The following is a 115,343-nucleotide window of genomic DNA, read 5'->3' as shown; positions in this document are numbered from 1 at the left end:
CAGTTCTCGATGCTGGCCGACGTGATCGCCCTCGACGCCGCCACGACCGGCATGCGGCGCGCGGGCGTGTTCACCGGGTTGTGGACGGCGGTCGAGAGCGCGGTGAGCGCCTTCGGCGCGCTGATCTTCGGCGCGGTGCTGTCGCTGGGTGGATTCGGGCCGTCCGATCCGGGCAGGCCGGTGGCGCAGCCGGAATCGGCCGTCACCGCCGTGCTCCTCGGTCAAACAGCCGTGCCAGCCTCCATTATCTTTCTTGCCGTCCTCATGACGTTCCGTTACCGATTGACAGCGGAACATGTTCTGCATGACCCGCTCGAGTCTTCTACATCAGGCGAGATACGCCCTCCGGCACCCTGACAGAGTCCTCCCCCACGCGCGGCGGCTCACCAGAGACCTGTGGTTCCGGCTGCACACCCGTGACCACGTCGACTACTACCGGGCCGTGATGCGCTCCGACACCGGCCGCAACCCCGACCGCGCCGTCGGCGCCAAGAGCAGGCAGCGGTGGCTGAAGCTGGGCCAGACGCAGTTCGACTACCTCGTCACGCACGGCCTGCGCCCCGAGCACCGCATGCTGGAGATCGGCTGCGGCAACCTGCGCGCCGGGCGGCTGTTCATCGACTACCTCTCCCCCGGCAACTACTACGGGCTCGACATCTCTCCCGACATCCTCTTCGCCGCCCAGCGGACGCTGGCCGACTACGGCCTGCAGGGCAAGCTCCCCCACCTCATCCCCGTCCGCGATCTGCGCTTCGAGTTCCTGCCGGACGAGTACTTCGACGTCGTCCACGCCCACAGCGTCTTCTCCCACTCCCCTCTGCACGTGATCGAGGAGTGCTTCGCGCACGTGACCCGCGTCATGAAGCCCGACGGCTGGTTCGACTTCACCTTCGACAGGACGCAGGGCAAGGAGCACCACGTCCTGCGCGAAGACTTCTACTACCGGACCGAGACGCTCGCGCGGCTGGCCGAGCGGCACGGCCTGACGGCGGAGTTCATGGACGACTGGGAGCTCCTGCCGCTCAAGCAGTCCAAGCTCCGCGTGCGCCGCGCCGTCAGGTGAGGCGACGGGTCACCGTCAGCCTTCCTGGCCGCGCGAACACTCCCGCGACGAGCGCGGCCAGCAGCGGCAGGCCGATCACGAGGCCGCCGACCAGGGGCCACGGCACGGCGATCGTCGCCGGTTTGATGTCCTGCATGACGCGGACCCAGCCGTATGCCCGGGTCGTGCCGCCGCCGCTGGTCATCACCCACGCCAGCGCGACACCGGGGGCGGCGCCGGCGACGGCGCCCACCAGCGCGCCGAGACCGGCGATGTAGCCGGCCTGGCCGGCCACCGCCAGCCGGCCCGTCGTGGCGGGCGCTCCCACCGCCGAGACGGTCGCGAGGTCGGGCCGCATGTCGGCCGCCGCCAGCGCGGTGGCCACGAACGTGCCGCCGAGCACCAGCACCAGCGTGCCGCCCAGCAGCACGAGCAGTTCATCGCCGATGTCTCGGTGATATCCCCTCTCCAGGTTGGCGCCGGCATGGGGACTGATCGCCAGGAGGTCCCGTTTGAACCTGTCCATGGCCTTCGGCTGGTGCCGCGCGTGGAGCTGGCGCTCGGTGAGCTTCCACCCCTTCGCCGCCACCGCCGACGGCGGGACCAGGACGGCGCCCAGGTTCCGGTCGGCCGCCTTCGCCACGATCGCGGGCAGCTCGAAGGTCTGGTACGGGTCGCGGGACGCGTAGGTGCCGGCCTCGACGACGAGCCTGCCGTCGCGCACCAGCGACGGGTCGAAGACCACCGCCTTGCCCGCCGCGAACGCGGCGGCCGTGCGCGGGTCGTGCTCGCCCTGGAGCAGATCGAGCAGCCGCTGGTCGCCGATGGAGAAGTCGAAGGACTCCACACCGCATCCGTCACACCGGACCGGCCGCCGGGCGCGCAGGTCGAGCAGGCGGCCCCGGTCGTCCGCCGCGCGGTACCCTCCGACCAGTTCGACGCTGGGCAGCCGTTCCTCCACGGCCGTGCGGATCTTGGCCCATTCCGCGTCGTCCGCGGCGGCCGCACTGATCGCCAGCGTGCCGGCCGGAACGGCGGACCGGTACGACTCCTGGTGGGCGATGTGCTGGCTGTAGATCCCGATGCCCACCGTGACGGCTCCGGCGGTCGCGGTCATGACGGCCGCGACGGCCGACGCCGTACGCACGCGATGCCGGACGGCGTCGCGCACGGTCAGCCGCAGCGCGAGCGGCAGCCGGCCGGCCGGTCGCCCCGTGGCCGTGACGATCCACGGCGTCAGCGCCACCATCCCGAGCAGCCCGAGCATGGCGGCCATGAAGATCCACAACTCCTCGGTCCTCGCCGCCAGAACCATCGCGGCGAGACTGGCGGCCACCAGGACCAGCCCGAGCACCGGCTTGCCGGCCTTGACCCGGGTGCTGCCCGAGCGTCCTGCCAGCACGGCGGCGGTGTCCTGGCGGGCCGCCTGCTGGGCGGGAACCAGCGCCGCCACCACGCCGCTGACCAGCCCGAGCGCCGCCACGCCCGCCACCTGCCACCAGGGCACGTCGGTCGGGCCCACGGTGGTCGAGACGAACGGCACCAGCAGCAGCCCGCCCGCCGTCCCTGCGACGGCCCCCACGGCGGAGGCGAGGCCGCCCAGGACGAGACCGTCGGCCAGCACGACCGCCCGCAGGTGCGCCGCCGAGCCGCCCTGGGCGGAGATCATCGCGAGCTCCGTCCTGCGGCGGCGCAACCCGATGGCGAACGCGGGTCCGGCCAGCAGGACGGTCTCGGCCGTCACCATGAAGACGACGAGCGCGACCGCCAGCACGTCCATGCTCGTCGTCGGCACCATCGGCCTGTCGTAGGCGGCGGTGTTCGCCGAGAGTCCGACGAGGCCGACCTCGTTGAGGCGCCGGGTGTCGGCCAGGGTCGCGGGGGCCGGGGTGTCGGCCAGCCAGCCGGTGCCGGCGCCGTCGCGCTTGTTCAGCAGCAGCACGCCCCTGAACCCGATGATCTCGCGGTGCGCGGAGCTGAACGGGTAGGCCACCACGCCCACCACTCTCACCTGGCGGTCGGCCCGGGTGACCCTGATGGTCTCGCCGGGCCGGAACGGGAGCCCGTTGGCCACCACCACCTCGTCGGGACCGGCGGGGTAGCGGCCCGCGACGAGCGGCCGCATGCCCTTCGCCAGGGGATCGCGCAGGTCGATCTCGGCCGCGCTGACGTGCTCGTAGCCGTCGTCGAGCCAGACGTCGACGCTCCCCTCGTCGAAGCCGATCAGCCTCGCGCCGGGCTGCAGCCGCGCGGCCGCCTGCGCCGCGGTCGTGGGCCCGCCCCGCTTCGGTTCGCCGTCGTCGACGGGGCCCGGCAGTCCGATGGAGCCGTGCTGCTCGCCGACCCTGGCGTACTCCGTCGTCGTGATCCGCAGGTCGGCCGCGCCCAGCTGCCTGACCAGCCCTTCGCGGAGCGAGACGTTCGCGGTCGCCACGACGGTGAGCAACCCCGTGATCACCAGGACCGGCAGGCCGATCATCACCATGATCAGCGCGGTGCGCCCCTTGGCCCTGGCGGCGTCACGCCGGGAGATGCGCAGCGCGGCCCTCATCGGGCGCTCTCCACCGGCGCGGCCGTCGTGTCGGCGATCAGCCCGTCGCGCAGGAACACCACCCTGTCGGCCCACCCCGCGTAGCGCGACTCGTGGGTGACCAGCAGCACCGCCGCGCCCGCCTCGCAGCGGCTGCGCAGTAACTCGAGGATCTCGTCGCCGGTCGGCGTGTCCAGCGCGCCCGTCGGCTCGTCGGCCAGGATCAGCCGCCGCTCGCCCACCAACGACCTGGCGATCGCGACGCGCTGGCGCTGCCCGCCGGAGATCTCGTCGGGGAACCTGTCGGCGACGTGCGCCAGGCCCACCTGGCCCAGCACCTCGAGCGCCTCCCGCCGGGCGTCGCGGGCGCGCACGCCGTCGAGCTCGCGGGGCAGCATGACGTTCTCCGCCGCGGTCAGCGAGGGGATGAGGTTGAGGTCCTGGAAGACGTAGCCGACGCTCCTGCGCCGCAGCGCCGCCAGGTCCCTGACCGTCGCCAGGTCGACGCCCTCGACGGTCACCGTGCCGCCGGTGGGCCGGTCGAGGCCGCCCGCGAGGTTGAGCAGCGTCGACTTGCCCGAGCCCGACGGGCCCATGACCGCCACCAGTTCCCCCGACGCGACCTGCAGGCTGACGCCCCTCAGGGCATGGACGGCGGCCTCGCCCTCCCCGTGCACGCGCGCCACGTCGTGCAACGACACCACCACCTGCTTCATGCTCCAGCCTCCTTGAGTACGGCCTCGCAGTGGTCGAGCCAGCGCTGCTCGGCCTCGGCCTGAAAGATCATCGAATCCAGCACCAGACGCTGGGCGGGGCCCGCCGAGCCGGCGCGCTTGGCCCGGGTCAGCTCCTGCAGGGTGCGCATCGTGGCGGTCCGCTGGCGCTGCACGACCTTGCCGACGTCCACGTCCTTCGCGGTGACGGCCATCGCCAGCTTGATGACCAGCTCGTCCCTCGGCCGGTCGGACTGGGCGACGGGGGTGCTGAACCATCGCCCCATCTCGGCCCGACCGGCCTCGGTGACCGTGTAGACGACCCGGCCCTGCTCGTCCTCCTCGCCGGAGGCGACCAGGCCGTCCCGTTCCATGCGCGAAAGCGTCGTGTAGACCTGGCCGATGTTGAGCGGCCAGGTCGCCCCCGTCGACGCCTCGAACTCCGCGCGCAGCTGATAGCCGTACCGAGGCCCCTGGCTCAGCAGCGCCAGGAGCCCGTGTCTGATCGACATGAATACTGAGTATGCATACGCAGTATGCCCCATTCAAGGTTTTCTGGACAGGAAACGCGGTTCGGGCCGATACTCGGGGCATGAGCTCGACGCAACCCCCATTTCGCGCCTCCGATGGGGAACGTGATCGCGCCATCGACGAGCTCCGCGACCGCGCCGTCGAGGGGCGTCTGAGTCACGACACGTTCGTGGGCCGAGTCGATCAGGCACTACGTGCGCGCAGCCGCCACGAGCTCGACGAGCTGGTCGCCGACCTTCCCCCGCGCAACACCCTTCGCCAGCGGCTGACCGACGTGGTGGCCTCGGTCTCGGAGTTCACCACCCGGGTGCAGTCCGCGTGGCGCAAGCCGCGCCTGCCGCGCCTGGCGCTGCCCGACGACAGCAGGCTCAGGTACGTGGTCGGCCGAGGGTCGGCCTGCGACCTGGTGCTGGCCGACCTGACCGTCTCCCGGGTGCACGCCGAGCTGCGCAGGACGGACGACGGGTCATGGATGCTGGTCGACCTGGGATCGCTGAACGGCACCCGCCTCAACGGATGGCGGCTGGTGGGGCCCGCGCGCGTGCGCTCGGGCGACGAGATCTCGTTCGGCGACGTGGGCTTCCTGGTGTCCAGCCCGGCGACCACCGTCTGACCCACATCGCCCGAGGTTTCCGTTCCGCGCCGAGGCGCTTCCACCTGCCGTCACACGCTGCGGCGACGTGCGGGATGGCCAACCTCGGCAAGGACGCCAGGAAAGATACGGAAATTTGCGGATTGCGGCGGGGGATCGGCGCTCCCATGATCCCTGCGAGACCAAGTACGCACCCTGGAGACCTCCATGCGTCGCACCCCCGCCTCACTCGCCGCCGGAGCGCTCGTCGTGGCCCTCGCGTGGGCGTCCGGCCCCGTCGCTCCCGCCACGGCCGCCGACCCCTCCCCCGGCGTCGCCGACCTCACCCAGGACCTCAACCAGATCCTCAGCGACTCCCGGCTGGACATCGCCCGCGCCGGCGTCGTGGTCAAGAGCGCCGCCACCGGCGAGGAGCTCTACTCGAACGACGCGGGCAAGCTCATGACCCCCGCCTCCAACGCCAAGCTGTTCACCTCCGCGGCCGCGGCCGAGGTGCTCGGCCTCGACCACCGGTTCACCACCAGCGCGCTGGCCGCCGGCCGTACCGTCGGGTCCGTGCTCACCGGTGACCTGGTGCTGCGCGGCACCGGCGACCCGACGATGCTGGCCGCCGACTACGACGCGCTCGCCGCCGCCGTCGCCGCGAAGGGCGTCAAGCTCGTCACCGGCAAGCTGGTCACCGACGACACCTGGTTCGACACGGTACGGCTCGGCCAGGACTGGGCCTGGGACGACGAAACCGCCTACTACGCCGCCCCGATCTCCGCGCTGACCGCCTCACCCGACAAGGACTACGACGCGGGCTCGGTCATCGTCTCTGTCGCGCCCGACGGGGACAAGGTCAAGGTCTCCACCACCCCCGAGACCGACTACCTGAAGATCGTCAACAACGCCACCGTCGGCACCTCGACCGACGTGCTCGTCGAACGCCGGCACGCCACCAACACGGTCGTCATCACCGGCACCGTGGCCGGGCCGTACAGCGAGTGGGTGGCCGTCGACGACCCCACCCGCTACGCCGCCTCCCTGTTCCGCAAGGCGTTGAACGCCCACGGCGTCAAGGTCCTCGGGCCCACCGTCAGCGGCGCGCCCGAGGGGGCGACCGAGCTGGCCAAGCACGAGTCGATGCCGCTGAGCGAGCTGCTGGTGCCGTTCATGAAGCTCAGCAACAACATCCACGCCGAGATCCTGACCAAGGCCATGGGCCGCAAGGTCGCCGGCCAGGGCACGTGGGCCGCCGGGCTCAAGGCCACCTCCGACTTCGCCAAGGCCAACGGGGTGCAGATCCTGAACCTGCGCGACGGCTCCGGCCTGTCCCGCCGCGACGGCGTCACCGCCACCTCCATCAGCCAGCTGCTGCTGTCGGTGCGGAGCAAGCCGTGGTTCAAGACCTGGTACGACGCGCTGCCCATCGCCGGCAACGCCGACCGCTTCACCGGCGGCACCCTGCGCAGCCGGATGCGCGGCACGCCCGCCGCCAACAACGTCCACGCCAAGACGGGGTCGCTGACGAGCGTCACGTCGCTGTCCGGGTACGTGACGAGCGCCGAGGGCGAGCCGCTGGTGTTCTCGATCATGCTGAACCAGTACCTGTCCGGGTCCCCCAAGGACATCGAGGACAAGATCGCGGTACGGCTGGCGAAGTTCAGCCGCACCGCTCCGGACACCGCCGCCCAGCTGCGCGGCGAGGAGAGCCCGGCCGCGCCGGAGGGCGGCGAGCTGGAGTGCTCGTGGCTCAAGCCCGTCGAGTGCTGACCCTCTGACCGCCACCCGCACGGCCCGCCCGGAACCTTTCAGGCGGGCCGTCCCCTTTCCACACACTTGACACCTCCGGCACCCCACACACCCCCGCCCCGCGAAGCCCACAGCTCGTGCACCCCGCGCACCACCCACCCCACACCGCCACGGCCCCACGCATCCCGCACACAACGCACCCCGCGAACCGACAACCCCACGGACCCCGCACACCACCCACCCCACATCGCCACGGCCCCACGCGCCCCGCGCACAACGCACCCCGCGAACCGACAACCCCACGGACCCCGCGCACCACCCACCTCGCACCGCCCAGCCCCACGCATCCCGCGCACAACGCACCCTCCGAACCCACGACCCCACGCACCCCGCGCACCACCCACCCCGCACCGCCCACGGCCCACCCGGTCCACCGGGTTCGCCGGTTCCACCCGCCCGAGGCTCGGCAGGTACCGGGCCCCGCCTACGGATCCGCATCTCGACCGAACCGCGGGAGTCACGGGGGATCCGCATCTCGACCGAATCGCTGGTATCACGGGGTCCGCATCTCGACCGAGCCGCTGGTGTCACGGGACCGCCGGCATCAGGGGCACGGGCCGCCCTCCGACCGCCACGGTCGCGCGGCCATCGACGCCACGGACTCCACCGAGGTCGGGAGCTCTCGGTGCCGGGACCGCGGCCCCATCCGCCACGTACCGTCCGGACATCACCTTCCGTAACGGCGCCCGGCCACGGACGCTCGGTGACGCGTGTCCCTGGACGGAGGCCGGCCACGCGCCCGGGGTGGCGCGTGGCACGGCGTGCCGTACCGGCCGGGAGGGAGGAGGGAGCGGCTACGAGACGACCTTCAGCCGGCGGAGGGTGTAGCCGCCGCCCGACGGATCGAGGGCTTTCGTCGCCTGCTTGAACAGGTACTCCGCCCGCTCGTAGGACAGGCGGCGGCGTCCCGTCTCCGGGCACAGGTCGGCCGCCGGCGTCGTGGCCGGCCGCGGCCGCCGATCGGTGAGGAACACCGGCCCACGGGTGCGGCCGGCCACCAGGAGAGGGAGGAGTCCGGCGGTCTGCGAGCGCCAGCTCACCCAGGTGCCGCCCGCGCGGGCCCGGCGGTCGTCGAGGTCCAGGTCCTCCACGTTCAGCGACAGGACGGCCGTCACCCCGGCCCCGGACTCGTGCAGCAGCCGCCACAACGTCCGCTCGCGCAGGGGCAGGTCAGGGCTGCTCCACAGCGCCTCCAGCTGTGCCGGGCCGATCCGCTCCGCGGGTGCGCGCGTCTCGGGTCGCCGGTCGAGGCCCGCCGCGAGATCGTCCAGGGACGCCCAGGCGCCGAACGACCGGATGGCGGACCGATGCCGGTTCCACGTCCTGGCCGCCGCGTCGCCCCAGGCCGTCTGGAACACCCGGGTGACGTGGGCGGCGGTGAGGGAGTCCAGAGGCAGCTGCTCGCCCAGGGCCAGGAGCAGGCGGCGCAGGGTCTGCCGGTAGGAGCGGATCGTCGGGGCGCCGAGATCGTCCCGTGCCAGGAATTCCTGTACGGCCCGGCCAAGCGTCCGGACGGGCGCGCCGGTGACCGCGATCTCGTCGGCGCGGCGGCGCAGGAAGTCACGCTCGGCGGCGTTCCTGGTGAGGGCCGCGGCGCGCTCGAACTCCAGCCGCGCCTCCGCGTGCCGTCCCAGGCCGAGCAGGAGATCGCCCCTGACACTCGGCAGCAGGTGGTAGTCGCGCAGCACGGGATCCTCGACGAGGGTGTCGGCCACGGCGAGCCCGGCCTGCGGCCCGTGCGCCATCCCGACGGCCACAGCCCGGTTGAGCTGCACGATCGGCGTCGGCAGCAGGCGGGCCAGCCCTTCGTACAGCGCGGCGATCTGCGCCCAGTCGGTGTCCTCGGGGGTTCGCGCCTGCGCGTGGCACACGGCGATCGCCGCCTGCAGCACGTAGGGGCCGGGAGCGCCGCCGATCGCCCTGGCCCGCAGCATCGCGGTGAACCCGCGGCGGATGAGGAGCTGGTCCCAGCGACCCCGGTTCTGCTCGTGCAGCTGGACGGGTTCTCCCGACGGCCCGGTCCGCGCGGCCGAGCGGGACGCCTGGATCTCCATGAGCGCCACCAGCCCGTGCACCTCGGCCTCGTCCGGGGCGAGCGTGGCCAGCAGCCGGCCGAGCCGCAGCGCCTCCAGGCAGAGCCCCGGCCGCATCAGGTCGTCGCCCGACGTCGCCGAGTACCCCTCGTTGAAGATCAGGTAGATGACCTCGAGCACCGACGACAGGCGCGCGGCCGTCTCCGTGCCGTCGGGCAGCTCGAACGGCACCGCCGCCGCGGCGAGGGTCCGCTTCGCCTGGGCGATGCGCTGGGCGATCCGCTGCTCGGTGACGAGGAACGCCCGCGCGATCTCCGCGGCGGTCAGGCCGCCGAGGAGCCGCAGCGTCAGCGCGACCCGCGCCTCGGTCGGCAGCACGGGGTGGCAGGAGACGAACATCAGCCGTAGGACGTCCTGCTGCTCGGTGTCCGGCGGCTCGGTGTCCTGCGGCTGGTGAAGCTCATGGGCCAACTGCTCGTACCCGCTCTCCAGGCGGGCGGAGCGCCGGATGTGGTCGATGGCCCTGCGCTTGGCGACGGCCATGAGCCAGGCGCCCGGATTATCCGGGACCCCCGACTGCGGCCATTGTTCGAGCGCGGCGACGAGCGCGTCCTGGGCCAGTTCCTCGGCGAGGCCGACGTCGTGCACCATCCGGGCGAGCGCGGCGATGATCCGCGCCGATTCCAGCTTCCAGACCGCGTCGACGCTGCGATGGGTGTCCGTCGTGGACATGCCGGCAGCGGATCAGGCCCCGAAGACCTGCTGGATGACGCTCTCGCCGTCCCCGACGATCTTGCGGAAGCGGCGGGTCAGCTCGATCGCCTCCTCCTTCGAGCGCACCTCGACCAGCGCGAACCCGGCCACGGCCTCCTTCGCCTCGGCGAACGGCCCGTCGGTCACGGTGATCTCGTCGCCGGCGGACGTCACGCGGATGCCGCCGGGCTCGAGGCCGCCGGTGGCCAGCAGGATGCCCGCCGCGGTCAGCTCCTCGACGAACGCGGCCATCTCGACGTAGAGGGTCTCGTCGGGGGGCGTGTCAGAAGCCTTGGACATCATCAGGTAGCGCATGGGCCTGCCTCCTCGTGTTCGCGTGTCGCTGCCTACGCGTCGTACCACCCTAGCGACAGGAAACACACGCATTCCCTGTCACATCGCTGGATCGACGTCTGGATGAGAACCGACACCGAGAAAGGCACCGGACATGACCGCCATCCAGCTCCCCACCGCCACCGCCGGGCCCGCCGCCACCACCCGCGCCCTGCTCACCTGCGCGACCGTGGCCGCGCCGCTGTGGGCGACGGTCTCACTCCTGCAGGCCGCCACCCGCGAGGGCTTCGACCTGACCCGCCACCCGTTGAGCGCGCTGGCCAACGGCTCACTCGGCTGGCTGCAGATCGCCAACTTCCTGGTCGCGGGCGTGCTGACCGTCGTGGGCGCGTCCGGCCTGCGCCGTGCGATGCACGGCACCCCCGGCGGGACGTGGGTGCCGCGGCTGGTCCGCCTCAACGGCATCGGCATGATGGCCGCCGGCGTCCTGGTCATGGACCCGGGCGACGGCTTCCCCACCGGCACCCCGTACGGCATGCCGCAGACGATCAGCTGGCACGGCTACGGCCACATGGCCGCCGGATCGATCGCCTTCGCCGCCCTGATCGCCGCCTGCTACATCCTGGGCCGCCACTTCAGCCGGGCCGGCGACCGCGGCCGCGCCGTCGCCTCCCGCGTCGCCGGCACCGCCCTCCTGCTCGGCAACGGCTGGGCGATGAGCGGGGGCACGGCGGGTTCCCTCACCCTGGCCATCGGGGCGATCACCGCGATGCTCTGGATCTCCGTGGTCGCCGCCCGCTACCGCCGCAGCTCGTGACCGCCGCCCTGCCCCTCCCGGCCCTGCCCCTCCCCTCCGCCCCACCTCCGGGGCGGACGGGAGAGGCAGGGCCGTTCGGCGTACCGGGGTTCCGGCATGAGATCGGCGTGGAAAGGGCGAGGGGCGATCGAGGTGGACCGCGGCTGATCAGCGGTTTCGGCGCGGGCGGAATCCGGCACTCGACATGTTTCACATCACATCTGGTGGCGCAGAGATCGAAGAGACGTAGACGCGCAGGTCGGGCACATGGTTTACCGCGGACAGAAGAGATCTTTGTTACGAAAGGGACACATGGAGCCCCAGATTTTCGTGGTTTTTTCGTGACATTTCGTTTCAGTCACACCAGAATGCGTCATCGACCCAGTGTCTAACCCCACGGAGGACAACGTGCGCAGACAGCTCCAGGCACTCGCCTGCCTCGGAAGTCTGGCGGCATTGAGCACGTCGGTCACCGCCGCGTATGCGGAGACCCAGCCGAAGAACTCCTGCCGCGTGGTCGCGGCCAAGCCATACCTCGACACCACCGGCACCGTCAGGGGCGGCGCCGCCCGGACCGGCTGCGACGACCAGGCGCGCCTGCGGGTCCGCGTCATCGAGGTGCGCCCGGGACCGGACCGCCTGCTCAAGAGCGGTTCGCAGCTCGTCACCAACGGCAGCGTCGTGGCCGGGATCCGCTGCAGCGACGTGCCGCGCCGCCTCTACGTGACCGCGACCGACTACCGGGGCAACTCGCACCGCTCCGGCGTCGCCTCGATCTCGTGCGACACCGCCCCGACGCCCGCGCCGTCGCCCACCGGGAGCCCGACCACCACCCCGACCGCCAGCCCGACCACCACGTCGACGGCGACCCCGACGAGCACGCCGACCGGCGGCGGCACGACCATCGAGGACGAGGTCGTCAAGCTCACCAACGCGGAGCGCGCCTCCGGCGGCTGCAAGCCGCTCACCCACGACCCGCAGCTGCGCGCCGCGGCCGAGGGCCACTCGGCGGACATGGCGGCCAAGGGCTACTTCAGCCACACCTCACCCGACGGCCGCGGCCCCGGCGACCGCATCAAGGCCTCGGGCTTCTCCCCCGTCAGCGCCTGGGGAGAGAACATCGCCATGGGCCAGCGCACCGCCGCCGACGTGGTTCGGGGCTGGATGAACAGCCCGGGGCACCGCGCGAACATCATGAACTGCAACTACACCCACATCGGTGTCGGGCACGACGCGAAGGGCCCGCACTGGACCCAGGTCTTCGCCCGCCACTGATTTCCCTCACGTGCGTCGGGTCAACCCATCACCCCGCCCGACGCCTCCCAGCGGGCCCGCCGCCGCTCCTCCTCCGCACAAGGGAGCGGCAGGCGGGCCCGCGCCGTTCCGTTGCCCGGACGCCCGACTCCGGAACCCGCCCAGATCCGGCGGCTCACAAGGGAGTGTCAGGCGGGCCCGCGCCGTTGCCTCGCCCGATGCCCGCCTCCGGGACCCGCCGAGGTCCGACGGCTCACACCGGGACCGGGTCGCCGGCGCCCGCCCGGAACTCGGCCAGGAAGGGCTCCTCGTCCAGCGCTGCCACCACCCGCGCCGTGATCCGGTCGACGTCGCCGCGTTCGGCCTGCGGCAGCGGTCGCCCCACCGACTCCCTGGCCGCCGCGGCCGCCCCGAGCAGCCTGGCGGCACGCCGGTGATCGCCGCCCAGCGACACCGCCCCCGCCATTCCCTCCAGCGCCAGCGCGATCGCCCGGGGATCGGCGATGGCGCTGGCATGGGCGTGGCTCTCGCGGTGCAGCGACGTGGCCAGCTCGGCATCGCCCCGCAACTCGGCGATGAAGCCCAGCTCCGCCAGCAGCAGGGCCGAGCCCGACTCCCCCGCTTTCCTGATCCAGTCGAGCGTGGTGCGCAGGTGCTTCTCCGCGGTGGCGAGCCGGCCCTGCCGCCGGGCGCTGAGCGCGAGCCCGATCTCGGCGAACTGCTCGGCGTAGGGGTGCGCCTGCGTCACCGCCAGCCGCCTGGCCCGTTCGTGCAGCTCGTCAGCCCTGGCGTAGTCGCCCCGCAGCAGCGCGATGCGGCCCAGCCCCGCCGTGTACCTGGAGACCTCGAACCCCAGCTCCAGCTCCTCGGCCATGGCCAGGCCCCGGGAGTGAAGCGCCGCGGCCCGGTCGTAGTCACCGTCGATCTCCGCGAGCGTCGCCAGCGGCTCGACCGTCTGCAGGATCCCCCAGTGATCGCCGAGCTCCTCGAACAGCTCCGCGCTGCGCTCGCCGTCCCGCTCGGCACCGGGGAGGTCGCCCCTCATCATGGCGTGGAGGGCACGGGCGACGAGCCCGGCCGCCGTGCCCCACCGGTCGCCGACCGTCTCGCACACCGCGAGAGACCTGGCGATCAGCTCCTCGCTGCGGAGCTGGACACCGTGGCCCCACATGCTGAACCCGAGGAACCACTGGGCTCTGGCCAGCAGGTGGAGATCTCCCGCCGCTTCCAGCACGGCGAGCGCGGCCTCCACCCGCCCCCTCAGATCGACGGCGACCCCCAGGCGCAGCGTCAGGCCCGCCTCCAGGATCTCGGCCAGCGCCCTGAGGACCGGGTCGGCCGCACCCTCGACGGACCGCGCCAGAGCCAGTGCCCTGCGCCCCTCGTCGAAGCGGCAGCGCATCAGGAAATGCAGAGCCATGGCGTTGGCCAGGCGCAACGCGAGCTCCGCCGCGCCCTGGCGGGCCGCGGTGTCGAGCGCGGCGCGCAGGTTGGCGCTCTCGGCGTCGATGGCCGCCAGCCACCGCGACCGCCCCGCGGCCCGCCGGCCGCTCTCCTCGGCGAGGGCGAGGTAGTGGTGGGCGTGGCGGCGCCGCACGCATGCGAGCTCGGCCGCCTCCTCCATCCGTTCGAGGCAGTAGGCGGCCACCGACTCCAGCAGGCGGTAGCGGGTGCCCAGCGGCGTCGTCACGGTGACGACGAGCGAGCGGTCGACGAGCCTGGCCAGCAGGTCGAGCACGTCGGCCGGGTGCACGCCCTCCCCTGAGCACACCGCCTCGGCGGCCTCCAGCGTGCAGCCGTCGGCATGGACGGCCAGGCGGCGCAGCACGACCCGCTCGGCCTCCGTGAGCAGCTCCCAGCTCCAGTCGATCATCGCGCGCAGGGTCTGCTGCCTGGCAGGGGCGCCCCGCCTGCCCGCGCCGAGCAGGCGGAACCGGTCGTCGAGCCGATCGGCGAGCTGGGCCGGGCTGAGCACGCGCATGCGTGAGGCGGCCAGCTCCAGCGCGAGCGGCAGCCCGTCGAGGCGGCGGCAGACGGCCGCGACCGCCTCCGCGTTGCGCTCGTCGAGGACGAACCCCGGCGCGGCCGCGGTCGCCCGCGCCGCGAAGAGCCGCACGGCGCTGGAGGCGGCGGCGTCGCCCGTGCCCGAGGGCAGGTCGAGCGGCTGGACTGCCCACAGCCGCTCCCCGTCGATGGCCAGCGCCTCCTGGCTGGTGGCCAGGACGCGTAGCGCGGGCGCCGACCGCAGCAGCCTCTCGGCGACGGCGGCGACCTGGTCGACGACGTGCTCGCAGTTGTCGAGCAGGAGCAGCACGCGTTTGGCCCGCAGCACGTCGGCCAGCCGCTCGGTGGCGTCGGCGCCGCGCTTGCCCGCCGCCCTGTCGTCACGGACGCCCATCGCCGCCGCGATGGCGTCGACGACCCCGCCGGTGGCGGGTCGGGCGGCCAGCTCGACCAGCCACACGCCGTCGGGGTGGGCTCCTTCGAGCTGCGCGGCCACCTCCAGCGCGAGCCGGGTCTTGCCGACCCCGCCCGGCCCGGTGAGCGTGACCAGCCGGTGGGACTCGACCAGCGACCGCACCTCGGCCGTGGCGCCCTCCCTGCCGATCAGGCCGGTCATGGGCACGGGCAGGTTGGTGGGAGTGGTGGCGGGCGGGGCGTCGAGCGCGGGGTCCTGCTCGAGCATCGCCTGGTGGAGCGCCACCAGCTCGGGCCCGGGATCGAGGCCGAGCTCCTCGGCCAGCAGGGTGCGCAGCCCGGCGTAGCCGTCGAGCGCCTCGCTCTGCCGGCCCGCGCCGTAGAGGGCGCGCAGGTGGACGGCCCGCAGCCGCTCGCGGAGCGGGTGCTCGGCCACCAGGTCGGCCAGCTCGGCCGCGAGCTGGGCGTGCTCGCCGAGGGCGAGCCTCGCCTCGGCCTGCTCCTCGATCGCCACCAGCCGCTGCTCGGCCAGGCGGGCGCGCACCGGCCGGACGAACTCCTCGTCGGCGACGTCGGCGAACGGCTCGCCGCGCCACAACGCCAGCGCGTCGGCCAGCAGCGCGACCTTGGTGGCGGGGTCGTCGCTCGCGCGGGCCTTCCCGGCGAGCGCCTCGAACCGGTCGGCGTCGAGCGTGCCCTGCTCCACGCGCAGCGCGTAGCCCGAGGGGGCGAAGGCCAGCCGCCGCCTGCCGTCCCGCTCCGCCTCCTCCAGCACCCTGCGCAGCTGGGACACCTTGACCCGCAGCGCCGCCGCCGGCTTGCCCGGCGGCCGGTCACCCCACAGGTCGTCGATCAGGCGGTCGGCCGGGACCGGCCGGCCCGCGTGCGCGAGCAGGTCGGCCAGCAGGGCCCGGACCTTCGCCTCGGGTATGCGCAGCGAACGCCCCTCCGTCGACCAGACCGCCAGCGGGCCGAGCACCCCGAATCGCATGCCGCTCAAGCTAACAAGCGCCACCGACGATTTCGGGGCGGCTACGGGATCACCGTAAGGCTTCCATAACCCGCCCTCTCCACGCTGATCCCCATGAACCGCCCCAGGAAGGCATGCGGCACCTGCCGCCCGCACGTCCCCAGCCCGCCCGCCGTCGACGGCCTCGACCAGGTCGCGGTCCGGCCATGAGCGGCACCAGGTGGAGGGCGCTGCCCGTCCTGCTCGTGGCCGCGTTCGTCACGACCCTCGACTTCTTCATCGCCAACGTCGCGCTGCCCGCCATCCGCGCCGACCTCGGCGCCGGCGAGTCCGCGACCCAGCTGGTGATCGCGGGCTACGGCCTCGCGTACGCGGCGGGCGTGATCATCGCGGGACGGCTCGGCGACCTCCACGGCCCCCGCCGGGTCTTCCTCGCCGGCCTCGCCCTGTTCACGCTGGCCTCGGCGGCCTGCGGCGCGGCCCCCGACCCGGCGTTCCTGGTGGCCTCGCGGATCGCGCAGGGCGGCGCGGCGGCGCTGATGGCGCCGCAGGTGCTGACCCTGATGAGGACGCTCTACCAGGGCGCCGACGGGGCGAAGGCGTTCGGCTGGTACGGCACCGCCGTCGGCCTCGCGGGCGTCGGCGGCCAGGTCGTCGGCGGCGCGCTGATCGCGGCGGACGTGGCGGGGCTCGGGTGGCGCGGCTGCTTCCTGGTCAACGTCCCGATCGGCCTGCTCGCCCTGGCCCGCGCCCGCCGTCTCCTGCCCGGCCCACCCGCCGCGCCCGCGGACCACCGCCGGCCGGAGCGGCGCAGGCTCGATCTGCTGGGGGCGGCACTGGTGGCCGCGGGCCTGGTGGCCGTCGTCTTCCCGCTCGCCCACGGCCAGGAAGCCGGCTGGCCGGCCTGGTCATGGGCCTGCCTCGCCGCCTCGCTCCCCCTCATGGCGGCGTTCGTCGCCAGGCAGAAGCGGCTCGCGAACCCCCTGCTCGACCTGAGCGTCTTCCGCGAGCGCGGGTTCGTGCCGGGGCTGGGCGCCGTGGCGCTCCTGTTCGGCGGCTCCTCCGGCCTGTCGTTCCTGCTCGCCCTCTACCTGCAGGACGGCAGGGGCCTGACCCCGATGGCGTCGGGCGCGCTGTTCACGGCGGTCAACGCGGGATTCTTCGCCGCGTCGCTGTGCTCCAGGCGCGGCATGGGCTCGCGGCAGGGCAGGCGGTTGCCCGTGGCGGGCGCGCTCACCCTCGCCGCGGGACTGCTGTGGAACGTCCACGCGCTCGGCGGACCGGCGGGCGCGCTGCTCCCCGGGCTCTTCCTGGCGGGCGCGGGGATGGGCCTGGTGATGTCGCCGCTGCTGTCGGCGGTCCTGGCGTCGGTACGGCAGGCGCACGCGGGCGCGGCGGCCGGTGTGCTGGGAACCGTCCAGGAGGTGGGCGGCGTGCTCGGGGTGACGGCGACCGGCCTGGTGTTCTTCGGCGTGCTCGACGCCGGCGACTGGACGGGCGCGGCGCGCGCGGGGCTGGCCCTGCTGGTGGTGTTCGCGCTGGGCGCGGCCGTGCTGACCTGGCGGCTGCTGGAAGGAGGGGGCGCGGTCCGTGACGGCGAGCGGCCCCGCGCGCTCGAGGAGCGTCCCCTGGACGGAGGCCTGCCGGTGACCGCGGAGGCGCGTGGGCGGGCCTGCCGTACCGGCGACAGGACAGGTACCGGCGACGGGACCGGTACAGCCGACAGGGCAGGTACCGGCGACAGGGCGGAGGGCGACGCGGCCCTCGTCGGCGCCGCTTCCCCGTGAGGGGCGCGACGCCGCCCGGGCGCCCCGGTCAGGGACGCCCGGGAGCGGGTCAGCCCTCGGACTTGAGCCAGCTCATCATCGGACGCAGCTTGGCGCCCGTCTTCTCGATCGGGTGCTCGGCCAGCTCGTCGCGGAAGCGCGTGAACTCCTTCTGGCCGCCGTCGAACTCCTCGACCAGCTGCCGGGCGAAGGTGCCGTCCTGGATCTCGGCCAGGATGCGCTTCATCTCCTTCTTGGTCTCCTCGGTGACCACGCGCGGGCCGCGGGTGTAGCCGCCGTACTCGGCGGTGTCGGACACCGACCAGTACATCTTGGAGACGCCGCCCTCGTACATGAGGTCGACGATCAGCTTCATCTCGTGGAGGCACTCGAAGTAGGCGACCTCGGGCTGGTACCCGGCCTCGATCAGCGTCTCGAAGCCCGCCTTGATCAGCTCGGACACGCCACCGCAGAGGACGGCCTGCTCGCCGAACAGGTCGGTCTCGGTCTCCTCGGTGAAGGTCGTCTTCAGTGCGCCCGCACGGGTGCCGCCGATGCCCTTGGCGTAGGACAGCGCCAGGTCGAGGGTCTTGCCGGAGGCGTCCTTCTCCACCGCGACGAGGCACGGCACGCCGCGGCCCGCCTGGTACTGGCGGCGCACGAGGTGGCCGGGGCCCTTGGGGGCGACCATGGCGACGTCGACGCCCTCGGGCGCCTCGATGAGGCCGTAGCGGATGTTGAGGCCGTGGCCGAAGAAGAGCGCGTCGCCCTCCTGGAGGTTCGGCTTGATGTCGTTCTCGTAGATGCCGCGCTGGAGGTGGTCCGGCGCGAGGATCATGATGAGGTCGGCCTCGGCGGCCGCCTCGGCGGGGGTGACCACGCGCAGGCCCTCGGCCGCGGCCAGGTCCCTGCTCTTGGAGGTCTCGGGCAGGCCCACGCGGACGTCGACGCCGGAGTCACGCAGGGAGAGGGCGTGGGCGTGGCCCTGGCTGCCGTACCCGATGACGGCCACGACCCGGCCCTGGATGATCGACAGGTCGGCCTGGTCGTCGTAGAAGATCTCGGTCACTTACATAAACCTTTCAGGCGGTACGGTCCAGTGCCCTGAGGGACCGGTCGGTGATGGAACGGGCGCCGCGGCCGATGGCCACCATGCCCGACTGGACAAGCTCCTTGATGCCGAACGGCTCCAGCACCTTGATGAAGGCCTCGAGCTTGTCCGGGGTGCCGGTGACCTCGATGGTCACCGCGTCGGACGCGACGTCGACGCAGCGGGCCCTGAACAGCTGGACCAGCTCGAGAACGTGCGACCTGGTCTCGGCGTCGGCCTTGACCTTGATCAGCATGAGTTCGCGCTGGACCGACTGGGAACTGTCGAGCTCGACGATCTTGAGGATGTTCACCAGCTTGTTGAGCTGCTTGGTGACCTGCTCCAGCGGGAGCTCCTCGACGCTGACCACGATGGTCATGCGCGAGATGTCGGAGTGCTCGGTCGGCCCGACCGCCAGCGAGTCGATGTTGAAGCCGCGCCTGCTGAACAGGGAGGACACGCGGGCCAGGACGCCCGGCTTGTTCTCCACCAGCACCGACAGCGTGTGCCTGCTCATTCCTCGTTCTCCCACGTCGGCGCCATGTCCCGGGCGATCTTGATGTCGTCGTTGCTGGTGCCCGCCGCGACCATCGGCCACACCATGGCGTCCTGGTGGACCACGAAGTCGACGATAACCGGACGGTCGTTGATCTCCATGGCCTCCTTGATGACGGTGTCGACGTCCTCCGGCCGCTCGCACCGCAAGCCCACACAACCATAGGCCTCGGCCAGCTTGACGAAGTCGGGGATCCGGAGTTTCGTCTGCAGGTCGGTGTTGGAGTAGCGCTGGTCGTAGAACAGCGTCTGCCACTGCCTGACCATGCCGAGGTTGCCGTTGTTGATGACCGCGATCTTGATGGGCACGCCCTCGATCGCGCAGGTGGCCAGCTCCTGGTTGGTCATCTGGAAGCAGCCGTCGCCGTCGACCGCCCAGACCGTCGCCTCCGGGCGGCCCATCTTGGCGCCCATGGCCGCCGGGACGGCGAAGCCCATGGTGCCCAGGCCGCCCGAGTTGATGAACCGGCCGGGCTGCTCGTAGTCGATGAACTGCGCGGCCCACATCTGGTGCTGGCCGACGCCCGCGACGAAGTAGGTGTCGGAGTCGGCGAGCGCGCTCAGCCGTTCCATGACGTACTGCGGCGCCAGCGAGCCGTCGGCGAACTCCTCGTAGCCGAGCGGGTAGGTCGTCTTGTAGCCGTTGAGCGTCTTCCACCAGTCGGTGTAGTCGCCCTTGCGGTTCTCCGCCTCGACGGCCGCGATCATCTCGGTGATGACCTCGCGGCAGTCGCCGACGATCGGCACGTCCGCGTGGCGGTTCTTGGAGATCTCCGCGGGGTCGATGTCGGCGTGGACGACCTTGGCGTGGGGCGCGAAGGTGGACAGCTGTCCGGTGACCCGGTCGTCGAAGCGCACGCCCAGGCCGATGATGAGGTCGGACTGCTGCAGCGCGCCGACCGCCGACACGCTGCCGTGCATGCCGGGCATGCCCATGTGCTGCGGGTGGCTGTCGGGGAAGGTGCCGCGCGCCATCAGCGTGGTGACGACGGGGATGCCGGTCAGCTCGGCCAGCCGCAGCAGCTCGGCCGAGGCGCCCGCCTTGTGGACGCCGCCGCCGACGTAGAGGACGGGCCGCTTGGACTCGGCGATGAGCTTGGCCGCCTCACGGATCTGCTTGGAGTGCGGCCTGGTCACCGGGCGGTAGCCGGGCAGCTGCATGACCGGCGGCCAGACGAAGGTGGTCTCGGCCTGCAGCGCGTCCTTCGAGATGTCGACCAGGACCGGCCCGGGGCGTCCGGTGGAGGCGATGTGGAACGCCTCCATGACCGTGCGGGCGATGTCGGCCGCGTCGGTGACCAGGAAGCTGTGCTTGGTGATCGGCATGGTGATGCCGGAGATGTCCGCCTCCTGGAAGGCGTCCGTGCCGATCATGCTGCTGGCGACCTGGCCGGTGATCGCCACGATGGGCACCGAGTCCATGTAGGCGTCGGCGATGGGCGTCACCAGGTTCGTCGCGCCAGGACCGCTGGTCGCCATGCACACCCCGACCCTGCCCGTCGCCTGGGCGTAGCCTTCGGCGGCGTGACCCGCGCCCTGCTCGTGCCGTACAAGCACGTGACGGACCTTGGTCGAGTCGTAGAGGGGATCGTAGGCGGGAAGGATGGCGCCGCCAGGGATCCCGAACACGGTGTCGACTCCGACGTGCTCCAGCGCCCTCACGAGGGCTTGTGCACCTGTCATCCGTTCGGTCATCGCTCGTTCCTTGCGTGGCGTTGAGCATTGAGGACATAAAAAATGCCCCGGCCCGCACGGGGGGTGCGGGGCTGGGGCGGCGCGCAGGTCGACGTGCTTCGCTAACGGCCTGCGCGCCGGCGAAGTACTACGAGAATCTCACTGCGAAGCATGGAACACACGATAGCCGCTCCTAGGGCTGCTGTGTCAATTTGGTGGAACGCGCGTCTCACGATCCGAGACTTGTGAGATTGGTACGCATGAGCGAGTCGACCCCGCGCGCCGCCATGGGCCGGGCCACGAGGTAGCCCTGACCTCGGGTGCAACCCATCTCCCTGAGCAGCTCCAGCTGCTCGGGCCGCTCGATGCCCTCGGCCACGACGATCAGCCCGAGGTCGTGGCCGAGCCGGACGATGGTGCGGGTGAGCAGCGTCAGCGTCTCGTCGCGGCCGAGGCCGGAGACGAACGACGGGTCTATCTTGATCATGTCGACCGGGAGCTGGCGCAGGAAGGCCAGCGAGGCGTAGCCGGTGCCGAAGTCGTCGATGGCCAGCCGTACGCCGAGGGCGCGCAGCTCCGACAGCCTGCTGATGGTCTCCTCGGCGTCCTCGACCAGCATCTCCTCGATCACCTCGAGGGTGAGCGCGGAGGCGGGCAGGCCGCTCTCCTCCAGCGCCTCGGAGATGGTCTCGACGAAACGCGGCGCGGTGATCTGCCGGGCCGACAGGTTGAGCGACAGGCCGATGTCCCACGAGGAGGCGCGCCAGGCGGCCACCTCGCGGCAGGCCTCGCGCAGGATCCACTCGCTCAGCGGCACGATGAGCCCGGTGTCCTCGGCGGGGCCGAGGAACTGCTCCGGCGGCACGAACACCGACCCGCGCCACCACCGCACCAGCGCCTCGACGGCGGTGACCCTGGAGGTGGCCAGGTCGACGACGGGCTGGTACTCGATGGCGAACTGCTCTTCGACCAGCGCCCGGTGCAGGTCGGCGGCCAGCTCGAGCCTGCGCACCACGTCGGCGTGCATGTGCGCGGCGAACACCTCGACCCTGCGCCCGCCGAGCTCCTTGGCCCTGGCCATCGCCACGTCGGCGTTACGGATCAGGTCGCCCGCCGGCAGGCCGTCCTCGGCGAAGGCCACGCCCACACTGGCGGTCAGCGCCACGTCGCGGTCGGCCACCCTGAACGGCTCCTGCGAGACCGCCCGTACCAGCCGCTCGGCCACATCGACGGCGACCTGCGCCGCCTCGGGCCCCGTCTCGACCAGCACGGCGAACTCGTCGCCGCCCCAGCGCGCCAGCGTGTCGTCGGGCCGTACGGCACCGCGCAGGCGGCGCGCCGCCTGCCCCAGGAGGTAGTCGCCGCTGGCGTGCCCCACCGAGTCGTTGACCGAGGTGAACCCGTCGAGGTCGAGGAAGATCACCGCGGTGCGGCCCGACTGCCTGCCCTCGAGCACCTCGCGGGTGCGCTCCTCGAAGTAGGAGCGGTTGGGCAGCCCGGTGACGCCGTCGTGGAAGGTCAGGTGCGCGACCTGGTTGCGCAGCGCCTCCTCGTCGCTGATGTCACGGGTGGTGATCAGCAGCAGGTCCTGGCCGCGCACGTGGCGGGTGGCCACGGACTCGGTGGGCCGCCAGGTGCCGTCGGCGGCGCGCACCCGGCAGGCGATCAGGCAGGCGCCCGGTGCCGCCTGGTCGTCGTCGAGGTCCATCTGGCGCAGGGCCAGCTGGATGCCGGGCACGTCCTCGGGGTGGATGTAGTCGAAGATCGAGCCGCCCACCAGGTCGTCGGCCTGGTAGCCGTAGATGGCCTCGACGCCCGCGCCCATCTCGCGCACGACGCCTTCGTAGTCGCACAGCAGGACCACGTCGCCGGTGCTCTCGGCCAGCTCGCGGAGCTGGCGCTCGCCGAGCGCGACGAGATGGCGCATGCGGGCGGTGGCGCCGATGAGCACGAAGACGCGCACCACCAGGATCACCACCGCGGAGACGGCGATGACGGCGACGCCGGTCACGGGCGGGCCCTTGAGGTTGAGCAGCATGGCGATCGCGGCGATCACGACCAGGCACAGCGGCACCGCGGCCAGCAGCGTGGCGGTGACCTGGCCGGTCGGCGCCTTCGCGGCCTCGTCGCCCGCCTCGACGATCCGCGACCTCCTGCCGCTCCACGGCAGCGCGGCCAGCAGCAGGAAGGCGACGGGGGCGAGCAGGAGGCTCCACCGGGGCGGCTCGACGCCGCCGAGCCTGGCGACGGCTGCCGCCAGCTCGCCGATGGTCGCGGCGGCCAGTACGGCCAGGCCGGCGAGGCCGAGCGGCCAGAGCGGGGACCTCGCGGTGATGACCACGGGCCCCACCGCGCAGGTCAGCAGCAGGCCGATCAGCGCGGGCAACAGCGTGATCATGAACGTCGACGAGTCGCCGACGTCGACGTAGAGCGGTCGGAGCGCGACCGCCCAGCTGATCAGGAAGAGCGCGGCCGCGCACAGGTAGGCGTCGGTCAGCTGTCTCAGCACGACCTGAGGCCGCATCTGCCTGCCGGCGGACAGCACGCACCCCCCCGCGAGCAGCACGGTGGCGACGAGCATGAGCAGATCGGAGAAGTTGACCGCCAGGCTGGAGCCCGCGACGGGGCGCAGCACCACGCCGAGCAGCCAGACCACGGCCGCCGAGCCCAGCCAGCGCGCCGTGGTGCGGTGCTGGGGCGCCATCTTCACCGAGGCGACCAGCAGCGAGACCGCGGCCAGCAGCGCGGCCAGCCCTCCCGCGACCGCGGCGGTCGCCAGGGCCGGCGCGCCCGCGACGAGGGCGGCGGCCAGCCCCGCCACGCCTGTCGCGGCTGCGGCGGCCAGCGGCGCCCGTGGATCACGCCAGCGGATCAATGTCGTTGCCCATCCCGTGTCAAGTCAGCTCACGTGACTGCCGGAGTCCGGCAGTCGCACATCGCCAGTGTGTGCTCTCGCGGGCGCGCGGGGGGCGACAACCGGGGAGTCGTCACCGATCTGATAACCATGAGGACCACTTTGCTCCGAAGATCGCCTTGACAACGGGTCATGGATGGCTGTCGTGGAATCATCGATGACGACCACCGTACGCACCGAAGGTCACGACGCAGACACGTTCGGGATTCCCTTTGTCAGTACGACTCCGTGATGACGTTCTTCAACGGCTCGCCCGCCAGGTATCGCAGCAGCTGGGAGCGGATCAGCCGCAGCGCGCGGCGCGTGGAGGCGGGCGTGCTGCCCGCCACGTGCGGTGTGATGAACACCCCTGGCGCGTTCCAGAGCGGGTGCCCCTCGGGCAGCGGCTCGGGGTCGGTCACGTCGAGCGCGGCCCTCAGCCGTCCGGAGACGAGCTCGGCGACCAGCGCGTCGGTGTCGACGACCGTGCCCCTGGCGGCGTTGACGAGCAGCGCCCCGTCCTTCATGCGGGCCAGGAAGCCGGCGTCGACCATGCCTGTGGTGACGGGCGTCGCGGGGACGAGCAGCACCACGACGTCGGCCTCGGGAAGGAGGGCGTCCAGATCCTCCATGGCGTGGATGCCCTCGCGGGCCGTCCTGGCCACCCTGACGATCTCGACCTCGAACCCGGCGAGCCTGCGCTCGAGCGCCGCGCCGATGGATCCGTAGCCGACGATCAGCACGCGGGCGTCGGCCAGCACCCCGGTGTGGTGGTAGGTCCACTCGCCCCTGCGCTGGGCGTCGGCGAAGGCGGGGAAGTCGCGCAGCGCCGCGATCATCGCCCCGACCGCCCACTCGGCCGTGCCGGCGTCGTGCACGCCGCGGGCGTTGCACAGCGTGACGCCCGGGGGCAGGTACGGCTGGTAAGGGTCCACGCCCGCCGTCACGGTCTGCACCAGCCGCAGCCGCTTCATGCTCGCCATGAGCCCGGGGGTGTCCGGCACGGGGATCAGCGGCGGGATCCACACCTCGACCTCGTCGGCCCCGTCGGGGACGGGCCCGCGGCCGTCGTGGACGACGCATTCGACATCGGGCAGATCGGCCAGCACTCCTGCGGCTTCTTCGGACGGCACCCAGATCTTCATACGCGGAACTTTATGGGGAAGGCATGAGTATGGGGCACATGAGGTCCATCTTCCAGATCATGATCGTCATGGCACTCGCCGCGGGATGCGCGGCGGCGCCGGCCGAGGTCGGCGGCGGCGCGCGCCCGGCCGGCACGGCCACGCCGTCGACCACGCCCGGCGAACCCCGCACGATCGCGCGGAACCTGCGGGTGCCGTGGGCGATCGCGTTCCTGGAGGGCGGCGACGCGCTGGTCACCGAGCGCGACCGCGCCAGGCTGCTGCGCGTGACGGCGGCGGGCGGGGTCACCTCGCTGGGCCGGGTCGAGGGGGTGGAGCCCGACGGCGAGGGCGGGCTCATGGGCGTGGCGGTGAAGGGCGAGCGGGTCTTCCTCTACTTCACCGCGGCCGAGGACAACAGGATCGTCCGCTATCGCCTCACCGGCGACCGGCTCACCGACGCCAAGGTGATCGTCGACGGCATCCCGAAGGGCGGCATCCACGACGGCGGCAGGCTCGCCTTCGGCCCCGACGGCTTCCTGTACGCCACCACGGGCGAGACCGGCGACCGGCGGCTGTCGCAGGACCGCGACTCGCTCGGCGGCAAGATCCTGCGCATGACCGAGGACGGCGCGCCCGCCCCCGGCAACCCGTTCGGCACCCTGGTCTACAGCTACGGTCACCGCAACGTGCAGGGCCTGGCGTGGGACCCGGCCGGCCGCCTGTACGCCTCGGAGTTCGGCGCCCAGTCCTACGACGAGGTGAACCTGATCAAGGCCGGCGGCAACTACGGCTGGCCCGAGGTGGAGGGCGTCGGCTCCGATCCGGCCTTCATCAACCCCATCGTCACCTGGAGCACCTCGGAGGCGTCCCCCTCGGGCATGGCCTACGCGAAGGGCTCGCTGTGGGTGGGCGCGCTCCAGGGCAGGCGGCTGTGGCAGGTGCCGCTGGGCCAGGACGGCTCGGCGGGCACGCCCGTGGCCCACTTCGACGACACCTACGGCAGGCTGCGGGCGGTCACCACGGCGCCGGACGGCACCCTGTGGGTGGGCACGAGCAACCACGACGGCAGGGGCGACCCGCGCGACGGCGACGACCGGATCCTGTCGGTGCCGCTGAGCTGAGCGGCGTCACTCCGTGTCGTCCGAGGCGGGCTTCACGCAGGTGACCTTCGGGCCCATGCGGTAGACGGTGGTCTTCGTCTCCCGCTTGACCTCGGCCCCGTTCTTGGTGATCACCCGGGTGACGTCGACGGTGAACCCGTCGTGCGGATCCTGCGGCGTGCAGCCGGGGCTGTCGTCCTCCTTGGCCGTGGCGGCGACGAAGGCGCGCTTCGGCGAGGAGATCGACTCGACCTTGTCGTACCGCTTGGTGCTCCACAGGTCCACGGTGATCGAGGTGCCGGTGTAGGAGGTCTTCACCAGCACGCCGTACTCGGAGTCGTTCTTCCACTTCAGGTCCACGCTGGGCCAGAAGACCGTCGCCTCGCGCCCGGCGGGGTAGCGGGAGATCCAGTACATGTGGGCCAGGTGCTCGACGTCCTGGAACCCGCCGAAGTAGGCGGCGTTGTACATCGTGGTGGCGAACTGCGAGACGCCGCCGCCGACGCCGTCCTCCATCTTGCCGGCGACGATCTGCCCGGCCGGCACGTAGCCCTTGGCCGCGGTCCGCTCGCCGACGATGCCGTTGATGGAGAAGGTCTCGCCGGGCTTGACGATGTAGCCGTTGAGGGTCCTGGCCATCAGCTGGATGTTGGTGACCCGGGCGGCGCAGCAGGGATGCTGGGTGGTGAAGGAGCCGACCTTCTCCTTGATGCCCATGGCGCGCAGCTCGCTGTCGGTCAGGCGCGGGGAGACGACCGCCAGTTCGACCGGGATCGTACGGCTGCCGCCCGTCTTCAGCGCCTCGGCCACGTCCGTGGCCAGCTTCTTGTCGTCGACGCCCTTGCCCTTGCGGGCCTTGACGAGCTTGAGCTTGCCGCCGACCACGTCGTAGGTGGCGTCGCGGGGGGCCTGCGCGGCGTCGACGAGCTGGCTCTCGATGCCGGCGATCGCCTCGCGCGCGTCGAAGCGGGGTTCGAGCCCGCCCTCCCCGTCGGCGACGAAGGTGAGGTTGGCGGCGATGACGGCGGCGGGGATCTGCGCCTGCTTGCCGTCCCTGGTCAGGGTGATCGGACCGGAGACGGCGCGGGTCGCGGTGGCCGCGGCGGCCTTGACCGCGGCGGGCGTGGTCGTGGGCTTGTCGGTCTCGACGGGCAGCGTCACGCTCTTGCGCGGGCCGAGGAAGGCCGCGCTGATCAGCTTGGCGGCGGCGGCCTGGTCGAGGACGCGGCCTTCGCGGGGGGCGACGGTGACGGGCTCGAGCCCCTTGAAGGCGACCTTGCCCTCCCGCGCCTTCTGGTCGACCTTGGCGGCCAGCGCCTCGACCGTCCTGGAGAGCTGGGCCGACTCGACGGTGACCTTCGGCTCGATCGCCGTGGTGCCGGTCAGCGCCCGCCACACCTCGACCGGGCTGGGGAAGCCGCTCGGCGCCTGCTCGATCGTGCCGACGACGTCGAGCTCGACGCCCGCCTCGTCGGGCTGGACGGTCTCCTTGCGGCCGTTCACCTCGACCTGGAGCGGCCGCTCGATCGTGGGCGCCAGCTCGTCACGGAGCTTGTCGGCGGCCTCGGTCACGGTCAGCCCGCCGATGTCGACGCCGCCGACCTCGGTGCCGCGCAGGACCGACCCCGACATGATCACCGCGGGGACGACGTACGCCAGGGCCAGCAGCACCACCACCGCGATGGCGATCGCGGGCAGCACGCGGCGGCGCCTGGGCGGCGGAGGGGGTGGCGGCGGCTCGGCGGAGGGCTGGCGCTCCTGCAGGCCGAAGACGGGCGGCGGCGGGGGCGGGGGCTCGTGGTGCTGCCCGTCGGCCATCGGCCACGGCTGTGGCGGCGGGGCGACGGGAGGCAGCGCGCCTGATCCGGCGGAGGGCGGAGCCTGGCCGCCGGATGGGCCGTAGATGTCGGGCGAGACTCCCGGCGGCAGCCCGCCGACGCGCGGCTTCCTGCCGCCGCCGGGCGGGGGCGTGGGCACCGAGGCGAACGGGTCGGTCGGTGGGTCCATCGGTCGGGCGTTCGCCACGCCTCAAGCTCCTCCCAATCCGCTGCCTTTCCTCAGGAAACACTAAGGCACTGCTGGTGCGATATGTACCTTGAATCAGGACATCCAGCGATAGCGGTGCTCGGGACGGCCCGCCGTGCCGTACCGCGGACGCAGCTCCGCCTTGCCCGCCGCACAAAGGTATTCCAGATAGCGGCGCGCGCTGACTCTCGACAGCCCCGTCAGCGTGGCGGCCTCGCTGGCCGACAGGTCGCCGCCCGCTTCGCGCAGCGCGTCGGCCACCAGCGCGCAGGTCGCCGACGACAGGCCCTTGGGCAGCGGCGTCTTCGTCACCCCGAACAGGCGGTCGATGTCGTCTTGGCGCACCTCGGGGCCGATGGCGGTGAGCTGCCTGCGCGTGTCGGCGTACTGGGCCAGCCGCTCGGCCAGCGCGGCGGCGGTGAAGGGTTTGATGAGATAGCTGAACGCGCCGCCGCGCATCGCCGCCCTGACCGTCGGCAGGTCGCGAGCCGCGCTGATCATGAGGACGTCGACGCCGCGCAGCCGGTTCAGCACCTCGAGGCCCGACATGTCCGGCAGGTAGATGTCGAGCAGCACCAGGTCGGGACGGTGCCCGGCCACCGCCTCCAGCGCCGCCTCGCCGGTGTGGACGGCCCCCACGACCTCGAACCCCTCCACCTTCTCCACGTAGCCGCTGTGGATGCGGGCCACCATGAAGTCGTCGTCGACGACGAGCACCCTGACGGTCATGGCAGCAGCGCCGTGAACACGGCGCCTCCCGCGTTGTGAACCCGCACCCAGCCGCCCCTGCGCAGGCACGCCTGCCTGGTCAGGGCGAGGCCGAGCCCGCGTGGGCCCGAGCGGGCGGCCTTGGTGGTGAACCCTTCCCTGAAGACCTCGTCGACCAGGTCGGGGGTGATGCCGGGGCCTGAGTCGCCGACCCGCACCCGCAGGCCCTCCTGCGTGGCCCGGACGGACACCTCGATCGTGCCCGGCGCGCCGTCGAGCGCGTCGAGCGCGTTGGCCACCAGGTTGCCGACGACGAGCACGGCGTCCTGCGGGTCGTCGACCGCGTCCTGCGGCACGCAGGTGTCGTCGGCGAGCACGAGCGTCGCGCCGCGCTCGGCGGCCTCCGCCGACTTGGCCAGCAGCAGGGCGGCCAGCGTGGGGTCGGCGACCCGCTCGCGGATGCCGGTCGCGTAGGTGTTGCGGGTGGTCCTGGTGATGAAGCTGATCGCCGCCTCGTGCTCGCCCAGCTCCAGCAGGCCGACGACGGTGTGCATGCGGTTGGCGAACTCGTGGGCCTGGGCCCGCAGCGCCCCGGTGGTGGAGCTGGCCGACTCCAGCTCGCGCGACAGCCGGACCAGCTCGGTCCTGTCGCGCAGGGTGATGACCCAGCCGCGCTGCCGGCCGCGTACGGACACGGGCGTGCGGTTGAGCACCAGCACGCGCTCGCCGTGCAGCACGATCCTGTCCTCGCCCGGGTCGGCGCCGCCGAGCACGTCGCGCATGCGCTCGGAGACCGGCATCTGGGTCAGGTCGTCGCCCACCTCGCCGAGCAGCTCGCGGGCGGCGTCGTTGACCAGCGTCACCCGGCCCCGCATGTCGAGCGCGAGCACGCCCTCCTTCACGCCGTGCAGGACGCCCTCGCGCTGCTCCAGGAGCTTGGCGATCTCGCCCGGCTCCAGGCCGAAGATCTGCCTGCGCACCCGGCGGGCGATGAGCGCGGCGCCGGCCGAACCCGCCACCAGGACGGCGAGCGCCGTCCACAGCAGTGGCGCCAGCACCGAGCCGACCTGCGCGTCCACCCGCTCCACGAGCACGCCGACCGAGGCGAGCCCGATGACGGTGCCGTACTCGTCGAAGATCGGGGCCTTGCCGCGCACGGTGGTGCCGATCGTGCCCGTCTCGACGCCGACCCACTTCTGGCCGGTGCGCAGGACGGCCGAGCCGTCCGTGGACAGCTGCTTGCCGATGAGCGAGGGGTTGGGGTGGGCGTAGCGCTTCTGCTCCCTGTTGGCGATCACGACGTAGTCGGCCCCGGTCTCCAGCTGGACGCCCGCGGCGATCGGCTGCAGCAGGACGGCCGGATCCCCCGTGGCGAAGGCGGCACGCACCTGTGGCATTCCCGCCACCGCTTCGGCGATCGCCAGCGCCCGCTGCTGGTACTGCGAGTCGAGCTGCCTGCGGGTGTGCTGGGCCCACACGACAGCCGTGCCGCTGACGGCGAGCACGACGATCACCATCTGCAGCACGAAGAGTTGCGTGCCGAGTCTCACAGGGCCATGGAAGCACCGGCAGGTCACGCGAGGGTCGCGACCAATATGACCTTTACGACGGGAAACGCGTAAAGGGTCGACGCCAGGAAATGTGCGTTTCACTATCCAGTATTCGAGATTGTGACACCCCCCACATTGGAGTGATCATGCGACTCCGCATACTCGCCGCCGTCGCCGCCGTCGCCGTGGCGGCCCTGACCGGCTGCGGCCAGGGCGCGGGCGGCAGCGGCTCCGGCACGCTGCGCATCATGGCTCCCGCCGCCGTGGGCGGCGGCTGGGACCAGACCTCCCGTACGGCCGAGCAGGCCATCAAGTCCGTCGACTCCCAGCGCGCCATCGAGGTCTTCAACGTCCCAGGCGCCGGCGGCACGATCGGCCTGGCCCAGCTCGCCGGCGAGAAGGGCAACGGCAACATGCTCATGACCATGGGCCTGGTCATGGTCGGCGCGATCGAGCAGAACAAGTCCAAGGTCACGCTGGCGGAGACGACACCGATCGCCAAGCTGACCGAGGAGTACGAGATCGTCGTCGTGCCGGCGGACTCGCCGCTGCAGACGCTGGCCGACCTGGTGGCCGCGTGGAAGGCCGACCCGGCGAAGGTGTCGGTCGCGGGCGGCTCGGCGGGCGGCACCGACCACATCCTGGCCGGCCTGATGGCCAAGGCGGGCGGCGTCGACCCCAAGCAGGTCAACTACATCGCCCACTCCGGCGGCGGTGAGGCGCTCAACGCGCTGCTCGGCGGCAAGGTCACGATCGGCGTGTCCGGTGTCGGCGAGTTCGCCGAGCACGTGAAGTCCGGCAAGCTGCGCGCGCTGGCCGTCTCCGCGCCCACCCGCATCGACACCGTCGACGCGCCCACGCTGAAGGAGGGCGGGCTCGACGTCGCGCTGGCCAACTGGCGCGGCTTCGTGGCGCCGGCCGGGCTCAGCGACGCCGACAAGAAGGCGCTCACCGACCTGGTGACCACGATGCACGGCTCGAAGGCGTGGAAGGACGCGGTGGCCAAGAACGGCTGGATCGACGCCTTCCAGACCGGCCAGCAGTTCGCCGACTTCCTCACCGCCGAGCAGACCCGCGTCAAGGCCGTCATCGCCGAGATGGGGCTCGTCTCCTGATGTCCGCCCCGCACGAGCAGGACGGCGCCACGGCCCGTGGCGCCGTCCCCGCGGCTCAGGATCCGCGTCCTGGCCCGGCCGGCCCTCCCCCTGACGACCGGGCGCCGGTCGGCGAGGCCGGGAAGCGCGGGTGGTGGCGGCCCGAGATGGGGCTGTCGGTCACCGTCCTCGCCCTCGGCGTGCTGGTCATCGTCGGCACGCTCGACGTCTCCGCCGCCACGTCCCGCCTCGGCCTGGGCCCCCGCTTCTTCCCCATCCTCATCGGCGGCGCGCTGATCCTCATCGGCGCCTTCTACACCCTGGACGTCGTGCGCGGCGGCCGGGGCGACCCCGAGGAGAGCGAGGACGTCGACGCCGACGCCCCCGCCGACTGGAAGAGCGTCGGCCTGGTCAGCGGTATCTTCCTGGGCTTCACCGCGGTCCTGTCCACCCTGGGCTGGGTCCTGTCGGCCTCGCTGCTGTTCTTCGGGCTGTCGGTCGCCCTGGGCGCCGAGAACAAGGTCAAGGCGGCCGTCATCGCCGTGGTCCTCGGTGTGCTGTCCTACGTGGTCTTCGTCAACGGCCTCGGCGTCTCGCTGCCGGGCGGCCTGCTGCAGGGGGTGATCTGAGTGGATTCGCTCCAGGCGCTCCTGGAGGGCTTCGCCACCGCGCTCACGCCCGTCAACCTGCTCTACGCGCTCGTCGGCGTCACCCTCGGCACGCTGGTCGGCGTCCTGCCCGGCATCGGCCCCGCCATGACCGTGGCGCTGCTGCTGCCGATCACCTTCACCGTGCCTCCGGCCAGCGCGTTCATCATGTTCGCCGGCATCTACTACGGCGGCATGTACGGCGGGTCCACCACGTCCATCCTGCTCAACACGCCCGGCGAGTCGTCCTCGATGATCACCGCGCTGGAGGGCAACAAGATGGCCAGGCGGGGCAGGGCCGCGCAGGCGCTGGCCACCGCCGCGATCGGCTCGTTCGTCGCCGGTACGCTGGCCACCGGCCTGCTGGTCGTCGCCGCTCCCGCGGTGGTCGACTTCGCCATCTCCTTCGGCCCCGAGGACTACTTCGCGCTGGCCGTCCTGGCCTTCACCGCGGTCTCGTCGGTGCTGTCGCGCTCGATGATCCGTGGCCTGGCCTCCCTCGGCCTGGGGCTGGTCATCGGCCTGATCGGCATCGACGAGCAGACCGGGCAGGCCCGCCTCACCTTCGGCGTCGACCAGCTGCTGGACGGCATCGACGTGGTGATCGTCGCGGTCGGCCTGTTCGCGCTGGGCGAGGCGCTCTACGTGGCCTCCAGGCTGCGGCACGCCGGCCCCGAGGTGGTCCCGGTGGGGGCGGCGTGGATGGGCCGCGCCGACTGGCGCCGCTCCTGGAAGCCGTGGCTGCGCGGCACCGCGCTCGGCTTCCCGTTCGGCGCGCTGCCCGGCGGCGGGGCGGAGATCCCGACCTTCCTGTCCTACGCCACGGAGAAGAAGCTCGCCCGCGGCGCGGCCAGGGAGGAGTACGGCAAGGGCGCCATCGAGGGCGTCGCCGGCCCCGAGGCGGCCAACAACGCGTCCGCGGCGGGCACGCTCGTCCCGCTGCTCACGCTCGGCCTGCCCACCTCGGCCACCGCGGCGATCCTGCTGGCCGCCTTCCAGCAGTACGGCCTGCAGCCAGGACCCCAGCTGTTCGACCACAACCCCGCCCTGGTGTGGGGCATGATCGCCTCGCTGTTCATCGGCAACACGATGCTGCTGGTGCTGAACCTGCCGCTGGCCCCGCTCTGGGCCCGCGTCCTGCGCGTCCCGCGCCCCTACCTCTACGCGGGCATCGTGCTGTTCGCGGCGCTCGGCGTCTACGCGCTGAACTCCTCGGCCGTCGACCTGGTGGTGCTGTTCGTGCTCGGCCTGCTCGGCTACGCCATGCGGCGCTTCGGCCTGCCGATCGCCCCCGCGGTGATCGGCATGATCCTCGGCCCGATGGCGGAGAAGCAGCTGCGCAGGGCGCTGGCCATCAGCGCGGGCGACGTGACCACGCTGGTCAGGAGCCCGATCGCGGCCGTCCTGCTGACGCTGGCCGCGCTCGCCCTGCTGACGCCGCTGTTCCGGCGGCTGTGGGCACGCCGCCACCCCGCCGCGGCGGCGAGCACGCATCGGCCGCCGGAGGACTGAACGCGGGCCCGTCCGGCGTCACCCGGACGGCCGCGGGAACGCGAACGTCACGGCCCCGCCGGCCCGTCCACCCGGCGGGGCCGCGCCCCGAGCCGACCAGGAGGCCGAGTGGGAGGCCGATCAGGAGGCCGATCAGGAGATCGCCGGCTTCTCGTCGGTCCACCCGGCCACCAGCACGACCTCCGTCCTGCCTGCCGTGCTGGCCTTCACCACCTGGCTGGTGCGCGCGTCGATGACCAGCTCGCGCTCCACTCCGCGCACCGTGTAGCCGAAGGTCGACCTGCCGAGGTAGCGCACGTCGGGCAGGTCGGCCAGCGCCCGGTAGGCGGCGGCGCGCACGCCGGGCGGGGCGGGCTTGCTCCACAGCAGGCCGGTGAGCGCGTCGGCGACCACGCCGCCGCGGTCCCGTTCCGGCACGCCGCCGAGCATGTCGGTCACGTGGGCGCGCAACGCGCCTGGGTCGGCGGGAAGCGCCTCGATCTGGGCGATCGTCATGGGGTGCCCGTTCAGGGTGAACGGCTCGTCGGTCTTGGTCGTGACGGTGGTCGTGCCCTTGTGCTCCCTCGTCCAGGCGCGGCCGTCCCTTCCCGCCCACAGCTCCTTGACGTCAGAGCCGTTCACCACGCGCTTGACGTACCAGTAGGCGCCCTTCGCCGGAGGGACGGCCGCCGCCGCGCCCGCCGCGGCGAGCAGGACGCTCGCCTTGTCGGTGCCCGTGGGGCCGGCGTGCAGCCTCGGCACGACGAAGGCCACCGCGGCGACGGCCATGACGGCGAGCCCGGCCAGCAGCGGCGTCCAGCGCGGACGCCGGCTGGAGACAGGGGCGGTGCCGCGCTCGGCCTCGAGCCTGGCCCTGACCCTGTTCCTGGCCGCCTGGTCCGGCGCGGGCTCGCCGTACAGCTCCCTGATCCGCCGCAGGTCATCCATGGTCGCCCTCCATCGGGTTGGTGCCGCCAAGGGCCTTGCGCAGCTTCTTCCTGGCGCGGTTCAGGCGGGAGCCGACCGTGCCGTACGGGATGCCGAGCGCGGTGGCGATCTCCTCGTGCGAGAGCCCGGCGAGTGCCACCAGCAGGAGCACGTCCCGGTCGCCCTTGCCCAGGCGGGCGATCGCGCCGGCCAGGCTCGGCCCCAGGCTTTGCGCGCTGACCCGCATCGCCACCACGTCCGCCAGGCCGGAGACGTCGCGGTCGGCCGCCATGCGGCCCCTGGCGCGCAGCGCCCTGACCTCGGCCCGCCGGTGCTTGCCGATGAGGTTGGTGGCGATGCCGTACAGCCAGGACCTGACGCCGGCCCGCTCGGGATCGTAGCGGTCGCGTTTGCGGAAGGCGGTGAGGAAGGTCTCGGCGACCACGTCCTCGGCGTCGTCGGGGCCGAGGCGCTGCGCGACGTACCTGAAAATCTCCTCGAAGTAGGCGTCGAAGATCTCGCGGAACCCCTCGGGTCGGGCGAGATCCGGCTCGCGCACCGCGGTAACGGTCATGGGTGGCCCTCCGTGGACGAGGCTGTCCAGAGGTATCACCCGATCGGCCGATCCGCTTTCACGGCCGCCGTCCCAGCTCTCGACGCGGAAGGGCGGGGGACGGTGACCGTCCCCCGCGCCGGCGGAAGTCATCACATGGGTACGACCGCCGCGGAGGACGTCGGGTTCGCCCGGAACCGGGGTGCCACCCACAGGCCCGCCAGCGCCATGACCAGCGTCGCCGCGTAGACCGCCCAGTAGCCCTGACCGGCACCGGCGAACAGCGCGCTGGTCACCGCCACGGACACCACGGAGAACACCGACTCGCCCACCTGAAGCGCCGAGCTGTTGACGCCCTGCTCGCCCGGCCTGGACAGCTCCAGCGTGAGCACCGACAGCGTCGGGTAGACCAGGCCCATGCCGAACCCGGTGATGATCCACGACGGGTAGGCGAGGGCGACGGGCACGGCGTCGAAGGTGACGGCGCCCATGAGCAGGATGCCGAGCGCGACAGCGGCGGTGCCGCCGAACAGGTTCACCGACCTGCCGAACACCTCACGCCCCTGCAGCCACGACGCGAACGACCAGGTCAGCGCGCCCCCGGTGAGGGCGAACCCGGCCAGCAGCGGCGACATGCCGCGCTCGTTGATCAGCATCAGCGGGACGATCACCTCGGCGGCGAAGAAGGCCGCGGCGGTCAGCCCGCGCAGCGCCACCACGGCGGGCAGGCCCCTGGCCGCGCGCAGCGTCCCCGCAGGCAGCAGCTTCGGCAACGCGAACAGCAGCAGCGCCAGACCCGCCAGGAGCAGCGGCAGCCTGCCGTCGCTGCCGTACTGCATGAGGCCCGCGCCCACGGCCGTCAGCGCCGCCCACGCCACCTTCCCGCCCAGGCCGGGAGCGGGCGCGGCCTGCCCGCCCGTGACCGGCTGCCCCGCCAGTCCGCGCGCAAGGATCAACGCCGCGACCACCGTCAGCGCGGGCACCAGGAGGAACACCCAGCGCCAGCCGAGCGTGCCGACCACCAGCCCGACGACCGCCGGGCCGACCATGGACGGCACGACCCAGGCGGTGGCGAACAAGGAGAAGATCTTCGGGTGTGACTCCTCCGGATAGACCCTGGCCACCACCACGTAGAGCGCCACGTTGACCAGCGCTCCGCCGAAACCCTGCACGAGCCGTCCGGCGATCAGCATCTCCATGGAGGTGGCCAGCCCGGCCACCAGCAGGCCGCCGGTGAACCCCGCCGCCCCTGTCCACAGCGGTGCGCTCGGGCCCTTCACGTCGGCCCACCGGCCGCCGAGGACCGTGCCGACCACCGCGGCCGCCATCGCGCCGCTGAACGCCAGGCCGTACAGGTGGAGACCGCCGAACTCGCGCGCCACGACCGGCATGGCGATCGCCACCGCGATGTACTCGAAGGCCACCAGCGACACCAACGCCACCAGACCCGCTGTCAGAGATTTGCGCGACATGCCACCGACGCTACGGACGGGCCCTCGCCCGCACATCGTGCGCTGGTCCTAGTCCCTCCTCCGTACATCGCCCTAGGCACCCGGCGAGGCCGTTTTCGGCCCTCCCGGCCACCCGGCATCCTGGCTTTCCCAGCATCCCGGCATCCTGGCTTTCCCAGCATCCCGGCATCCTGGCTTTCCCAGCATCCCGGCTTCCCGGCATCCCTGCTTTCCGGATTCCCGGATTCCCGGATGCCGGCTTTCCGGCTTTCCGGCTTTCCGGCGTTCCGGCGTTCCGGCGGAGGGGCGCGGTGGGGAGCAGGCAGGGCGGCAGGGCGGGAACGCGACGACCCCGGCACGGGTTGCGTGCCGGGGTCGTCGTGCCTGGGCGTCGGCTACTCCGAGACGCCGAGCCGCTCCAGGATCAGCTCGCGGGCCCTGGCCGCGTCGGCCTTGCCCCGGCTGGCCTTCATGACGCCGCCGACCAGCGCGCCCACCGCGGCGATCTTGCCGGAGCGGACCTTCTCCGCCGCGTCGGCGTTGCCGGCGAGGACACCGTCGATGATCGCCACCAGCTCGCCCTCGTCGGCGATCTGCAGGCCACGGGCCGCGACGACCTCGTCGGGGTCCCCCTCGCCGGCCAGCACGCCGTCGAGCGCCTCGCGGGCCAGCTTGTCGTTCAGCGCGCCGGAGGCGACCAGCTCGGTCACCCTGGCGACCTGCGCCGGGGTGATGGGCAGCTCCGCCAGGGAGACGCCGGCCTCGTTGGCCCTGCGGGCCAGCTCGCCCATCCACCACTTGCGGGCGTCGGCCGCGGGAGCGCCCGCCGCGATCGTGGCCTCCACGATCTCGATGGCGCCGGCGTTGTACATCGACTCCATGTCGTGGTCGGTCACGCCCCACTCGGTCTGCAGGCGCTTGCGGCGGACCGACGGCAGCTCGGGCAGCTCGGCCTTGAGCTTGGCCACCCAGGCGGGATCCGGCGCGATCGGCACCAGGTCGGGCTCGGGGAAGTAGCGGTAGTCCTGCGCCTCCTCCTTGGACCTGCCTGACGTGGTCGTGCCGGTGTCCTCGTGGAAGTGGCGGGTCTCCTGGGTGATCCGGCCGCCGTCGGCGAGGATCGCCGCCTGCCGCTGGATCTCACTGCGGACCGCCCGCTCGACGCTGCGCAGCGAGTTGACGTTCTTGGTCTCGGTACGGGTGCCCCACTCCGACGACCCGCGCGGCATGAGCGAGACGTTGACGTCGAAGCGCATGGAGCCCTCCTCCATGCGGACGTCGGAGACGCCCAGCGAGCGCATGAGCTCGCGCAGCTCGGCGCCGTAGGCGCGAGCCACCTCGGGGGCGAGGCGGTCGGCGCCCGGGATCGGCTTGGTGACGATCTCGACCAGCGGGATGCCCGCGCGGTTGTAGTCGACGATGGAGTAGTCGGCGCCGTGGATGCGGCCGGTCGCGCCACCCACGTGGGTGGACTTGCCGGTGTCCTCCTCCAGGTGGACGCGCTCGATCTCGATCCGCACGATCTTGCCGTCGACCTCGACGTCGAGGTAGCCGTCGGAGCAGAGCGGCTCGTCGTACTGGGAGATCTGGTAGTTCTTCGGCATGTCCGGATAGAAGTAGTTCTTCCGGGCGAAGCGGCACCACTCGGCGATGGAGCAGTTCAGCGCCAGGCCGATCCTGATCGTCGACTCGATCGCCTCGGCGTTGGCCACCGGCAGCGAGCCGGGCAGCGCGAGGCAGGTCGGGCAGGTCTGTGTGTTGGGCGGAGCGCCGAAGGCCGTGGGGCAGCCGCAGAACATCTTCGACGCGGTGCCGAGCTCGACGTGGGTCTCCAGGCCGAGGACCGGCTCGAACCGGTCGAGGGCCTCGTCGTATGCCATGACGCTCACAGTTCGGGAGCCTCCTTCAGCAGCGGGCCGCCCCAGCGGCTCTCCAGGGCCTTCTCGACCGCGGCGCCGACCCGGTAGCAGCGGTCGTCGCCCAGGACCGGGGCCATGATCTGCAGGCCGACCGGCAGGTTGTCCTCGTCGGCCAGGCCGCAGGGCACCGAGATGGCCGCGTTGCCGGCCAGGTTGGACGGGATCGTGCACAGGTCGGCGAGATACATCGCCATCGGGTCGTCGGCGCGCTCGCCGATCGGGAACGCCGTCGTCGGCGTGGTCGGCGAGATCAGCACGTCGACCTGGTGGAAGGCGGCCTCGAAGTCGCGCGCGATGAGCGTGCGGACCTTCTGCGCCTGGCCGTAGTAGGCGTCGTAGTAGCCGCTCGACAGCGCGTAGGTGCCGAGCATGATGCGCCGCTTGACCTCGGGACCGAAGCCCGCGGCCCTGGTCAGCGCCATCACCTCCTCGGCGCTGCGGGTGCCGTCGTCGCCGACGCGCAGGCCGTAGCGCATGGCGTCGAAGCGGGCCAGGTTGGACGAGCACTCCGAGGGCGCGATCAGGTAGTAGGCCGGCAGCGCCGTCGTGAACGACGGGCAGGAGACCTCGACGACCTTGGCGCCCAGCGACTCCAGCAGCGCGACGGTGTCGTGGAAGCGGTTGAGCACGCCCTGCTGGTAGCCCTCGCCGTCGAACTCCTTGACGACGCCGATGCGCATCCCCGCGATGTCGGCGTTGCGCGCCGCCTCGACGACGTCGGGCACGGGCGCGTCGATGGAGGTGGAGTCCATCGGGTCGTGCCCGGAGAAGGCCGCGTGCAGCAGGGCCGCGTCCATGACGTTGCGGGCGAAGGGCCCGGGGGTGTCGAGGGAGCTGGCGAAGGCGATCAGGCCGTAGCGGGAGGACCCGCCGTAGGTCGGCTTCATGCCCACGATGCCGGTGACGGCGGCGGGCTGCCTGATCGAGCCGCCGGTGTCGGTGCCGGTCGACAGCGGCGCCTGGTAGGCGGCGACCGCCGCGCTCGACCCGCCGGACGAGCCGCCGGGGATCCTGCTGAGGTCCCACGGGTTGCGCGTGGCGTGGTAGGCGGAGTTCTCGGTGGAGGAGCCCATCGCGAACTCGTCGAGGTTGGTCTTGCCCAGGATGACCAGGCCCGCCTGGCGCAGCCGCGCGGTCACCGTCGCGTCGTACGGCGGGCGCCACCCCTCGAGGATCTTGGACGCGGCCGTGGTCGGCATGTCCTTGGTGGCGAAGATGTCCTTGTGCGCGATCGGCACGCCCGCGAGCGGGCCGAGCTTCTCGCCGGCCGCCCGCCTGGCGTCGACGGCGCGCGCCTGCTCCAGCGTGACCTCGCGGTCGACGTGGAGGAACGACTGGACCTGGGGCTCGACCTGCTCGACGCGGTCGAGATGCGCCTCGGCGACCTCGACCGCGCTCACCTCGCCCGCGGCGATCAGCGCGCCCAGCTCGGCGGCGGTCTTGCGGATCAGACTCATGCTTCCTCCCCGAGAATGCGCGGAACCCGGAAGCGGTCGTCCTCGACGGCCGGCGCGCCCGAGAGCGCCTGCTCGGGCGTGAGGGACTGTCGCACCTCGTCGGCACGGAACACATTGGTCAGCGGAAGCGCGTGCGACGAAGGCGGGACGTCCTCAGCGGCGACCTCTGCCACCTTCGCGACCGCGGCGATGATGTCATCGAGCTGGGTGGCGTAGTGGTCGAGCTCGTCGTCGGAGATCGCCAGCCGGGACAACCGGGCCAGGTGCGCGACCTCGTCGCGGGTTATGGCGGACATGAGTCGTTGAACCCGTTTCATGGATGGAGTTTGGACAGTGTCATCCTAGGGCTCTTGACGCAGGGTGGCCGAACCGTTAACACGCCTGTGGCGTGGCGGCGGCCGGAAGCGGGCCGTTCGGCGTCGACGCGGCCCGCAGGCGGGCGTCAGACGGTCTGCGAGATCTCCACGTAGTCGATCTCCTCCACCCCGACCCGCTCCCGCAGCCAGACCGTCGCGTCGGCCGGCGCCATCGCCCGGCCGAACAGCCAGCCCTGCCCCATGTCGCACCCCATGTCGGCCAGCCGGAGCGCCAGCTCGTCGGACTCCACGCCCTCGGCGACCGACCGCAGCCCGAGCGAGCGCACCAGGTCGACGATCGAGCGCACGATCCGCTCGTCGTCCTCCGAGCACGACATCCGCTGCACGAACGAGGCGTCGATCTTGACCTCGGAGGCGGCCAGCCGCTGCAGGCGGATCAGCGACGAGTAGCCGGTGCCGAAGTCGTCCAGCGCCAGGGGCACGCCGAGGGCGGCCAGCGCCCTGATGGTGTCGTGGGTGTAGGCCTGGTCGCCCATCAGGATCCGCTCGGTGACCTCGAGCTGGATCGCCTCCGGCGGCAGCCGGAAGCGGGACAGCCCCGCCTCCAGCTGGTCGGGCAGCGCGGAGTCGAGCAGGTCACGGGCGGAGACGTTGACCGAGATCTGCACCTGCAGCCCGGTGTGCCACCAGCGGGCGGCCTGCTCCATGGCCGCGTCGATGACGTACTCGGTGATCTGCCGCATCAGGTAGGACTGCTCGGCCAGCGGGATGAAGTCGGCGGGCGAGATCGGCCCCCGCACGGGGTGGCGCCAGCGCAGCAGCGCCTCCATCCCGCGCACCTCGCCGGTGGCCAGGTCGACCTTGGGCTGGTAGTGCAGGCGCAGCTCGCGGTTGTCGACCGCGCGGCGCAGGTCGCCGAGCAGGCCGAGACGTTCGGGCGAGTTGCGGTCCTTGTCGGGCTGGTAGAGCTCGACGCCCGTGCGGCCCTCCTTGGCCAGGTACATCGCCACGTCGGCACGCTGCAGCAGCAGCTCGAAGTCGGGCGCGTGGTCGGGGAAGAGCGCGATGCCGACCGAGCCGTCCATGTCGAAGGTCATGCCCTCCAGGCGCACGGGCTCGGTGAGGGCGGCCCTGAGCCGGGCTGCGACCTCCCTGGCGGCGTGCGTGTCCCTGATGGACGGCAGCAGCACGGCGAACTCGTCGCCGCCGAGGCGCGCGACCACGTCGCCCGGCCGTACCGAGTGGGTCAGCCGGTGGGCCACCATCTGCAGCAGCCGGTCGCCGACCGGGTGGCCCATCGTGTCGTTGACCTCCTTGAACCGGTCGAGGTCGATCAGGAAGAGGCCGACCCGCTCGTCGGGGCGGCACTCGGCCAGCGCCTCCTCGGTCGAGACGATCAGCATCTTGCGGTTGGGCAGGCCGGTCAGCTCGTCGTGCAGGGCCTGGTGGTCGCGGCGCATGGACAGCGTGGCGGTGAAGTAGACGGCGGCCAGCGGCGCCACGAACAGCGGCACCAGCCCCGGAGAGTCCTGCATGACGACGACGACCAGCGGCGCGAGCCCGAGCAGCCCGGCGTAGACGAGCGCCTGCGGCCCCACGGTCGCGCGCAGCACCCTGCTGAGCGAGCGCCGTTCGTGCAGGGCGACCGCGCCGCACACCAGCAGCGCCCGCGCGGCGAAGTAGGCGACACCCGACAGCGCGATGGGCACCATGGCGAACCCGGCCGGCACCCAGGGCGCCGACGGGGTCGGCACGATGCCGAACAGCCCCAGCACGACCGCCGCCGCGGTGAACGCCAGCGTCGCCTGCGCGATGTTGAACATCACCCGATGCCACGCCTTGCGCGTGACGATCCCGTTGACCGCGATGCCGACCACCTGCATGAGCACCGCCACCGGCAGGCCGTAGTGCAGTAACACGGCGAAGGTGAACATGGTCGCCGGGTAGGTGCCGCCCACGGCGGTCGCCGAGGACACCATGACGGGACGCAGCTCGCCCAGCACCACCAGCACGGCGAGCACCCAGAACAGCGGGGTCCTGGCCAGCTCGGCCAGGCCCGCCAGGTCGAGTCGTAGCTCGGCCACGAGGAGCGCGGTGAAGCCGATCACGGAGACCGCCAGGAGGAAGGCCCAGAGCGGGCTTCCCACACGTGGTCCCGTGTCGCGCGTGTCAGTTGGGTCGGTCATCGGTAACAGAACCCCCAAGAGGTCACTATGGGAGGGTACGACCTCCACCCCACTTCCCGAAACCACCCGCCTACGTTCCGTCACACCACTTGCCCAGATTTATCAGCAAGAAGCATCTTTTGTACGTTTTTGCTCGACAGTGGTTCCCCCTGGTCACTGCCGCCCCCTCAGGGGCTCCCCGTCACGTCGGCGGGGGGCGGCCGTGACCGCAGCCGCCCCCGCCCCGCGTTCACCCCACGAGCCTGACGAACTCCTCGAAGGAGATGCGGCCGTCACCGTCGGCGTCGGCGTTCTGCTCGAGCGAACCGAGCGCCTCCCCGGGAAGCCCGGGGAAGTGGCGAACCAGCTCCGCCTGGCTGATGAAGCCGTCGCCGCTGGCGTCGATCGCGTCGAAGGTCTGGCGCAGCTCCGCCAGCCGCTCGGGGCTGAGATCCGACATATGTGAACCCTTTCCGTGGAGAGGGCTATTCTTCCGGCTTCACCGCCACCTCGGCAGCCGCTTCCGCGCCCTTGTCGAGGAGGACATGGAATCCGGCCTCGTCGAGGACGGGCACCCCGAGGCTGACCGCCTTGTCGTACTTCGACCCGGCGTTCTCCCCCACGACGACGAAGGCGGTCTTCTTCGACACCGACCCGGCCACCTTGCCGCCCCTGCCGGTGATGGCCGCGGCGGCGGAGTCGCGGGTGAAGCCCTCGAGGGTGCCGGTGACGACGAAGGTGAGGCCCTCCAGGATCTGCGGGCCCTTCTCCGGGGCCGGCTCGTCGGCCATGCGGACCCCGGCCGCCCGCCAGCGCTCGATGATCTCCCGGTGCCAGTCGACCTCGAACCACTCGCGGACCGTGGCGGCCACGCGCGGGCCGATGCCCTCGACCGCGCTCAGCTCCTCCTCGGAGGCGTTCATGACCTCGTCGATCGAGCGCAGCGCCCCGGCCAGCGCCTGGGCCGTCGGCGGGCCGATGTGGCGGATGGACAGCGCGACCAGGACCCGCCAGAGCGGGACCTGCTTGGCCTGCTCCAGCTCGTCGATGAGCTTCAGCGCGTTCTGGCTCGGCTGGCCGTTGACGTTGGAGAAGAACGAGACGACCTTCGGCTCGCCGGTTTTGGGGTCGATCTTGGGCAGGCCGGTCTCCTGGTCACGCACCACCGACCTGATCGGCACCAGCTGCTCCAGCGTGAGGTCGAACAGGTCGGCCTCGGTGCGCACCACCGGCTCCTGCTCGGCCACCGGCTGGCTCAGCGCCGTGGCCGCGACGTAGCCCAGGCCCTCGATGTCGAGGGCCTTGCGGCCCGCCGCGAAGTAAAGGCGCTCGCGGAGCTGCGCGCGGCAGCCCAGGGCGTTGGGGCAGCGCAGGTCGGCGTCGCCCTCCTTCTCGTAGGCCAGCTCGGTGCCGCACTCGGGGCAGTGGGTCGGCATGACGAACGCGCGCTCGGAGCCGTCGCGCAGCGCGGTCACCGGCCCGACGATCTCCGGGATGACGTCGCCCGCCTTGCGCAGCACGACGGTGTCGCCGATGAGCACGCCCTTCTTCTCCACGATCGCGGCGTTGTGAAGGGTGGCCCGCTCGACCGTGGACCCGGCCACCACGATGGGCTCCATCACCGCGTACGGCGTGACGCGACCGGTGCGCCCGATGCCGACCTCGATCCCGAGGAGCTTGGTGTTGACCTCCTCCGGCGGGTACTTGTAGGCGATCGCCCAGCGCGGCGCCCGCGAGGTGGAGCCGAGCTCCCGCTGGGTCCTGATCTTGTCGACCTTGACGACCACGCCGTCGATCTCGTAGGCGGGGTCGTGGCGGTGCTTGCGGTAGTGCTCGATGAAGTCGTCGATGCCCCGCACGTCGGGCACCACCCGGTAGAGGTCGCTGACCGGCAGCCCGAACTCCCGCAGCCGGTCGTAGACCTGTGACTGCGCCTGCGGCTCGGCCGCGCCCTCCCAGACGCCGACACCGTGCACCAGCATCCGCAGCGGCCGCTGCGCGGTGATGCGCGGGTCCTTCTGCCGCAACGTGCCCGCGGCGGCGTTGCGCGGGTTGGCGAACGGCGGCTTGCCCTGCTCGACCAGCTGCTCGTTGAGCTTCTCGAACTCCTCGACCGGGATGTAGACCTCGCCGCGCACCTCGACCAGCGAGGGGATGTCGCTGCCCACGAGCCGGTGGGGGATGCCGGTGATCGTGCGGACGTTGGCCGTCACCTCGTCGCCGGTGCGCCCGTCGCCTCTGGTGGCGCCGCGCTCCAGCCTGCCGTTCCGGTAGACCAGCGCGATGGCCAGCCCGTCGATCTTCAGCTCGCACAGGTAGGGGCCCGGGTCGCCCTCGGCCAGCCGCTCCGCCCTGACCTGCCAGGCGGCGATGTCGGCGTCGGTGAAGGCGTTGTCGAGGCTCTCCATCTTCTGCAGGTGCTCGACCTTCTCGAAGTCACCCGAGACGGGCGCCCCGACCTTCTGCGTCGGCGAGTCGGGCGTCTGGAGCTTCGGATGGGCCTCCTCGAGCGCGAGCAGCTCGTTGAACCAGCCGTCGAACTCCGCGTCGCTCACCGTCGGCTGGTCGAGGACGTAGTAGCGCCAGCGCGCCTCCTCCACCAGCTCGCTCAGCTCGGCGTGGCGCTTCAGCGCGTCCACGGGCACGCCCTCGACCTCGGCGCTCATCGCTTACTCCCTCCGTCAAACCTGAGAGAACGCTATCTCGCGGCACCGACATTCGGCTCCCGACGGGCCCTGCCGTCCGCCTCGCCGTCCGCCTCTCACGCCACCCGCTTCCACGTGGCCGAGCACGCCTCCCTCGGCGGCGAGCTCGCGGGGCTGAGACACAGCTGCGCCGACACGCGCTCGACGCCGCCGCCCCTCTCGTACACCGGCAGCGAGCGGTTCCTGTTCCCGCAGTTGCGGTTGGTGGCCGCCTCCCACCGTGCCACGACCCGCCGGTCGGCGTCGCCCCTGAGCCTGAGCAGCAGGATCACCCAGGTGCAGTTGCGGTCGTTGTGCTTGTCGGTGACCGTCGGCACGATGACGGTCAGCTTGCCGTCCCTGATGGTGGCGGTGACCGCGGCCCAGTTGCCTCCGGGTCCGGAAACCGTGACGGCCGAGCCCGCGTACGCGGGCGCCGGCGGGAGCGCGAGTGAGGTCAGCAGGACGGCGGTGGCGATGGGACGTCTCAAGGTCATCTCCTAGGGGCACGAACGCTGGTAGGCCAGTCCGTCGGTCAGCCGCATCCACTCCTTCTCGTCCAGCTCGCGACGGACGATGCCGCAGGCGGCCGCCACGGGGTCGCGCAGCACGGCCATGTGCGGCGCGAGGTCCCGCACGACGGCCTCAGGCCCCGGCCCGACGGCGAGCATCCGGGTCCCGTCGGCGCTCATCGTGACCTCGTCGGCCGCCGGCAGCGCCGCGTACCTGCGGGCCTGGCCCGACCCCTCCACGTGCCACAGGGTGACGGGGCCGCCGCCCGCCCCCGTGTACGCCACGGCCGAGCCGAGGGCGAAACCGACGGACGACACCACGGGACCGTCGTTGCCCAGGTCGGCCAGGTGACGCGGCCTGGCCGGGTCGGAGACGTCCCAGAGCCTGGCCAGCTTCGCGCTGCCGCCGGTGAGCAGCCGGCGACCGTCGGGCGACAGGGCGGCCGAGACGATCCCGGAGGGGTCGGCGGCGAAGGCGGCGGCGGGCACCGGCCTGCGCGGGTCCGCCAGGGTCCAGAGCCGCACCACGCCCCGGGCGTCGCCCGTGACGGCCAGCCGCCCGTCGTCGCTGATCACCGCGGCGTCGACGGAGGCGGAAGCGCCGGTGGAGGCCGGGACGCCAACGGAGGCCGGGACGCCTCCCGGGGCCGTGACGTCCGCAGGGGCCGGAGTGCCCGCCGGGGCCGGGGCCCCGACGGAGGCGGGGACGTCCGCAGGGGCAGGGGCGTCGCCCGGGTCGTCCGGGCTCGCGATCGGCGGCAGCCGTACCGGGGGCGAGGTCGGGGCGGGCCACAGCGTCGTGGTGCCGTCCTCGGTGCCCGCCAGCGCCCGTCCGCCCGCCGAGGCGACCGCCGTGACCCTGGCGCCCGGCGGCAGCAGCCGCGCGGCGGCGCCCTCCGTCCACCGTACGGCGCCGCCGTCCACCCGTCCGGCCAGCACCGCCGTACCGTCCAGGGCCAGCGCCGACACCTGCCCGGCGTCCTCGGCGAGCGCCGCCGCCTCGGTCAGCCGGCCGGCCCCCATCTCCCACAGCGTGACCGCGTGCTCGGCCGTCACCGTCACCAGCCGTCTGCCGTCTCGGGCGAGCACCCCGCGCCCGACGTCCGGCCGCGGCACTCTCGCCAGGACGGCGGGCGGACGCAGCCGCGCGGTCCCCCACAGCACCGTCCTGCCGTCGCTGTCAGCCGTCACCAGGTCGGAGGTGACGGGGTCGAAGGCGGCGGCCACGATCCCGCCCGTGCCCGCGCCGACCACGGCCCGCTGCACCGGAGCGCCCTCGCCCACCTCCCACACGATCGTGCGCCCGTCGCCGCCCGCCGTGGCCAGCAGCCTGCCGTCGCCGCTGAAGGCCACCGCCTTCACCCCGGAGGCGTGCCCCGCCAGGTCGGCCAGCGGCCTCGGCCGGGCGCCCTCGATGTTCCACAGGTAGGCGCGCGAGCGCCGGCCGCTGGTGGCGATCGTCCTGCCGTCGGGACTGACCGCGACCGCCCACGTGACCTGCGCCTGCTCCCCCTCGGCGGACGCCGGCGTGGTGAAGCTCCCGGCGGCCTTTCCCGGCGTCCACAGCAGGCACGCGGTGAACCTGGAGCAGGCGACGACGCGCCGCCCGTCCTTCGTGAAGGCCACGGATCTGACCGGATCGTCCTGGTGCGTCGGCAGCGTGGTCGCGGGCTGGTCGTCGCCCACCGGCCACACGTGCGCGCCCGCGGCCGTGCCGAGCGCGAGCCGCCTGCCGTCGGGGCTGAAGGCCAGCGCGTAGATCCTGCCGAAGCCAGGCTCGAACGTGGCCGTCCGTGCCCAGCCCGCCACCTGCCAGAGGATCACGGTGCCGTCGTCGCCGCCGGTGGCGAGCGTGCGGCCGTCACCGCTGAAGGCCGCGGTCCGCACGTGTCCCGTGTGGCCGCGCAGCGAGGCGACCCGCACGGGCGCGTGCGGCCTGGAGGTGTCCCACACCTCGGCCGTCCCGCCCATGCCCACGGTCGCCACCATCCGGCCCCGTGGGCTGAAGGCCAGGCCCAGCAGACCGGGGCCGGCGCCCTCGAGCCTGGCCGAGTAGAGGGTGCCGGCCAGCAGCCCGACCAGCGCGGCCCGGTGCCGCTCGCCCGGCTCGATCGCGAGCGCGGCGAGCCCGAGGCGGAGCGCGACCGGCGGGTCCGTCTGGACCTGGGCGTTCGCCTGAAGGACCAGGGCCCTGGCCGTGGCGCTCCGGCGGGCGGCGTCGGCGCTGCCGTACAGGTGGAGGGCGATGCCGCCGGCGGCCACGGACAGGACCAGCAGGACGCCCAGCACGGCCGACAGCAGGACCCTGCGCCTGGCGCGGCGGCGGGCGGCCAGTGCAGCGCGCTCCTCCGCGGCGGCGGAGGCGTCGAGGAAGGCGCGGGCGGCCGCGCCGAGCCGCCTGCCCTCGGCCCATTCGCGGGCGAGCGCGAGCCTGGACCCCCGGTACAGCCCCGAGTCGTCGCCCTCCCACGCCGCCGCGGCGGCCACGAGGTGCTGCTCGACGAGCAGGCCCGCCCGGTCGGAGTCGAGCCAGCCGCGCAACGCGGGCCAGGCCGCCAGCAGGGCCTCGTGGGTGATGGTGACCGCCGGCCCGTCGATGGTGATCAGCCGGGCGCCGCCGGAGGCGAAGGCGTCGATCACCTCGCAGGCCGCCAGCGCGTCGGGCACCTCGGCCAGCAACCGGTCCAGCTCCACCCGCCGCCGGGTGTCGTCGGTGCCCTCCCCCACGTGGACCAGGCGGGTGAACACCGCGCGGGCCTGCTCCCTCGACGGCAGGGCGTCCAGGACGGCGTCGGCGGTGGCGGCCAGCGCGCCGTGGATGCCGCCCGTGGCCTGGTAACCCGCCACGGTCAGCGCGGCCCCGCGCCGCCGCTGCCAGGTGACCAGCAGGGCGTGGGAGAGCAGCGGCAGCCGCCCCGGCTCGCCGCCCAGGTCGCGCAGCAGCAGCTCGACCAGTCCGGGCTCCACGGTCAGCCCCGCCGCCAGCGCGGGCCGCTCGACCGCTTCGCGCAGCCCCGCGGCGCTCATCGGGCCCACGACGACGGGCCCGCGTTCCAGACCCGCCCTCAGCTCGGGTACGGCGGCGCACCGGCCGAGGAAGTCGGCCCGCACACCGAGCACGACCCGCCCGCGCAGGTCCGGGATCCTCCCCGCGGTGAACGCCTCCTCGAACTGGTCGACCACCAGCACGTCCACGTCGGCGGGAACCGGCTCCGACGGTGTGATCACCGCCACCGAGGTGCCCGCCGCGCGCTGCCGGAGCGCGGGCACCAGCCCGGCCCGTAACAAGGACGACTTGCCCGAGCCCGACGCGCCCGTGACGATCAGCGGCGCCGGGTCGTCCAGGCGCCTGACCAGGGTCTCCACCAGCCGTTCGCGGCCGAAGAACAGCGGCGCGTCCGCCGTCCCGAACGCCTCCAGCCCCTTGTACGGCGGGCCGTCGAAGGGCGGCGGCCGCTCCCGCCGTCCCAGGACGCCCGCGGTGTGGGCGGCGCGCAGCAGCACCAGCTCGCCCACCCGCCCGGTGGTGCGGACGCGCGGCACGGGAAAGCCCGCGGCGGGCAGTTCCCTGCTCAGCCGGCGGTGCAGGCCGGCGAGGGTCAGCACCGGCGGCGGCGCGGCCAGCAGCCGCAGCAGCGCGCCGCTGAAGGCGGTGTGGCGCAGGCCCTCGGGCGCGAAGGACGGCTCGCTGCGCCCGGCCGAGGTCAGCACGAAGGCGCCGGAGATCTCCGCCACGTCCCACGGGTCCGACATGCCGTCGATCGCGCGGCCCGAGAAGCAGCAGTCGAGGACGACGACGAGCGGGCCTTCGACGTTGTCGAGCAGGTAGCGGCGTAACAGGTCGTACGGCAGCGCCGTGTGCTCGAGGCCCAGGACCCCCGAGACGGTCCCCGCCGTCGCCAGGTGGAGCGCCCCCCGCCTGCTGACCAGGCCGTGCCCGACGTAGTAGACGATCAGCGGCCCCTCGGCCGACGCGGCGGCGGCGATCGCGTCGCCCATCTCGCGGGGCGAGGCCGGATCGAGCACCACCCGCACCGACGCCAGCCGGCACCTGGTCAGCAGCGCCTCGCGCAGGTCGGCGAGCGTGCGCGCCACCGACGGCAGGTCGGGCAGGTCGGAGCCGGAGCCGTGGGTGCCGGTGCCCAGCAGCAGCGCGCTCGCGCCGGCGAAGTCTCCGGCCGTCACGCGTCGGCCCCCCTGGGGCGGAGGTGGCGCCTCATCCCTCCTGGATAGCTCAGCCGGCTTGCAGCGCCCTTGCCGTCTCCCTCAACTTCGACAAGGCGAGACGCGCGTAGGCCGGCGAGGCGCCGGCCAGCCCGCAGGCGGGTGTGAGAACCACCCGGCGCTGCAGTTCCTCGGCGGCGAACCCGAGCCGCTCCCACAGCTCCACGGCCGGCTTGGCGATCACCTTCAGGTCGGGCAGCCGGGTGTCGACGCCCGGCACCACGCCCAGGAAGAAGTCGACGCCCGCCTCGACCGCCTCGCCGATCGGGTCCTCGTCGCGCCGCGACAGCAGCGCGGCGTCCAGCGAGATCGCCCGCACGCCGGCCCTGCGCAGCAGCGCGATCGGGGCCCTCGGCGCGCAGCAGTGCACGATCGCGCCGGGGAAGAGCCGCAGCGACTCCTCCACCCGCCACTCCTCCACCGCGGGCAGCCTGCCGAACCCCGAGGCCGTCGGCACGGTGCCCGCCAGCACGCCCGGCAGGCCCGGCTCGTCGAGCTGGAGCAGGATCTCGGTGGCCCCTGGCACCCTGCGGCGCACGGTGGCCACATGGTCGGCCACCCCCTGGGCGAGCGAGGCGGTGAGGTCCCTGACGGCGCCCGCGTCGGACAGCATCTTGTCGCCGTGGCGCAGCTCGATCGCGCCCGCCAGTGTCCACGGCCCGCACACCTGCACCTTCAGCGGCCCGGTGTAGCCCTGCGCGACCTCTTCGAGGCCGTCGAGGTCGCGCGCCAGGTGGTCGACGGCCCTGCGGTGGTCGCGGCCTGGACGCGAGGCCAGCCGCCAGCCCGAGGGCTGGACCTCCACCGGCAGGTCGACCAGCAGCGCCGCCGTACGGCCCGCCATGTCGGCGCCCACGCCCCTGGCGGGCAGCTCCGGCAGGTACGGCAGGTCGGGCAGCTCTCCGAACACCGTCCTGAGGGCCTCGAGATGGTCCTCGCCGGGATGGGATCCGACACCGGTTGCGCCAAAAGACATGGCTCCAAGCCTAGAGCGGCGGCCGAGCCGCCATCTCCACCCCGCCCGGCACTCCCAGGTGTCGCGCTCCACGCGGCGCCCGCGCCGATCCGGGCAAAGGGCCCTGAACTATCGTGGGAAGGTGAAACTCACCAAATATGGCCACGCCTGCGTCAGGATCGAGAAGAACGGCAAAGTGCTGGTCATCGATCCGGGCGTCTTCACCGACGCCTCCGCCCTCGACGGGGCCGACGTCGTCCTTGTCACACACGACCACTTCGACCACGCCGACCGCGACAAGCTGGCCGCTCTCGCGCCCGAGGTGTCGATCTGGACGTGCGAGGGTGTCGCCTCAGGCTCGGCCGAGGGGCTCGATGCCCACGTCGTACGGCACGGCGACGCCTTCGAGGCCGCCGGGTTCGAGATGAAGGTGTTCGGCGAGTGGCACGCCGCCAACCACCCCGACCTGCCGGTCGTGGACAACGTGGGGTTCCTGGTGGACGGGGAGGTGTTCTACCCGGGCGACGCGTTCACCGTGCCGCCGGTGCCGGTCGGGACGCTGCTGGTGCCGACGGGTGCGCCGTGGTTGAAGCTGGCGGAGGTGATCGAGTACCTGCGCACGGTGAAGCCCGCCCGGGCGTACTCCACGCATGACGCGCTGTACAGCGAAGCGGGGCTCGGGCTGGTGGACAACTGGCTGAGGATGGAGGCGGAGAAGCAGGGCGCCGACATCCGCCGCCTCGCGGTCGGCGACTCCGCCACCCTGTCCTGACCCGGGTCTTCCCGCCGGGCCGTCAGGCGGCCGTGGAGATGGTGGCCGAGCCGATCACCGTGTCGCCCGAGTAGAGCACGGCCGCCTGCCCGGCCGCCACGCCGGTCGCCGGCCGGTCGAGCGCGACGACGAGCGTGCCGTCGCGCTCCTCGTAGCGGCAGCCGTACACCTCGCCGTGCGCCCGGAGCTGCACCGACAGGTCGTCGAACCGGTCGGGCCCGTTCCACACCGGCCGGACGCAGACGATCTCGGAGACCTGCAGCGCCTCCCTCGGCCCGACGGTCACCGTGTTGGACACCGGCTCGATCGACAGCACGTAGCGCGGCCTGCCGTCGACGGTCGGACGGTCGAGGTGCAGGCCCTTGCGCTGGCCGACCGTGAACGCGTAGGCGCCCTCGTGCGTGCCGACGACCGCGCCCTGCTGGTCGACGATGGCGCCGGGCTCCTGACCGAGCCGCTTGGCGAGGAAGCCTCGCGTGTCACCGTCGGCGATGAAGCAGATGTCGTGGCTGTCGGGCTTGTCGGCGACGGTCAGGCCGCGCCTGGCCGCCTCCTCGCGCACCTCGGCCTTCGTGGAGCCGCCCAGCGGGAACATCGCGTGCCTGAGCTGCTCCCTGGTGAGCACGCCGAGCACGTAGGACTGGTCCTTGCCCTGATCGACGCTCCTGGACAGCACGCCGTCCTCGAGCTTGGCGTGGTGGCCCGTCGCCACCGCGTCGAACCCCAGCGCCAGCGCCCTGTCGAGCACCGCCGCGAACTTGATCTTCTCGTTGCAGCGCAGGCACGGGTTCGGGGTACGGCCGGCGGCGTACTCGGCCACGAAGTCCTCGACCACGTCGCGCTGGAAACGCTCGGCCATGTCCCAGATGTAGAACGGGATGCCGATGACGTCGGCGGCGCGGCGGGCGTCGCGGGAGTCCTCGATCGTGCAGCAGCCCCTGGCGCCCGTGCGGTGGGATTGCGGGTTGGCCGAGAGCGCCAGATGCACACCGGTGACATCGTGACCGGCCTCGGCGATCCGAGCGGCGGCCACGGCGGAATCGACGCCGCCCGACATGGCGGCAAGCACACGCAGTCCCATGACGTTTCGAGACTACCGTCCACGGGCGGCTCCTCGACCCTCCGGGGAGACGTCGCGGCGGAGGGACGGCGAGGGGCGGGGCGGGGTGGGCCGGGCGGCCGGCCACCGGAGCGGCGGGGCGACACCGGCGGGAGCGGATACCGGCGGGCTGACACCGGCGGAGATCGGCTCGCCGGGCGGGCGGAGATCGGCGAGTTACGCGCCCGCGAGGTGCGAGAATGCTGGGTTATGCGACTGTTCGGGCGCAAGGACGACGACGAAGAGGCCGGCGAGGCCGGCGAGACCGGCGACGCGCTGGCCGAGTTCTGGGAGTGGTGGCGGGAGACCAGGCCCCAGATCGACGCGCTGGTCGAGGCCGGCGAGGCCGAGCGGCTGTCGGAGCTGATCGCGCCCGCGGTCACCGCGATCCATCCCGGCCTGGTCTGGGAGGTCGCGCCGGGCAGGCAGGCCCAGCAGGCGCTGGTGGTGACCGCCGCGGGCGACCCCGAGCTGCGCTCGCTCGCCCACCGGTGGTCGAAGGGCGCGCCGGAGACCGACGCGCTGTGGGAGTACCACCCCTCGCGCCAGGCCAACCCCGAGGCGATGGAGCTCACGCTCGACGTCGGCGGCTACGAGTTCGCGCTCGACAAGCTGCTGCTCGGGCTGCGGGTGCCGAGGGGCAACCCGCGCATCGACATCGCGGCCTTCCACCCCGTCTTCGTCATGCTGGACGAGGACACCCGTATGGAGGCCACCCTGCTGTCCCTCGACTGGCTGCTCGGCGAGGACGACGTGGCCAGGTGGGTGGGCGAGATCACTCCGGCGACGTTCCAGCCGATCGACTCGGTCGAGGCCGTGCACCTGCCCGCGGTGATCGCCGACCTGGCCACCGAGTTCGCCGAGGAGCAGTGGGTGCTGCTCGAAGGGCAGACCGCGGGCGGCGCGCCGCTGATCGCGACGGCCCGTTTCCCGCTGCGCCCCGTCGACCACCCGCTCTACGACCAGCACATCCAGATCACCCTCCCCTACGCCCACGCCGACGAGAACGGCCTGCCGGTGGGCGAGTCGCTGACGGCGTTGCGGGAGTTCGAGGAACGGCTGGCGGCCAGGCTCGGCAGGCAGCACGCCGACGGGGTGCTGGCGGCGCACCTGAGCGCGGAGGGCGCCAGGGTGATCCACGTCTACGCCGACCCGACGGGCGAGGCGGCCATCCACGCCAAGGAACTGATCGTGAGCTGGGAGGAGGGCCAGCCGCTCGTCGACGTGGTCACCGACCCCGGCTGGACGGCGGTCGCCCCCTTCCTGTCCTAGAACGCAGGGCACAGCAGTCTGCGGGCGGAGGTGCGGGGCCGCCGCCTCGGTGCTCTGGTACGGCTGCGGCCGGCCGTACCAGAGCGTGAGGGGTCAGCCCACGGCGTACGCGCGGGTGATCGTCTGGGTCACGCTCGCGCCCGCGCTGTCATGCGCGCTCGCCCGGAGGGAGACGAACCCCGCCGTGCCGGGGTTGGGCACGGCGGCGGTCCAGCCTGATCCGGTGCGGACCACGGGGATGCGGCGCCAGGTGGTGCCGTCGTCGGTGGACATCTCCAGCCGGACGGACGTCACCTCCGCCTTCGCCGCGCCGGGGTTGCGTTCGACGGACAGCGGCAGCCGGGTCAGGGACGCGGGCCTGGCGCGGTTGTGGTCGTCGAGCCCGGCGGGGGTGTAGCGCACGGCCATCAGCGGGAGCGGCTGCTCCGTGGTGGCGGTCGAGGACGGGAACGTCCAGGTGGCGTCCACGCCGGTGGAGAGGGTCGAGTACGGCACCTGCCGGCGCGCCGAGGCGGTCAGCGTGTAGGTGGCCTGCCCGGCCGGCAGACCGGCGTGGAGGCGGCACGACTCGGACAGGTAGAACACGCAGCCGGTCAGGTCGGTCCTGGCGATGACCTGGCCGTCCTTGGTGAGGGTGGCGCTGCCGGTGGCGGCGCTGTCGGAGCCGGCCCGGCCCGCGCCGCCGTCGGCGAACAGCCCGGCGCCGGAGAAGGTCAGCTGGTCGCCGGTTCGGCTGCCGCCGGGGGCGGGGAACGACGGCCCGGTGACCGCCGCGTTCCAGACCTCGCTGGTCTGGCCGCGACCCATGAGCCTGCCCGCGTCGGCGACGACGGCGGTGCCGACGTCGAGCATGCTGTCCCACACCAGCCCGGGGGTCCGGTAGTGGGTGATCGTGCCGGGCAGGTCGATCGCGCCTGTCACCGGGGTCACCATGCCCGGCCGGCCACGGAACCGCGGCCCGGTCGCGGGCCGGCCCTTCGCGGCCACGCCGGAGGCCCGGTAGGTCGCCGTCACCTTGGCCAGGTCGTTCTTCCTGGCGTGGTAGGACAGGTCGTCGGGGAAGCCGCCGGTCCGCTGGTCGACGAGGTCGTAGACGTACGGGCTGGGGGACACGTCCTTGCTGCGCCACACCGTCCTGAACCTGGCGGTCAGCCCCGGCTGGCGGGTGGGAACGACGTACACCTCGGTGTTGGGGTCCCAGCCGTGGACGCCGGACTGCGTGGTCCACGGTCCATGGCCGATGCTGATCTCGAGCGCGGGCCCGGTGGCGGCGGTGGGGTCATCGATCGTGACCCGCATCGGCCTGCCCTGGCGCGCGTCCACCGTTACCTGCTGGTCGCCGTTGTCGACCTTCACCGGGGTGGCGGCGATCGTCAACGCGTCGCGCTCGGGGACCTCGCTGTAGAAGTTCCAGTCGCCCTTCGGCAGGCGGAGCTTGGCCACGCCGTCCTTGACGGCCGGCATGCGGACGTCGCCGGTGTCGGCGTCGTAGACCTCGGCGACCCATGGCCTGGCCGGCCGGCCCTGCCTGTCGACCAGCGTGATGGTGACGTCGTAGGACTCCGGCTCGACGTAGCCGCCGGCCGGCGTGCGGACCACCGTCTCGCCGGAGCGGGCGGTGACCGTCCCGGGATAGTCGCCCGGCGCCTTGCCGGTCGCGTCGATCGTCAGCGTGACCGACGCCTGGCCCTTGGCGGGCACCTCGAGCCGGTCGGCCGACAGCTTCAGCACCTCGCCCTCGGCCGCCAGGTCCAGGGTGACCGGTGTGTCGCCCGCGTTGGCGTAGGTGATCGTCCTGGTCGTCACCCGCTCGCCGGTGCCGTTCCACGGGAAGGCCGCCCACACGCTGCCGGTGGTCGCCGCGACCGGCTGCTTCAGCGCGCGGACCAGGTCGACCAGTCCCGCCCCCTGCTGGTACGGCCCGGCCCCCTGCTGCGGGGCGGCGCTGCCGACGAGCGCCGCCTTCAGCTGCGCGCCGGTCCATTCGGGATGCCGCTGGGCCAGGATCGCCGCCGCTCCCGCCACGTGCGGGGACGCCATCGACGTGCCGCTGTAGGCCACGTAGGGGCCGTCGGCGGTGCCGGACGCGGCCGCCGCCACGATCTCCACGCCGGGCGCGGTGACGTCCGGCTTGATCGCGTGGTCGCTCACCCGTGGCCCGGGGCTGGAGAAGTCCGCCATCCGGTTCTGCCTGTCCACGGCGCCCACCGTGAGCGCCGCGTCGGCGCTGCCCGGGCTGCTCACCACGCCGTGCGGAGCGTCGTTGCCCGCCGCCACGACGAACAGCGTGCCGGTGCGCTCCGACAGCGTGTCGACCGCCTGCTCCAGCGGGTCGAGCTCCATGGAGTCGACGTCGCCGAGGCTCATGTTGACGACCTTGGCCTTGACTTCCATCGCCGCCCACTCCATGCCCGCCAGGATGGCCGAGTCGACGGGTCCGGCGGCGGTGCCCACCTTGCCGATGACCAGCTTGGCCTCCGGCGCCACCCCGCGGTACTTCTCGCCCCTGCCCGCCACGATCGAGGCGACATGGGTGCCGTGGCCGAGCGTGTCGCGGACGTCGGGGTCCTCGCTGAAGTTGCGCGCCTGCACCACCGCGTCCTTCAGGTCCGGGTGGTCGGGGTCGTAGCCGGAGTCGAGCACGGCGACCGTGACGTCCTTGCCGGTCAGGCCCTGCTGCCAGGCCTGCGGAGCGCCGATCTGCTTGACGCTCTGGTCCAGCGAGAAGGAGCGGCGGCCGTCCAGCCACAACTTCGTCCTCCCTGCCGCCGGCCGGGCGCCCCCGCCCACCAGGCCCTTCCACGCCTGCGCCGCGCCCGCCTTGGGCACCCGCGAGGCGCTCATCCCGAGTCCGGACAGCTGCCGCGTCTGCCGCGCCCCCTGCGGCACCAGGGCGGCCTGGCCACCCGTCGTCTGCGAGATCACCGGGATGTCCGGGGTGTCGGCGTCGCCGTACCGCCAGGCCAGCAGCTGGGTCACGTCGAACAGCCGCCGGTCCAGCACGCCCTCGGCGATGAGCGGACGGGCGTCGGAGGGGATCACGTACAGATGGCCCCCGCGCACCTGACTGGTGAAGCTCACCTCCCTGCCCGCACCCGGCTCCACGCGGTGGCCATGGCCGGTCACCACCACGCGGTCGCCGGTGATCAGGGTCACGCTGCCCGTCTGGGCGGCGCCGCCGACTGCCTTCTCGGTGTCCGCCGGTTGTCGCGGTGCCGGCGTGGAGCCGACCGTGTCCGCCGGTTGCCGCGGTGCCGGCGTGGAGCCGACCGCGTCCGACGGTTGCCGCGGTGCCGGTGTGAAGCCGACCGCTCCGGCGAGCAGAGCGGCGACGAACGACTTACCTAAGGTCATCAGCCACCTCACGGGTCACAAGGAAAAGATCCACCCCTTGTTCGCCGAAGGCCGTCGACCGGTTCACGCCGCTTTGGCGGGAACCTCCTCCGCGGCGATGCGCAGCGCCTCGACCAGCCTGCGGTACAGCTCGTCGGACTCCAGCAGCTCCTCGTGCGTGCCCTGGGCGCGAACGCCGCCGTCCTCCATCACCACGATCGTGTCCGCGTCGATCACCGTGGAGAGCCGGTGCGCGACGGTGACCACGGCGCCCGTCCGGGCCCGGGCCGCGATGCACTCGTGGACGGCCGCCTCGGTCAGCCCGTCGAGCTGCGCCGTGGCCTCGTCGAGGAGCAGCACGTCCGGCGTGCGCAGCAGCGCCCTGGCCAGCGCGATCCGCTGCCGCTGGCCGCCCGACACCGACGTGGAGGACAGCGGCGTGTCCAGCCCGTCGCCGAGCCGGTCGACCATGCCGGCCAGCCGTACCTCGGCGAGGACCCGCTCCAGCTCCTCCTCCGTCGCGTCGGGGTGGGAGAAGAACAGGTTGTCGCGGATCGTGCCGGGCACGATCGGCGTGTCCTGTTCGACGTATGCGAGCCGCTCGCGCACCTGCTCGTGCGTGAGCCCCGTGTACGGCACGCCGTCCAGCAGGATCTGCCCCTCCTGCGGCTCCAGGAAGCGCAGCAGCAGCGAGAACAGCGTGGTCTTGCCCGCGCCTGACGGCCCGACGATCGCCGTGTGGCCCGTGCGCGGGATCACCAGGTCGACGCCGCGTACGGCCGGCTCGGCGCCCGGCCCGTAGGCGGCCGAGACCCCGCGCAGCTCCAGGACCGGCCCGGAGGGCGTGGCGGGCGGTCCATGCCGTGTCACCGGCACGTCGCTCTCCAGCTCCAGGTCGTCGACCGCGCGGATGCGCTCGGCCGCCGCGATGCCCGACTGGAGCGCGGTGACGTTCTGGCTCAGCTCGGTGACCGGCTCCATCAGCGCGAACGCGTACAGCAGGAACGCGATCAGGCTGGAGACCTCCAGGTGGCCGGCCGCGACCCGCCAGGCGCCGATGCCGAGGATGAGGATGATCGCCAGCTGGATGCCCGACCATGCGAGGGTCCACGCGACGGCCTCCCTGCGCACGGCCCTGACGCTGTGCCGGGTGGAGGCGCGGGCGTCGGCGATGATCCGCTCGGCCTGGCGGTCCTCTGCCCTGCTGACCTTGACGGTCCTGATGGCGCGCAGCGCGCTTTCCAGCACGCCGCCGAGCCTGCCCACGTGTTCCTGCGCCTGCTCCTGCGCCTTCGCGATGGCCGGCATGAGCACGGCGAACAGCACGCCGACCACGACCACGGCGGCGACCGTGGTGCCGAGCAGGACGAGGTCGAGCACGCCCATGAGGACGAGCGTGCCGGCCAGCATGACCACGCCGTTGATCAGCCCGATCAGGCTGGAGGAGGCGGCCTCGCGCAGCAGGACGGTGTCGGAGGTGACGCGCGTGACGAACTCGCCCGTCGGCCGCCTGGTCACCTCGGGCACCTTCGCCCTGAAGAGCCTGCGCACCATCGACTCGCGCGCCTCCAGCACGACGCGTTCGCCGAGCGCGCCGAGCACGATCCACTGGCACGACCAGATCAACGCGCCGATCAGCAGCAGCACGAGGAGCGCCACGACCGGTCCGGCGAGCGAGGTGGCGGCGCCGAGCGAGTCGAGCACCCACTTGGTCACCATGGGGGTCGCCAGGCCCAGCGCCGAGCCGATCAGCGCGAGCAGCAGGCCGATCGCCAGCTTGCCCCGGTGGGGCCGGGCGAACGACCACAGGACACGCAGCCGCGGAAAGACGGGAACACGCATGCTCTCTAGTGGAACACATGTGTTCCATGGCGGTCAAGCTTGTTCCACGATGGGGCACGGTGCGCTACCGTGGGACACATGACTGCTGTTGAGACCGGCATGCGCGCACGGACCAGGCGCGCCATCCTCGACGCGGCGGTCGCCACGCTCTCCAAGGACCCCGGCGCGTCGCTGAGCGACGTCGCCGCCGCCGCGGGCGTGGGTCGCACCACGATCCACCGCTACTTCCCCGAACGGTCCGACCTGATCACGGCCATCGGCAACGACGTGCTGGAGAGGATCGCGGCGGCGACCGCGCGGGCCAGACCCACCGAGGGGCCTGCGCTCCAGGCGCTCGACCGGCTCTGCCAGGAGTACTTCGAACTCGGCGACGGGCTCATGCTCGCCTTCACCGAACCCCAGCTCGTGGCCAGCGACATGTGGGAGGAGGAGACCCCGTCCGACCGGGCGCTGATCGAGCTGATCGAGCGGGGGCAGGCCGAGGGCGCCATCGACGCCGAGCTGCCCGCCGACTGGATGCAGCAGGTCGTGTGGTCCCTGCTCTACAGCGCGTGGCAGCACATCCGCGACTCGGGCGCCTCCAAGCACGAGGCGCTGGGGCTGTGCCTGCGCTCGCTGCGGAAGGCAGTCGCGGCCTGAACGACGCCCGGCTCGACCCGGTCCTCGGCCCTGCCACGGGCGGCTCCCGCGGGGAGCTTCGCAGGTAGGTGAAATCCGTACCAAAAATGTCTTGAGTTGCCGGGCGCTCCTCACCACGCGGGCAGAGCACTGCTGTAGAGGAGAGCCATTATGAAAAACATCGACGCGGCCGGACCGTACGTCCTGTCGCTGTTCCGTATCGTCGTGGGGCTGATGTTCGCCTGCCACGGCGCGGCCAAGCTCTTCGGCGTGCTCGGCGGCGAAGTGGTCCCGGCCGGTAGCTGGCCGGCGTGGTACGCCGGCATCATCGAGCTCGTCGGCGGGAGCCTGCTCATCGTCGGCCTGTTCACCCGGATCGCGGCGCTGATCTGCTCCGGCGAGATGGCCTACGCGTACTTCCTCGTCCACCAGCCGAAGGCGTTGTGGCCGCTGCAGAACCAGGGCGAGCTGGCCGCGGTCTACAGCTGGTCGTTCCTGCTGATCGCGGTCCTCGGCCCGGGAGTGTGGGCACTGGACACGTTGCTGAGCCGCTCACGCCATCAGACGCCGACCAGCGTGGTCTAGCCTCGCTTACGCGCGCCCCCTGCGCTCACGGCTCGCCGGGCGCAGGGGCAGCGGGAGGCTCTGGCCCGGGGCGAGGCGGCGCACCCGCTCGGACAGCCCCGACCTGTCGATGTGACGCAGGAAGTCGTCCAGCGGCGAGGTGAAGACGGTGTAGTCGTCGTAGTGGACCGGCAGCACCTCTCGGGGGTCGATCAGGCGGACCCAACGGCTGCCCTGCTCGCCGTCCATGGTCACCAGGAGCGTCCCGAGCAGCCTGGTGCCGCCCAGATGCACGATCGCCAGGTCGATGGCCGGGAACCGGATCGGGATGCCCGACAGGACCCGGTGGTCCATCAGCGTGTCGCCGCTGATGTGCAGGCGCAGGTCCGTCCGTCCCGAGGAGTCGCCGAACTCGAGCATGGTGCCCATGACCGGAGGCAGCAGCAGGTTCGCGACGCCCGGCGCGTGCTTGGCGGGCAGGGCCGTGATCGTGAGCGTACGGTCGCCGGCCGTCAGCCGGTGCTCGCGCCACAGGTCGAGGCCCACGGCCGCGCCGAACCCCTGCCGTCGCAGGCGGCGCGCGGCATGGCGGGTGGTGATGACGGGCGTGCTCCTGTCCAGGCCCCTGCGCGCCACCCGGTCCCAGTGGTCGCCGTGCATGTGGGACAGGACGATCGCGTCCAGCGGCGGCAGCTCGTCGACATCCAGCGCCGGTTCGGTGCGCCGCCTGCTGGTGAGACCGTAACCGAGATAGGCGTGCTGGCCGCGATGCAGGAAGTTGGGGTCGGTCAGCACGGTGAAGCCGTCGTAGCGGATGAGTGTGGTGGCGTTGCCGATGAAGCGCACATCGGCCTGATCGCGGTCCGACATCATGTCTCCTGACGTTGCGTATCGACCGCCCTACCCACCGGCCGGCGCCTCCCAACGCCCGCCTTCGGACGTCAGCCCAGGTCAGCGACCCAGCCACAGATGATCTACGCGCCGTACCCGCGGTGACCCGGGGCGCCGGCCGGGTCCGCCTCGGCGCGGGTCACAGGGCGAGGACGGCCAGCATCGGCAGTGCCGCGAGCGCGAGCGCCACCACGACGACGACCGCCAGCTCGGTGGCGCTGACCTGGCAGGCGAAACGTTGCGGCCCCACCCTCGGCGAGGCGTCGAGCACGTCGAAGAGATGGGCGTATCTCCGGTCCCGCTGCAGGCCGAGTTCGATCTCGATCAGGATCCGGCGTTCGCGCTGTGAAAGCTCCACGACGGCCTCCTTCATGAGGTGGCCATTTCACCGCTCGCTTACCTTCTCACCTGCCCTTTCGGCGCCGTTCCAACCGGCGTGGGCCCGGTCGTCTCGCCTGATGCCCACGCCGGACCTGGACCGGGCCCCAGGCCCGTGCCCCCGTCAGCTGAGGCCGGCCCGGCGGGCCCGCTCCACCGCCGCGGGAAGCACCTCGACGAGCCGGTCGACGTCCTCCTGCGTCGAGGTGTGCCCGAGCGTGAACCGCAGCGACCCCCGGGCGGTCGCGGCGTCCGCGCCCATCGCCAGCAGCACGTGGGACGGCTGGGCCACGCCGGCCGAGCACGCCGATCCGGTCGAGCATTCCACGCCCTTGGCGTCGAGGAGCATCAGCAGCGCGTCGCCCTCGCACCCGGGGAAGGAGAAGTGGGCGTTGCCCGGCAGCCGGTCGTCCGGGTCGCCGTTGAGGATCACGTCGGGGACGGCCTGCCGTACCCGCTTGATGAGGTCGTCGCGGAGGGCGGCGAGGCGGCGCGCCTGCTCCTGCTGGTTGCCGACGGCCACCGTGACGGCGGCGGCGAACCCGGCGATGGCGGGGGCGTCGAGGGTGCCGGAGCGCACGTCGCGTTCCTGGCCGCCGCCGTGGAGGACGGAGACGGGCGTGATGCCGCGGGCCAGCAGCAGGGCGCCGACGCCCATCGGCCCGCCGACCTTGTGGCCGCTCAGCGTGAGCGCCTCGGCGCCGGAGTCGGCGAAGGAGACGGGCAGCATGCCGACCGCCTGGACGGCGTCGGTGTGGAAGGGGATGCCGTGGTCGTGGGCGATCGCGGCCAGCACGTGGATCGGCTGGACGGTGCCGACCTCGTTGTTGGCCCACATCACGCTGACCAGGGCGACGCCGGCGGGGTCGCGTTCGATGGCGGCGCGCAGCGTGTCGGGGTGCACCCTGCCGTCGGCGTCGACCTCGAGCAGCTCGACCTCGGCGCCCTGCCGGTCGGCCAGCCAGGTCGCCGGGTCGAGCGCGGCGTGGTGCTCGACCGAGCTCATCAGGATGCGCCGGCGCGGCTCGCGGGCCCAGTAGAGGCCCTTGACGGCGAGGTTGTCGGCCTCGGTGCCGCCGGAGGTGAAGACGACCTCGCTGGGACGCGCGCCGAGGGCGTCGGCGATCGCCTCGCGGGACTCCTCGACCACCCGGCGGGCCTGCCGTCCTGCCGCGTGGAGCGACGAAGCGTTTCCCACGCGGCCGAGCTGCCGGGTCATCGCCTCGATGGCCTCGGGGAGCATCGGAGTGGTCGCCGCGTGATCTAGGTAGGCCGGGCTCACCCGCTCAGGGTATCTCGTTTGCGACTGTACCGTCCGGACGGTACAGTAGAACCATGAGGCGTGACGAGTTGCTGGATGCCGCGGAGGAGCTCCTCTGCGACCAGGGCTCGGCCGCGCTCACCCTCTCCGCCGTCGCCGAGCGGGCCGGCGTGAGCAAGGGCGGACTTCTCTACCACTTCAACAGCAAGGAAGCCCTCATCAAGGGCATGGTCGAGCGGCTCATCGCGGAGTTCGACGACCTGGTGGCGGCGCAGCCGTACGACACCTACACCAAACGGTACCTGGGTGCCACGCTGGCGGCCGTCCGCACGGGCCGGCTGCGACGATGGGCGGTCGTGACGAGCGCCTCCGGCAACCTGTACCTGCTCGCGCCGCTGCGCGACGCCATGGCCAGGTGGCACCGCGAGGGGCTGGCCGACGAGCCCGACCCCGTGGCTTCCCAGATCGTACGGCTGGCGTGTGAGGGCCTGTGGGACGTGGCGAGCCACGACCCCGCCCTCAACTCCGAGAGCGACCTACGGGCCCTCGAGGCCCGCCTGCTCGCCCTGCTGTAGCGCGCCCCCGTCGCGCCACCCATTCTCCCCATCCCCCCATTTCCCAACCCGTTTTCCCCACGACGCCCGCGTGCGCGCCGGCGTGCGATGTGACGACCCTGAGAGGTGTTGACGATGACCCGCGACCTGAGGACTGCCCGTTTTGGGTCGATCCTCACTTTTGTCCTTGCTGGCTTCATGGTGGGCACGATGACGGTGCGCATCCCGGCGCTGACCGACAAACTCGGCCTGTCCGAGGCGACGATCGGCGTGATCCTGCTCGTGTGGGGTCTGGGCGCGCTCATCACCATGCAGGCGATGCGCGGGATCATGAACCGCGTGGGCAGCAGGACGGTGTTGCGGGTCGGCGGCCCTGCCACGGCACTGTCGCTCCTCGGCGTCGCCTGCGCGCCCAACCTGCCGTCGCTGCTGGTCGCGGTCGCGGTGTTCGGTCTGGCGTTCGGCACGGTCGACATCGCGATGAACGCCCAGGGCTCCACGGTCGAGCAGGCCTACGGCAGGCCGCTGATGAACGGCATGCACGCGGGCTGGTGCGTCGGCGCGATCTCCGCGGGCGGCGTCGGCAGCCTGTCGATCGCCCTGGGCCTGTCCTTCACCGCCAACCTCGCCCTCGTCGCCCTCGTCTCGCTCCCGCTGATCATGATCACCGGACGCACCTACCTGCCCGAGGCCCCCGTGACCGGGACTGCCACCAGGGCGCGCAGGCGGATGCCGCCGATCGTCTACCTGCTGGGCGCGATCATGTTCTTCGCGTTCATGGTCGAGGGCACGGTCGCCGACTGGAACGGCCTGTTCATGCGTAACGAGCTGGGCGCCACCGAGGCGGTCGCCGCCCTCGGCTACCCGATCTTCGAGATCGGCATGCTGGTCGCCAGGCTCGGCGGCGACAGGCTGCGCACCCGCTTCGGCGTGCGGGGCATCATGACCGTCTCGGGCCTGGCCACGGCCGCGACGTTCGCGATCGTGCTGACCGCCGCCACGCCGCTGATCGCCGTGCTCACCATGTTCTTCGTGGGCCTCGGCGTGGCGACGATCTCCCCGATGACGCTCTCGCTGGCCGGCACCTCGACCGACAACCCCGGTCCCGCCATCGCCCAGGCCGGCGCCATGGGGTACGCGGGCCTGCTGCTCGGCCCCGTGGTGATCGGCTTCCTCAGCGACCTCACCTCGCTGCGGACCGCGCTGGGCATCGCCGTGGCGCTCGGCCTGCTCATCACGGTGGCCGCCCGCCTCCTGCCCCGCGCCGAGCCCGAGGTCATCACGATCGCCCCGGTCGAGCGACGCGAGCCCGCCGAGCTCGCCGCCTGACCTCTCGGCGGGGCGCCCGCCCGTCCTCCCGAACGGCGCGCACCCCGCCCCCCAGGGCTCCCCGCCATGCCCCCTCCGCCACGCACCACCGCCGCCCGCAGAACCCGCGCACGCGGAAACCAGGCGCGCGGTGCCGTCCGCTGGACGCGGGGCCGTCCGGCAGGGGAAAAAGGATCATGAACCGCACCGAGCGCATGGACCTGGACGCCTACGTCGAGCGCACCAGAACCGGCCCCTGCTTCATCTGCGCGATCGTGGCCGGCGATCCCGCGCACGCCCTGGAGGAGATCCTCTACGAGGACGACGCGTACCTGGCCTTCCTGGCCAGGTACCCGACCATGCCGGGCTACACCCTCGTCTCCCCCAAGGCGCACCTCGAGCACGCCGTGCGCGACCTGGACGAGGCCGCCTACCTGGCCCTGATGGCCGTGGTGCGCCGGGTGGCGCTGGCCGTCGAGGCGGTCGTGCCGTCGGAGCGGACCTACCTGCTCACGCTGGGCAGCCAGCAGGGCAACGCGCACCTGCACTGGCACCTGGCGCCGCTCCCGCCCGGCACGCCGTACCACGAGCAGCAGTTTCACGCCCTCATGAGCGAGAACGGCCTCATTCCGTGGAGCCAGGAGCAGGCCAGGGAGCTGGCCGACCGCATCAGGGCGGCCCTGCGATAGGAACGCGAAGGCGGCGGCCCCCAGGGGAGCCGCCGCCTTCGGCATGGACCTACTTGCGCTTGCCGATCTCGTCGGCGAGCTGCGGGACGACCTGGTGCAGGTCGCCCACGACACCGAAGTCCGCCAGCTCGAAGATCGGCGCCTCCGGGTCCTTGTTGATCGCGATGATGGTCTTCGCGGTCTGCATGCCGGCCCGGTGCTGGATCGCGCCGGAGATGCCGGCGGCGATGTACAGCTGCGGCGAGACGGTCTTGCCCGTCTGGCCCACCTGGAACTGGTGCGGGTACCACCCGGCGTCCGTGGCGGCGCGGGAGGCGCCGACGGCCGCGCCGAGGGCGTCGGCGAGGTTCTCGATGACCGAGAAGTTCTCCGCCGAGCCGACACCACGGCCGCCGGAGACGACGATCGCCGCCTCGGTCAGCTCGGGGCGGGCGCCCTTCTCCTGCTTGACCCTGTCGACGATCTTCGAGGCCTTCGCGGCGTCGGAGAGCGTGACGGACACCTCCTCCTCCGCGCCCGCGGCGGGGGCCGGGGACGGCGTGGTGGAGTTGGGGCGGACCGCGATGATCGGCGTGCCCTTGGTGACCCGCGACTGGACGTTGACGCCGCCACCGAAGATGGACTGGTCGGCGACGAGGCCCTCGCCGACGCCGACCGCGTCGGTGATGACACCCGAGTCGGTCTTGACGGCCAGGCGGCCCGCGACCTCCTTGCCCTCGGCCGTGGCGGCGACGAGGACGGCGGCGGGCGAGGCCGCGCCGACGAGCTGGGCGAGCAGCTCGGCCTTGGGCGCGACGACGTAGTCGACCACGTCGGCGGAGCCCGCGACGTAGATCTTCTCCGCGCCGTACTCGGCCAGCTTGGCCTTGGCGTCGGCGGTGAAGCCGGGGCCGGCCCAGACGGCCGACGGGGCGCCGAGCGAGCGGGCCAGGGTCAGCAGCTCCAGCGTGACCTTCTTGACCTCGCCGTCGACCTGCTCGACGAGAACGAGAATCTCCGACATATCAGCAAAACCCCCGTTCTCAGATGAACTTCTTGGACGCGAGGAAGTCGGCGGCCTTCACGCCACCGTCGCCCTCGTCCTTGACGATCGTGCCGGCCGCGCGCGGAGGAGCGGCGGCGAAGTCGACGACCTCGGACCAGGCGGCACCGAGCCCGACCTGCGCCGGGTCGATCTCGGCGTCGGCCACCCCCATCGCGGCGACCGGCTTCTTCTTGGCCGCCATGATGCCCTTGAAGGACGGGTAGCGCGGCTCGTTGATCTTCTCGACCACGGAGACGACGGCGGGCAGGGTGGCCTCGACCTTGTCGTAGCCGTAGTCGGTCAGGCGCTGGACGGAGATCGAGGAGCCCTCGACGTCCACCTTGTTGGCCAGCGTGAGCTGGGCGACACCGAGGCGCTCGGCCAGCATGGCGGCGAGCACGCCGGTACGGGCGTCGGTCGACTCGGAGCCGAGGATGACCAGGTCGAAGCCGATCTTCTTCAGCGTCTGGGCCATCGCGTAGGAGGTCGAGAGCGCGTCCGAGCCGTGCAGGGCGTCGTCGCTGAGATGAACCGCCTTGTCCGCGCCCATGGCCAGGGCCTTGCGGATGGTCTCGGTGGCCTTGCCGGGACCCATGGTGAGAACGGTCACCTCACCGCCGTGGGCCTCCTTGAGCTTCAGGGCCTCCTCGACCGCGTACTCGTCAAGCTCGTTGACGACGCCGTCGGCGGCGTCACGGTCGAGCGTCTTGTCATCAGACCGGAGCTTGCGCTCGGTCGCCGTGTCGGGGACCTGCTTCACGCAGACGACGATGTTCATGGCCGGTGGCCGACCTCCCGTAATCGCATGCTCGGATGGGTGCTGTCCAGACTGCCAGACTGCCCGGGGCGCCAGCTGCACGGCCCCTCGGGTGGTCATGTTACCCACGGGTAGCTTTGACGCAAACCCGCAGTTCGCCCCACCCTACCGAACTTTGTTCCGGAAGCCCGCCGTGGCCCCCGCCCGAAGGACCGATCAGGCGTTGAGGAGGAAGACCACGCCCACGACCAGCGCGGTCACGGCGAAGAGGGCCAGCGTCGCCGGGCTGAAGAAGCTGCTCAGCGCCAGCCACAGAACCGCCACGCCGGCCACGGACGTGAGGTCCGTCACCATGCGCCTGGTCCTGAACAGCCCGCGCGACAGCAGGGCCACCCCCGCGTCGGCGACCACGACCAGCGCATAGGAGGCCAGCAACAGCAGCGAGACCTCGGGCAGCGGGGTGCGCGCGGCCGCCGCGAGCAGCGCGGCGAACACCCCTGACCCGATCACCCACCTCCTGCGGATCTTCTCCCTGTGCAGGGCCCTGGCCTCCTCGGGCGGCCTGCGGTGCCGGTCGGCGCCCGGCCGCCACTCGCGGGTGGACAGGTCGTGCACGCCGGGCTCGACCGGCCGGGCGGGCCCCGGCCCCTGCCGACGCCTGCCCCGCGAGAAGAAGCCGCCGCCCGACGCGTCGAGCAGCGCCGCCGGCTCCTGGCTCTCGCTCAGCGCGGGACGGCGGCGTGCCGTACCGGCGCCGGTGACGCCGTGCCGGCCCCGGGCGGGCAGGTCCGCGCCCAGCAGCGCGCAGATCCGCGCGGCCGTCGGCCGCGCCTCGGGATCGCGCTGCAGGCACTCGCCCAGCAGCGGCTCCAGCCAGGCCGGCACCCCCTCCAGGTCCGGCTCGTGGTGGACCACCCGGTAGGCGATGGCCGACAGCGGCCCCGTCCCGTACGGCTGGCGCCCCGTCGCCGCGTAGGCCAGCGTGGCGGCGAAGGAGAACACGTCGGCGGGCGCGCCCGCCTCCTGCCCCTCCAGCACCTCGGGCGCCAGGTAGCCGGGCGTGCCGATGACCGCGCCCGAGGCGGTGACCGACAGGGAGTCGAGCGCCGAGGCGATGCCGAAGTCGATCACGACGGGGTCGCCGTCGGCCATCATCACGTTGGCCGGTTTGAGATCGCGGTGCACCACGCCCGCCTCGTGCATGGCCAGCAGGGCCTGCGCCAGCCCCTTCGCCAGGCGCCGCAGGTCGGCCACGGGCACCGGGACGACGCTGAGCGGCCGCCCCTGCACGTACCGCGTCACCAGGTACGGCCGGTCGCCGCCGAGCGAGGCGTCGAGCACCTCGGCCACGCACGGCCCCTCGACCAGCCGCATGGTCTCGACCTCGCGCTCCAGCCTGGTCAGCGCCGAGGCGTCGGCGGCGACATGCGGGTGCAGGAGCTTGACGGCGACCGTGCGCCCCTCGGGGTCGAGCGCGAGATGCACCTCCCCGAAGCCGCCGGAGCCCAGGGTGGACAGCAGTCGGTAGGGGCCAAGGTGCTCACCGTCCGGCTCGCTCATGTCTCCATAGTGCCCCGCGCGGAGGCGGGAGACCACGTTATGACCAGGGTGACAGGAAGCCGAGCCCCAGGCTGGTCATGAGCGAGTCGATGAGCCCCGTGATGAGCCCCGTCACGCTCTCCTGGGCGCTGCGGGTCAGTTCCCTGACCACGTCGGAGGGCTGCTCCCACGGATACCAGGTGGGCTCCTGGCCCATCGCGAACATCACCGCGAGCAGGGCCGCGGTGCCGACCGCGATGGCCACCACCAGCCCGGCCCCCGGGCTGCGGATGACGCCGGTCAGCGTGCGGGTGACCGCCTTGCGCGGCGCTCCCCCGCCCGGCAGCACGAACAGGCCGGCGGCGAAGGCGCCCGCGGCGTAGGCCACCGCCTGGTCGCTCTCGACCTTCAGCCCGTAGTTCAGCACGCCCCACACGCACACGCCCCACAGGATCGACAGAGGCACCTGCACCAGCGACATCAACGCCGACTTGATCAGCGCCCACGGGGTGCCGAGCAGGATCAGCGCCGGGTCGGCCGCGCTGCTGCCGCGCAGCTGGCGGCGGGCCACGTGGTCGCCGAACAGGTACTCGCCCACGCGCAGCACCAGCGCGATCACCACGGCGGCCGCCCCCACCATCACCGGCATCATGACCGCGAGCGCGACCAGCAGGGTCAGCAGCAACGCCGCGATGAGCGGGTGCCCGACGCGGTACCTCGGCCGCGCGGCGGGCGGCGGCGTGTAGGGGCGGGCGGCGGCCGGCGGCGGCGGCGTGTACGGCCTGACCGCCGCCTGCTCCGGCGGTGGTGGATAGCCGGCCACACGCTGGTCGGGGTACGGCGCGGCCGGCCGGTACGGCGGCACGTTCGCGGGCACGTACGGCGGCGGCGTGGCCGGCTCGCGCCGTCGCTGCTCGTCGCGCGGCTTCGGCTCCTTGCGGGGCTTCGGCTCGGGCCTGGACGGCTGGGCGTACTCCACCGGCGGCAGCAGGTCGGAGTAGCTGTCGTCGCGCTCGAACGTCCTGGTCCTGGGCGGCTGCTCCAGCGTCCGCGTGCCGTTCGGCGGCGTCTCGTGGAAGCTGGTCACCGTCGGGTCGAGCTGCCGCGCCATCCGCAGCAGGTCCTGCGCGCTCGGCCGCGCCTGCGGGTCGACCGACAGCGCCCTGGACAGCCAGCCGCGCAGCCACGCCGGGGCCTTGTCGAGCTGCGCCCTGCCTTCCATGATGTTGAAGCAGACGACCTCGAACGTGCCGGTGCCGAACGGCGGCGCCCCCACGGCCGCGAAGAACACCGTGGAGGCCAGCGCGTGCACGTCGGCGGCCTGGGTGATCTCCGAGTCGCGGATGATCTCGGGGGCGAGATAGCCGGGCGTGCCGACGAACATCCCGGTCTGCGTGAGCCTGGTCGCGTTGACCAGGTGCGCGATGCCGAAGTCGATGACCAGCGGCTCGCCGTCGACCAGCATGACGTTGGACGGCTTGAAGTCGCGGTGGATGACGTCGGCCGCGTGGATGGCCACCAGGGCCGTGCACAGCCCCTGGGCCAGCCTGATGAGCTCCTGGGCGGGCAGCGGCCCGTCGGTGAGCACCGTCTCCTCGAGGGTGCGCCCCGGCGCGAACCTGGTCACGACGTACGGCTGGCCCCCGACCAGCTCGGCGTCGAGCACCTCGGCCACGTTCCTGCTGCGCACCCTGCGCATGGTCTCGACCTCGCGGGTCAGCCTGTCGCGAGCCTTGAGGTCGGCGGCCACGTGGGGGTGCAGCACCTTGATGGCGACCTCGCACCCTTCCTCGTCGATCCCGAGGTGGACAACCCCCATGCCCCCCTCGCCGATCTTCCTGACGAGCCGGTAGGGTCCGAGACGCTCGGGCGCCTGGGTGTTGCCGGTGCTCATCTACTCATCCCCCTCCTTGCTCCGCCTTCCCCCTGAGGTCCTGAAGCCTGTCCGTGACCGGACTCACGCCGACCGGCGACCACACCGCCTGCCTGCCTGAGTTCGGCACCGTGCCGAGCGCCAGGACCAGCGAGAGCGCGGCTCCGACCGCGAGCACGCCCGCGACCCCCATGGCCACCGTACGCGACGGAACCAGGGACGCGAGCGTCCTGCGCATCTGCCGTCCGGGAGACTCGACCCCGGGACCCGCGCACACGGTCCACAGCGCGATCGCCGCGCCCCAGGCCAGCGCGTTGGGCAACGGCATCCAGGTCAGCACGGTCAGCAGCAGCGTCACGGGCAGGCCGAGGATGAGCGCGTACGGCACGAGCGCGATCGTGATGCCGATCGACTTCAGCAGCGCGGCGGGCTGGCCGAACACCCTGATCACGTCGGCCGCCGCGGCGCCGGTCGGCCGTCTGGCGTTGAGCTGCGGCTGGGCCAGGTCGGCCGCGCGCAGCAGCACGACGCACGGCAGCACCACCGCGGTCATCACCACGGGAGCCAGGACCGCCAGCACGATCATGATGACCAGCAGCATGGCGCCGGCGACGCCGTACGCCTTGGAGCGCTGCAACGCCGCTCCTGGACGCGAGCCGGGGATGCGCGGCTCGCGCCACGTCTCCGGATCCTGCGGCGCCTGGTGGCCCTGCTGGTGGCCCTGCTGCGGCGTCCCCTGGTACGGCTGGCCGTACGGGGAGGGGAAGTCCGGCGAGTCGGTGCGGACCCTGCGGGTGGGGATGTCGCCGTCCCGGTGCGGGTACGGCGGAGCCTGCGGGGGCACGCCCTGGTAGCCGGATCGGCCACCCTGCGCGCCCTGGCCGCCGGCCGGCGGGAACGTCCCCGCTCCCTGCTGGAAGCCGCCCGCGGGGTGGCCACCACCCTGGCCGGCGGACGGCTGGGCCGTTCCGTGGCCGGGAGGCGAAGCGTGATGGTCGGACTGGCCGGACACCGGCCAGGGACGGCTGGCGGGCGGGTCGGTGGCCGCGCGGGTCGGCGCGTCCCACGGGTGCGACGCGGCCTCCTCACGCATCTGGCGCAGCTCCTCGGGGCTCACGCGCCGCGTCGGCCACGGGTCGCCGCCCGTCGTGGTCGGCTCGCCCTGCGGCCCCTGACCCTGAGCACCCTGACCCTGAGCACCCTGCCCCGGGACCTGGCCCTGCCCGGGCGAACCGGGCCCCTGACCCTGTCCCTGAGCGACCTGACCCTGCGCACCCTGCCCCGGGACCTGGCCCTGTCCGGGCAGACCGGGCGGCTGCGTCGGCTGCGGGCCCTGCTGCCTGCCGCCCTGCGGGTGCACCTGCGGGGCGTGGTCGCCGCCGCCGTGCTGCCGGCCGCCCGCGGCGGGGCCCTGCGCGCCCGGCGGCCGGCCCTGGACGCCCGGCGGGGCCTGCCGGCCCTGGCCGGCGGCGGGCGGCGCGCCGCCCTGGTTGCCCAGCAGCGAGACGAACTCCTGGCTGCCGGGGGCGGGCGCGCCGTGCGGCCCGGAAGAGGTCCCGAGCGGCGGGCGCGCGGGCGGGATCGCGGGGGTCGGCACGTCGGCCGGGTCGGTGACCTGCCGGGAGCCCTGCCTGCCCGGCTCCGGCATGGTGGAGAGCTCGTCGGGCGTCCTGGCCGGCCCCGACAGCCCTGACAGCAGCCGCGCGGTCTGCTCCGCCAGCTCCGCGGCCTTGGGCCGCTTGGCGGGGTTGCGCTGGAAGGCCGCCTTGAGCATCGGCTGCAGCTCGCGCGGCGCCGCCGACACCTCGGCCTTGCCCGCCGTGATGTTGTAGAAGATCATCTCCAGCGTGCCCTTGCCGAAGGGCGGCTGGCCGGTGGCGCCGAACAGCACGGTGCCGGCCCACGCGTGGATGTCGACCTCGGGGCCCGCCTCCTGGCCCTCGATGATCTCGGGCGCGAGGTAACCGGGCGTGCCGATGAACATGCCGGTCTGCGTCAGCCTGGTCGCGTCGACCGCCTGGGCGATGCCGAAGTCGATGAGAACGGGGTCGCCGTCGAGGATCAGCACGTTGCCCGGCTTGAGGTCACGGTGGATCACGCCGACGGAGTGGACGGCGGCCAGCGCGGAGGCCACCCCGTGCGCGACCTTGACCAGTGCCGGCAGCTCCAGCGGTCCGTCCTGCTTGACGACCTCGTCGAGGGGACGTCCGGGCACGTAGCGGGTCACGATGTAGGGCCGGTGACCTGTCACGTCGGCGTCGAGCACCTCGGCGATGTACTTGCTGCGCACCCGCCGCATCGTGTCGACCTCGCGCGAGAGCCGCCGCCTGGCGACGTCGTCGCCGGCGACCTCCGCGCGCAGGACCTTGACCGCCACCTGCCGCCCCTGCGGGTCGACAGCGAGGTGGACAACGCCCATTCCGCCTTCGCCGAGCCGCCTGAGCAGCCGGTAAGGGCCTAGTCGGTCATCGTTCATGGCAGAAGCACCATATCGGCTCAAACCCCGCCCCAGAGATGAACCTCGAGGTCACATTCCCACGCAGGTGTAACGTCTGACACGCCCCCATGGGTTTCCCAATCATCGGTATCGCCTCAGTCTCAATTCGCCAGATCCAGGACCTCCGCGGTCTTCAACCCCGCCAGCGCCGCCCCCGGCAGGGCGAGCTTCGAGTGCCGCACCCCGCTGCCGATGACCACGTCGGGATGCGCGGCCACCCGGGCGTCGACCAGGATCGGCCAGTCGTCGGGCAGACCGAGCGGGGTGATGCCGCCGTACTCCATGCCGGTCAGCGAGACGGCGTCGTCCATCGGCGCGAAGCTGGCCTTGCGCGCGTCGAGGTGTTTGCGCACCACACCGTTGACGTCGGCTCGTGTCGTGGCCAGCACCATGCAGGCGGCGTAGCGCACCTCGCCGCCGCGCCTGGCGGCCACCACCACGCAGTTGGCCGACGCGTCCATCGCCACACCGTAGGTTTCGCAGAAGGCCGCCGTGTCGGCCAGGTCAGGGTCGATCTCGGCCACGCGCACCTCCTCCTCCATGTGACGTACGGCCAGCGCCACCGGTTCGGCGAGCAGATCGAGCCGATCGAGCGCGGAAACCCAGTGCAATGTCATGACCAGGACCCTACGCCTCACGCGGACGCGGCGGCCCGCTGATGGAGCTGGGTCACGGCGCTCCTGGCCGACTCCATGGCGCCTGCCTGCCAGGCCACCAGATGAGTGAGCCAGTCACCCGCAAAGTAAACCCTTCCAGACGGACGTTGCAGGAGAGTGAAGGACGAATCAAAGGATGGCCAGCGAACCCACCCGCCCTGCAGGTGCGGCTGGCGCTCCCAGGCGATGGAGACGCTCGACAGCAGGTCCGCCCGGTACTTCTCGCCGTGGATCTTCTTGCCCTGGGTGAGCGCGCGGCGCCTGCGGTCCTCGGGGGTCAGCGCGCCGTACAGGTGCGCGGCCTCGTCGGCGTTGTAGTAGCCGACGAGCAGTCCGCGCTGGGCGTGGTAGTCGTGCGACGGATACCAGATGTGGGTGATGTCGAGGTCGGTCTCGGTGACGCCGCCGTAGATGCGGTCCTCCAGCTCCCACCAGCGCCTGCCGTACTCCAGTCCGATCTTGCCGGCGGCGACCGGAACGGGGGTCTTGAGGGCACTCGTAACGTTTGCCCCAAGGTTGTGGGAAATCTTGGCCAGCACGTGCGGTGGGAGGGTGGCCACGCAGAAGTCGGCGGTGAGCTCGCCGCCGTCCCAGGTGACGGTGACGCCGTGGTCCTGGTTCGTGATCGCGGTGACTCTCGCGCCGGTCCTGATGCGGTCGCGGCCGACGGCCGCCACCAGCTTGACGACGATCGCGTCCATGCCGCCGACCGGCTGGAACATCGGCGTCGCCTGGTCGTAGCCGAAGTCGTTGGTGATCGCCCGGCCGACACCCGCCGCCAGGACGTCGTGGACGGACACGGGCCCGGCGATCGCCGTCCCGCCGTCCATGCCCGGGTACCGGGTGAAGCCGCGGCGCTCCGAACCCTCGTAGGACAGCTTGGGCCCCAGGTCGCCGAACCTGCGCAGGAACTCCAGCAGGCGCTCCTGGTCGTCCTCGGTGAGCCTGCGGTCGAGCGTGCCCTGGTGGGTGGCCTTGGCCAGCAGTTCCGCGATGTAGCCGTACATGTCGGCGCGGGCGGTCCTGTTGCGGACCGTCCGCCCGTTGGTGTGCACGTAGGCGGCGGCGTTGGTGTTGACGAACGTCTCGACGGGGATGCCCAGCTCGCGGCAGTAGTCCATCGTGACCATCCACGGCGCGATCCTGCCGGGCCCCGCGTTGAAGTAGACGCCCTCGCCGAAGCGGACGTCCTGGGCGGGGCCGTTCAGCTCAGTGAGCCGGTCGCCGCCGCGCAGGGTGAGGTTGCGGCCTCCCGTCCGGTCGCTCGCCTCCAGCACGGTGCAGTCGTAGCCCGCCTTGCCCAGCTCGTAGGCGGCGGTCAGGCCCGCGACGCCCGCGCCGAGGACGACCACGGACCCGGCGCCCTTGCCCTTGAGCGTGAAATCCCCCTGCCGGGGCGGGGTGAAGGCCTTGTCCTGCGCCGAGGGGGCCATCCCGAGCGCGCCCATGGCGGCGTACATCGCCCCCGCGCCGCCCGCCGCGCCGATCCCGACCAGCAGGCCCCGCCTGGTGAGCGTCGCCCGGTCAGCCATACGGACCGCTGCCGCAGGCCACCTGCCCGCCGATCGTCGCGAACAGGCCCATCAACGCCATGATCTCGGTGAAGTCGCCGGTCACGAACTCGATCTCCCGCGGCCCCGCCTGCTTCACCCCGGGAACCAGCGCGCAGGCCGCCGCGATCGCCGTGGAGTTCCACTCCACACCCAGCGTGTACGGCCTGGCCGCCGCGTAGGGCGTGAAGTCGCTCAACCGGGCAAGCGCCCGGGCCGCGCCCTCACGGATGCGCGCCTGGGCCAGGCTCGGCGGCAGCAGTTCGGCGGAGAACTTGTCGATCCCCTTCTTCACCGCGACCGTCTCCACGTCGCCGAGCACGCCCCTGGCCTCCTCGCCGACCGCCTCGTCGCCCGCGACCAGCACGACGGGCACGCCGTGGAAGCCCGCGCAGGCGGCGACCAGCCGGGTCTCGCCGCACGGCTCGCCGTTGAGGAAGACGTTCTGGATCTCCTTGCCCATCCAGGTGTGGTTGAGCACGCCGTGCTGCACCCCGGCGCGGGCGTGGTAGCCGACGAACATGGCGGCGTCGAACGAGGCGTCGAGCCCCTGCGCCATGCGCTGCGACTTGCCGGGGCCGCGGATGAGGGTGGCGCGGGGGTCGAGCAGGTCGATCCGGAGGTTCTTGGTGGAGCCGTGGGCGTCGTTGACCAGCACGCTGGTGGCGCCCGCGGCGAAGGCGCCCTCGATGGCGGCGTTGGCGTCGGCGGTCATGAGCTCGCAGCCGCGTTCGTAGCCGCGCTTGCCCGCGTGCATCTCCTCCGGGTCGGTCAGCCCGGTCACGCCCTCCATGTCGACCGACAGGTAGACCTTCACCTCATCGCCTCCACTCGCCCGCGGCCCGGTCCGGGCCCGCCCGCGTGCCTCTCATGAGGGAGCCGTGCGGCTCCTCCGACGGTCACGCGCCCCACGTCTCCACCCGCCGCTCCTGCGCCGCGTCCATGAACCCGACCCGCGTCGCCATGAAGTCCGCCACCTGGTCCCGCCACGCCCGCGGGATCTCCTCGACCGCCGGCCGGTAGCAGTGGTCGAGCCACGCCGTCGACTCCTCCGTCGCCCGCAGGTGGTGGGCCGCCTTCGCGAACGGCGTCGTCTCGATCCCGGGGACGCGCGCGCAGCCGTACTCGATCATCTCCTGCCCGCCGTACGGCGGCGGCTCCTGCCACTTGCGCGCCACGGGACGGTTCGCGGTGATCGGCGTGTCCATCGGGCGGCGCTCGACCGCGGCCTGGATCAGCTCCTTGTACAGGCACTTCCCGCACGTACGGCAGGGCCCGCCGGTGCCCCTCAGGCACCACCTGACCTGCGCCTTCAGCGGCGAGTCCAGCGCGATGCGCATCGTGACCGCCTCGCTGACGCCGCCCACGGGCAGCACGATGGGCACCCCCGCCGCCGCGAACAGCCGCCCCCACGCGCCGTGCGGCGCCCACATGGGGTTGTCGGGGGTGAAGCGCAGCAGGTAGCGGTCGCCGCCCAGCCACCGCGAGCCGAGCTCGTAACCGAACGCGAGCCCGCCCAGGTCCATCTCGTCCGCGAGCAGTAGCGCGCCCGCCGCGACCGCGTGGTGCTCCGGGTAGCCGGGCCGCGGCTCGGCCAGCGTGAACTCCAGGTCGGACTCGACCGTGGTGACCTCGCGGCCCGTCTGCGCGGCGAGCCTGGCCAGCACGTCCGACCGGTAGTGCGGCCAGCGGTTCGGCACCCGCTGGTGCGGCACCCGCCTGAAGTGCACGAACGGGGCGTCGGGGAAGATCGTCGCGGCGGCGACCGAGTCGGCGCCGCCGCTGTAGGAGATGGCCAGCGTCCTGCCCGCCGCGCGCGGCGTCCCGCCGACGGGCCCGGCCTCGACGCCCCACCCGTCGTGCAGCACGCGCGCCAGCTCCGGCGATATCGGCCGGTCGAAGGTGATCCGCCTGCGCGTCCACGGCGCGACGACGGTCCACGCGGCCACCGCCCACAGGTCGTCGTGCGCGTCGCCCGGCACGCCCCTGATCTCGCACGAGTTGGTGGCCAGCTTCACCGGGTGGCCGTCGGCGGCGCTGCCGGTGATCTCGTCCTCGGGGTCGAGCCGGAACGTCAGCTCTCCCCCGCTCCAGCTCACGCGCACGAGCGCTCCTTCAGCTCGTCGATCGCCTGCCAGACGAGCACCTCGTTCTGGAGCACCTTGTCGAGCGCCTGCGCGGTCTCGAGCGCCAGCCGGTGCGCCTCGTCCGCCTTCTCCGCGACCTTGGGGTCGGGGCGCGGCCCGGCGGGCCCGGGGGCCGCCCTGAGGCGCCGCACCTCCTCCTGGAGGCTCGTCACCTCCCTGCGGAGGGTCTGGACCTCCCACAACGCGTCCTTGATGTCCTGGCGGTGGTCGGCGACCGAGATGTAGCGGGAGTCGAACCACGAGCGCACGGCCTTCCTCAGCCGCGCGGGGACAAGGACGCGCATCATGAAACGCCACGATAGCGGCAAACCCTCTGCCACCCGGGCCTGTCGGGATTCTGGAGATTGACCAGAAATCAAGCTCTTCAAGCCCGGCCAGACGTTCGTCGGAATCCTGCGCGTGCAGGACACCCCCGTGGGTGACGACTGGATCGTGTGGGAGGCGCAGGAGAACGGCAAGAACGCGGTCCGCCTGCTCGTCACCGACCGGCGCTACGACCGCAACCCGGTGTACGACGGCCCGCGCGACGCCGTCATCAAGGAGTGACCAACCCCCGGCACGCCGCTCCCGGGGGTCGCGGGGAAGGCCGCCGGCGTCGCCGGGGCCCGGGGGCTCGGCGCGAAGGCGAGCCCCCGGGATGGAAGGGTCAGCGGCCGGTGAACGTGGGCTTGGCCTTCTCGGCGAAGGCGCGCATGCCGGTCTTCGCGTCCTCCGTGGCGAACAGGCCGGAGAACTGCAGCCGCTCCACCTCGAGCCCGGTGTCCAGGTCGACCTCCAGCCCCGCGTCCACGGCCTGCTTGGCGGCCCGCAGGGCGACCGCGGGCCCGCCGACGAACGTGGCCGCCCACGCCAGCGCGGCCTCGTAGACCTCGGCGTCGGGGACGACCCTGTCGACCAGGCCGATGGACAGGGCCTCGGCGGCGGTGACGTGGCGTCCGCTGAAGATCAGATCCTTGGCGCGGGCCGGGCCGATCAGGCGGGGAAGGCGCTGGGTGCCGCCCGCGCCGGGGATGATGCCGAGCTGGATCTCGGGCTGGCCGAGCTTGGCGCCCTCGCCCGCCACGCGGAAGTCGGCGCACAGGGCGAGCTCGCAGCCGCCGCCCAGCGCGTAGCCGGTGATCGCGGCGATGACCGGCTTGCCGATGCGGGTGACGGCGGTGAAGCAGTCCTGGAGGGTCTTGGAGTGGGCCGCCATGTCCGCGTAGGACATGTCGGCCATCTCCTTGATGTCGGCCCCGGCGGCGAACACCCGCTCCCCGCCGTACAGGACCACCGCCTGGACGCCCTGGTCTGAGTCCACGGCGCGGGCGCACTCGGCGATCTCGCGCTGGACCTGCCCGTTGAGGGCGTTCATCTTCGGACGATCGAGCCTGATCGTGGCGATCTGGCCGGACACCTCGACGCGTACAAACTCACCCATGGGGCGACCTTATCCGGCGGCGGGGAAGAAGAGCACGGGTCCGTCGACGCCGACCTCGACCATGTCGCCCACCTGGTGGACGGCGACGCCTCTGGTCCTGGCGCGGATCACCACGCCGTCGTCCATGGTGACGGTGACGGCGGCGTCGTGCCCGAAGAACTCCACCCGCGCCACCCGCCCCCTCGGCGCCGCGGACGCCGGGGTGCCGGCCTGCCCGTTTCCTGCCCCGTCGGCCGGAAGGGCGGAACCGGCCGTCAGGGTGACCTGTTCCGGGCGGAGGGCGACGAAGCCCGCCCCCGCCACCCCGTTCGACCGCTGCCGCAACCGGCCCAGCGCGCACGAGGCGACCCCGCCCGACGAGATCGCGTCCAGCACGACCGCCTCGCCCACGAACGTCGCCACCCCGAGATCGACGGGCGACGCGTACACCTCGGCGGGCGTGTCCGACTGCACGATGAGGCCGTCGCGCATGACCGCGACCACGTCCGCCATGGACAGCGCCTCCTCCTGGTCGTGCGTGACCAGGACGCACGTCGCCCCCGCGCGTTTCACCGCCGACCTGACCTCGTCGCGCACGACCCCGCGCAGCGACCTGTCCAGCGCGTTGAAGGGTTCGTCGAGCAGGACCACCCCCGGTCGCGGCGCGAGCGCACGGGCCAGGGCGACGCGCTGCTGCTGGCCGCCGCTCAGCTCGTGCGGCATGCGGGAGCCGTACCCCGCCAGGCCCACCAGTTCGAGGCACTCCTCGACCCGTGACGACCACTCCGCCCTGGAGCCCCCGCGCGGGAGCCCGAACCCGACGTTGCGCGCGACGGACAGGTGCGGGAACAGCGCCGCCTCCTGCGGCACGATCCCCACCCGCCGCTTCTCCGGCGGCAGCGCGGTCACCTCGCGCCCGCCCAGGGAGACCGATCCCGCGTCGGCGCGTTCGAAGCCCGCGACGATCCGCAGCAGGGTCGTCTTCCCGCATCCGGACGGGCCGAGCACGGCGGCGAAGCTGCCCTCCCGCACCGACAGCGAGGCACCCCTGAGCACCGGCGCGCCGTCGAACGCCTTCACGATCCCCGAAACGGTCAGTCCGCTCATGCCTCACGCCTCCCGAGCAGGAATCCCGGCACCGCCGCCAGCAGCATCAGCAGCGCGGCGTAGGGGGCCGCGGCGCCGTACGAACCTGAGCCGGTCTGTGTCCACAGCTGGGTGGCCAGCGTGTCCATGCCGGTGGGCCGCAGCAGCAGGGTGGCGGGCAGTTCTTTCATCGCGGTCAGGAAGACCAGCGCCGTGCCCGCCGCCACGCCGGGCAGTGCCAGCGGCAGCGTGACCGACCTGACCGCGCCGAGCGGGCCGCGGCCGAGCGAGCGGGCGACCTCCTCCAGCACGGGTGGCGACTGCACGACCGAGGCCCGTACGGCACCGACGGCCGCCGGCATGAACAGCACCGCGTAGGCCAGCACGAGCAGCGGCCACTGCTGGTAGAGGGGATAGGCGTAGCGGACGGCGAAGAACACCAGCGACAGCGCAATCACGATGCCGGGCAGCGCGTGCCCGACGTAGGACGACTGTTCCACGAACCTGGCCGCCCACGTGCGGTGCCTGGCCGCGATGATCCCCACGGGCACGGCCAGCGCCCCCGTCAGCAGCGCCCCTGCCGCCGAGACGCCGAGCGTGGCGGCCACCGACTCGCCGAGGTCGGCGGCGTCGATGCCGCGCGACGAGCCGTCCAGGAGCCAGTAGCCGATGCTCGCCAACGGGAACCCGACGGCCAGCGCGGCCACCGCCGCCGCCCAGCCCGTCGCGGCGACCCTGGCGACGGGGGTCATCCGCACCGTGGTGCGCCGCCTGGCGGGGGCGCCGCGCAGCGCGTAGGCCGCCTTGCCCCGCGAGCGCGCCTCGCCCAGCACGATCAGCAGCGTGATGAGCACCAGCAGCAGGCCCAGCACGGCGGCGGGCGTGCGGTTGAAGGAGGCGCGGTAGGCGGTGTAGATCTGCGTGGTGAAGACGTCGAAGCGCATGATCGAGACGGCGCCGAACTCGGCGAGCACGTACATCGCCACGAGCAGCCCGCCCGCGGCCGCGGCGGGGCGCAGCTGGCGCACGACGACGGGGGCGCGGCCCCTGCCGAGGGACAGCGCCACCTCCTCCATCGCCGGGTCCATCCGGCTCAGCGTGGCTGTGGCGGGCAGGTAGACGTAGGGATAGCAGCAGAGCGTCAGCACCAGCACCGACCCCCAGAACCCCGAGATCTCCGGGAAGAGGGAGATCCACGTGTACGCCGCGACGTACGACGGCACCGCCAGCGGCAGGGCCGCCAGCACGCCGAACACCTTGCGCCCCGGCAGGTCCGTCCGCACGACGAGCCAGGCCAGCGACAGTCCCAGCACCACGCACAACGCGGTGACGACCGCCGCCAGCCCGATGCTGCGCACGGCCAGCTCGGCCGTACGCGAGCGGAACAGCGTGGCGGCGAAGGCGGGCAGCCCGCCCTCCACGGCCCGCACGACGAGGTAGGCCACGGGCGCGAGGGACAGGCCCGCGGTGACGGCCGCCGGGACCAGCAGGGCTGCGGGGATGTGACGGGCCACCTAGACCAGGCCTACGTCCTGGAGCAGCTTGAGCGTCTGCTCCAACGAGTCGAGCTTGCCGAGGTCGACCGCGGGCCCGTTGAGGGTGGCGAGCTTGGGCAGCCCCGGCTCCGCCTCCACGCCCGCGATCAGCGGGTACTCCTTGGTCTTCGCGGCGAAGTAGCGCTGGGCGTCGGTGTCGAGCAGGTAGGCGGCGGCCTTCCGCGCGGCGTCGGCGTGCTGGGCGTTCTTCAGGACGCCCACGCCGGCCACGTTGATCAGCGCGCCGGGGTCGCCGCCGGGCAGGTAGGCCAGGCGGGAGGGCACGCCGCTCTGCCCGCGCTCGGCGACCTTCTCGTACCAGTAGTAGTGGTTGATGAGGCCGAGCCGCAGCGTGCCCGCGTCGACCGCGTTGAGGATCTCGACGTTGTTCGGGTAGCTCTGCGTGCCGTTGGCCTTCATGGCCTGCAGCCACTGCCTGGTCTTGTCCTCGCCGTCGAGCACCCGCATGGCGGTGACGAAGGCCTGGAAGGAGGCGTTCGTGGGCGCCCAGCCGATCGCGCCCTTCCACTTGGGGTCGGTCAGCTCGAACACGCTCTTGGGCGGCGCGGGCACCGTGCGCGGGTCGTAGACGATCACCCGGGACCGTCCCGACACGCCCACCCACGTGCCGTCGGCCGAGCGGTACTTCGGGTCGACCTTGCCGAGCAGGTCCTGCGGCAGCGTGCCGAGCAGGCCGTGCTTGGACAGCGCGCCGAGCGCCCCGGCGTCCTGGGAGAAGAACAGGTCGGCGCGGGTGCGGTCGCCCTCCTCCATGATCTGGGCGGCCAGCTCGGCGCTGTCGCCGTAGCGCACCTGGACGTCGAGCCCGGTGGCCTTCTCGAGCTTCTCCAGCAGCGGGCCGACCAGATTCTCGTTGCGACCGGAGTAGACGACCAGCGCGTCGTCGTCGAAGCCCTTCTCACCGCCGCAAGCGGTGAGCATCGCCAGGGGGACGAGCAGGGTGGCGACCAGCCTACGGAGTGACATGAGTTTTCCTTCTCAGCATGATGATCGGAGCGAGAGCCAGAGCGAGCACGAGGACCAGCCACGCGACGTGGTAGGGCCAGAAGAGCGCCCAGCCCTGCCGGTAGTCGGGCAGGACGAGGCGGGCGGCCCGGTAGATCGGGGAGCTGACGTCCTCGAACCCGGAGACCCAGGCGATGCGGCCGGCGAGGCCGTCGGCCACCAGCAGGCCGTAGGTGACCACGCCCGCCGCGCCGAGCAGCGCGGCCAGCGCCTTCACCGGCCTGGAGGCTGTGGCCACGTAGGCGAGGACGAGGATCAGCGCGAGCGGGAGCGCGACGACGAGCTGCCGGCCCGGCCACCAGTAGCCGTGCATGGTCAGCGCCACGAACGTCGCCGTCAGCCAGGCGGCGGCCAGCGGGAGCAGCAGGACCGGCCGCCGGGGGGCGCGCAGCGCGCAGACGACGGCGGGCACGAGCAGCAGCCAGGCGGGCTGCCAGGCGGCCAGGCCGTAACCCCTGTCGACGAGCAGGCCGAGCAGGCGGAAGGCGCGGCCGGCGTAGTCGGGGTCGAACCCCATCACGCCGAACTCGCCCGACTGCTGGAAGTGGTCGCCGCTGGCGTAGACGGTCCAGCCGCCCCAGACCAGCCGGTGGATCACCAGGTAGGCGGCGCCCATCAGGGCGAACCCGGCCGCCAGCGCCCTCGACCTGGCGCGCCACAGGCCGAGCAGGGCGATGACGGCGGCCACGGGGGCGTACTTCACCGACAGCCACGGCAGGGCGGTGACGACCAGGCCGAACGCCCACAGGGCCGACGGCCGGGGCCGGCGCGGGTCCGCCGCGGAGCCGGACACCGGCCGGGCGGGCCAGGCGGTCAGGATCGCGACGGCGGCGACCGTCGCCAGGGCCGCGGGCAGCTCCGGATAGACCTGCTGGCCGTACACCGCGAAGGGCGCGCTCGCGAAGGCCAGTGCCACCCCCGCCGTCGCCGGCCGGTACGGCACGCCGAACCGGCGCACCGCCGTCCACAGGGTGAGCGCCGCCAGCGCGCCCGCCATCAGGGCGAGCGTCACCTTGGCCGCCACCCACCCGCCGAGCCCCATCGGTACGGCCAGCAGCACCGGCAGGAGCGGGTCGTGCGGGCTGATCTGCCTGCCGTCCTCGAGCACCTCGGTCTGCACGGGCAGCACCTCGCCGCCCCAGGGCACCCACCTGCGCGCGGCGAGCTCGTCGCTGATGTCGAGGTCGAAGTCCTCGTAGATCGACAGGGCGGTGAGCAGGTACTGCGGCTCGTCGACGGCGACGTGCGCGCCGAAGCTGGCCCGCACCCCGATGCCGAGCAGCGCCGCCGTGGCCGCGAGGAGCGCGACCCCGGCGATCGCCCACCGCAGGGCGATCCGGCCCCCGCCGGACGCGCCGGGGTGCGGGGGCGTCCCTTCGGGGACCGTCGCGGTCGGACGGGGACCGTCGGGCGAGCGGTGGACCGGCGGCTTCATACCGCGCCCACCAGCTCCCCTGATGTCGCGTGCTGGCGCCGGACCACGTCGAGCAGGTCCGTCTCGGGCGTCCATCCGATCAGCGACCGCAGCCGGCGCGTGTCGGCGAGCGAGTCGTGGGGCTCGGCTCCGGACGCGGGCTCGACGACGAGCGCGACGTCCGTTCCCGTCACCGTCGCGACGGCCGCCGCCATCGCGCGCAGCGTGTGCCCGCGCCCCGTCCCGAGGTTGACCACGCCGGGCATCCCGGTCAGGTCGACGAGGGCACGCGCGGCCTGCCGGACGTCGGTGACGTCGCGGGTGCGCTCCGGTGACCCGAGCACCCGTAGCGGGCGCCCGGCCACGGCCGCCGCGAGCCAGATCGACAGCGCCATGTCGGGCCGCTGCCCCTCCCCCGCGACCGTGAACGGCCGGACGATCGTGGTCGGCCGCCCGGCGCACAGCGCTTCGAGCCTGGCCTTGCTGCGCGCGTAGCCGCCGAGCGGCCGCAGTGTGTCGGTCTCGGCGCTGGGCCGCCCGTGGCGGGCTCCGCCGTACACGGAGCTGGAGGAGGCGACGACCACGGGCACGCGGCGCGGCACGACGGCCAGCACCCTGGCGGCGGCGAGCACGTTGTCGCGGTGGCGGTGCCATTCGACGCCGGGGCGGTGGTCGCGGACCCCCGGGCGGCCGGCGAGGTGGTAGACGGCATCGGCGTCTTCCAGGGCGGCGCGGACCAGCTCGTCGTCGTCCAGCAGGTCGGCCGTCAGGACGGTCAGCCCGGGACGGGACGGCTGCGGGATCCTGTCGATCCCGATCACCTTGTGGCCCGCCGCGAGCAGCGTCTCGGTCAGCGCCTTTCCGATGAATCCGGCGGAACCGGTCACCACGCACGTCACCTGCTACCCCGCCTCTCGTTTCTCCTTGCAGGGTAAAGGTAGCCTAACCTCACTTCGCCTGACCTCCAAGGATCCCGATGCACGTCATGCCCAAGGCCCTGCGCCGCGCCGTCGGCGTCGTCGCGCTCTGCGTGGCCGTCTGGTACCTCGCGGACGTGGTCTCGGGTCCCGCGCTGGCCCGGGCCGCGCGCGCCCTGCTCGCCGACCCGCTCGGCCTGGCCGCCGCGATCCTCCTGTACGGCGCGGCGTTCGTGCTGCGCTCGTGGGCGTGGACCCTGGTGCTGCCGGGGCTGCCGCTCGGGCAGTCGTGGGCGGCGATCCACGTGTCGCTGCTGGGCAACCACGTGCTGCCGTTCCGGCTCGGCGAGGCGCTGCGGGTGACCTCCGTGCTGCGCAGGACCTCGCTGGCGCCCACCCAGGTGGTCGCCTCCGCGGTCGGGGCGCGCTCGGCGGACCTGCTGGCCGTCGTCCTGCTGGCCGTCGCCGCCGCGCCCGCGCTGGTGTCGTCGGCCGCCGGGTGGTGGGTGTGGCCCGTCGCCGCGGTCCTGGCGCTCGCCACGGTCGCCGGCTTCGCGCTCGCCGCCCGCCACCGCAGGGCCGCCGCGACGCGGGCGGCACCGTCCGGGGCGCCTGGCACCGGCGGGCCTGGGGGCGTCCGCGGCCGGGCGGAGTGGCTGCGGGCGATCGCGGTGTGCGGATGCGCGGCGCTCGCCTGGGTGCTGGAGGCCGCCGTCGTCTACGAGGTCGCCAGGCTGGCGGGTGCGGACCTGTCCGCCGCGGACGCGGTCGCCGTCACCGCCGTCACCATCGCCGCCCAGACCGTGGCGGTCACCCCCGGCGGGTTCGGCTCCTACGAGGCCGCGGCCACCGCCGCCATGGTGGCGCTGGCCGTGCCCGGCGGGACCGCCTTCGCCGTCGCGCTGCTCACGCACGCGGTGAAGACCGCCTACTCCCTCGTCGTGGGCGGCGTCGCCCTGGGCGTTCCCGCTCCCGGCTACTTCGGCCGGCTCCGGCTCCCGCGCCGGCTGCCGTCCCGTCCGGCACCGTGTCCCGTGCCGGACGACGCGCCCGTCGTCGCCTTCATCCCCGTCTTCGACGAGGAGGCCACGATCGGCGAGGTGATCAGGAGGCTGCCCTCGGCCGTCGCCGGCAGGAGCCTGGTCACCCTCGTGATCGACGACGGCTCCACCGACGCCTCGGCCGCCCGCGCGCGTGAGGCGGGCGCCATCGTCCTGCCGCAGCCGCGCAACCTGGGTCTCGGCGCGGCGGTACGGCGCGGCCTGGCGGAGGCGGCGCGGCTGCGCCCTGCCGCGGCCGTCTACCTGGACGCCGACCTGGAGTACTTCCCCGAGGACCTGGAGTCGCTGGCCGCCCCCGTCCTCAGCGGCGCGGCCGACTACGTGGTCGGCTCCCGCTTCGCCGGCACCATCGAGCGGATGCTGCCGCACCGCAGGTTCGGCAACAGGGTGCTGACCGTGTGGATGCGCTGGCTGACCAGGCGGCGCGACCTGACCGACGGCCAGAGCGGCTATCGCGCCTTCTCCCCGGCCGCCGTCGCGGCCGCCGAGGTGATCCACGACTACAACTACGCCCAGGTGCTCACGCTCGACCTGCTGGCCAAGGGCTTCGTCTATCGCGAGGTGCCCATCCGCTACGCCTTCCGGCAAAGCGGTGAATCTTTCGTGAAACTCGGCAAATACCTTCGCAAGGTGATCCCCGCGGTGCATCGTGAGCTGAACACGTGACAGTGGAGGCGCGATGTTACGGCTGGCGCAGCTGGTCGCCGTGGTGGTCAGCGCGGGCTTCTCCTTCGGCGGTGTCATCGGCGTCGTCTACTCCCCCGACCCGCCCGCGCGGAAGGCCGTCGCGTTCGCGATGCTGGCCGTCCTGCTGGCGCTGCACCTGCGCAACTGCGTGCGGCGGACCGACGGGAGCAGGCCGCGCCGGTGGCCGGTGACGCTGGCCGTCCAGGCGGTGCTGACGGCGGCCGGGCTGGTGTGGTTCGCCGGCACCTGGTACGGCAACACCGGCTTCCTCGCGGCCGCCGTCCTGCTGCTGGTCAGAAGGCCGTGGGCGCGCTGGACGGCGTTCTCGCTGGTGCTGGCCGCCCAGTACTGGTCGGCGACGACCGTGCGCGACACGGTGAGCGAGGCGCTCTACCTCGTGGTCGGGCAGGCCGCCTTCGTCGGCGTCGCGCTGTACGGCGTGGTCCGCCTCTACGACCTGATCGTCGACCTGGGCGCGACCCGGGCGGAGCTGGCCGCCGCCGAGGTCGCCCGCGAGCGGCTGACCTTCGCCGAGGAGCTCAACGCGCGGGTCGGCGGGAGCCTCGAACGCGTCGTCGCCGCCCTGCGCCGGCCCGGCCTGACGCGCGCCGAGCTGGAGTCCAGCCTCGCGACGGCGCGAACGGCGCTCACCGAGGTCAGGTCCGTCTCCCACGCGCACCGCGTCGGCGCGCCCGCCAGGGCGGTGGCCGGCGACCTGACCGCCGGAGTGGTGCGCGTGCTCGTGGTCGTCACCCTGCTGCTCATGATCGTGCCTCATGAGGTGCGCCACCTCCTCCAGATCAGGCCGACGGGGCTCCAGCTGGCGGTGTTCGTCGCCGCGCTGGCCGCTTTCGTGGCCCTGTACCTGCGGACCTGCCTGTCGGACGGGCGCCACCGGCGGTGGGTGCTGGCGGCCATGCTGGTGCTGGCCTACGCGCCGACGCTGGTGCTGGGCGCCAAGCTCTGGTACGTCACGACGTTCCTGCCGGGCGCCGTCGTCGTGCTGCTGCGCGGCCCGCTGCGGTGGATCGGGGCGGGCGCGGTGGTGGTCGGCGACGTCGTCTTCCACCTGACGGTCTCGGGCCTGGCCGGCAACGGCCTCGACGTGGCCTACGGCGTCGTCTACCTGACCGAGCGGGCGGTCGTCGTCTACGCGCTCTGGCGGATGGCCAGGCTGACCGTCCGGTTGCGGGCCGCCCGCGCCGAGCTGGCCAGGGTCGAGGTGGCGCGCGAGCGGCTGCGGTTCGCCAGGGACCTGCACGACCTGCTCGGCTACGGCCTGTCCGTGGTGGTGCTCAAGGCGGAGCTGGCCTTCCGGCTGCTGGAGCGCGATCCCGCCGCGGCCGGGCGGCAGCTGTCCGACGGTCTCGACGCGGCCCGCCAGGTGCTGGCCGACCTCGACTCCGTGGCCGCGGGGCGCGCCCAGATCTCGCTGGCGGCCGAGGCCGAGTCCGCGCGGGCCGTCCTGGAGGCGGCGGGCGTCGAGGTGAGCTGGTCCTTCACACCCGTGCGGCTGCCCACGGAGGTGGACGCGACGCTGGCGACCGTGCTGCGGGAGGGCGTCACCAACGTGCTCAGGCACAGCGCGGCGCGCCACTGCACGCTGGAGATCACACTCGAGGCGCCGCTGGTACGGCTGCGCCTGGCCAACGACGGGGTGGCGCCGGCCGTACCCGATCGGGACGGCGGCGCCGGGATCGGCAACCTCGAGGAGCGGGTGGCCGCGCTGGGCGGGCGGCTGCGGGCCGGTCGGGCGGCCGGCCGGTTCGAGCTGGTGGCGGAGCTGCCGCTACAGCCAGCCCTCGTCGGCGGCGATGCGGATGGCGTCGACCCTGTTCCTGGCGTTGAGCTTCATGACCGCTGACGACAGGTAGTTGCGCACCGTGCCCCTGCTGAGCGAGAGCCGTACGGCGATCTCGTCGGCCTGCGCGCCGGTCGCGGCCAGCCGCAGCACGTCGACCTCGCGGGCGGCCAACGGGTTGTCGGCCTTGCGCAGGGCGGCGACGGCGAGCTTGGGGTCGACCACCTGCTCGCCCTTGACCACCTTCCTGATGGCGTCGACCAGGTCGGCGGGCGGCGAGTGCTTGAGCACGAACCCGCTGACCCCCGAGGCCATCGCCCTGCGCAGGTAGCCGGGCCTGGCGAACCCGGTGAGCACCACCGTGCGGCAGGCGGGCGCCTGGTCGCGGAGCAGGGCCGCCGCGCTCAGGCCGTCGAGCTCGGGCAGCCCGATGTCGAGCACGGCCACGTCGGGCCGCGACTCCAGCACGGCGGGCACGACCTGGTCGCCCCGCTCCACGGCCGCCACGACGGCCAGGTCGTCCTCCAGCGCGAGGACGGCGGCCAGCGTCTCGCGCAGGATGCGCACATCCTCCGCGATCAAGACTCTGATCATGTGAATCCTTCACACGAAACCGGTGAGCGTGGCACTACAACGGTTCTGTCGGTCTTGGCGACTATAACGACAACGGAAAGGAGCACATCATGCAGAAGATCACCACCTACCTCTGGTTCGACAACCAGGCGGAGGAGGCGGCCAACCACTACGTCTCCATCTTCGGCAACTCCAGGATCGTCGAGGTCACTCCGATGATGGTGACGTTCGAGCTCGAGGGCCAGCGCTTCCTCGCGCTCAACGGCGGCCCGCAGTTCCGGTTCACCGAGGCGATCTCGCTCTACGTCGACTGCGAGTCGCAGGACGAGGTCGACGAGCTGTGGGCGAGGCTCATCGCCGACGGCGGCGAGGAGAGCCAGTGCGGGTGGCTCAAGGACAAGTACGGGCTCTCCTGGCAGATCATCCCCAAGGCGCTGCCCAAGCTGCTCAGCGACCCCGACCCGGCCAGGGCGGAGCGGGCCATGCAGGCCATGCTGAAGATGTCGAAGATCGACGTCAAGGCACTCGAGGACGCCGCCAACGGCTGACGGGTCAGTCCTCCACCACGTGATGGGCGAAACGGGCGCGGGCCGCCGCCCAGGCGGCCGCGTCCCAGCCGTGCGGGGTCAGCGCGGCGACGGCGTCGTAGGCCATGGCCATCGCGTGGTGGGTGTTGTCGTGGGCGAACAGGCCGAGTCTGCCGAACGTGGTGACGTGCGGCACCTGCCCCGCCCACGCGTCGAGCCCGGCCAGGTGGCCCGCGTAGCCGTTGCGGTAGACGGGATAGACGTGTGGCAGCCGCCGGACCTCCACGCCCGCGAGCCGCAGCGGGGGCAGGCCCGCGGCGTGGAGGCAGTCCTTGACCAGGTCCTCGTAGGAGTCCGCGGTCCAGACGGCGTCGCCGACCTGGCAGGGGATCTCGAAGCACAGCACGGTGTGGCCGGCGGGGTCGCCGGCGCTGACGCGGTAGTTGGCGGGCTCGGAGATCCTGGTCACGGGCGTCTCAGGGCCGGGCAGGTAGTGCGCGTCGTACGGTGACCAGCGGCCGCCCTCGTGCACGGCGTAGACCAGCACCATCGCCCTGAACTCCAGCCTGCGCGCCGCCGCCGTCACCTCGGCGGGCGGGCCGGGTGTCACCAGCCGCGCCAGGGCGGGCATGGGGATGGTGGAGAAGACGTGCCCGGCCTCGAGCCGCCCGGTGTCGGTGTGCACGGTCACGCCCGCGGGCCCCGGCACGAGCGACTGGCAGGCCGTGCCGAGGCGGATGTCGGCGCCCGCCGCTGCCGCCGCCTCGGCCATGGCCTCGACGATCTGGCCGAACCCGCGACGCGGGTAGAAGAAGATCTTTCCCTGCCCGGTCGGCGACCCGCGCAGCACCCTACGGGCGATCTTCCAAGGGCTGTCGGCGGTGACCCGCTTGCGCGCCTGGTCCGCGTCGATCTCCTCGCCGGGCAACCCCCACAGCTTGACCGCGTAAGGCTCGTACAGGGCGCCGTAAAGCGTCGGTCCCAGGCTCGCCCGCAGCAGCCCCGCGAACGAGTCGTCCCCTCCACGCGCGACGACCGCGTCGCGCGCGATCCCGGCCAGCATCCGGTACGGCAGGCGCCGCGCCAGCTCGCCCGCCCGCAGCGGGAAGCCGACGAAGCGGTCGCCGACGCGCAGCCTGCCGTTGCGCGGCCTGATCTGGAGATCGTCGCCGAGCAGTCCGCGCAGGTCGGCCAGCAGGTTCGGCGGCGTGGCGGGGTGCAGGCGGTGGCTGCCGTGGTCCACTCTGATCCCGGCGACCTCGAAGCTCGACGACAGACCGCCCACCTGAGCGGAGCGCTCCAGCACGGTGACCCGCACGCCGCGCAGGGCCGCGCGCCAGGCGGCGGCCAGGCCGGCCGGGCCGGCTCCGAGAATCACGAGTTCCATGGCGCGGTCACCCTACCGGGTGAAGTTATGAAAAATATCTTCTCAATACTCTTCTAGAGGAAGGAAAATGTTGAGACGCTGACTCCGGTACGACCCCCCAGTCAAGGAGTCTTCGATGCGCAGAGCGTTGGCGGTCGCGTGCTTTTTACCGCTACTGATCCCCGCAGGGGTCGCGCAGGCAGAAGCGCCGGAGGACCGGCAGCAGGCGTTCGCGGCGGCGGCCGAGGCCTACCAGGTGCCGGAGAGCGTGCTGCTCGGCGTGTCCTACCTGCAGTCCCGCTGGGACGCCCACGCGGGCCAGCCGAGCAACAACGCGGGGTTCGGCCCCATGCACCTGACGGACGCGGCGGCCTTCACCGGCGCCAACCACCACGGTGAGGGAGAGGAGGACGCGCGCGGCGACGACAGCCGCCCGCTGGCCCTGCCCGCCGAGCCGCCCGCGGCCCCGGCCGACATCCCCGCCTCGCTGAAGACCATGGAGAAGGCGGCCGAGCTCACCGGCGAGTCGCACGAGACGCTCAGGACCGACCCCGCGGCCAACATCCGCGGCGGCGCGGCCCTGCTCGCCGACTACCAGAAGCAGCTCGGGGCGCCGCTCAGCGACGACCCCGCGCAGTGGTACGGCGCGGTGGCCCGCTACTCGGGCGCCACCGAGCGCGAGGCGGCCAGGTTCTTCGCCGACGAGGTCTACTCGGTGATCGCCTCGGGCATGACGCGGAAGACCGACGACGGGCAACAGGTCGCCCTCAAGCCCGTGCCAGGACTGGGCAAGATCGTGGAGTGGCTCGACAAGCTCGGGCTCTCCCTGCCCCGCCGCGACGGCGTCGAGTGCCCGAACTCGATCTCCTGCGAGTGGATCCCGGCGGCGTACGCGCAGCTGCCCGACGACGACTACGGGCACTACGACCTGGCCGACCGGCCGCAGAGCCAGAAGGTCGACTACATCATCATCCACGACATGGAGGGCTACTGGGCACCCTCCGTCAGGATGAACCAGGACCCCACGTGGCCCGGTAGCTGGCACTACTCGGTCAGGTCGAGCGACGGTCACATCGCCCAGCAGATCAAGACCAAGGACGTCGGCTGGCAGGCGGGCAACTGGTACATCAACGCCAAGTCCATCGGCATCGAGCACGAAGGGTTCCTCGCCGAGGGAAGCACCTGGTACACCGAGGCGATGTACCGCACGTCCGCCAAGCTCGTGCGCTACCTGGCCATGCGCCACGGCGTGCCGCTCGACCGCGCGCACATCCTCGGCCACGACAACGTGCCCGGCACGCTGCCGACCACGGTGCGGGGCATGCACGAGGACCCCGGACCGTTCTGGGACTGGGCGCACTACTTCGAGCTCATGGGCGCCCCGCTGCACCAGTTCGGCGGGCCGAAGGCCGGCTCGATCATGATCAAACCCGACTTCGCGACGAACAAGCCGTACTTCTACGGGTGCGACCGCAAGAACCCGTCGGCGGCGTGCCCGCCGCTGCCCGCCTCCACGGTGTGGCTGCGCACCGAGCCGCGCGCCGACGCGCCGCTGGTCAAGGACATCGGCAAGCACCCCACCGGTGACTCGCTCTACAGCGTCTACGACCACAGCGCCCGCGCCACGACCGGCCAGCGCTACGCCGTGGCCGACCGGCAGGGCGACTGGACGGCCATCTGGTACCTCGGGCAGAAGGCGTGGTTCCACAACCCCGCCGACAACCCGACCGCGGTGCCGTCCATGGGGTTCGTCGTGACCCCCCGCCCGGGGCTGGCCACCGTCCCCGTGTACGGCAGGGCCTACCCCGAGAAGGAGGCCTACCCGGCGGGGATCCCGTACCAGGCGGTGACGCCGCTGCAGTACACGTTCTCGGCGGGAGAGAAGTACACGCTCGCCGGTCCCGCAGCCACCGAGTACTACCGGGCGGTGACCTTCGACCCGGCGCCGCACACGGTGGTGCGCGGCAAGACGCGGTACCTGCAGGTCCAGTTCGGGCACCGGGTGATGTTCGTCAAGGCCGACGACGTCACGGTGTCGTTCCAGTAGGTCCCTCGCATCGGGACCCCGCCCGCCCGGGTGGGGTCCCGATCGCTGTGTCAGCGCTTGCGGGTGAAGTCGGCGACTGCGCGCCTGGTGCTCTGCAGCGCCTCCTGTGAGGTGTCGAACGTCCGCTGCGCCACCCCCACGAACACGCAGTCGACGACGAGCAACTGGCTGATCCTGCTGGCGAGCGCGCCGGGGCGGAACTCGGTCTCCCGGCCCGCCGAGATCAGCACGTGCTCGGCCAGCTCGGCCAGCGACGAGCGCGGATTGTTGGTGATGGCGACCGTCGTGGCCCCCGCCTCCCCCGCCAGCCGCAACGGCTCCAGCACGTCGGGGGTCTCGCCGGAGGTGCTGATGCCGATCGCGACGTCGCCCTCCTTGAGCAGGACGGCGCTGGTCAGGGCCAGGTGGGCGTCCTGGAAGGCGTGGCTGGACAGGCCGATGCGCATGAGCTTCTGCGCCATGTCCTCGGCGACCAGGCCGGAGGCGCCCACGCCGTAGGAGTCGATCCTGCGGGCGCCCACGATGGCGTCGACGACCAGGCCGAGCCGTTCGGAGGTGAGCTGGGCGACGGTGTCGTTGATCGCCTCGGACTCCGCGCGGGACACCTTCAGGATGACCTCCGACAGCGGGTCGTCCGGGGCCAGGTCGCCCGGGACCAGCCGGTCAGGCTGCGCGGCGGCGGCCGCCAGGGCCAGCCTGAGCTGCGGGTAGCCGGCGAACCCGAGGAGCCTCGCCGTGCGGACGATCGTCGCCTCGCTGGTGCCCGAGGCGGCCGAGAGCTCGGTGATGGTGCTACGGGCGACGGTGGCGGGGTCCTCGAGGATGAGCCTGGCCACGGTCTGGGCGGCGGGAGTCAGCGACGGGAGGACGCCGCGGACGGTGGCCACGAGCGTGTCGGCCCTGAGAGCGTTCCGGGTGTCTTCCACATACCGATTATGGGGCCTGGACGGGCGCACCGATCGCTGTCGGACGTCCTTCCCACAAACCGTCAAAGCGGGATTCGACCTGGGGGTCTCGGAGGCCGCCCGGCCACCCAGGGGGACCCGGACCCGCGGCCGTCCCGCTGACCCCGCCGGTAGGTCCCCGCCGGTCCCGCGGGGCCCGGTGTCCCGGGCCCCGCGGGCAGGTGGTCAGCGGAGGGTGCCGTTGGTCATGCCGGCCGGCTCCTCGGGCAGCGCGATCAGGCCGAGCTCCGCCGGCGAGGCCATCAGCGGGTGGTGCGGGACGACCCGCACCGTGTACCCGAAGGCGCCCGTGCTCTCGAGCGGCACCTTCCCCGCGTAGTGCGCCTTGCCGTCGTCGTTCGTGCCCTCCAGCGCCATCGTCAGGTAGCCGGGGTTCAGCAGCTCGTCGTGCGGGCCGACCTTGCCGTACGCCGTCTGGACCAGCACGTCGGACGGCTCGAGCTCGCCGAGCGCGACGGTGGCCCGCAGGTCGAGGGCGGCGCCGACCTCGGGCGTGTCGCCGACGCCCGACGCCTCCACGTGCTCCACCCTGACGCCGGGCCACGCCTTGGCGGCGCGCAGCCGCCAGGCGGCGAACGCCTTGGCGGGCGCGTAGACGTCGGCCGACAGCGCGCGGGCGCCGGCGGCGGCGGGCGTGTAGAGATCCACGACGTAGTCGCGGAGCATCCGCCCGGCCAGCACCTTGGGCCCGAGCGAGGCCAGCGTGTGGCGCACCATCTCCAGCCACCTGCGGGGCAGGCCGTCGGGGGCGCGGTCGTAGAAGCGGTCGGAGACCTCGTGCTCGATCAGGTCGTAGAGCGCGGCGGCCTCCAGCTCGTCGCGCCGGTCGGGGTCGGCGACGCCGTCGGCGGTGGGGATGGCCCAGCCGTTGGTGCCGTCGTACCACTCGTCCCACCAGCCGTCGCGGATGGACAGGTTGAGCCCGCCGTTCAGCGCCGACTTCATGCCCGAGGTGCCCGAGGCCTCCAGCGGCCGCAGCGGGTTGTTCAGCCAGACGTCGCAGCCCTGCACGAGCAGCTGGCCCAGGGCCATGTCGTAGTCGGGCAGGAAGACGATGCGGTGCCGCACGTCCTCCTCGTCGGCGAACCGCACGATCTGCTGGATGAGCTTCTTGCCGCCCTCGTCGGCCGGGTGCGCCTTGCCCGCGATGACGATCTGCACCGGCTTGTCGGGGTCGAGCAGCAGCTCCCTCAACCGCGCCGGGTCGCGCAGCATGAGCGTGAGCCGCTTGTAGGAGGGCACGCGGCGGGCGAACCCGATGGTCAGCACGTTGGGGTCGAGCGCGTCGTCGACCCAGGTCAGCTCGGCGTCGGAGGCGCCCCGGTCGCGCCAGGAGCGGCGCAGCCGTACCCTCGCCGCCTCGACCAGGCGCTCGCGCAGCAGGCCGCGGATCTCCCAGATGTCGGCGTCGGGGATCTTGTGGACGCCCTCCCAGCCCTGCCCCTTGTCGATCAGGGACGGCAGCTCGCGACCGGCCAGCTCCATGATCTCGCGACCGACCCACGTGGGCGCGTGGACACCGTTCGTGATCGACCCGATCGGGACCTCGTGCAGGTCGAAGCCCGGCCAGAGCTCCTTGAACATCTCCCGGCTGACCTCGCCGTGCAGCTCGGAGACCCCGTTGACGCGCTGGGCCAGGCGCATGCCCATGATCGCCATGTTGAAGCGGCCCGGCTCGCGCTCGGCGCCCAGCGCGAGGATGCGCTCGACGGGCACGGTCGGCCAGGCGTTGTCGCCGCCGAACTGCCTTTCGATCATGTCGGCGGGGAAGCGGTCGATGCCGGCGGGGACGGGCGTGTGGGTGGTGAACACCGTGCCCGCGCGCACGGCCTCCAGCGCCTCGTCGAAGCTCAGCCGCGACTCGGTCAGCTCGCGGATGCGCTCCAGGCCGAGGAATCCGGCGTGGCCCTCGTTGGTGTGGAAGACCTCGGGCTCGGGGTGACCGGTGATCCCGCAGTAGGCGCGGATCGCCCTGACGCCGCCGATGCCGAGCAGCAGCTCCTGCATGAGCCGGTGGTCGGTGCCGCCGCCGTAGAGGCGGTCGGTGACGTCGCGCGCGGCCGCGTCGTTGTCGGCCACGTCGGAGTCGAGCAGCAGCAGCGGCACCCTGCCGACCTGCGCCACCCACACCTGCGCGTGCAGGGCGCGGTGGCCGGGCAGGCCGATCCGAATGTGGACGGCGGTGCCCTCCTCGTCCTTCAGCAGGGTGAGCGGCAGGCCGCCGGGGTCGAGGCTGGGATAGTGCTCCAGCTGCCAGCCCTCGGGCGACAGCGACTGGGTGAAGTAACCGTGGCGGTAGAGCAACCCCACCGCCAGGATCGGCACGCCCAGGTCGCTGGCCGCCTTCAGGTGGTCTCCCGCCAGGATGCCGAGGCCGCCCGAGTACTGCGGCAGGGCCGCGGCGATGCCGTACTCCGGCGAGAAGTAGGCGATCGCCTCGGCCGCGTCGGGCAGCGTCTGGTACCAGCGCGGCGCGGTCATGTACTCGCGCAGGTCGTCGGCTGCGTCGGCGAGGCGACGCAGGAAGCGGCGGTCACCCGCCAGCTGGCGCAACCTGGCCGGGTCGACGGCGCCCAGCAGTGCGACGGGGTCGTGCCCAACGCGTTCCCAGACGGCCGGATCGACCTCGGAGAACAGGTCGGTGGTCTCTGGATGCCACGACCACCTGAGGTTGTGCACGAGCTCGCCGAGGGCGGCCAACTCCGTGGGAAGGACGGTGCGGACGGTGAACCTGCGGATAGCTCTCACGATTCCGACCCTAGGTGGTGAGTGGTGGTGGACAAGCAGCAGTCCCGTAGATCGATCACTTCCCTCTGACAACCCTTCCGTGAAGATGCATTAATGGGGACACTTGGGGCACTCCCCACTTTGAACCCGAAACACCGTCCGGGATGGCGTCCTCAGCTTCACGCGTGAAGGTGCGAGGATCGTCATTGCGACAGTCGGCCACTCGACCATGAGAACAGGACGCGATGATCGGTCGAATCCCTATCACGGACATTTTCCCAGCCGTCGACTGCGGGCAGTGGCCCGCGAAGGCGGTTGCTGGTGAGACCTTTGAGATCGCCGCGACCGTGTTCCGCGAGGGACACGACGCGGTGGCCGCCGGGGTGGTGCTCACCTCGCCCGACGGGAGGCGTGGCCACCTGAAACATATGCGAGAGGTGGCCAAGGGCACCGACAGGTGGTCCGTGAGCGTGTCGCTGCCCGACGAGGGTGACTGGCTGTTCAGGGTCGAGGCCTGGGGCGATCCGATCGGCACGTGGCTGCACGACGCGGAGATCAAGATCCCGCGCGGCATGGACGTCGACCTGATGTGCGAGGAGGGCGCGCGCCTGTTCGAGCGCGCCGCCCGTGCCGTACGGCCGGCCGACTGCCCGGCCCCGCACGCCGGCAACGGGACCACGCGCAACGGCAACGGCACGCTGAGGACCGGCGCCGGCACGACCGCCGCGCAGAAGCCGGGCGCGTTGAGAACGAACATGTTGAAGACGGACATGGTCACGACCGGCGCGCTGCGGGCGGGCACGGAGCTGAAGCCGGCCGAGGTCTGCGGGCACCGGGCGGCGCTGCTGGCCGTGGCGGCGAAGCTGCGCGACGAGACGCTCGATCCCCGCGCCCGCCTGTCGATCGCCCAGTTGCCCGAGACGACCGCGATGCTGGAGGCGCATCCGCTGCGCGACCTGCTGACCAGGAGCAAGCCGCAGAAGATCAGGGTGGACCGGCGCAGGGCGCTGTTCGGCTCGTGGTACGAGTTCTTCCCCAGGTCGGAGGGGGCGATCGTCGAGGAGGGCGGCGTCTCCAAGTCGGGGAACTTCCAGACCGCCGCCAAGCGGCTGCCCGCCATCGCCCGCATGGGCTTCGACGTGGTCTACCTGCCGCCGATCCATCCGATCGGCTCGACCTTCCGCAAGGGCCGCAACAACACGCTCACGCCGGGGCACGACGACCCGGGCTCGCCGTGGGCGATCGGCTCGGAGGACGGCGGGCACGACGCCGTCCATCCCGACCTGGGCACGATCGACGACTTCGACGACTTCGTCGGCAGGACCCGTGAGCTGGGCATGGAGGTGGCGCTCGACTTCGCGTTGCAGTGCTCGCCCGACCATCCGTGGGTCAAGGAGCACCCCGAGTGGTTCACGATCCGCGCCGACGGGTCGATCGCGTACGCGGAGAACCCGCCCAAGAAGTACCAGGACATCTACCCGCTCAACTTCGACAAGGACCCGGAGGGGATCTACGCCGAGGTCAAGCGGGTGGTCAGGCACTGGATGGACCACGGGGTGCGGATCTTCAGGGTCGACAACCCGCACACCAAGCCGGTGAGCTTCTGGGAGCGGCTGCTGGCCGACATCAGGACGACCGACCCCGACGTGGTCTTCCTGGCCGAGGCGTTCACCCGCCCCGCGATGCTGCAGACACTCGCCAAGATCGGATACCACCAGTCGTACACGTACTTCACCTGGAAGAACTCGAAGTACGACGTGGAAACCTACTTTTCGGAACTGTCGCACGAAACATCGCATTTCCTGAGGCCGAACCTCTTCGTCAACACGCCCGACATCCTGCACGAGTACCTGCAGCACGGCGGCCTGCCCGCCTTCAAGATCCGGGCCGTCCTGGCCGCGCTCGTCTCCCCCACGTGGGGCGTCTATTCCGGCTACGAACTCACCGAAAACCGCCCAGTACGGCCAGGCAGCGAGGAATACCTCGATAGCGAGAAATATCAGTACAAGCCGCGAGACTGGGCCGCGGCCGAGCGCGAGGGCCGCACGCTTGCCCCCTTCATCACACATCTGAATTTGTTCCGAAGGGCGCACCCGGCCGTCCAGGAATTGCGTAATCTGAGGTTCCACAGGATCGACCACCCGGACATGGTCTGCTTCTCCAAGCGGCTGCCCGGCGCCTACGACACGGCCACACGACGGCACGGACTCGGCGACGTGGTCCTGGCGGTTGTGAACCTGGACCCGCACAATACTCATGAGGCGACGGTCGATCTCGACCTCCCCGCTCTCGGTCTCGACTGGAACTCCGAGTTCGTCGTGGACGACGAGATGTCGGGCGAGTCGTACCGGTGGCGGCAGAACAACTACGTGCGCCTCGACCCTCATATTCATCCGGCGCACGTTTTCACCGTGCGAGCGGCTCATCGGTAACAGCGATCGGGGAGTCCAATTTGTCCGACACCGTGAACTCCGCTGCCATCCCGAACACCTTCGACGAGGAAGAGCCCCGCGATCCGCAGTGGTACAAGCGGGCGGTCTTCTACGAGGTGCTCATCAGGGGCTTCGCCGACTCCAACGGCGACGGCACAGGCGACATCAAGGGGCTCACCAGCAGGCTCGACTACCTGCAGTGGCTGGGTGTCGACTGCCTCTGGCTGCTGCCGCTGTACGAGTCGCCGCTGCGCGACGGCGGCTATGACATCGCCGACTTCATGAAGATCCTCCCTGACTTCGGTGATCTCGGCGACTTCGTCAAGCTGGTCGACGAGGCGCACAAGCGGGGCATGCGGGTGATCGCCGACCTGGTGATGAACCACACCAGCGACGCCCACCCGTGGTTCCAGGCGTCACGGCACGACCCCGAGGGCCCGTTCGGCGACTTCTACGTCTGGTCCGACACCGACGAGATGTACCGGGACGCCCGGATCATCTTCATCGACACCGAGACCTCGAACTGGACCTACGACCCGGTCCGCGGGCAGTACTACTGGCACCGCTTCTTCCACCACCAGCCCGACCTCAACTACGAGAACCCGGCGGTGCAGGAGGCCATGCTGGAGGTGCTGAGGTTCTGGCTCGACCTGGGCATCGACGGATTCCGCATGGACGCCATCCCCTACCTGTTCGAGGAGGACGGCACCAACTGCGAGAACCTGCCCAGGACCCACGCCTACCTCAAGCGGATCAGGACCGAGGTCGACCGGCTCTACCCGGACCGCGTGCTGCTGGCCGAGGCCAACCAGTGGCCGTCCGACGTGGTCGAGTACTTCGGCGACCCGGTCAACGGCGGCGACGAGTGCCACATGGCCTTCCACTTCCCGCTCATGCCGCGCATCTTCATGGCCGTGCGCAGGGAGTCCCGTTACCCGATCTCGGAGATCATGGCCCAGACGCCCAAGATCCCCGAGAACTGCCAGTGGGGCATCTTCCTGCGCAACCATGACGAGCTCACGCTCGAGATGGTCACCGACGAAGAGCGCGACTACATGTACTCCGAGTACGCCAAGGATCCGCGCATGCGGGCCAACGTCGGCATCCGCCGCCGCCTGGCGCCGCTGCTGGAGAACGACCGCAACCAGATCGAGCTGTTCACCGCGCTGCTGCTGTCGCTGCCCGGCTCGCCGGTGCTCTACTACGGCGACGAGATCGGCATGGGCGACAACATCTGGCTCGGCGACCGCGACGGCGTCCGTACCCCGATGCAGTGGACGCCCGACCGCAACGCGGGCTTCTCCGACTGCGACCCCGGGCGGCTCTACCTGCCGGTCATCATGGACCCGATCTACGGCTACCAGGCGATCAACGTCGAGGCGCAGCAGAAGAACGCCGGCTCGCTGCTCCACTGGACCAAGCGCATGATCGAGATCCGCAAGCGGCATCCGGTCTTCGGCCTCGGCGAGTACATCGAACTCAACTCGTCGAACCCCAGCGTGCTGGCATTCGTGCGCGAGCTCGGCGATGATCGCATGCTATGCGTGAACAACCTCTCGCGGTTCCCCCAGCCCGTGGAGCTGGACCTGCGAAGGTTCGTCGGCGTATCGCCCGTGGAGACGATGGGTGGAGTTCCATTTCCGCCGATTGGCGAACTTCCGTATCTTTTGACGCTCCCTGGGCATGGGTTCTATTGGTTCACCCTTCCGCCCGCCGTACCCCAGGAGGAGTAAGTCGTGCTTGAGGACCTCCTTGCCCGCTGGATCACCCATCAACGCTGGTTCGCGGGCAAGGGGCGCCCTCTCGACGACCTCGGCATCGAGTCGCACACCGTCCTCGGCACCGAAGGCGAAGCCCAGCTGTGCCACCTGGTCCTGTCCGTACGGCAGGCCGACGCGCGCGACCGCTACCAGCTCCTGATCGGCATCCGCGCGGAGCTGCCCGACCGGCTCAAGCACGCCCTCGTCGGCATCACGCAGGACGGCGTCCACGTCTACGACGCCGCGCACGACCCCACCCTGGCCCGGCTGCTGCTGGAGGGCATGGCCGAGGGGCAGGACCACGGCCCCGTCAGGTTCCGCCACACGCACGGGGTGGAGATCGACACCACGCAGCGCAGCCTGGTCCTCGGGGCCGAGCAGTCCAACACCTCGCTGGTGTACGGCGACGCCTACATCTGCAAGCTGTTCCGCCGCCTCATCCCGGGCGTCAACCCGGAGCTCGAGGTGGTCACCGCGCTGGCCGAGCGCGGCTCGCCGCACATCGCCAAGCCGTACGGGTGGATCGAGACCGACCTCGACGGCGTGCCGACCACGCTGGCCTTCATGCAGGAGTTCCTGTCCACCAGCAACGACGGCTGGGACCTGGCGCTGGCCAGCGTCCGCGACTTCTACGGCCAGCTGGAGGACGTGTCCGCGGCCGAGGCGGGCGGCGACTTCGCCGCCGAGTCGCACCGGCTCGGCGCGGCGACGGCCGAGATCCACCGCCGGCTGGCGGCCGCCTTCCCCACCGACGTCGTCGAGCCGCACGAGGTCAAGCGGATGGTGGAGGGCTTCCGCCGCCGCCTGGCCAGGGCGATCGCCGAGGTGCCCGAGCTGGCCGAGCACGCCGACGTCGTCGAGCGCGCCTTCCACGAGGTGGAGGAGCTGACCGGAGAGGTGCGCGTGCAGCGCGTCCACGGCGACTACCACCTGGGCCAGGTCATGCGGACACCCGTCGGCTGGTTCGTCCTCGACTTCGAGGGCGAGCCGGGACAGCCGCTGGAGGAGCGCAGGGCGCTCGCCTCCCCGCTGCGGGACGTGGCCGGGATGCTGCGCTCCTTCGACTACGCCGCGGGCCATCTGCTGACCGACCACCCCGAAGGCGAGACGCTGCGCCCGAAGGCGGACGAGTGGGCCACCCACAACAGGACGGCCTTCCTCGAGGGGTACGCCGACGTGGGCGCCGAGGACGCGGCGCTGCTGCGGGCGCTGGAGTACGACAAGGCGGTCTACGAGGTCATGTACGAGGCCCGCCACCGCCCCACCTGGCTGCCCATCCCACTGGCCGCCTTCCGCTGAGGCGTTCCCGGCGTTTCCCCCTCCGAAGCCCACCCGGAGCATTACTCTTCGCATGCCTACATAAGCGAAGAGTAAGGGGGGCGGATGCGACGAGGTCTTGTGTTCGCGGCCGCTGGGCTGGGCACGGCGCTCCTGAGCGGAACGCTCCTGATCGCCACCAGCGGGGAAGGGCCGGAGGCGGCGCAGGCCGTCCAGGAGTCTCCCGCGCCGGGAGATCCCCTGACGCCCGAGGAGATCGCCCGAGCCGGCGAGATCGCCACGGCCGGCACCCACCTGAAGGCGGACCAGGCCGAGCTGCTCTACGTCGAGCGCGACGACGACAAGGACGCCGAGCAGGCGCGGCGCGCCGAGGCCTACATCTACGACTACGGCAACGACACGCTGACCGTCAGGACCGTCGACCTCGGCCAGAGCAGGGTGGTCGAGGAGACCACGGGCAGAGGGGTGCAGCCGCCGCCGTCCAGGCGGGAGGAACTGCGCGCCGCCGAGCTGCTGCTGGCCGACCCGGCGCTGGGGCAGGGAGTGCGCCAGTCGTTCAGGAAGGCCGCGGGGCGGGAGCTCGCCTCGCCGTCCGACCTGGCCCTGCGCGGGCTGATCTACTCGCCGGAGCGGGGACCGTGCCGGACGCACCGGTGCCTGCGGCTGTTCGTCCGGCTGCCCAACGGCACCTTCCTCGACACCAGCCGCATCGTCCTCGACCTGTCCGCCAAGCAGGTTCACACCCTGGAGTGGTGAGTTGATCCTCCGTCTCATGCTCGCCGGCCTGCTCGCCGTACCCCTGGCGTCGCCCGCGCCGCCCCCGTCCGCGCCGGCGGCGGCCGACGCGGCCGACGCGTGCGGCTCGCCGTACCTGGTCGACAGGACGCTGCCGAACGGCGCGCGCTGGCGGCTGTGCTGGGAGATGCGCACGATCGAGGGCCTGACCGTCACGAGGGTGCGCTACATGCCCAAGGACAGCCGGTCGATCAGCGTGCTGCGCAGCGGGGCGCTGGCGCAGATCCACGTCCCCTACGACAGCGGCGAGCCGCGCTACCACGACATCGGCTCGCTCGGCTCGGCCGCGGTGACGCTGACGGCGGCCGACTGTCCCGGCGGCGAGCTGGCCAAGAGCAAGGTGTGCGTGACGACGCGCCCGCGCGGCCACGCCTACCTCAAGGACGGCTGGGGCGACGAGAGCCAGCGCAGGACGGCGCAGGGCCACGAACTGGTGGTGCTGGCCGCCTACCAGGTCGGCTGGTACACCTACGTCTCCGAGTGGGTGTTCGGCGACGACGGCTCGATCACGCCGCGGATCGGCGCCACGGGCTCGCTGGCGGGCACCACGACCGCGCCGAAGCACGGCTGGCCGCTCGGGGTCGGGCGCAAGCACTTCGAGGAGTCCCACAGCCACAACGTCTTCTGGCGGATGGACTTCGACATCGAGGGCAGGGCCCGCGACGTCGTCGAGCAGTACGACTTCGCCGGCAACCGCACCAAGAAGCGGTCGCTGGTGAAGACGGTGTTCAACCGGGAGACCAGGGCGCTCAACAGCAGGATGCGCTGGTGGCGGGTGGTGGACCCGGGAGTGCGCAACACCGACCGGCACCCGGTCTCGTGGGAGATCAACAACTCCGACAGCGCGGAGTACCGCGGCCCCGCCGACGAGGCGTTCACGCACGCGGACGTGTACGTGACGCAGTACCGGGCCTGCGAGCGGCTCGCGACCGAGAACGTCGCGCCCAGGTGCGGCAGGTCGGTCGACCGGTACGCCGACGACGAGCGGGTGACCGATCCGGTGGTGTGGGTGAACGTGGGCTTCCACCACGTCGCCAGGGACGAGGACGCCGACCCGATGCCGATCCACTGGCAGGGGTTCCGCGTGACGCCCCGCGACGTCACCGCCACCAACCCGTACTGACACCGCGGTAAGGGCATGGTCCCTCGCCTGACGGCCCCGAGCCGGTAGGAGAGGGGCCATGCCCTTACGGTCATGACCGGACCCGAAATGACGGCTATGGGTGTGGCGGCGGGTTGATCGGGGCAGTGGCGGTTACCATGGCCACGGTGGCGATCACCGGCGCTCGCACAGGCTGCGGGCGGCGGCGGACAGGTCGCGCACGTTTCTGGCGGCGACCGCCGCGGTTAATCCGATTTTTCTGAAATGCCCGTCTCCAGAATTCGCATGGTGACAGCGGTCAAGGGCATGGGTTGGAAGGTCGCTGTAGGGCAGGGTAAGGAACATGCCGATGAGGACAGAGCTCGACCGCCTCGCAGGTGGGGCGCATCACGACCCGCATTCGATTCTCGGAGCGCACCTGGGTCCTGACGGGGTCACGTTCAGGGCGTTGCGACCGCTGGCCGAACAGGTCGAGGTGGTCTTCGACGACGAGGCGCGACCGATGAGGCATGTCGCTCACGGGGTGTTCGAGGCCACGGTCGGCGGACTGGACAAGATCCCCGACTACGTCCTGCGGGTGCGCTACAGCGGCGGCGAGCCGTACGACATGCGCGACCCGTACCGGCACTGGCCCACCCTCGGCGAGGTGGACCTGCACCTGATCGGCGAGGGCAGGCACGAGCGGCTGTGGGAGTCCCTCGGCGCGCGGACGATGCGCCATGAGGACGTCGACGGCACCGCGTTCGCCGTCTGGGCGCCGAACGCGCGCGGCATCAGGGTGGTCGGCGACTTCAACCACTGGGACGGCGTCGCCCACCCCATGCGCTCGCTGGGCCGGTCGGGAGTCTGGGAGCTGTTCGTGCCCGACATCGGCGTGGGCGAACGCTACAAGTTCCAGATCCTCGGCGCCGACGGGCTCTGGCGTGACAAGGCCGACCCGATGGCGCGCAGGACGGAGGTGCCGCCGCAGACGGCGTCGGTGGTCGACCACTCCGACTACCGGTGGGCCGACGACGCGTGGATGGCCGAGCGCCAGACCAAGGTGCCGCAGCGGCTGCCGATGAGCACCTACGAGGTGCACCTCGGCTCGTGGCGGCCGGGGCTCGGCTACACCGAGCTGGCGACGCAGCTGGCCGACTACGTGGAGGAGATGGGCTTCACGCACGTGGAGTTCCTGCCGGTGGCCGAGCACCCGTTCGGCGGCTCGTGGGGCTACCAGGTGACCTCCTACTACGCGCCGACCGCCCGCTTCGGCACCCCGGACGAGTTCCGTCACCTGGTCGACGCCCTGCACCAGCGCGGCATCGGGGTGGTGCTCGACTGGGTGCCCGCGCACTTCCCGATGGACGACTGGGCGCTGGCCCGCTTCGACGGCACGCCGCTCTACGAGCACGCCGACCCGGCCCGCGGCGAGCACCCCGACTGGGGCACCTACGTCTTCGACTTCGGCCGCAACGAGGTGCGCAACTTCCTCGTCGCCAACGCGCTCTACTGGCTGAAGGAGTTCCACATCGACGGGCTGCGGGTGGATGCGGTCGCCTCGATGCTCTATCTCGACTACTCCCGGCGCGAGGGCGAGTGGACGCCGAACATCTACGGCGGTCGCGAGAACCTCGACGCGGTGGAGTTCCTCAAGGAGATGAACTCCGTCTGCTACCGGGAGGCACCGGGCATCTCGACGATCGCCGAGGAGTCGACGGCCTGGCCGGGCGTCTCGCGTCCCGTGCATCTGGGCGGCCTCGGGTTCGGCTTCAAGTGGAACATGGGCTGGATGCACGACACGCTCGCCTACCTGCGCCACGAGCCGATCTTCCGCCAGTACCACCACCACCAGATGACCTTCTCGCTGATGTACGCCTACAGCGAGAACTTCGTCCTGCCGCTGTCGCACGACGAGGTCGTCCACGGCAAGGGCTCGCTGCTGGGCAAGATGCCGGGAGACGAGTGGCAGCGGTTCGCGCAGTTGCGGGCGCTGTTCGCGTTCATGTGGGCGCATCCGGGCAAGCAGCTGCTGTTCATGGGCGGCGAGTTCGGCCAGGGGTCGGAGTGGTCGGAGGAGCGCGGGCTCGACTGGTGGGTGCTCGACTTCGACGGGCATCGCGGGGTGCAGAAGCTGGTCCGCGACCTCAACGTCCTCTACCGGCAGACCCCTGCCCTGTGGGAGCAGGACACCACGCCCGACGGGTTCCGGTGGATCGACGCCGACGACGCGCCCGGCAACGTCTTCTCGTTCCTGCGGTTCGGGCTCGACGGGTCCGCGGTGGCGTGCGTGGTCAACTTCAGCGGGGCCCCGCACGAGGAGTTCAGGCTCGGCCTGCCGTACGGCGGGCAGTGGGAGGAGGCGCTCAACACCGACGCCTTCGACTACTGGGGCAGCGGCGTGGGCAACCTCGGGGCGGTGGAGGCGGCCGAGGAGTCGCACCACGGCCTGCCGTACGCGACGACGTTGCGGGTGCCGCCGCTGGGCGCGATCTGGCTGAGGCACACGCCGGGCGCCGGCTGAGCGTCCGCGGAGCCGCCCGGATCTCGGGCGGCTTCCGCATGAACGTTTGCTGAGAAACCACCGCATCCTCTGGGCTAAGCGGACAAAGCTCTCTACACTCCGAGATCATCACCCCCCTCGGAGGACGTGTGCGACTGCGACGCCTGATCGTGTGCTCGGTCTTGCTGGCATTACTGCCGGCCGCTCCCGCCCTCGCCGGTGAACCCCCCGCCACTCCTTCGCCGTCGCCGTCCGCCACGGCCGCCGGGGAGAAGCTCGAAGAGGGCCTGGCCGTCGCCGAGGGCAGCACCCGGGTCATCGTCGAGCTGACCGACCCGGGGCAGACCGCGCCGGTCGCCGCGCAGGCCGCGGCCGAGGACGCCCAGGTCGTGCTCCAGCCGGCCGCGCAGCCGTTCATCGTCGTCGAAGGCACCGCGGAGGAGCTGGCGGCGCTCGCCGAGGACCCGCGCGTCTCCTCCATCCACCGCGATCGCGCCTATCCGCCGACCGCCATCTCGAGTCTTCCCGTCATCGGCGCCGACAAGGTCCACGCCACCGGCGCGACGGGCGCGGGACAGGCCGTCGCCATCCTGGACACGGGCATCGACCGGGACCATCCGTTCTTCGGCAACCGGATCATCGCTGAGGCGTGCTTCTCCTCCACCGAGTACGACGGCGTCGAGTCGCTGTGCCCGAACGGCCAGAGCCAGATGATCGGTCCTGGCGCGGCCGACGCCGAGTACGCCAAGTGCCTGCTCGGCAGCGAGAACCTGTGCGAGCACGGCACCCACGTCGCAGGCATCGCGGCCGGTGGCGGCGGCGTCGCCCCCGGCGCGAGCATCGTGGCGGTCCAGGTGTTCAGCAGGGTCAACGACGAGGACGCGTGCGGCGCGGCGGCCTGCCTGATGGCCTTCGAGTCGTCGCTGCGCCTGGCCATGGACCACGTCGCGTCGCTCGCTCCCGCCACCCCCATCGCGGCGCTGAACCTCAGTCTCGGCGGGCAGCTGTCCGACACCTCGTGCGACGGCACCGAGGAGGGGCAGGTCTTCAAGCCGAAGATCGACGACCTGCTGTCCAAGGGCGTGGCGACCGTCGTCGCGGCGGGCAACGAGTACTTTACCGGCACCTCCTTCCCCGCGTGCGTCTCGTCGGCCGTCGCGGTCGGGGCCAGCAACAACGGCGACCAGATCGCCGACTTCTCCAACTCCGGCTCGCTGCTCGACCTGTTCGCGCCCGGCGTGGAGATCGAGTCGTCGGTGCCCGACGACGTCATGGCCACCCACAGCGGCACCTCGATGGCCGCCCCGCACGTCGCCGGAGCGCTGGCCGTCATGAAGGCCGCCTTCCCCGACCAGGCGATCGGCGCGCTGGTCGACAAGCTGAAGGCGACCGGCAGGCCGTTCTCCTACCAGGTGAACGGAGCCGACGTCGTCACTCCGCGCCTGGATCTGGCGGCGGCCATGACCGGGGCCGCGCCGCAGCCCACCGCCACCCAGAGCGCCCCCGCTCCGGCGCCCTCGGTCAGCGGCCCGTCGCCCCGGCCCTCCGACGACGACCCGCAGTCCGGGGACCCCGGCGACGACGTCGACACACCCGACCCGACCCCCGTCCCGCTGCCGACGATCACGGTGACGGTGACCGTCACCGTGACGCCTCCCGCCGCTCCCGCGGCCGTCTGCACCCGCGGTACGGCAGGCACCGCGATGACCGCCAAGCAGTGGGCCGTGGAGATCTACCGCGGCACCGGGCAGCTGTCCGACGAGACCCTCACCTGCTATCTGAAGCTGGCGCACAAGGCGAGCAAGGTCTTCCCCGAGCTGACCAAGGCCTCGTCGCTCGGCAAGGCGTACAAGGTGCTGAAGGCGTCGAAGGGCGCGCGCGCCACGCTCGACGGGGCGCTGCTGACGGCCTGGCTCAACTGGGCGCACGGCGCGACGTCTGCCCTGGAGAAGGTCAACGCGGCGGAGAAGGTCAGGCTCGGCTCGACCTCCGGCCCGGCGCTCAGGAAGGCCGCCACCTCACTCGGCGGGTGAGCCCGCACGGCACGCAGGCCGGTCCCGGTTCCGGGTCCGGCCTGCGTCTGCGTTACCCAAAAGACACGTCAGCTCTCTTCTGACAACAAAAGTCACATCTGTACACTCAAACCCCACAAATCGATCACCCCCCTCGGAGGCACAGTGAGACTGCGGTCTCTCCTGGCTGCTGCGGCCACCCTCGCCGCCGTTTCAGCCGGGCTCATCCAGGCCCCCGCGCACGCCACCGCGGACGATCCGATCAGGAAGATCGACCCCGCGGTCCGGATCAGCGGCACTCACCGGGCGATCGTCCAGGTGCAGAGCCCCGCGCAGGCCAAGTCCCTCGCCGCCACGGCCGAGGCGGTCGCCCCCGGCGTCGACAACGTGGCCCCGACCCCCGAGTCGCTCGCCGGCAGGCTCGACTTCTTCGTCTACGAGGGGACCGTCGAGGAGTTCAAGAAGATCGCCGGCCAGGCCGACGTCGTCGCCATCCGCGAGGACCACCTCAACGCGCCGAACCTGGTCAGGAGCACGGCCATCATCGGCGCCGACAAGGCCCACGCGGCCGGCGTGACCGGCGCGGGCAAGGCGGTGGCCGTCCTCGACACCGGCATCGACGGCGACCACCCGTTCTTCGGCGGCCGCATCGCCGCCGAAGCCTGCTTCTCCGCCGAGAACGCCGCGGACATGGCCACCTCCCTGTGCCCGAGCGGCGCGCCGTTCCAGATCGGCGCGGGCGCGGCCAGCGCGACCACCGACGCGTGCATGAAGAACGTGCCGCCCTCCGACGCGCTCTTCGGCATCTGCGCGCACGGCTCCCACGTGGCCGGCATCGTCGCGGGCAAGGCGCACTCCTCGCAGCGCGAGCCCTCCGACGGCGTCGCCCCCGGCGCGACGATCGTGCCGGTGCAGGTGTTCAGCAGGTTCACCAACCCCGAGTACTGCGGCGGCGCCGACTCCACCCCGTGCGTCCTGGCCTACGACTCCTCCGTCCTCACCGGGATGGCCTACGTCAACCTGATCGCCAAGCAGTACGGCGTCGCCTCGGTGAACCTCAGCCTGGGCGGCGGCAAGTACGACACCGCCTGCGACACCGGCGACGGCGCCGACTTCAAGGCCAGGGCGGACGAACTGCTCGCCCAGGGCGTCGCCACCGTCGTCGCCTCGGGCAACGAGGGGCACGAGGCGTCCGTCTCGTGGCCCGCCTGCGTCTCCAGCGTCGTGACCGTCGGCTCGACCGACGTGGAGTACCCGCAGGTCGGCACGCACACCGACGACGTCTCCGCCTTCAGCAACCGCGGCGAGATGCTCGACCTGTTCGCCCCCGGCTGGCCGATCTTCTCCTCCGTGCCCGACAACAGGTACGCGGGCTTCGGCGGCACCTCGATGGCCGCCCCGCACGTCGCGGCCGCCTTCGCGCTGATGAGGGAGAAGCTGCCCGACGCCTCGGTCGACGAGATCCTCGCCAAGCTCAAGGCGGCCGGCAAGCCGATCACCTACACCAGCGCGGGCAAGCAGGTCACCACGCCGCGTCTGGACGTCTGGAAGGCGGTGCCGCACGTCGAGTGCGCCGCCACCTACACCAACCGCGCCTCCTGGCCGGGCGGCTTCCAGGCCAACGTCACCGTCAAGAACACCGGCACCCTGCCCCTCAAGAGCTGGAAGGTCGCCTGGACCTTCCCCGACCAGCAGAAGGTGACCACCCTCTGGGAGGGCAGGTACACCCAGAGCGGGGCCGACGTCACCGTGACCAACGCGCGCTGGAACGGCACGCTGGCCGTGGACGCGTCCACCAGGTTCGGCTTCAACGGCAAGCTGCCGCGCGGCGGCGCGAACACCCCGCCCGCCACGCTGACCTGCACCGCCGCCTGATCGTTCCCTTCCCCGGCCACGCCCGCGCGCCTGCGGGCGTGGCCTTTTCACGCTCGCGGCCACCAGGGCGCCGTCAGACGCGCACGGACGGCTTCGGTGGTGTCGGCGTCCGGGGGACGGGCGGCGTCCGACCTTCGGATCCGATCATCAGACTTCGGTAGGCGGTGGATCATCCGATCGGATGGACCTGTGAGAGGGAGGGAGCGCGGGCGCTCGCAGGTCCGAGGTCGTCGCTTAGGGTGACATTTATGGACGCGACCAAGGTGATCGTTGACAGCGTTGATCGGTTCAGGCAGCGGCGCACCGCGCCCCTGGTCCTCGAACTGGACCTCACCGACGGGCTGACCGAGGGCCCACCCACCGATCCGCTCGCCGCGCTCCTCACCATGCGCAAGCCCCGCCTGGCCGACGTGCTGTCCGGCCTGAAGCGGGCCGGGCAGGACTCCCGCGTCAAGGCGCTCATCGTCAAGATCGGCGGTGCCCCGCTCGGCCTGGGCATGGTCCAGGAGCTGCGCGAGGCCGTCGTGCGGTTCCGCGCGTCGGGCAGGCTGACCGTGGCCTTCGGCGAGACGTTCGGCGAGTTCGGCCAGGGCACCGTCCCCTACTACCTGGCCAGCGCGTTCGATCGCGTCTACCTGCAGCCCAGCGGCGACGTCGGTCTCACCGGCATCGCGCTCGAACAGCGTTTCCTCAAGGGCACCCTGGACAAGCTCGGCATCGGCTACGAGGTCGGCAAGCGCCACGAGTACAAGACCGCCGCCAACACCTTCACCGAAGACCACATGACCGACGCCCACAAGGAGTCGTACGGCAGGCTGGCCGAGTCGGTCGTCGAGCAGGTCGTCGCGGGCGTGGCCGAAGGGCGCAGGCTCGACCCCGACAAGGTGCGGGAGCTGATCGACAGGGGGCCGTTCATCGGCCCCGAGGCCGTGGAGGCGGGGCTGGTGGACCGGCTCGCCTACCGCGACGAGGTCTACGACGAGGTCAAGCAGGCCGCGGGCGCCGACGCCCACCTGCAGTACGTCGTCAAGTACGCGCGGGCTCTCACCGCCCGCAAGCTGCCCCACCCGACCGCCCCCAGCGTCGCGCTCGTCCACGGCCACGGCATGATCAGGCTCGGTCGCAGCGGGCGCAGCCCCCTCGGCGGCAGCGGCGCCATGGGCTCCGACACGATCAGCGCCGCGATCAGGGCGGCGCGCAGGGACGACCACGTCAAGGCCGTGGTGTTCAGGGTGGACAGTCCCGGCGGCTCCTACGTGGCCTCCGACGCGGTGTGGCGCGAGATCGTCCTCACGCGCAGGGTCAAGCCGGTCATCGTGTCGATGGGCGACCTGGCCGCGTCGGGCGGGTACTTCGTCTCGATGGCCGCCGACGTCATCGTCGCCCAGCCGGGCACGCTGACCGGGTCGATCGGCGTGTTCGGTGGCAAGGCCGTCCTCGGCGGGCTGCTGGAGAAGGCCGGCGTGACCACCGACGTGATCAGCGAGGGCGCGAAGGCCGCGATGTTCTCCTCCACCAGGCCGTTCTCACCCGAGGAGTGGGACAGGGTCAACGCCTGGCTCGACCGCATCTACGACGACTTCGTGGGCAAGGTCGCCGAAGGCCGGCACCTGACCAGGGACCGGGCGCACGAGCTGGCCCGCGGCCGGGTGTGGACGGGGGCCGACGCGCACGAGCACGGTCTCGTGGACGAGCTCGGCGGCCTCGAGGACGCCCTCGGCATCGCCCGCGAGCGTGCCGGGCTGGCGGCGGACGCGCCCGTGCGGACCTACCCCCGGCTGCACCCGCTGGAGCGGCTGCGCGGGCCGGAGTCCAGCGAGGACAAGTCGGCGGCGCTGGCCAGGATGCGGCTGGAGGCGTGGGGGCCGTTCGCCAGGCTCGCCGGCGAGCTGGGGCTTCCCGCGTACGGGCCGCTCCTGCTGCCAGGGGAGATCGTCATCAGGTAGCCGCGCCTGCAGCGGTGGTGGCCCCCCGGCGGGCCGCCACCCGCTTCGGCGCCCCAGGACCCGCGGGTTGGGCCGACGCGCCCCTCAAGCAGGAAGCGCGACAGGGTGAAGGCCGGCGGCCGGTCCCCGCGGGCGGCGGCCAGGAACCAGAGCCCGGTCGCGGACGTACTCCACCGGCGAGCTCAGCCCGGCCCGCTCGATGCGGGCGAAGGAGGCTACTCTCCGGTGGTGCCGTCGATGCGTTCGCGGAGCAGGTCGGCGTGGCCGTTGTGCCGGGCGTACTCCTCGATCATGTGGATGAGGATGTAGCGGTGCGAGTGGTGGTCACCCCGGCGGTCCCGCCTGGCGAGAGCGTCGAGCGGGGTGCCGGCCGAGACCTTGCGGCACTCCTCCACCTCGGCCCGCCACACGGCCAGCGCCTCGACGGCGGAGGCCGCGGCCACGTCGAACTCGGCGTCGTCGACGTCGCCCCAGTAGACGGTCGGCACGTCCGCGCCCGCGAGCACGTGGCGGAACCAGTAGCGCTCGACGTCGGTGAGGTGGCGCACCAGGCCGAGCAGCGACATCGCCGACGGCGGCACGGACCGCTCGCGCAACTGCGCCTCGCTCAGGTCCGCGCACTTGACGGCCAGGGTCTCGCGGTGCCAGTCGAGGAAGGCGACCAGCAGTTCCCGCTCGTCACCGGCCGCGGGGGGATCGATTCTGGGGTCGGTCATCCCGACATTCTGCTGCACCGTGTCACCCTGTTCCGGGCCGCGGCGTTTCGGGACACGGCCCCCTAGACCGGGCGGTAGCGGCCGCGCAGCCGTACGAGGGGAAGCGGGGTGGCGTCGACGTAGTCGACCGCGAGCACCCGCGCCACGAACAGGGTGTGGTCACCCGCGGGCACCACCCGCGACGTCTCCACCTCCAGCGCCGCCACCCCGCCCTCGACGACCAGCGCGTCGCTGTGCGGGCCGCGGTGGTGCGGGGTGCCCGCGACCAGGTGCCGGGCGCTCGGACGGCCGGCGGCGGCGAACCTGCTGGCGATGGCCGCCTGCCCCGCCGACAGCAGCGAGGCGGCCCAGCGGTCCTGCCGGAGGAGCACCTCGGTGAGGTAGCCGCGGCTGCCCAGGCTGGCGAGCACGAGCGGCGGGTCGGCGGAGACCGACATGAGGGCGGACACGGTGACGCCCACGTCGTCCCTGCCGTCTCGTACGGTCAGCACGGCCACCCCCGCCGCGAGTTGCGCCATCGCCTCGGTGAACTCACTCACCCGACCACTCTGGCACAGATGGATCACGGTGACGTTTGCCGTCAGGTCCCGCGAAACGGGCACGGGACCTGCTCGCCGGCCGGCGGCATGCTCGTGTGGTGTCCTGGAGCGCGTCCCGGCGGGCCGGCCGATCCGACCCAACCTTTCACCCGCTCGCCGGCGTCGGTAACGGGCGAGAGGAGTCACCTTGGACCGCAACGACAGCTTCCGCGAGTTCATGGCCGCCCACCAGCAGTCGCTGATGCGGACGGCCTACCTGCTCACGGGAGATGCCCACCTCGCCGAGGACCTGCTGCAGACCGTGCTGGTCAAGGTGCTCGGGCGCTGGCCCAGGCTGGCGCAGGTCGCCAGCCCTCAGGCGTACGCCCGCAAGGCGCTGGTCAACCAGTACATCTCCTGGCGCCGCCGGCTGGTCAGGACGGCCGAGCTGCCGAGCGCCGATCCGCCGGAGCGGCCTCACTCCAGCGAGGAGTCCACGATCGACCGGCTCGCCATGCGGCAGGCGCTCGCACGGCTGCCGCCCAGGCAACGGGCGGTGATCGTGCTGCGCTACTACGAGGACCTCACCGAGCACGAGACCGCGAAGCTGCTGAACTGCTCGATCGGCACGGTCAAGAGCCAGGCCCACCACGCGCTCGCCCGGTTACGGGCGCTCGCGCCTGAGTTGGCGCCGACGTTCGCCGGAATGGAAGACCTGAAGGGGGCACACCGATGACCTGGCTACGAGACGTGCTGGACGACCTGGCCGACGACGCGCCCGAGGTGGACCTGACCGAGCGGACGATCAGGATCAGGGAGCGGCGGCGGCGCAGGGCCGCCCCGATCGTCGCGACCGCCGCGGTCATCGCGATCGCGCTCGCCGCGACGGCCGCCGTACGACTGCTGCCGGCGGAACCGGACGCGGCAGGCGAGCCCGCGCGTGGGACGGTGACGGACCTGCCGGCACGCGGGGTGGAGCCGCTGAGCCACGCCTACAAGACGCTCTGCCGGCCGGAGGACGGCAAGGTGCCGCCCGGGTGCGTGGACGGCGGCTGGCGGGTGGTCACCAGGAGCGGCAGGACCTATCGGCTGGCGCAGGCCCTGCGCGATCCCGGACCCTTCGTCAGGACGAGCCCTCTGGCGATCAGCCGCGACGGCCGCAAGATCGCCTACTACGACTCCGCGTCCGGCACCTTCGCGGTACGCGACCTCGCCTCCGGAGCGGTGGCGACCGCCCCGACGAAGGTGCCCAGGGCATGGCTCGGCAGCCTCGCCCATCTGCTGCTGTCGGACGACGGCCGCTTCGTGGCCTTCACCAAGAGCCCGCCGCTGAAGGACCCCGCGATGTTGTTCGACATGCGCGAGCGCATGGTCCGGCCCTTGCCCAACGGCTGGAACCCCATCGGCCTGTCCCCTGACGGCGACACGATCACCCTGGCGGAGTACGCGCCCAGGACCCGGCTGCGGACCATCAGCCACCTGTGGGGGACGTCCACGGCGGGCAACGCGAAGACCGTCGACGTCGCCGGGCACTACCTGGTCGGCGGGCTCGGTCCCGACGGGGAGACCGTCGTCGCGGTGCAGAGCGTGACCGTCCCCGGCACCGGCTGCCTGAGAAGCGGCGAGGATCTCGTGCACCTGGACCGGACGACCGGCAAGGTGCTCCGGAGAGTCCCCGTGCGGGGCCTGTCCATGACCGGCAACTTCGTCCACCTGCGCAGCTGGGCCGGCCCTCAGGAGATCATCGCCGTGGCGAGGCCCTTCGTCTGCGGGAAACGCGACGACGACGCCCCTGTCTCGGACCTCGACCCTCCGTTCGTTCCCTTCACGGCCTACACGGTGAACGTCAGGACCGGCAAGGCCAAGAAGCTCGCCACCTACACCGCGCAGCACTTCTTCCATCTCGTGCTCCCCGGCTTCCCCGGGACCCTGTGACAGGGGGAAGCGGGTCAGGCGGCTGTCCGGTCACCGGCCCTAGGAGCTGTTTCTTAGATCTCCTGACGGTGAGCGCTGGTCTTGTCACTCTTGGCATATGGGTCGTGGTGATCTGACGAACGCCGAGTGGGAA

General features: G+C 72.2%; 89 protein-coding genes and 1 pseudogene (1 of these 90 running past the window's edge). 34 read left to right on the top strand and 56 right to left on the bottom strand.

The genetic code is table 11. The features are described 5' to 3' along the window. Both ACWENQ_RS00450 and ACWENQ_RS00445 read left to right on the top strand, forming a co-directional pair. Positions 1-357, top strand: partial view of an MFS transporter gene (locus tag ACWENQ_RS00450; protein ID WP_452412449.1) — the 3' portion only. The gene continues 1,014 nt to the left of window position 1, outside the view; only the last 357 of its 1,371 coding nucleotides appear in the window; its start codon lies off the left edge, out of view; it ends in the stop codon at positions 355-357. Beyond that, positions 305-1,063 (top strand): class I SAM-dependent methyltransferase, encoded by a 759-nt coding sequence (locus tag ACWENQ_RS00445; protein ID WP_354909684.1) that lies wholly within the window; start codon positions 305-307, stop codon positions 1,061-1,063. The genes ACWENQ_RS00450 and ACWENQ_RS00445 overlap by 53 nt, the downstream gene beginning before the upstream one ends. Here the strand turns inward: ACWENQ_RS00445 and ACWENQ_RS00440 are convergent. Genes ACWENQ_RS00440 through ACWENQ_RS00430 form a run of 3 tightly spaced genes read right to left on the bottom strand, consistent with a single transcriptional unit; the run spans position 1,056 to position 4,797 of the window. Beyond that, a complete protein-coding gene (locus ACWENQ_RS00440) occupies positions 1,056-3,593 on the bottom strand; it encodes an FtsX-like permease family protein (protein ID WP_452412448.1) in 2,538 nt (845 codons plus the stop codon). The two genes, ACWENQ_RS00445 and ACWENQ_RS00440, sit on opposite strands and share 8 nt — an antisense overlap. Then, entirely contained in the window at positions 3,590-4,288 is a 699-nt protein-coding gene (locus ACWENQ_RS00435) for an ABC transporter ATP-binding protein (RefSeq protein WP_449928767.1), read from the bottom strand. The genes ACWENQ_RS00440 and ACWENQ_RS00435 overlap by 4 nt, the downstream gene beginning before the upstream one ends. Beyond that, on the bottom strand, positions 4,285-4,797 hold the full coding sequence (locus tag ACWENQ_RS00430; RefSeq protein ID WP_354909692.1) for a PadR family transcriptional regulator: 513 nt from the start codon (positions 4,795-4,797) through the stop codon (positions 4,285-4,287). The genes ACWENQ_RS00435 and ACWENQ_RS00430 overlap by 4 nt, the downstream gene beginning before the upstream one ends. Before the next feature lie 80 nt (positions 4,798-4,877). On the opposite strand from ACWENQ_RS00430, the gene ACWENQ_RS00425 reads away from it, so the two are divergent. Together ACWENQ_RS00425 and dacB are read left to right on the top strand one after the other, a co-directional pair. Further along, complete coding sequence (locus ACWENQ_RS00425) at positions 4,878-5,429, top strand: FHA domain-containing protein (protein WP_452412446.1); 552 nt, start codon at positions 4,878-4,880, stop codon at positions 5,427-5,429. A 186-nt stretch (positions 5,430-5,615) separates the two neighbouring features. Beyond that, positions 5,616-7,163, top strand: coding sequence for a D-alanyl-D-alanine carboxypeptidase/D-alanyl-D-alanine endopeptidase (gene dacB, locus ACWENQ_RS00420; protein ID WP_449928771.1), 1,548 nt, complete (start codon positions 5,616-5,618; stop codon positions 7,161-7,163). A gap of 833 nt (positions 7,164-7,996) precedes the next feature. Here the strand turns inward: dacB and ACWENQ_RS00415 are convergent. The 3 genes and pseudogenes from ACWENQ_RS00415 to ACWENQ_RS00405 form a co-directional block, all read right to left on the bottom strand. Beyond that, positions 7,997-8,653 (bottom strand): site-specific integrase, encoded by a 657-nt coding sequence (locus ACWENQ_RS00415; RefSeq protein ID WP_452412974.1) that lies wholly within the window; start codon positions 8,651-8,653, stop codon positions 7,997-7,999. Between the two features lie 90 nt (positions 8,654-8,743). Beyond that, positions 8,744-9,967 (bottom strand): annotated as a pseudogene (locus ACWENQ_RS00410) (RNA polymerase sigma factor); the annotation flags it as partial. A 12-nt stretch (positions 9,968-9,979) separates the two neighbouring features. Next, positions 9,980-10,303, bottom strand: coding sequence for a YciI family protein (locus tag ACWENQ_RS00405; protein ID WP_449928773.1), 324 nt, complete (start codon positions 10,301-10,303; stop codon positions 9,980-9,982). A gap of 133 nt (positions 10,304-10,436) precedes the next feature. On the opposite strand from ACWENQ_RS00405, the gene ACWENQ_RS00400 reads away from it, so the two are divergent. Further along, entirely contained in the window at positions 10,437-11,099 is a 663-nt protein-coding gene (locus ACWENQ_RS00400; protein ID WP_449928775.1) for a DUF998 domain-containing protein, read from the top strand. 387 nt (positions 11,100-11,486) lie between these two features. Next, entirely contained in the window at positions 11,487-12,353 is an 867-nt protein-coding gene (locus ACWENQ_RS00395) for a CAP domain-containing protein (protein ID WP_452412445.1), read from the top strand. Positions 12,354-12,585: 232 nt separating this feature from the next. Here ACWENQ_RS00395 and ACWENQ_RS00390 read toward each other — a convergent pair whose 3' ends face one another. Continuing rightward, positions 12,586-15,741, bottom strand: coding sequence for a BTAD domain-containing putative transcriptional regulator (locus ACWENQ_RS00390; RefSeq protein WP_452412444.1), 3,156 nt, complete (start codon positions 15,739-15,741; stop codon positions 12,586-12,588). Between the two features lie 185 nt (positions 15,742-15,926). On the opposite strand from ACWENQ_RS00390, the gene ACWENQ_RS00385 reads away from it, so the two are divergent. Continuing rightward, positions 15,927-17,507 carry an MFS transporter gene (locus tag ACWENQ_RS00385; protein ID WP_449928781.1) on the top strand — a complete coding sequence of 527 codons (1,581 nt, stop codon included), beginning with the start codon at positions 15,927-15,929 and terminating at the stop codon, positions 17,505-17,507. A 49-nt stretch (positions 17,508-17,556) separates the two neighbouring features. Here ACWENQ_RS00385 and ilvC read toward each other — a convergent pair whose 3' ends face one another. The 5 genes from ilvC to ACWENQ_RS00360 form a co-directional block, all read right to left on the bottom strand. Further along, positions 17,557-18,546, bottom strand: coding sequence for a ketol-acid reductoisomerase (gene ilvC, locus ACWENQ_RS00380; protein WP_354910059.1), 990 nt, complete (start codon positions 18,544-18,546; stop codon positions 17,557-17,559). 22 nt (positions 18,547-18,568) lie between these two features. Beyond that, positions 18,569-19,093 carry an acetolactate synthase small subunit gene (gene ilvN, locus ACWENQ_RS00375; protein WP_354909714.1) on the bottom strand — a complete coding sequence of 175 codons (525 nt, stop codon included), beginning with the start codon at positions 19,091-19,093 and terminating at the stop codon, positions 18,569-18,571. Further along, entirely contained in the window at positions 19,090-20,826 is a 1,737-nt protein-coding gene (locus tag ACWENQ_RS00370) for an acetolactate synthase large subunit (protein ID WP_449928784.1), read from the bottom strand. The genes ilvN and ACWENQ_RS00370 overlap by 4 nt, the downstream gene beginning before the upstream one ends. 208 nt (positions 20,827-21,034) lie before the next feature. Beyond that, entirely contained in the window at positions 21,035-23,677 is a 2,643-nt protein-coding gene (locus ACWENQ_RS00365; RefSeq protein WP_449928885.1) for a putative bifunctional diguanylate cyclase/phosphodiesterase, read from the bottom strand. Positions 23,678-23,934: 257 nt separating this feature from the next. Continuing rightward, positions 23,935-24,843, bottom strand: coding sequence for a 2-hydroxyacid dehydrogenase (locus tag ACWENQ_RS00360; protein ID WP_452412443.1), 909 nt, complete (start codon positions 24,841-24,843; stop codon positions 23,935-23,937). Positions 24,844-24,881: 38 nt separating this feature from the next. On the opposite strand from ACWENQ_RS00360, the gene ACWENQ_RS00355 reads away from it, so the two are divergent. Further along, entirely contained in the window at positions 24,882-25,946 is a 1,065-nt protein-coding gene (locus ACWENQ_RS00355; RefSeq protein ID WP_449928788.1) for a PQQ-dependent sugar dehydrogenase, read from the top strand. A gap of 6 nt (positions 25,947-25,952) precedes the next feature. Here ACWENQ_RS00355 and ACWENQ_RS00350 read toward each other — a convergent pair whose 3' ends face one another. The 3 genes from ACWENQ_RS00350 to ACWENQ_RS00340 all read right to left on the bottom strand — a co-directional run bounded on the left by ACWENQ_RS00350 (position 25,953) and on the right by ACWENQ_RS00340 (position 30,208). Beyond that, positions 25,953-27,950, bottom strand: a complete 1,998-nt coding sequence (locus ACWENQ_RS00350; RefSeq protein WP_449928790.1) for a VanW family protein — start codon at positions 27,948-27,950, stop codon at positions 25,953-25,955. Positions 27,951-28,025: 75 nt separating this feature from the next. Beyond that, positions 28,026-28,679 (bottom strand): response regulator, encoded by a 654-nt coding sequence (locus ACWENQ_RS00345; protein ID WP_449928792.1) that lies wholly within the window; start codon positions 28,677-28,679, stop codon positions 28,026-28,028. Further along, a complete protein-coding gene (locus ACWENQ_RS00340) occupies positions 28,676-30,208 on the bottom strand; it encodes an ATP-binding protein (RefSeq protein ID WP_449928794.1) in 1,533 nt (510 codons plus the stop codon). The genes ACWENQ_RS00345 and ACWENQ_RS00340 overlap by 4 nt, the downstream gene beginning before the upstream one ends. 146 nt (positions 30,209-30,354) lie before the next feature. On the opposite strand from ACWENQ_RS00340, the gene ACWENQ_RS00335 reads away from it, so the two are divergent. From ACWENQ_RS00335 to ACWENQ_RS00325, 3 genes are read left to right on the top strand one after another with little or no spacing between them, the layout of a single operon-like run. Next, on the top strand, positions 30,355-31,323 hold the full coding sequence (locus ACWENQ_RS00335; RefSeq protein ID WP_354909735.1) for a tripartite tricarboxylate transporter substrate binding protein: 969 nt from the start codon (positions 30,355-30,357) through the stop codon (positions 31,321-31,323). Continuing rightward, positions 31,323-31,931, top strand: a complete 609-nt coding sequence (locus tag ACWENQ_RS00330; RefSeq protein ID WP_452412442.1) for a tripartite tricarboxylate transporter TctB family protein — start codon at positions 31,323-31,325, stop codon at positions 31,929-31,931. Before ACWENQ_RS00335 ends, ACWENQ_RS00330 begins: the two co-directional genes overlap by 1 nt. After that, complete coding sequence (locus ACWENQ_RS00325) at positions 31,932-33,461, top strand: tripartite tricarboxylate transporter permease (protein ID WP_449928798.1); 1,530 nt, start codon at positions 31,932-31,934, stop codon at positions 33,459-33,461. A 132-nt stretch (positions 33,462-33,593) separates the two neighbouring features. Here the strand turns inward: ACWENQ_RS00325 and ACWENQ_RS00320 are convergent, their stop codons facing one another. From ACWENQ_RS00320 to ACWENQ_RS00265, 12 genes are all read right to left on the bottom strand, one after another. Beyond that, entirely contained in the window at positions 33,594-34,388 is a 795-nt protein-coding gene (locus ACWENQ_RS00320) for a hypothetical protein (protein WP_452412440.1), read from the bottom strand. Then, a complete protein-coding gene (locus tag ACWENQ_RS00315; protein ID WP_449928802.1) occupies positions 34,381-34,941 on the bottom strand; it encodes an RNA polymerase sigma factor in 561 nt (186 codons plus the stop codon). Before ACWENQ_RS00315 ends, ACWENQ_RS00320 begins: the two co-directional genes overlap by 8 nt. A gap of 131 nt (positions 34,942-35,072) precedes the next feature. Beyond that, positions 35,073-36,392 carry an MFS transporter gene (locus tag ACWENQ_RS00310; RefSeq protein WP_452412438.1) on the bottom strand — a complete coding sequence of 440 codons (1,320 nt, stop codon included), beginning with the start codon at positions 36,390-36,392 and terminating at the stop codon, positions 35,073-35,075. Between the two features lie 374 nt (positions 36,393-36,766). Beyond that, complete coding sequence (gene gatB / locus ACWENQ_RS00305) at positions 36,767-38,251, bottom strand: Asp-tRNA(Asn)/Glu-tRNA(Gln) amidotransferase subunit GatB (protein ID WP_452412973.1); 1,485 nt, start codon at positions 38,249-38,251, stop codon at positions 36,767-36,769. Positions 38,252-38,256: 5 nt separating this feature from the next. After that, positions 38,257-39,747 carry an Asp-tRNA(Asn)/Glu-tRNA(Gln) amidotransferase subunit GatA gene (gene gatA / locus ACWENQ_RS00300; protein ID WP_354909750.1) on the bottom strand — a complete coding sequence of 497 codons (1,491 nt, stop codon included), beginning with the start codon at positions 39,745-39,747 and terminating at the stop codon, positions 38,257-38,259. After that, positions 39,744-40,043 carry an Asp-tRNA(Asn)/Glu-tRNA(Gln) amidotransferase subunit GatC gene (gatC, locus tag ACWENQ_RS00295; RefSeq protein ID WP_354909752.1) on the bottom strand — a complete coding sequence of 100 codons (300 nt, stop codon included), beginning with the start codon at positions 40,041-40,043 and terminating at the stop codon, positions 39,744-39,746. The genes gatA and gatC overlap by 4 nt, the downstream gene beginning before the upstream one ends. A 146-nt stretch (positions 40,044-40,189) precedes the next feature. Further along, positions 40,190-42,250, bottom strand: coding sequence for a putative bifunctional diguanylate cyclase/phosphodiesterase (locus ACWENQ_RS00290; protein WP_354909754.1), 2,061 nt, complete (start codon positions 42,248-42,250; stop codon positions 40,190-40,192). Positions 42,251-42,479: 229 nt separating this feature from the next. Then, complete coding sequence (locus tag ACWENQ_RS00285; protein WP_449928807.1) at positions 42,480-42,689, bottom strand: EF-hand domain-containing protein; 210 nt, start codon at positions 42,687-42,689, stop codon at positions 42,480-42,482. A gap of 25 nt (positions 42,690-42,714) precedes the next feature. Then, on the bottom strand, positions 42,715-44,895 hold the full coding sequence (gene ligA / locus ACWENQ_RS00280; protein WP_449928809.1) for an NAD-dependent DNA ligase LigA: 2,181 nt from the start codon (positions 44,893-44,895) through the stop codon (positions 42,715-42,717). A gap of 95 nt (positions 44,896-44,990) precedes the next feature. Then, positions 44,991-45,404 carry a hypothetical protein gene (locus tag ACWENQ_RS00275; protein WP_452412437.1) on the bottom strand — a complete coding sequence of 138 codons (414 nt, stop codon included), beginning with the start codon at positions 45,402-45,404 and terminating at the stop codon, positions 44,991-44,993. Between the two features lie 9 nt (positions 45,405-45,413). Next, positions 45,414-49,610: a caspase, EACC1-associated type gene (locus ACWENQ_RS00270; protein WP_452412436.1), complete on the bottom strand. Its 4,197-nt coding sequence runs from the start codon at positions 49,608-49,610 to the stop codon at positions 45,414-45,416. Positions 49,611-49,659: 49 nt separating this feature from the next. Continuing rightward, entirely contained in the window at positions 49,660-50,625 is a 966-nt protein-coding gene (locus tag ACWENQ_RS00265) for a methionine synthase (protein WP_354909767.1), read from the bottom strand. Between the two features lie 121 nt (positions 50,626-50,746). Here ACWENQ_RS00265 and ACWENQ_RS00260 point away from each other — a divergent pair, with 121 nt between their 5' ends. Further along, positions 50,747-51,376 (top strand): MBL fold metallo-hydrolase, encoded by a 630-nt coding sequence (locus ACWENQ_RS00260; RefSeq protein WP_354909770.1) that lies wholly within the window; start codon positions 50,747-50,749, stop codon positions 51,374-51,376. Positions 51,377-51,398: 22 nt separating this feature from the next. Here ACWENQ_RS00260 and mnmA read toward each other — a convergent pair whose 3' ends face one another. Next, entirely contained in the window at positions 51,399-52,457 is a 1,059-nt protein-coding gene (gene mnmA / locus ACWENQ_RS00255) for a tRNA 2-thiouridine(34) synthase MnmA (RefSeq protein WP_452412434.1), read from the bottom strand. A gap of 228 nt (positions 52,458-52,685) precedes the next feature. Here mnmA and ACWENQ_RS00250 point away from each other — a divergent pair, with 228 nt between their 5' ends. Further along, on the top strand, positions 52,686-53,747 hold the full coding sequence (locus ACWENQ_RS00250; protein ID WP_452412432.1) for a DUF695 domain-containing protein: 1,062 nt from the start codon (positions 52,686-52,688) through the stop codon (positions 53,745-53,747). Between the two features lie 93 nt (positions 53,748-53,840). Here the strand turns inward: ACWENQ_RS00250 and ACWENQ_RS00245 are convergent, their stop codons facing one another. Then, positions 53,841-57,101, bottom strand: coding sequence for a S8 family serine peptidase (locus tag ACWENQ_RS00245; protein WP_452412431.1), 3,261 nt, complete (start codon positions 57,099-57,101; stop codon positions 53,841-53,843). Positions 57,102-57,164: 63 nt separating this feature from the next. Then, the gene (locus ACWENQ_RS00240) at positions 57,165-58,922 is read right to left on the bottom strand and encodes an ABC transporter ATP-binding protein (protein ID WP_452412429.1); all 1,758 of its coding nucleotides are present in this window, start codon (positions 58,920-58,922) and stop codon (positions 57,165-57,167) included. A 78-nt stretch (positions 58,923-59,000) separates the two neighbouring features. Here ACWENQ_RS00240 and ACWENQ_RS00235 point away from each other — a divergent pair, with 78 nt between their 5' ends. Next, positions 59,001-59,561: a TetR/AcrR family transcriptional regulator gene (locus ACWENQ_RS00235; protein ID WP_449928824.1), complete on the top strand. Its 561-nt coding sequence runs from the start codon at positions 59,001-59,003 to the stop codon at positions 59,559-59,561. Between the two features lie 150 nt (positions 59,562-59,711). Beyond that, positions 59,712-60,125 carry a DoxX family protein gene (locus tag ACWENQ_RS00230; RefSeq protein ID WP_449928826.1) on the top strand — a complete coding sequence of 138 codons (414 nt, stop codon included), beginning with the start codon at positions 59,712-59,714 and terminating at the stop codon, positions 60,123-60,125. Positions 60,126-60,131: 6 nt separating this feature from the next. On the opposite strand, the gene ACWENQ_RS00225 is transcribed toward ACWENQ_RS00230, so the two are convergent. The 3 genes from ACWENQ_RS00225 to ACWENQ_RS00215 form a co-directional block, all read right to left on the bottom strand. Beyond that, a complete protein-coding gene (locus ACWENQ_RS00225; protein ID WP_452412427.1) occupies positions 60,132-60,974 on the bottom strand; it encodes an MBL fold metallo-hydrolase in 843 nt (280 codons plus the stop codon). Positions 60,975-61,134: 160 nt separating this feature from the next. Further along, positions 61,135-61,353 carry a hypothetical protein gene (locus tag ACWENQ_RS00220; protein ID WP_452412426.1) on the bottom strand — a complete coding sequence of 73 codons (219 nt, stop codon included), beginning with the start codon at positions 61,351-61,353 and terminating at the stop codon, positions 61,135-61,137. 144 nt (positions 61,354-61,497) lie between these two features. After that, positions 61,498-62,655 carry a cysteine desulfurase family protein gene (locus ACWENQ_RS00215; protein ID WP_449928832.1) on the bottom strand — a complete coding sequence of 386 codons (1,158 nt, stop codon included), beginning with the start codon at positions 62,653-62,655 and terminating at the stop codon, positions 61,498-61,500. Positions 62,656-62,708: 53 nt separating this feature from the next. Between ACWENQ_RS00215 and ACWENQ_RS00210 the strand changes: the two genes are divergently transcribed. The 3 genes from ACWENQ_RS00210 to ACWENQ_RS00200 all read left to right on the top strand — a co-directional run bounded on the left by ACWENQ_RS00210 (position 62,709) and on the right by ACWENQ_RS00200 (position 65,185). Continuing rightward, positions 62,709-63,209, top strand: coding sequence for a TetR/AcrR family transcriptional regulator (locus tag ACWENQ_RS00210; RefSeq protein ID WP_354909797.1), 501 nt, complete (start codon positions 62,709-62,711; stop codon positions 63,207-63,209). Between the two features lie 189 nt (positions 63,210-63,398). Further along, the gene (locus ACWENQ_RS00205) at positions 63,399-64,517 is read left to right on the top strand and encodes an MFS transporter (RefSeq protein WP_452412424.1); all 1,119 of its coding nucleotides are present in this window, start codon (positions 63,399-63,401) and stop codon (positions 64,515-64,517) included. A gap of 176 nt (positions 64,518-64,693) precedes the next feature. Next, entirely contained in the window at positions 64,694-65,185 is a 492-nt protein-coding gene (locus ACWENQ_RS00200; RefSeq protein WP_452412423.1) for an HIT family protein, read from the top strand. A gap of 49 nt (positions 65,186-65,234) precedes the next feature. Here the strand turns inward: ACWENQ_RS00200 and ACWENQ_RS00195 are convergent, their stop codons facing one another. The 10 genes from ACWENQ_RS00195 to ACWENQ_RS00150 all read right to left on the bottom strand — a co-directional run bounded on the left by ACWENQ_RS00195 (position 65,235) and on the right by ACWENQ_RS00150 (position 77,515). Then, a complete protein-coding gene (locus tag ACWENQ_RS00195; protein WP_449928839.1) occupies positions 65,235-66,188 on the bottom strand; it encodes an electron transfer flavoprotein subunit alpha/FixB family protein in 954 nt (317 codons plus the stop codon). 19 nt (positions 66,189-66,207) lie between these two features. Further along, the gene (locus ACWENQ_RS00190; protein WP_452412421.1) at positions 66,208-66,987 is read right to left on the bottom strand and encodes an electron transfer flavoprotein subunit beta/FixA family protein; all 780 of its coding nucleotides are present in this window, start codon (positions 66,985-66,987) and stop codon (positions 66,208-66,210) included. 195 nt (positions 66,988-67,182) lie between these two features. Further along, the gene (locus tag ACWENQ_RS00185; protein WP_449928843.1) at positions 67,183-68,526 is read right to left on the bottom strand and encodes a serine/threonine-protein kinase; all 1,344 of its coding nucleotides are present in this window, start codon (positions 68,524-68,526) and stop codon (positions 67,183-67,185) included. 37 nt (positions 68,527-68,563) lie between these two features. Beyond that, the gene (locus tag ACWENQ_RS00180; protein ID WP_452412419.1) at positions 68,564-70,399 is read right to left on the bottom strand and encodes a serine/threonine-protein kinase; all 1,836 of its coding nucleotides are present in this window, start codon (positions 70,397-70,399) and stop codon (positions 68,564-68,566) included. 4 nt (positions 70,400-70,403) lie between these two features. Next, on the bottom strand, positions 70,404-72,854 hold the full coding sequence (locus ACWENQ_RS00175; RefSeq protein ID WP_452412418.1) for a protein kinase domain-containing protein: 2,451 nt from the start codon (positions 72,852-72,854) through the stop codon (positions 70,404-70,406). A gap of 122 nt (positions 72,855-72,976) precedes the next feature. Then, entirely contained in the window at positions 72,977-73,492 is a 516-nt protein-coding gene (locus tag ACWENQ_RS00170; RefSeq protein WP_449928847.1) for a YbaK/EbsC family protein, read from the bottom strand. A gap of 17 nt (positions 73,493-73,509) precedes the next feature. Beyond that, positions 73,510-75,063: a flavin monoamine oxidase family protein gene (locus tag ACWENQ_RS00165; RefSeq protein WP_449928849.1), complete on the bottom strand. Its 1,554-nt coding sequence runs from the start codon at positions 75,061-75,063 to the stop codon at positions 73,510-73,512. Then, positions 75,056-75,898: a M55 family metallopeptidase gene (locus ACWENQ_RS00160; RefSeq protein WP_449928851.1), complete on the bottom strand. Its 843-nt coding sequence runs from the start codon at positions 75,896-75,898 to the stop codon at positions 75,056-75,058. The genes ACWENQ_RS00165 and ACWENQ_RS00160 overlap by 8 nt, the downstream gene beginning before the upstream one ends. An 82-nt stretch (positions 75,899-75,980) precedes the next feature. Next, positions 75,981-77,186 (bottom strand): DUF6395 domain-containing protein, encoded by a 1,206-nt coding sequence (locus ACWENQ_RS00155; RefSeq protein WP_449928853.1) that lies wholly within the window; start codon positions 77,184-77,186, stop codon positions 75,981-75,983. Continuing rightward, a complete protein-coding gene (locus ACWENQ_RS00150) occupies positions 77,177-77,515 on the bottom strand; it encodes a hypothetical protein (protein ID WP_449928855.1) in 339 nt (112 codons plus the stop codon). Before ACWENQ_RS00150 ends, ACWENQ_RS00155 begins: the two co-directional genes overlap by 10 nt. A gap of 127 nt (positions 77,516-77,642) precedes the next feature. Here ACWENQ_RS00150 and ACWENQ_RS00145 point away from each other — a divergent pair, with 127 nt between their 5' ends. Continuing rightward, positions 77,643-77,774, top strand: a complete 132-nt coding sequence (locus ACWENQ_RS00145; RefSeq protein WP_452412417.1) for a hypothetical protein — start codon at positions 77,643-77,645, stop codon at positions 77,772-77,774. Positions 77,775-77,874: 100 nt separating this feature from the next. Here the strand turns inward: ACWENQ_RS00145 and ACWENQ_RS00140 are convergent, their stop codons facing one another. The 6 genes from ACWENQ_RS00140 to ACWENQ_RS00115 are packed head-to-tail and all read right to left on the bottom strand — an operon-like array spanning position 77,875 to position 84,578. Then, positions 77,875-78,648, bottom strand: a complete 774-nt coding sequence (locus ACWENQ_RS00140) for an enoyl-CoA hydratase/isomerase family protein (RefSeq protein WP_449928859.1) — start codon at positions 78,646-78,648, stop codon at positions 77,875-77,877. Positions 78,649-78,657: 9 nt separating this feature from the next. Next, positions 78,658-79,734 carry an ABC transporter ATP-binding protein gene (locus ACWENQ_RS00135; protein WP_452412415.1) on the bottom strand — a complete coding sequence of 359 codons (1,077 nt, stop codon included), beginning with the start codon at positions 79,732-79,734 and terminating at the stop codon, positions 78,658-78,660. Further along, complete coding sequence (locus tag ACWENQ_RS00130) at positions 79,731-81,227, bottom strand: ABC transporter permease (RefSeq protein WP_452412413.1); 1,497 nt, start codon at positions 81,225-81,227, stop codon at positions 79,731-79,733. The genes ACWENQ_RS00135 and ACWENQ_RS00130 overlap by 4 nt, the downstream gene beginning before the upstream one ends. Then, positions 81,228-82,235, bottom strand: coding sequence for an iron ABC transporter substrate-binding protein (locus ACWENQ_RS00125; RefSeq protein ID WP_452412412.1), 1,008 nt, complete (start codon positions 82,233-82,235; stop codon positions 81,228-81,230). Continuing rightward, positions 82,222-83,709 (bottom strand): hypothetical protein, encoded by a 1,488-nt coding sequence (locus ACWENQ_RS00120; protein ID WP_452412411.1) that lies wholly within the window; start codon positions 83,707-83,709, stop codon positions 82,222-82,224. Before ACWENQ_RS00120 ends, ACWENQ_RS00125 begins: the two co-directional genes overlap by 14 nt. After that, positions 83,706-84,578 (bottom strand): NAD-dependent epimerase/dehydratase family protein, encoded by an 873-nt coding sequence (locus ACWENQ_RS00115; protein ID WP_449928869.1) that lies wholly within the window; start codon positions 84,576-84,578, stop codon positions 83,706-83,708. Before ACWENQ_RS00115 ends, ACWENQ_RS00120 begins: the two co-directional genes overlap by 4 nt. An 86-nt stretch (positions 84,579-84,664) precedes the next feature. Here ACWENQ_RS00115 and ACWENQ_RS00110 point away from each other — a divergent pair, with 86 nt between their 5' ends. Then, positions 84,665-86,332: a lysylphosphatidylglycerol synthase domain-containing protein gene (locus ACWENQ_RS00110; protein ID WP_452412409.1), complete on the top strand. Its 1,668-nt coding sequence runs from the start codon at positions 84,665-84,667 to the stop codon at positions 86,330-86,332. Positions 86,333-86,345: 13 nt separating this feature from the next. Next, positions 86,346-88,217, top strand: coding sequence for a histidine kinase (locus ACWENQ_RS00105; RefSeq protein ID WP_452412408.1), 1,872 nt, complete (start codon positions 86,346-86,348; stop codon positions 88,215-88,217). Here ACWENQ_RS00105 and ACWENQ_RS00100 read toward each other — a convergent pair. Beyond that, a complete protein-coding gene (locus ACWENQ_RS00100; RefSeq protein ID WP_449928875.1) occupies positions 88,143-88,748 on the bottom strand; it encodes a response regulator transcription factor in 606 nt (201 codons plus the stop codon). The genes ACWENQ_RS00105 and ACWENQ_RS00100 overlap by 75 nt on opposite strands. Positions 88,749-88,837: 89 nt before the next feature. Here ACWENQ_RS00100 and ACWENQ_RS00095 point away from each other — a divergent pair, with 89 nt between their 5' ends. Further along, on the top strand, positions 88,838-89,275 hold the full coding sequence (locus ACWENQ_RS00095) for a VOC family protein (protein ID WP_449928877.1): 438 nt from the start codon (positions 88,838-88,840) through the stop codon (positions 89,273-89,275). A gap of 4 nt (positions 89,276-89,279) precedes the next feature. Here ACWENQ_RS00095 and ACWENQ_RS00090 read toward each other — a convergent pair whose 3' ends face one another. Continuing rightward, complete coding sequence (locus ACWENQ_RS00090) at positions 89,280-90,641, bottom strand: FAD-dependent oxidoreductase (protein ID WP_449928879.1); 1,362 nt, start codon at positions 90,639-90,641, stop codon at positions 89,280-89,282. 115 nt (positions 90,642-90,756) lie between these two features. On the opposite strand from ACWENQ_RS00090, the gene ACWENQ_RS00085 reads away from it, so the two are divergent. Beyond that, complete coding sequence (locus tag ACWENQ_RS00085) at positions 90,757-92,667, top strand: N-acetylmuramoyl-L-alanine amidase (RefSeq protein WP_452412407.1); 1,911 nt, start codon at positions 90,757-90,759, stop codon at positions 92,665-92,667. A gap of 50 nt (positions 92,668-92,717) precedes the next feature. On the opposite strand, the gene ACWENQ_RS00080 is transcribed toward ACWENQ_RS00085, so the two are convergent. Both ACWENQ_RS00080 and glgP read right to left on the bottom strand, forming a co-directional pair. After that, positions 92,718-93,593 carry a MurR/RpiR family transcriptional regulator gene (locus ACWENQ_RS00080; RefSeq protein ID WP_354909857.1) on the bottom strand — a complete coding sequence of 292 codons (876 nt, stop codon included), beginning with the start codon at positions 93,591-93,593 and terminating at the stop codon, positions 92,718-92,720. 204 nt (positions 93,594-93,797) lie between these two features. After that, on the bottom strand, positions 93,798-96,380 hold the full coding sequence (glgP, locus tag ACWENQ_RS00075; RefSeq protein ID WP_449928519.1) for an alpha-glucan family phosphorylase: 2,583 nt from the start codon (positions 96,378-96,380) through the stop codon (positions 93,798-93,800). A 224-nt stretch (positions 96,381-96,604) separates the two neighbouring features. Between glgP and ACWENQ_RS00070 the strand changes: the two genes are divergently transcribed. From ACWENQ_RS00070 to ACWENQ_RS00050, 5 genes are all read left to right on the top strand, one after another. After that, entirely contained in the window at positions 96,605-98,791 is a 2,187-nt protein-coding gene (locus ACWENQ_RS00070) for an alpha-1,4-glucan--maltose-1-phosphate maltosyltransferase (RefSeq protein WP_449928517.1), read from the top strand. A 20-nt stretch (positions 98,792-98,811) separates the two neighbouring features. Continuing rightward, positions 98,812-100,524: a maltose alpha-D-glucosyltransferase gene (gene treS, locus ACWENQ_RS00065; protein WP_452412406.1), complete on the top strand. Its 1,713-nt coding sequence runs from the start codon at positions 98,812-98,814 to the stop codon at positions 100,522-100,524. A 3-nt stretch (positions 100,525-100,527) separates the two neighbouring features. Further along, positions 100,528-101,850, top strand: a complete 1,323-nt coding sequence (locus ACWENQ_RS00060; protein ID WP_449928513.1) for a maltokinase N-terminal cap-like domain-containing protein — start codon at positions 100,528-100,530, stop codon at positions 101,848-101,850. A gap of 84 nt (positions 101,851-101,934) precedes the next feature. Next, positions 101,935-102,585 (top strand): hypothetical protein, encoded by a 651-nt coding sequence (locus ACWENQ_RS00055; protein ID WP_449928511.1) that lies wholly within the window; start codon positions 101,935-101,937, stop codon positions 102,583-102,585. Between the two features lies 1 nt (position 102,586). After that, positions 102,587-103,747, top strand: coding sequence for a copper amine oxidase (locus ACWENQ_RS00050; protein ID WP_449928509.1), 1,161 nt, complete (start codon positions 102,587-102,589; stop codon positions 103,745-103,747). A 153-nt stretch (positions 103,748-103,900) separates the two neighbouring features. On the opposite strand, the gene ACWENQ_RS00045 is transcribed toward ACWENQ_RS00050, so the two are convergent. After that, positions 103,901-104,071, bottom strand: coding sequence for a hypothetical protein (locus ACWENQ_RS00045; RefSeq protein ID WP_452412405.1), 171 nt, complete (start codon positions 104,069-104,071; stop codon positions 103,901-103,903). 4 nt (positions 104,072-104,075) lie between these two features. On the opposite strand from ACWENQ_RS00045, the gene glgB reads away from it, so the two are divergent. The 4 genes from glgB to sppA all read left to right on the top strand — a co-directional run bounded on the left by glgB (position 104,076) and on the right by sppA (position 112,041). Beyond that, positions 104,076-106,229: a 1,4-alpha-glucan branching protein GlgB gene (gene glgB / locus ACWENQ_RS00040; protein ID WP_452412403.1), complete on the top strand. Its 2,154-nt coding sequence runs from the start codon at positions 104,076-104,078 to the stop codon at positions 106,227-106,229. Between the two features lie 128 nt (positions 106,230-106,357). Next, positions 106,358-108,241, top strand: a complete 1,884-nt coding sequence (locus ACWENQ_RS00035; protein ID WP_452412402.1) for a S8 family peptidase — start codon at positions 106,358-106,360, stop codon at positions 108,239-108,241. Between the two features lie 144 nt (positions 108,242-108,385). Further along, entirely contained in the window at positions 108,386-110,095 is a 1,710-nt protein-coding gene (locus ACWENQ_RS00030; RefSeq protein ID WP_452412400.1) for a S8 family peptidase, read from the top strand. A 248-nt stretch (positions 110,096-110,343) separates the two neighbouring features. Further along, positions 110,344-112,041 carry a signal peptide peptidase SppA gene (sppA, locus tag ACWENQ_RS00025; protein ID WP_452412399.1) on the top strand — a complete coding sequence of 566 codons (1,698 nt, stop codon included), beginning with the start codon at positions 110,344-110,346 and terminating at the stop codon, positions 112,039-112,041. A gap of 215 nt (positions 112,042-112,256) precedes the next feature. On the opposite strand, the gene ACWENQ_RS00020 is transcribed toward sppA, so the two are convergent. Beyond that, complete coding sequence (locus ACWENQ_RS00020) at positions 112,257-112,757, bottom strand: DinB family protein (RefSeq protein WP_452412397.1); 501 nt, start codon at positions 112,755-112,757, stop codon at positions 112,257-112,259. 62 nt (positions 112,758-112,819) lie between these two features. Beyond that, positions 112,820-113,296 (bottom strand): flavin reductase family protein, encoded by a 477-nt coding sequence (locus tag ACWENQ_RS00015; RefSeq protein ID WP_449928497.1) that lies wholly within the window; start codon positions 113,294-113,296, stop codon positions 112,820-112,822. 187 nt (positions 113,297-113,483) lie between these two features. Here ACWENQ_RS00015 and ACWENQ_RS00010 point away from each other — a divergent pair, with 187 nt between their 5' ends. Together ACWENQ_RS00010 and ACWENQ_RS00005 are read left to right on the top strand one after the other, a co-directional pair. Next, complete coding sequence (locus tag ACWENQ_RS00010) at positions 113,484-114,011, top strand: SigE family RNA polymerase sigma factor (RefSeq protein ID WP_449928495.1); 528 nt, start codon at positions 113,484-113,486, stop codon at positions 114,009-114,011. Next, the gene (locus ACWENQ_RS00005; RefSeq protein ID WP_452412395.1) at positions 114,008-115,210 is read left to right on the top strand and encodes a hypothetical protein; all 1,203 of its coding nucleotides are present in this window, start codon (positions 114,008-114,010) and stop codon (positions 115,208-115,210) included. The genes ACWENQ_RS00010 and ACWENQ_RS00005 overlap by 4 nt, the downstream gene beginning before the upstream one ends. Positions 115,211-115,343: the final 133 nt, after the last annotated feature.

This window comes from Nonomuraea sp. NPDC004354 (assembly GCF_053602555.1).
This window is presented reverse-complemented; position numbering and strand designations above follow the sequence as displayed.

Coding starts and splice junctions, on each gene's coding strand:
- ACWENQ_RS00190 (WP_452412421.1), bottom strand. CDS start 66,987: ATGAACATCGTCGTCTGCGTGAAGCAGGTCCCCGACACGGCGACCGAG.
- ACWENQ_RS00360 (WP_452412443.1), bottom strand. CDS start 24,843: ATGAAGATCTGGGTGCCGTCCGAAGAAGCCGCAGGAGTGCTGGCCGAT.
- gatB (WP_452412973.1), bottom strand. CDS start 38,251: ATGGCATACGACGAGGCCCTCGACCGGTTCGAGCCGGTCCTCGGCCTG.
- ACWENQ_RS00425 (WP_452412446.1), top strand. CDS start 4,878: ATGAGCTCGACGCAACCCCCATTTCGCGCCTCCGATGGGGAACGTGAT.
- ACWENQ_RS00290 (WP_354909754.1), bottom strand. CDS start 42,250: ATGACCGACCCAACTGACACGCGCGACACGGGACCACGTGTGGGAAGC.
- ACWENQ_RS00370 (WP_449928784.1), bottom strand. CDS start 20,826: ATGACCGAACGGATGACAGGTGCACAAGCCCTCGTGAGGGCGCTGGAG.
- ACWENQ_RS00245 (WP_452412431.1), bottom strand. CDS start 57,101: ATGACCTTAGGTAAGTCGTTCGTCGCCGCTCTGCTCGCCGGAGCGGTC.
- ACWENQ_RS00140 (WP_449928859.1), bottom strand. CDS start 78,648: ATGGGTGAGTTTGTACGCGTCGAGGTGTCCGGCCAGATCGCCACGATC.
- ACWENQ_RS00100 (WP_449928875.1), bottom strand. CDS start 88,748: ATGATCAGAGTCTTGATCGCGGAGGATGTGCGCATCCTGCGCGAGACG.
- gatC (WP_354909752.1), bottom strand. CDS start 40,043: ATGTCCGCCATAACCCGCGACGAGGTCGCGCACCTGGCCCGGTTGTCC.
- ACWENQ_RS00110 (WP_452412409.1), top strand. CDS start 84,665: ATGCACGTCATGCCCAAGGCCCTGCGCCGCGCCGTCGGCGTCGTCGCG.
- glgB (WP_452412403.1), top strand. CDS start 104,076: ATGAGGACAGAGCTCGACCGCCTCGCAGGTGGGGCGCATCACGACCCG.
- ACWENQ_RS00345 (WP_449928792.1), bottom strand. CDS start 28,679: ATGACCGTCAGGGTGCTCGTCGTCGACGACGACTTCATGGTGGCCCGC.
- ACWENQ_RS00200 (WP_452412423.1), top strand. CDS start 64,694: ATGAACCGCACCGAGCGCATGGACCTGGACGCCTACGTCGAGCGCACC.
- dacB (WP_449928771.1), top strand. CDS start 5,616: ATGCGTCGCACCCCCGCCTCACTCGCCGCCGGAGCGCTCGTCGTGGCC.
- ACWENQ_RS00090 (WP_449928879.1), bottom strand. CDS start 90,641: ATGGAACTCGTGATTCTCGGAGCCGGCCCGGCCGGCCTGGCCGCCGCC.
- ACWENQ_RS00265 (WP_354909767.1), bottom strand. CDS start 50,625: ATGTCTTTTGGCGCAACCGGTGTCGGATCCCATCCCGGCGAGGACCAT.
- ACWENQ_RS00135 (WP_452412415.1), bottom strand. CDS start 79,734: ATGAGCGGACTGACCGTTTCGGGGATCGTGAAGGCGTTCGACGGCGCG.
- ACWENQ_RS00240 (WP_452412429.1), bottom strand. CDS start 58,922: ATGCGTGTTCCCGTCTTTCCGCGGCTGCGTGTCCTGTGGTCGTTCGCC.
- ACWENQ_RS00175 (WP_452412418.1), bottom strand. CDS start 72,854: ATGAACGATGACCGACTAGGCCCTTACCGGCTGCTCAGGCGGCTCGGC.
- ACWENQ_RS00235 (WP_449928824.1), top strand. CDS start 59,001: ATGACTGCTGTTGAGACCGGCATGCGCGCACGGACCAGGCGCGCCATC.
- ACWENQ_RS00335 (WP_354909735.1), top strand. CDS start 30,355: ATGCGACTCCGCATACTCGCCGCCGTCGCCGCCGTCGCCGTGGCGGCC.
- mnmA (WP_452412434.1), bottom strand. CDS start 52,457: ATGGGACTGCGTGTGCTTGCCGCCATGTCGGGCGGCGTCGATTCCGCC.
- ACWENQ_RS00330 (WP_452412442.1), top strand. CDS start 31,323: ATGTCCGCCCCGCACGAGCAGGACGGCGCCACGGCCCGTGGCGCCGTC.
- ACWENQ_RS00400 (WP_449928775.1), top strand. CDS start 10,437: ATGACCGCCATCCAGCTCCCCACCGCCACCGCCGGGCCCGCCGCCACC.
- ligA (WP_449928809.1), bottom strand. CDS start 44,895: ATGAGCGCCGAGGTCGAGGGCGTGCCCGTGGACGCGCTGAAGCGCCAC.
- ACWENQ_RS00205 (WP_452412424.1), top strand. CDS start 63,399: ATGACGGTGCGCATCCCGGCGCTGACCGACAAACTCGGCCTGTCCGAG.
- ACWENQ_RS00125 (WP_452412412.1), bottom strand. CDS start 82,235: ATGTCACTCCGTAGGCTGGTCGCCACCCTGCTCGTCCCCCTGGCGATG.
- ACWENQ_RS00180 (WP_452412419.1), bottom strand. CDS start 70,399: ATGAGCACCGGCAACACCCAGGCGCCCGAGCGTCTCGGACCCTACCGG.
- ACWENQ_RS00430 (WP_354909692.1), bottom strand. CDS start 4,797: ATGTCGATCAGACACGGGCTCCTGGCGCTGCTGAGCCAGGGGCCTCGG.
- ACWENQ_RS00390 (WP_452412444.1), bottom strand. CDS start 15,741: ATGCGATTCGGGGTGCTCGGCCCGCTGGCGGTCTGGTCGACGGAGGGG.
- ACWENQ_RS00230 (WP_449928826.1), top strand. CDS start 59,712: ATGAAAAACATCGACGCGGCCGGACCGTACGTCCTGTCGCTGTTCCGT.
- ACWENQ_RS00195 (WP_449928839.1), bottom strand. CDS start 66,188: ATGTCGGAGATTCTCGTTCTCGTCGAGCAGGTCGACGGCGAGGTCAAG.
- ACWENQ_RS00085 (WP_452412407.1), top strand. CDS start 90,757: ATGCGCAGAGCGTTGGCGGTCGCGTGCTTTTTACCGCTACTGATCCCC.
- ACWENQ_RS00210 (WP_354909797.1), top strand. CDS start 62,709: ATGAGGCGTGACGAGTTGCTGGATGCCGCGGAGGAGCTCCTCTGCGAC.
- sppA (WP_452412399.1), top strand. CDS start 110,344: ATGGACGCGACCAAGGTGATCGTTGACAGCGTTGATCGGTTCAGGCAG.
- ACWENQ_RS00225 (WP_452412427.1), bottom strand. CDS start 60,974: ATGTCGGACCGCGATCAGGCCGATGTGCGCTTCATCGGCAACGCCACC.
- ACWENQ_RS00045 (WP_452412405.1), bottom strand. CDS start 104,071: ATGTTCCTTACCCTGCCCTACAGCGACCTTCCAACCCATGCCCTTGAC.
- ACWENQ_RS00355 (WP_449928788.1), top strand. CDS start 24,882: ATGAGGTCCATCTTCCAGATCATGATCGTCATGGCACTCGCCGCGGGA.
- ACWENQ_RS00285 (WP_449928807.1), bottom strand. CDS start 42,689: ATGTCGGATCTCAGCCCCGAGCGGCTGGCGGAGCTGCGCCAGACCTTC.
- ACWENQ_RS00320 (WP_452412440.1), bottom strand. CDS start 34,388: ATGGATGACCTGCGGCGGATCAGGGAGCTGTACGGCGAGCCCGCGCCG.
- ACWENQ_RS00445 (WP_354909684.1), top strand. CDS start 305: ATGACCCGCTCGAGTCTTCTACATCAGGCGAGATACGCCCTCCGGCAC.
- ACWENQ_RS00310 (WP_452412438.1), bottom strand. CDS start 36,392: ATGTCGCGCAAATCTCTGACAGCGGGTCTGGTGGCGTTGGTGTCGCTG.
- ACWENQ_RS00250 (WP_452412432.1), top strand. CDS start 52,686: ATGCGACTGTTCGGGCGCAAGGACGACGACGAAGAGGCCGGCGAGGCC.
- ACWENQ_RS00385 (WP_449928781.1), top strand. CDS start 15,927: ATGAGCGGCACCAGGTGGAGGGCGCTGCCCGTCCTGCTCGTGGCCGCG.
- ACWENQ_RS00405 (WP_449928773.1), bottom strand. CDS start 10,303: ATGCGCTACCTGATGATGTCCAAGGCTTCTGACACGCCCCCCGACGAG.
- ACWENQ_RS00185 (WP_449928843.1), bottom strand. CDS start 68,526: ATGAGCGAGCCGGACGGTGAGCACCTTGGCCCCTACCGACTGCTGTCC.
- ACWENQ_RS00435 (WP_449928767.1), bottom strand. CDS start 4,288: ATGAAGCAGGTGGTGGTGTCGTTGCACGACGTGGCGCGCGTGCACGGG.
- ACWENQ_RS00315 (WP_449928802.1), bottom strand. CDS start 34,941: ATGACCGTTACCGCGGTGCGCGAGCCGGATCTCGCCCGACCCGAGGGG.
- ACWENQ_RS00165 (WP_449928849.1), bottom strand. CDS start 75,063: ATGGCTGACCGGGCGACGCTCACCAGGCGGGGCCTGCTGGTCGGGATC.
- ACWENQ_RS00070 (WP_449928517.1), top strand. CDS start 96,605: ATGATCGGTCGAATCCCTATCACGGACATTTTCCCAGCCGTCGACTGC.
- ACWENQ_RS00440 (WP_452412448.1), bottom strand. CDS start 3,593: ATGAGGGCCGCGCTGCGCATCTCCCGGCGTGACGCCGCCAGGGCCAAG.
- ACWENQ_RS00020 (WP_452412397.1), bottom strand. CDS start 112,757: ATGACCGACCCCAGAATCGATCCCCCCGCGGCCGGTGACGAGCGGGAA.
- ACWENQ_RS00055 (WP_449928511.1), top strand. CDS start 101,935: ATGCGACGAGGTCTTGTGTTCGCGGCCGCTGGGCTGGGCACGGCGCTC.
- ACWENQ_RS00120 (WP_452412411.1), bottom strand. CDS start 83,709: ATGAAGCCGCCGGTCCACCGCTCGCCCGACGGTCCCCGTCCGACCGCG.
- ACWENQ_RS00095 (WP_449928877.1), top strand. CDS start 88,838: ATGCAGAAGATCACCACCTACCTCTGGTTCGACAACCAGGCGGAGGAG.
- gatA (WP_354909750.1), bottom strand. CDS start 39,747: ATGAGTCTGATCCGCAAGACCGCCGCCGAGCTGGGCGCGCTGATCGCC.
- ilvN (WP_354909714.1), bottom strand. CDS start 19,093: ATGAGCAGGCACACGCTGTCGGTGCTGGTGGAGAACAAGCCGGGCGTC.
- ACWENQ_RS00170 (WP_449928847.1), bottom strand. CDS start 73,492: ATGACATTGCACTGGGTTTCCGCGCTCGATCGGCTCGATCTGCTCGCC.
- ACWENQ_RS00005 (WP_452412395.1), top strand. CDS start 114,008: ATGACCTGGCTACGAGACGTGCTGGACGACCTGGCCGACGACGCGCCC.
- ACWENQ_RS00150 (WP_449928855.1), bottom strand. CDS start 77,515: ATGATGCGCGTCCTTGTCCCCGCGCGGCTGAGGAAGGCCGTGCGCTCG.
- ACWENQ_RS00105 (WP_452412408.1), top strand. CDS start 86,346: ATGTTACGGCTGGCGCAGCTGGTCGCCGTGGTGGTCAGCGCGGGCTTC.